Consider the following 109,288-nt stretch of genomic DNA (forward strand, 5'->3'; position numbering starts at 1 on the left):
CACCACGCGATCCACCCGATCACCATCCATTGCCTCGAAGGCCAGGGCGAGCTCCGCGTGGGCGAGGAGGTCGTCCCGATGTCGCCGGGCGTCGTCGTGCCGCTCGACGCCCACGTCGTGCACGAGGTCGAGGGCAAACCCGCGCTCGTGCTGCTCGTGACGATGTTCCGCGACAAGAAGTGACAGGCGCGGTTCGTCGGGCCGATCGCATTGCCCGGACGAACCACGTTTGTCCCTTGCTACGATTGTCTCTGCTACTCGCGCCCCTCGGCGGCAGACACGGCGGCGACGACCTCGGAAAAATCCCACTTGTCGGTCGCCGCGTCCGCGCTGCTCGGCGGCGGCGGGAACACGCTCTTTCGGGTGACGGCGGCGATGAGCTGCCCGAGCGTGACCTCGGCCTCGCGCGGGCTGCCCGCGACCCCGAGCTTCGCGCCCACGTCCTTCGCCACCATGTCGAATGCCTCGGGGTCGAAGTCGTAGAGCTCGGCGTCCACGAGCAGCACGAGCGGCCGATACTTCGCCGAGTCGCTGCGCAGATCGAGCAGGTTCGACTCCCGGAGGGCCACGCCGGAGGGCCCGAGCACCACGCCCGCCCGCGAAAAGGTGTCGGGGGGCAGGCCCACGGCGAGGACCAGCGGGGCATGGAAGCTCACGGGGGTCGGGCGATCGAGGGCCATGGCTCCCCGCAATAGCAGAATCCGATCGGCTTTGGAACGCGGCCGCTCGTTCCCGTCCACCCATGAGCTCTTGACGCTCGGGGCCACCTCGGCGAATTGCGCTGTATGCGCGCCATCGCCGTTTCCACGCCGGGCGGTCGGGAGGCTCTCTCCCTCGCCGAGTTCGACACTCCCACACCGGGCCCCGGTCAGGCCCTCGTTCGCGTCGAAGCCGCGGGCGTGAACTACATCGACGTCTATCAGCGCACCGGTCTCTACAAGATGGCCCTGCCTGGGCGCCTCGGCCTCGAAGGCGCCGGCGTGGTCGAGGCGGTGGGCCCCGAGGTCACGTCGATCGCGCCCGGCCAGCGCGTCGCCTGGGCCTCCGTGCCCGGCTCGTACGCGAGCCACGTGATCGCGTCCGTCGACAAGCTCGTCGTCGTGCCCGAGGGCGTCGATACGAAGACGGCCGCGGCCGTGATGCTGCAAGGCATGACCGCGCATTACCTCGCCACCTCGACGTACCCGCTCGGCCCGGGCGATACGTGCATCGTGCACGCGGCCGCGGGCGGCGTGGGCCTGCTTCTGTGCCAGCTCGCCGATCACGCGGGCGCATTCGTGTTCGGCACGGTCTCGACGGCCGAGAAGGCGGCCCTCGCGCGCGCGGCGGGCGCCGACGAGGTGATCCTTTACCGCGAGGTCGATTTCGCCGCCGAGGCCCGGCGCCACACGGACGGCGCGGGCGTCGATGTCGTGTACGACTCCGTCGGGAAAGACACCTTCGATCGCAGCCTCGGGGCCCTCAAGCGCCGCGGCATGCTCGTGCTGTACGGTCAATCGAGCGGCCCCGTCGCGCCCTTGGATCCGCAGCGCCTCTCGGCGGCGGGCTCGGTCTTCCTGACGCGACCGGGCCTCGCCGACTACACGGCCACGCGCGAGGAACTCGCCGCCCGCGCCGCGCAGCTCTTCGCGCGGATCGCCGAGGGCGCGCTTTCCGTCCGCATCCACGCCGAGCTCCCGCTCGCGGACGCCGCCGAGGCCCACCGCCGCCTCGAAGGCCGGGAGACGACGGGCAAGCTCCTCCTGATCCCGTAGCGCCTCGCCGCACCCATTCTCCGGCTGTCGTGGTAAAGCGGGAGCATGTCGACCCGCCAATCTGGTCCCCGTCCCGTCCGCGCGCCCCGCGGTTCCACCCTTTCTTGCAAGGGCTGGGTGCAGGAGGCCGCGCTGCGCATGCTCCACAACAACCTCGACGCCGAGGTCGCCGAGCGGCCGGACGATCTCGTCGTCTACGGCGGCACGGGCAAGGCCGCGCGTTCGTGGGAGGCGTTCGACGTCATCGTCCGCGAGCTCCAGGATCTCGCGGACGATGAAACCTTGCTCGTGCAGTCGGGCAAGGCCGTGGGCCGGTTCCGCACGCACCCGGACGCGCCGCGCGTGCTCATCGCGAACAGTAACCTCGTCGGTCGCTGGGCGAACTGGGACGAGTTCCGCAAGCTCGAGCAGCTCGGCCTCACGATGTACGGCCAGATGACGGCGGGCTCGTGGATCTACATCGGCACGCAGGGCATTTTGCAGGGCACGTACGAGACGTTCGTCGCGGCACGCAAGGCGCACGAGGCGCGTTCGGGCCGCCCGGGCGGGCGCTGGGTGCTCACGGCGGGGCTCGGCGGCATGGGCGGCGCGCAGCCGCTCGCCGCGACGATGGCCGGCATGTCCTGCCTCGCGGTCGAGATCGATCCGCACCGCATCGAGCGCCGCCTGGAGACGCGTTACGTCGATCAGCGCATCGACGACCTCGGAAAGGCGCTCGCCGCGATCGAGGCGGCCGTCGAGAAGAACCAGCCCACCTCGATCGCGATCTGCGGGAACGCGGCCGACATCTTCCCCGAGCTCGTGCGGCGTGGCGTGGTGCCGGACCTCGTCACCGAGCAGACGGCCGCGCACGATCCGCTCATCGGTTACATCCCCGAGGGCCTCTCGCTCGCGGAGGCGGCCGCGCTCCGGGCCTCGAACCCGAAGGAGTACGTGACGCGGGCGAAGCGCTCCATGCGGCTCGAAGTCGAGGCCATGCTGGAAATGGCGCAATGCGGTTCGGAGGTCTTCGACTACGGCAACAACATCCGGACGTGTGCGCAGGAGGCCGGTTGCGAGCGCGCCTTTGACATCCCGGGCTTCGTGCCGGCGTACATCCGCGAGCTCTTTTGCCAGGGCAAGGGCCCGTTCCGCTGGGTCGCGCTCTCGGGCGATCCGGAGGACATCCTCGCCACGGACCGCGCGGTGCTCGAAGCCGTGCCGAACGACCCGGACCTCGCGCGGTGGATCAAGCTCGCCGGGGAGCGCGTGAAGTTCCAGGGGTTGCCCGCGCGCATCTGCTGGCTCGGGTATGGCGATCGCGCGAAGGTCGGCCTCGTGTTCAACGAGCTGGTTCGTCAGGGCAAAGTGAAAGCGCCGATCGTGATCGGCCGTGACCACCTCGATTGCGGGTCGGTGGCGAGCCCGTTCCGCGAGACGGAGGCCATGAAGGACGGCTCGGACGCGATTGCGGACTGGGCGATTTTGAACGCGCTCGCGAACACGGCGGGCGGCGCGTCCTGGGTGAGCTTCCATCACGGCGGCGGCGTGGGCATCGGCAATTCGTTGCACGCGGGGATGGTCATCGTCGCGGATGGAACGGACGCGGCGGCGCGGCGGCTCGAACGGGTCTTGACGATCGATCCGGGCATGGGCGTGATTCGCCACGCGGATGCGGGATACGAGACGGCTGTGCACGTCGCCGAGGAAAAGGGCGTCCGGGTGCCGCACCGGATGAAAGGCTAGGTCGTCGTGAGGGTGGGGGGGCATGACATCGACGTAGAAACGCCGGATCTCCTGATCCTTCGCATCCGCCGTGAGATCTTCCCCGCGGATGCGGAGGCCTTCGGCGCGGCCATGAAGGCGCAGACCCGGGGCGGGACCGCCTTCATTCTCAGCCTCATCGAGGGCGAGATCGCGATGAGCGCGACGAGCCGGAAGGCGTTCATCGAGGCGATGCGCGGCATCCCTCGCCTCGTCAACGCCGTGGTTGGCGCGAGTTTCGGCTCCCGCGTGCTCGCGCAGCTCGTCGCGACCGCTGCGCGCGTGCTCGCGCGGACCGGGTTCGACCTTGCATTTTTCGACGACGAGCCGAGCGCCCGGGCGTGGCTGCGCGCCCAGGGGTGCGTCGCGTGCGGGGCGCCATCCGGACCTGACAGATCCTCCGGTTTGTCGTAATCTCCGCCCGGAACGGAGCCCCGAGGTACCGCACGACGAAGGGATCGCGGGTGAGCTCGTCGTGTGGATGCATCGATGGCGCGACCGCACCCTGACGCTCCTCTGGTCACGACGGTTTCTGACGAGCTGATCGAAGGGCTGCGGCTCCTCGGGGCGCAATTCGCGTTCGGCGTGGCCGGCGGCGCGCTGGTTCCTTTTTACGGCGCGCTGATGCGGTCATCGCTCGAGGTCGTCCATTGCCGTCACGAGAGCGGCGCGGTGTATGCGGCGATCGAGGCCTCCCTTTTGACCGACGCGCCGGCGATTGCGTTCACGACGACCGGCCCGGGGCTCACGAATGCGATCACCGGCGTGGTCACGGCCCGCTGGGAAGGGGCGAAGATCCTGCTCGTGTCGGGCGCGACGGGCGGCGAGCTCCGGGGGCGTTTTGCCTTGCAGGAGAGCAATACGCAGACGTTGCCGGGCGACCTTTACACGCCTTCCACGCTCTTCGATCATGCCGTCGCGCTCGAGCACGAGGCCGAGTTGCCGCGCGTGATGCGGACCCTCGCGCGTGGATTTGCGCGCCGGCGTGGGTTCGTCGCCCATGTCGCCATGCCCCTTGCTTTGCAGGCCAAACAAGCTCCGCGCGTGCCGCTCACCGTCCCCGCCGCGGATGTCGCGGCGAACGAGGCGATCGTGACGCGGGTGCTGGAATGCTTGCGCGAGCCCTTTGCCTTGTGGGTCGGTCATGGAGCGCGTCATGCCGCCGCCGAGGTGCGGGAGCTCGTCGCGCGCACCGGCGCGCCGGTGATCTCCACGCCGCGCGGCAAGGGGATCGTCTCCGAGGAGGACGCGCATTACCTCGGGGTCAGCGGCGCGGTTGGCAGCGATCCCGATCTCGTGGAGCGCCTGAAGGCGAGCCACGTCCATCGCACGCTGGTGCTCGGATCCCGGCTCAGCGAGTTCAGCACGGCTTTTCTGGAAGGATTGATTCCCCCGCGCGGATTGATTCACATCGACCTCGATCCCGACGTGCCGGGCAGCGCATTTCCCCAGGCCGATACACTCGCCGTGCAGGCGGAGATTGGGGGATTTTTGCGCGCGCTACTCGCTCGCATCGACGCCCGCCCGCGCAGGGTTTTTCCTGTGCCTCGATCCAGACCGCCACGCCTCGATCCACGCGAGACGCCCGCGCGGGTTCGCCCGCAATATCTCATGCAATGCTTGCAAGATCGGGTGATCGAAGGCTCGCCCGGCGTGCTCCTGGCCGAGGCGGGCAATGCGTTTGCCTGGACCACCCGATATCTGCGTTTCGCATCGCCGCATCGATATCGCCAGTCCGGCCTGTTCTGCCCGATGGGACACATCAGCGCCGGGGCTATCGGCGCGGCGCTCGCGACGCGAAAGCGGGCCGTCGCGGTGGTCGGCGACGGCGCCTTCCTCATGCAGAACGAAATCAACACGGCCGCGAAGCTCGGCGCCGAGGTGACCTGGATCGTGCTCAACGACGCGCGGTACGGCATGGTCGATCAAGGCCTCCGCGCGCTCGGCCATGCAAGGCCGGAGGTCGATTTCCCCGAGGTCGACTTCGCCCTGCTTGCCCGTTCCCTCGGCGCCGAGGGCGTCCGCGTGCGGGACGAGACGCAAGCTTTCGAAGCGCTCGATATGGCGATGCGGGCCCGCGGCCCGTTCGTGCTCGACGTGCCCATCGACCTCGACGAACCGGCGCCCTTCGGCGACCGCCTGCGCAGCATCGACCACCAGACGCAAGGAATCTCCTCCAAATGACGAACCCTTCCGGCACGATCACCGCCCTCGGCGTCGCATTTCCCCGGCAGATCCGGACGAACGACTGGTGGGAGGAGCATTATCCGGCGCTGATCACGAACGCTCGCGAGGCCACCCTGGCCAAGGTCTGGGCCGATTTCGAGGACACGCAGCCGAGCCATTACGATCGCGCGATCGCTCGATACCTCGCCGATCCATTCCGCGGCACGGTCGAGCGCCGGGTCATGCCCGCGGACATGCGCGCGCAGGACCTCGAACGCGCGGCCGCACGTGCGGCCCTGGAAGCCGGCGCGATCGATCCCGCGAGCGTCGATCTCCTTCTGGTTCACGCCCTGCGGCCCGATAGCCACGTGGTCGGCGACGCCGCGTACGTGGTCCGCGACCTCGGGCTGCGGGCCCCCGCCATCAGCTTCGAGACCGCTTGCTCGTCGGCGCTCGTCGGGTTTCACCTGGCCAGCGATCTGATTCGTGCCGGCCGTTATCGCCGGATCCTCGTCATCGTCTGCTGCACGTACACCCGCGACGTCGACCAGGCCGACTCGTTTTCCTGGTTTCTCGGCGACGGCGCCGCGGCCTTCGTGGTCGAGCCGGCCCCGGCCGGCATGGGCGTGCTCGGGGCGCATACCGTGCCCACGACCGAGACCTGCGGCGCATTCGCGTACGAGTTGACGATCCTCGGCGGCGCCCCGGCGCTGCAAATTCAGGCGAACAAGCACATCGCCGGCAAGAGCATTCGCGACGCGTCCGAGAGCTACCTCCGCACCTGTGTCGACGGCGCGCTCCGCGAGGCGAAGCTCGAATTGAAGGACGTGGATTTCCTGATCTGCAACACGCCCACGGCCTGGTATGCGGAGTTCTGCGCCACCGCCCTCGGGCTCGGCATGGATCGCACCGTCGATACCTATCCGCGTTATGCGAATTGCGGCCCGACGCTCTGGCCGAACAATTTGCACACGGCGCTCGCGGAGAAGCGGATCCGGCCCGGGGACGTCGTGCTCGGGTTTTCCGTGGGCAGCGTCAGCACGGCCTCGGCCGTGGTGTTCCGGATCGGGGAGGTCGGGCTCCGGAGCGTCGAGTTATGAGCGCCGCCCTTCTACGTGCATTCGCACGCCGGGGCTCGGGCACAGCGCGATTCCCTCGCGCCGCCACGCGGGCTCGCGCGTCTCGTCGAGCCCGAGGCGATATTCGCGCAGGATCGTCCCGAGGATGATCGCGCTCTCGACTTTGGAGAGGCTCGCGCCGATGCAACGATGACTGCCTCCGCCAAACGGGAGGTACACGAAGGGGCTCGGCCGCGAGCCGTTCGAAAAACGCGCTGGATCGAAGCGCGAAGGCTCCGGCCACAGGTCCTCGCGGTGGTGGATCGTGCTGATCGCAGGGGAAACGAGCACCCCCGCGGGCACGCGAAGCGGCCCGAGATCGAGCGGCTCGACGAGCATCCGGAAGCACTGGCCCGCCGGCGGCCTGATCCGCATCACCTCGTCGATGATCGCGTCGAGCAAGGGCGCGCGCAGGAGCCCCTCCGTCTCGGCGATCGCGTCGATCTCGGCCTGCGCGCGCGCGAGGAGCGCGGGATCCCGATGCAGATAGTAGAGCGCCCACGCGAGCACCGACGACGTCGTCTCGTGGCCTCCGACGAGCAACGTGCGTAGCTCGTCGCGGATCGCCTCGTCGCCCGCTTGGCCTTCCGGATACGCCGCGAGCAAGAGCGCGAGGAGACTTCCATCCTGCTCGCCGCGCGCTCGTCCCTCGGCGATCCGGGCGTACAGCAGCCGGTCGAAGGCCCGCGAGGCCGCCATGAAGCGACCGAAGCGCGTGCGGCCGAAGCCCTCGATTTGCAGCGCCCGCGCCACGAGGAAGCTCGGCCGCACGTGAACCATCATGTCGAGCGTCGCGCGGCGCAGCGCGGGCTCTTTCGGATCGTCGGGCCCGAACAGGATCTGCGAGATGCTCGCGAGCGTCACCTCCCGCATGCGTTCGAGCGCGACGAAGGTTTGTCCCTTTGCGAGCCCTGTGAACGCGCCGCGCGTCGCATCCGCGATCGCCCCGAGCCACGCCGGCAGCGCGGCCCGACAGAGCGGACCGAGCAAGAGCTTGCGCTCGGCCTGGTGCTCCGGCCCCGACAGGAGCAGGAGCGATCGCCGCCCGAGGATCACGTCGAAGCTCTCGGGCGCCACGGCCCCGAACACGCCCACGTCGCGCACCGCGAAGATCGCCTTCACGAGCGCCGGATCACTCGTGACGACCGTGGTCGCCGACCAATCCCGCAGCGTGAAGGTATCGCCGTACCGATCACGCCAGCGCGAAAGCGCCGTGACCGGATCGGTGATGTAGCTCCAAGTATTCCACGTGCGTGAACCGGGGCCGGGGGGCAGCATAGGGCTCTCGTGGGCGTAGACGGGCAAGGGCGAGAAAAGGTCGGCGAGCCTCTCGTCCTTACGGCGCGCGCCCCGTCGCGCAACCCGAGGCTGCGGTATGCGCACATCGACACCTGACAGATCGCCTCGTCCGTCGTAACCTCGCCGCCGACATGACCTTGGTCCGTTCGTTTGCGGCGCTCGCGCCCCTCGCGCTCCTCCTCACCGCCTGCCCCGGCACCTCGCCGGTCACCGGCCCGAAGGACAAGGCCGGCCCTTCCACGTCGGCCTCCGCGTCCGTCGAGGCGCCCGGCCCCACGCTCGACCCGCCCCCGCCCACGCCCAAAAAGGCCGTGTTCAAGGAATATCACGGCGAGAGCGTTGCCGACGATTACCAGTGGCTCGAGGACGGCACGAGCACCGATGTCAAGAGCTGGGTCGGCGACCACAACCGGCGGACGCGGGCCTTCCTGGACATCCTGCCGGGCCGTCAGGCGCTCTACACGAGCGTGCGCAAGTTCGTCGAATACGGCTCGCCCGCGTTTTACGCGCTCCAGCACAAGGGCAACGTCCTCTTCTCGATGCGCTGGCGGCCGCCGAAGCAGCAGCCGTTCCTGGTCACGCTCACGCCCGTCGACAAGCCGAACGCCGAGAAGGTCCTCGTCGACCCGACCACGATCGACCCCTCGGGCAATACCTCGATCGATTATTACGTCGCCTCGCCCGACGGCGGGAAGATCGCGGTCTCGCTGTCGAAGGGCGGCAGCGAAGGCGGCTCGATCCGCGTCTTCGACGTGGGCTCGGGCCGCGAGATCGCCGAGGTCGTCCCGCAGGGCGCCGGCCGATACAAGGGCAAGAGCATTGCCTGGAATGCCGGCGGCACCGGATTTTTCTACACGCGTTATCCCGCCGAGGGCGAGGGCAAACCCGAGGACCGAGGGTTTTACCAGAAGGTCTATTTCCACAAGCTCTACACGCCGGTGAAGGACGACGCGCCGGCCATCGACAAACTGCCGCGCCTCGCGCAGATCGACCTCGAGACGAGCGGCGACGGCAAATTCGTCACGGCGCAAATCGAGAGCGGCTACGGCGGGCCGAAAGAGCACCACGTCTTCCGCCAGGGCGGGGGTTTTACCAAGGTCGCGGACGCGGTCGACGAGGTCGAGCGCATGGTCGCGGGGCCTGACGGCGACCTCTACATCATCTCGAAGAAGGACGCGCCGCGCGGCAAGCTCCTGCGCACCTCGGCGTGGAAGCCCCAGCTCGCGAAGGCCACGGTCGTCGTGCCCGAGGGCGAGTCGGTGCTCCGCGACGTGCTGCCCACGCTGCAGCGGATCTACGTGCGCTCGAGCGCAGGCGGGCCCACCGAGATGCGCTGGTTCGACATCAAAGGAAAGCCGGGCGGCGTCGTGCCGATCCTGCCCGTCTCCGGGGTGCACGAGGTCGTCTTGCTGCAGGACGACGACCTCTACTTCGAGAACGAGAGTTTTACCGAGGCCTCGGCCTGGTATCGCTTCCGCGCGTCGAGCGGCAAGGTCGAGAAGACCGCGATGGCTCAGCCCGCGACGGCCGATTTCAGCGACGCGACCGTGGTGCGCGAGACGTGCACGTCGAAGGACGGCACGAAGATCCCGCTCAGCATCCTGCGCAGGAAGGACGCGAAGTTCGACGGGCAGAACCCCACGATCCTCACGGGCCAGGGCGGCTTCGGCGTGGTCGTCGCGCCGGACTACGACCCCACGCGGCGCGCCTGGCTCGACGTCGGCGGCATCGTCGCGGTGGCGAACCTGCGCGGCGGCGGCGAGGGCGGCGACGGCTGGCACAAGGCCGGCATGCTCACGCAGAAGCAGACCGTGTTCGACGATTTCTTCGCCTGCGCCGAGCGATTGTTCGAGCTCAAAGTGACGAAGAGCGACAAGCTCGCCCTCCTCGGCGCCCCGCAGGCGCCGCTGCTCATGGGCGCGGCGCTCACGCAGCGGCCCGACATGTTCCGCGCCGTCGTCGCGCGCGGCGGCATCTACGACATGCTCCGGCTCGAAGGCACCCCGAACGGCGCCTACGACGTCCCCGAGTACGGCTCGATCGCCGACGAGAAGCAGTTCAAGGCGCTCTACGGCTACTCGCCGTACCACCGCGTCGAGGACGGCAAGCCCTACCCGGCGACGCTCCTGCTCACCGGTGAAAACGACCCGCGCGGCGATCCTTCACACGCCCGCAAGATGGCCGCACGCCTGCTCGCGGCGACGGGCGCCAAGGCGCCGATCCTCCTGCGTTCGAGCGGCGACACGGGTCGCGGCGTCGGTACACCGCTCGACCACGCGGTGCTCGAGGCCGTGGACGTCTACACATTTCTATTTCACGTGCTCGGCATCAAGAAGCCGTGATGGGGGTTTGGGGCACAGGGCGCCGTCAGGCGACCCGAAGCCCCAAGCGTTGATCGTGGTGCGGATCGGCTGCGAATCCATCTTCGCGCCACGTCGAGCTTGACTTGATCGGCCAAGGACCCGAAATCCTCTCCCTCTCACGGGGGGGAACGAGGCGAATTCCATGAGCGAGACGGAGATGAACGGAGCCGCTACATCCACCCCGCTGCTCCCTTCGCGCGTCCTCTCCGGCAAGCGGCTGGTGGTCGTCGGCGGGACGGGCTTCCTCGGCAAGGTCTGGGTCTCGATGCTCCTGCATCGCTTCCCCGAGATCGGCCATCTCTACCTGCTCGTCCGGCCCAAGGCGGGCCAGTCCGCCGAGGAGCGGTTCTGGTCGCAGATCGCCACCTCCGCCTCCTTCGACCCGATCCGCGAGGCGCACCCGGGCGCCGAGTTCGAGACGTGGATCGCCTCGAAGATCACCGCGATCGCCGGCGACATCGTCCATCACGAGTGTGGCCTCGACAAGGACCTGCTCGCGCGCATCGACGGCACGATCGACGCGGTCGTCAACGTCGCGGGTGTCGTCGACTTCAACCCGCCGCTCGACGAGGCGCTCGAGGTCAACGCGTTCGGCGTGACGAACCTCGTCTCGCTCGCTCGACGCCTCGGGGCGCCGGTCCTGCACACGAGCACGTGTTACGTCGCCGGGTATCGCTCCGGCCTCATCGAGGAGGTCGATCCGCGCGAGGTGCCGTTCCCGCGTGCCGAGGGCGAGACCTGGTTCGGCGCGGGCATCGCCGAGCGCACGCTCGATCGCTCGCACTGGGATCCGCAGCGCGAGATCGACGAGTGCCTCGACCTCGTCAAGCAAGCGCGGCACCGCTGTGAGGACGCGTTCCGGCAGAGCGCGTTCCTCGACGAGGCCAAGGAGAACCTGCAGGAGCGCGGCGAGCCTTGCCGCGGCACGGCGCTCGATGCCGAGCTCGCCAAGGTGAAGCGCCGCTTCATCGAGAACCAGCTCATCGAAGCCGGCACCGAGCGCGCGCATTTCTGGGGCTGGACGAACATCTACACGTACACGAAGAGCATCGGCGAGCAGGTCCTCGCGGCGAGCGGCGTGCCCTACACGATCGTTCGTCCGGCCGTCATCGAGTCCTCGTGCGTGTATCCGTTCCCCGGCTGGAACGAGGGCATCAACACGAGCGCGCCGTTCATCTACATGGCCATGCAGGGCCAGGTGCAGATCCCCGGCGACCACCGGGTCCACCTCGACATCATCCCCTGCGACATGGTCACGAGCGGCATGATCGCCTCGCTCTGCGAGCTGCTCGAAGGCAAGGCCGCGGTCGTCTACCAGTACGGCACGACGGACACGAACGGCTGCCGCATGACGCGGTACTACGAGCTCATGGGCCTCTACAAGCGCAAGCTCGCGTACGAGGGCAAGCGGAGCGCGCTCTTCGACTGGGTCAAGGCGTACTTCGAGCCCGTCGGCCTCACGAAGAAGCAATACGAGCAGCACGGCTCGCACCAGATCGCGAAGGCGATGAACACGCTCGGCGGCGTGCTCGGCAAGCTCGCGGGCGGGCCGGTGCGGCCTTTGCTCAAGCCTGCGTCGGACATGCTCCTCAGCGCGGCGAAGGCCGAGGAGAAGATGGCCGGCGTGATGGACATCTTCCTCCCGTTCGTCGCGGAGGCGGACTGGGTGTTCTCCTGCGCGAACACGCGCGCGGCGATGGCGCGCATGCCCGAGGACGAGCGCGCGAAGTTCTACTGGGAGCCCGAGAAGCTCGATTGGCGCTGGTTCATGTGGGAGATCCACATCCCGGGCCTCGAAAAGTGGGTCTTCCCGCTCATCGACGAGAAGCAGAACAAACAGCTCAAGGCCCTGCGCAAGTACGACCACCTCATCGACCTCATCGAGGAGATGGCCGAGCGGCACGACCATGCCGTCGCGCTGCAGCTCCTCACGGACGAGGGCCTCACGCGCACCACGTTCCGCGAGCTCCGGGACGGCATGCTCGCCACGGCCGCGCGCCTCGCGGCGGTCGGGGTTCGCCCGGGCGATCGTGTGCTGCTCACGGGCGAAAACCAGCCTGCGTGGCCCGTCGCGTACTTCGGCATCCTGCGGGCCGGCGCGGTCGCGGTGCCCGTCGATCCTGCGCTGGAGGAGCGCCAGCTCGCGAACATCATCCGTTCGTCGGGAGCGCGCGTCGCGCTCTGGGATCCGGTCGTCGAGGGCAAGGGTGGCAAGGGCGCACGCACCTCGTTCCCCGAGCTCCGCGTCTACGATCTCGCGAGTTTCGCGGACCCCGATGCGCACGAAAAACTCCCGGCGCCCGAGGTCACGGTCAAGGGCGAGGACATCGCGAGCATCATCTACACGAGCGGCACGACGGGCGATCCGAAGGGCGTCATGCTCTCGCATGACAACTTCACGGCGCTGCTCGCCTCGCTCGCGCCGATCTTCCCGCTCGCGCAGCACGACCGCATCCTGAGCGTCTTGCCGCTGCACCACACGTTCGAGTTCACGTGTGGGCTCCTCCTTCCGATCTCGCGTGGCACGCGCATCATCTACATCGGCGAGCTCAGCGGCGAGCGTGTCTCGAAGGGCCTCAAGGAGGGTCGCATCACGGCGATGGTCGGCGTGCCCGCGCTCTGGCAGATGCTCGAGCGCCGCGTGACCTCGCGCGTGAAGGAGCAGGGTCCCGCGGCCGCGGCGGCCTTCGACTGGGCCCTCGAGCTCAACCGTTTGCTCGGCGAGAAGGCCGGCTTGAACCTCGGCCGCCTCTTCTTCGGCACGGTGCACAAGGCGCTCGGTGGCAACGTTCGTTTCCTGATCTCGGGCGGCGCTGCGCTTCCCAAGGACACGGCGAACGTCTTCCGCGGCCTCGGTTTGCCGCTCAGCGAGGGGTACGGTTTGACCGAGGCGGCGCCCGTGCTCACCGTGGCCAAGGCCTCGCCGAGCCTGAAGCCGGGCACGGTCGGCAAGCCCATCCCGAACGTCGAGATCAAGATCGACAAACCCGACGCGGGCGGCGTTGGCGAGGTGCTCGCGCGCGGTCCCAACGTGATGCTCGGCTACGCGGGCAACGAGGAGGCCACGAGCGCTGCGATCGACGAAGGCGGGTGGCTGCACACGGGCGATCTCGGCAAGCTCGACAAGAAGGGCCGCCTCGTCATCGTCGGCCGCAAGAAGGACGTCATCGTCACGGCGAGCGGCGAGAACGTGTACCCGGACGACGTCGAGAACATCCTCGGCGGCACGCCGCACGTCCGCGAGATCGCGATCGTGGGCATCGACGATGGACAGGGCGGCGAGCGCGTCGCGTGCCTCGCCGTTCCGGAGCGCGACGAAGGCGAGCCCGCGGAGGGCGAGAAGCGTCCTTCCCGCGCCGAGCGCCACGAGAAGGCGATGAAGGCGCTGCGCGAGGCGTTCCAGAAGTTGCCGAAGGTCGCGCAGCCGTCGGTCGTGCACCTCTGGGATCACGACCTGCCGCGCACCGCGACCCGCAAGGTCAAGCGGAGCGAGGTGAAGAGCGTGCTCGCGAAGCTCGCGAGCGCGTCGGCGATGCCCGCGGGCGAGGGCGGGCAAGCGACGAGCGCGTCGGCGCGGCATGCGATTGCTACGATCGCGAACAAGAAGTCGGCCGATCTCACGCCGGGGATGAACCTCCGGGGGGATCTCCGGTTCGACTCGCTCATGGCGATGGAGCTCGCGGCCGCGCTCGAAGCGCAGACGGGCCGGGCGATCGACACCGACCGGCTCTCGCGTTGCGACACGGTGGGCGACGTGGAGGCGCTCGTCGTCGAGATCGGCGGCGAGGCGGCGCACGAGGTCGAGCTCGCGAAGGTCGAGGAGGGCGAGGACGAGCCGATCAAGCTCCCGAAGCCGTTCGCCGACATGGCCAAGCAGCTCCTCGGCAAGGCCCAGATGAACTTCTACGACCGGGTGATGCACCCCAAGGTCTACGGAAGGGCCTACATCCCGCACAACCGGAACACGATCGTCGCCTCGAACCACGCGAGCCACCTCGACATGGGGTTCGTCAAGTACGCCCTCGGCGCGTACGGCGACGAGCTCGTCTCGCTCGCGGCGCAGGACTATTTCTTCGAGTCGGGGAAATGGCGCCGCGCGTATTTCGAGAACCTGACGAACCTCGCGCCCTTCGATCGCAAGGGCGGGCTCCGGCAGGCGCTCCGCCAGGCGGGGGATCTGATCGATCAGGGCAACACGATCCTGATCTTCCCGGAGGGCACGCGCAGCACCGACGGCCAGATTCACGAGTTTGGCGCGGCGATCGGCCACCTCGCGCTGCACCACGAGGTGGACATCCTTCCGGTTTGGCTGGGCGGAACCTACGAGGCGTTGCCCAAGGGCGCGAATTTCCTGAAGAAGCGCGATCTCGTGGCGCGAATCGGCCCGCCGCTCGAAGTGCGCGAGCTCAAGCGCCTCACGGCCGGCATGAAGACGACCGTGGCGTGCCGCAAGGTCGCGGAATTGACGCGGCAGGCGGTGGTCCTCCTCAAGGAGGGCAAGGTGCTCGACATCCGGCAGATCGATCGGATCGAGGAGGCGGCGCCGAAGCAGGAACACCCGCTCGTCATCCTGTTCCGCGACCTCGAGACGAAGTTCGTCCCGGGCCGCGTGACGGCGCCGGTCACGTATTACTTCACGCTCGGCAACGAAAACGAGGCGAAGTGGACGCTGCGCGTCGAGCCGAGCAAGTGCGAGGCGAAGATGGGCAAGCCCGAGGGCGCCGCGGCCGATTGCGTGCTCAAGACGTCGCCCGAGATCTTCCTCAAGATCGTGCGTGAGGCCTACACGCCGAGCCCGATGGAGTTCATGTCGGGCGCCGTGAAATCGAACGACATCTCCCTGCTCTTGACCTTCCAGAAGGTATTCGATCTCGTATGAGCCGCTATCTCGTCACGGGTGCTACGGGGTTTCTCGGACGTCACCTCGTCTCGGTGCTGCTCTCGGGCGGTCACCAGGTGGTGGCGCTTTGCCGCAAGGACCCTGCGGACTTCGCCGGAAAAGAGGGTTTTTCGGTGGCGCGCGGCGACGTGCTCGACGCGGAGAGCGTCAAGCGCGCGGCCGAGGGCTGCGAAGGCCTCTTCCATTGCGCGGGCCGGGTCTCGCGGCGGCCGGAGGACGCGGAGGCGCTCTTCCGGGTGCACGTCGAGGGCACGAAGATCACGCTCGACGCGGCGCGGGCCGCGGGCGTGCGGCGTGTCGTCCTGGCGAGCACGAGCGGCACGATCGCCGTGAGCCGTGAGGCCAAGGTCATCGACGAGACGGCCTTGCCGCCGCAGGACGTGATCGCGCGCTGGCCGTATTACCGGTCGAAGCTTTATGCCGAGAAGGCGGCGCTCGATCGGAATGGCGCCGGGTTCGAGGTCGTGTCGGTCAATCCCTCGCTCCTGCTCGGCCCCGGGGACGTGCTCGCCTCGTCGACCGGCGACGTCGTGAAGTTCATGGAGAAGCGCGTGCCGATGATCCCGAGCGGCGGCCTTTCGTTCGTGGACGCGCGGGACGTGGCCGTGACGATGTTGGCGGCCATGGAGAAGGGCCGGGCGGGCGAAAAATATCTGCTTGGCGCGAAAAACCTGACGTTCGAGGTGTTTTTCGGGATGCTCGAGCGCGTGACGGGCGTGAAGGGGCCGACCATGAAGGCGCCGAAGAGCCTGCTCTTGGCGCAAGCGGGCGCCGAGATCATGGAGCGGATCGCCAAGCGGATGAACACGGAGAGCCCGCTCGACCGGGTGAGCGCGGAGATGAGCCAGCATTACTGGTACCTCGACGCGAAGAAGGCGGCGCGGGAGCTCGGTTTCTCGCCGCGGGATGCGATCGAGACGCTCTCCGATACGGTGGCGGATCTGCGCGCGCGCGGGGTCGTCTGGCCGAAGGTGTAGGTCGAGGACGGCCGCTCGGGAGGCATTGCGATGCGCGCTGCCCTCGACTAGGGTCCGCGGGCGAGATGTCCTACGCCAAGCTCGTTTCCCCCACGTTTGTCGCGACCCTCGCCCTCACGGTTGCCGCCTGTGGCGGCTCCTCCGTGGAAAACCCGCCCCCGGCGGACCCGGTGAAGGACACCTCGACCACGCCGAGTGATGCTCCCTCGGCCGCTCCGACGGCGACGCCGACCGCGGCTCCCGAGGCCAAACCCGAGGCCAAGCCCGCCGCCCCGGCCGAGCCCGCGAAGCCCAAGGGGCTCGTCCACGATGCGGACGGCCCCGATGGGATTCGCCGCTGGGCGCTCTGGGATGGGCCGAAGACGGCCGCGGCCATCACGACGCCGAAGGCGTGGGTCGTCGCGCCCAACATGGGCAGCCTGGGGAGCACGCAGGATTCGTTCGCCGCGGTCCGGCTCAAGCTCGTCACCGTCCTTCGGGCCGACGCGAACGAGGTCGTCTACGAGGAGCGAGGGAACAAGTACGCGGTGCCGGCGGCGCTCGCGCGGCCCGCGGTGGCGCCGAAGGGGCTCAAGAAGGGCGCGTTCGCGATTTGCAATTTCGGGCAAAGCCACTTGGTCGGGCGTATCGAGGCCGTGGACGCGAAATCGGCGACGTGCGCGCTCTGGTTCATGAAGAAGCTGCGGAAGGAAAAGCTCCCGCTGGAGGAGGTGCTCGCGTTCGAGGCGCCGCTCGGCATGGGGAGTTATGCGATGGTGCACTTCGAGGGCGGTCCGGACACCGAGACGTGGTATCCCGCGCAGGTCTTCGTGGTGAGCGGCGAAGACGCCTGGGTCGAGATCGATACGCAGTTCGGCAATGGATACGGGGAGCGCGAGGGACGGAGGGTGCACAAGGTCAAGACGTCGAACATGAGGCCCATCGACGTCTCGAAGCCCCTCGCGGTGGGCGCGCCTTGCCTCACCGAGGACAACCCGCGTTCGGGGGACTGCAAGGTCAAAAAGGTGATCGAAGGTGGCCTCGCGTATGAGCTGACCTTCAAGGACGGCCAGCCGTTCAAAGAGGAATGGGACCTCGGCACCGTGGCGCCGCTCCCGAAGGAGGCGAAGCCGGCCAAGTAAAGGCCGTTCGCGACGAACCGCATGCCCTACGACGATCTCCTCGGCCGATTCGTGAACCTGCCCGTGCGGCGCCTGGGGCCGCCGGGCGCGTTTCTCGCCGTCGATTCGAGGGACCTGCGCCCGAATGCCGAGGTCGTGCTGCTGCCGCGGGGCGAGGTCCCCGAGGGCACGAAAGAGGGGGACGAGCTCGACGTTTTCGTCTACCTCGATTCGGAAGGGCGGCCCGTCGCGACGTTACGCACGCCGAAGGTCACGCTCGACGAGGTCGCCTTCCTGAAGGTGACGGACGTCAATCGGTACGGCGCGTTCTTCGATTGGGGCCTGCCAAAGGAGCTGCTCGTTCCGTACGCCGAGCAGACGCGCGACGTGCACGTGGGCGAGCGGCACCCGATTGGTTTGTTTCTCGACGATCGGGGGCGGCTCGCCGGGACGATGCGCGTGAGCGAGCTTTTGCGGGACCAGGGGGATTACGATCTCGACGAATGGATCGACGGGGAGGCGTGGCGGAACGACCCCGACATCGGATTGTTCGTCATTCTGGAACGGCGAGTCGTCGGGTTGGTCCCGGCATACGAGCCGCATCGACTCTCGCGCGGGGAAGCGGCGCGTTTCCGCGTGGCGAACATCCTGCCCGACGGCAAGGTCGAGCTTTCGCTCCGCGGGCACGCGCACGAGGAAATCGAAAACGACGCGGCGCGCGTGCTCGCGGTGATCGAGCGTCCGGGCGCGCCGCGTGTCGGCGATCGGTCGAGCCCGGACCAGATCCGATCGCTGTTTCAGCTCAGCAAGAAGGCCTTCAAGCGGGCCATCGGGCACCTCTTGAAGCAACGTGTGGTCTCGCTCGACCCGCAAGGGTTCATCGTGCCAAACCGGCGTTAGCGGCAGCGTCAGAGCGACGGGGTCACGGCGCAGACATCGGCGAGCTTGGTCGCGCCGTCCTGCGTTTTGATCTCGTACTGAAGGCCATCATCGACGATCTTCGTGACGGTCGCGGCCACGAAGGTATCCGAATCCACGGGAACCGCAAAAACCTTGTCCCCGGCCTTGTATGCGCGGACGACGTCGAGCGGCTTTACCTGGGCGGCAGGCACCCGCGTCGCGCCCTGGAGCCAGGCCGTCGTGCCGTCCGTGTAGACGAGCGTGCCGAGCGTCCAGGCCTTCGCATCGGGCTGCTGCTTGTAAGCCACGGGCGCGGCGAACGCGAGCTTGCCATCGAGCGGCAAGACCTGGTCGGGTTGCCATGCTTTTTCGGTCCTCTTCGTGTCGAAGAGGTGCGCGACCTTGATTTCGGTCTCGGAGGCGCTGAGGACACGACCACACGCGGTCGACTGCTCCACGGGTACGAGCACCAACGCGCCCTTCGCGAGGCCGCGCGCCGGCGCCGCGGGGAGCGTATACGCGCCGGGGATCGCGAAATCGGGCTCGCCCGTGGGGCTTTTGAAGACGTTTTTCGTGCCGTCGGCGCGCACGAATTCGTAGAGGCTGATGGTCCAGGACTCGCCCGGGCCCACGGTCCATGCGCGTTTTCCCGAAATGGCCACGGTCTTTCCGGGATCGTCGCCCGCGAACGCGCGGACCGTGCCGAACCGCTCGTCCTTGCCCGCGAGGGGGCTATTCGCGGCGACCCGGGCGCCCGCGGGCGCGTCGGTCGTCGTGTCCTTGCCCGTGCCGGCCTCGGGCGTTTTGACGGGCTCGGACGAGCCGCCCGTGCAGGCGGCGGCGAAGGGGATCACGGCGAGGAGGAGGCGCAGGGACATGGCGTCCATGGTATCGCGCTTCGGGAGCGCGTGGGGCGTCAAATGCCGGTCTTGAAGCGCACGATGGGCATGCCGCGGGAGTTGGTCACTGGATCGGGCGGGTCCCGGAGGACGATCGAGATGAGCCAGATGTGATCGCTGTTGTCGACGGGCCTGCCGTCGACCGTGATCGGATCGGATCGGCTCGCGCTCAAGGCCTGGAGGATCGCCTCGTCCAGGAAAGGCAAGCCCCGCAGGATCCTGCAGTTCGTGTTCCTCCCGTCCGAGCGGATCGTGCACTGCACGCTGACCTCCCCCTGGACGCGCGCCAGCAGGGCCATTCGCGGGTACTTCAAATCGAACCCGTTGAGCTTGGCAGGACGAACGATCTTCGGGACGTAGCTGCTGCGCGCAGGGGTCGGCGTCGGGGCCGGCGCGACGTTTGGTGCGGGCTTCGGGGAAGGCGCCTTTACCTCGGTGCGCGTCTCGGGCTCGGCGCGCGTTTCGGGCGCGGGCGACGGGGCGGGCTCTTCTTGCCTCGACGGCGCCTTCGGCGGCGCGGGCGCGACGGGCTTCGGCGCGCGCGGGGGCTCCGCGTTCTCGTTCCCGTCGCCCGTCGGCACGGCGAGCGCGCGGGATTCGGGCGCGGGGAGCTCGGGCGTGGGCAAAACGGTGTCCGGCGCGTTTTCGAGCACCGTGACCTTCGGCTCGACGACGGGCTCGCCCGTCACGTCCACGGCCACGTCGCGGCGGCCCACGCCGAGGCCGCCCGCGATGACGAGCGCCGCGACGCCGAAGGAAAAGGCGATCTCCGGCGCGATCGGGCGCGACGCGGGCGCCTTCTGCCGGGCCGGGTTCTCCCGCGTGTCGCTCGCGCGGAGCACGCGCGCCTGCCACCCGATCGGCGGCTGCACTTCGGGCTCGGCGTGGGGCAGCGCCGCGAGGATACGCTCGTATTTGCGACGCGCGGTCGTGCAGACGGTGCAATCGTCGAAATGCGGGTCGAGCGGCTGTCCCCGCTCGATCTGGAGGATTCCATCACGCTCGAAGCGGTCGCAGAGAGCCATGGTGTTCATCGCGGATCGACCCCTTTGTTCTCGAGGCAATGACGGAGCAAGGGCATGGCGCGGGCGACGCGCGCCTGGAGCGTGGCGGGCCTTTCGTGGCAGATGCGCGACATCTCCTCGTACGAAAAACCTTCCTGATAACGGAGCACGACGGCGATGCGCACGTGCGGCTTGAGTTTGCCGAGACAAGCTTCGAGCGCCCCGGGCAGGTCACGCGCGGCCACCTGCGTTTCCGCCGACGGCGATGCGTCCATTTCTTCGGGCGGCTCCTCGCCGAAGACGAAGCGGGAAAACCACCTTCGGTTCGCCTTCAAGGCGTCCAGGCATCGGTGGTTCGCGATGGCGTAAAGCCACGGGCGGAATCCGTTCGAGCCGGAGAACGTGTCGAGATCCTCGAAGGCCTGGATGAAGACGAGCTGGTGCACGTCGTCGGCGAGGGGGCGGCTCCGGAGCACCTTGTGGCAATACCGGTGGATGGCGGCGCCGTACTCCTGCATGAGGATGACGAGCGCAGCGCGGCGATCCCCGCACGAGAGCGCCTCCTTGGCGCGTTCGTCCGGGCCGAGTTTTCGAGGCGTTTCTTCGAGCGCCCCCCACCCGTGGACCCGTCCCGCAGCGATCACGTGTGTCATCGGTTGCCCTCCCCTCCATGGGCGACGGCCCCCGGCCGGGGACAACAGAAAAAACGTGGGCCTCCGCTAAATGCGCGGAAGTGCTTCGATCTTCGTTCAGGCGCGCCCGGTCAGCGCCGCCCGACCTTCTGTTCGAGCTCCGACCATCGGATCCGCATGACCACGGGGCGGCCGTGCGGGCAATGGCCGGCGAAATCGACCTCGTCGAGCGCGCGGAAGAGCGCTTCGGCTTCTTCCTTGGAGACGGCGTCGCCGGCCCGGATCGAGCCGTGGCAGGCCATCGTGGCGAGGGCGAGGTCGATCGCGCCGGAGAACGCGCGTTCGCCGACGCGCGAGAGCTCGGCGAGCAAGTCGCGCAGAAGGTCGGCGGGCGTGGCGCGGGCGGCGAGGATCTGCGGGACGGCCGTGATCGCCGCGTCGCGCATGCCCCGCATGGAGACGTCGAGGCCCGTGCGGCTGATCGCGTCCTGCGCTTCCTCGATGATCGCCGCCTCCTCGGCCGTGACCGTGACCATTTCGGGGATCAAAAGCCGCTGCGAGGCGACGGCGCGGGTCTCGTAGGCGCGGCGGAGCCGTTCGAAGGTGACGCGCTCGGCCGCCGCGTGCTGGTCGAGGACGAAGAGCCCGTCTTGCCCCTCGCAAACGAGGAACGTGCGCCGGACCTGCGCGACGAACGAGAGCCCGCTGAAGGCGCCCGGTCGCTCGGCCGTCTGCGTACGCTCTTCCGCCGTCGGATACGGCATCGGGCGTGGTGGGGCGGCGATCGGCGGCGGCGCGGGCGTCGTCGGAATCGGCTGTGGTGGCGCCGGCGGAGGCGTATCCGCGGCGAGCCCCCACGGGTCCGGCTCCGGTTCGGAAGGAATGGTTTGTCCAGAATGAGCATTCCGATGTTCCAGCGGAGGCAGCTCCCCGGAGCCATTCCACGTCGTGAGCGGCGGCGTGGCCTCGTCGATCGGCTTTTGTTTTCGCTGACCGAAGGGAGCCGGGGCCGAGGCATCAGCGGCAGGCGCGGGGCCCTTGCCGAAGAGCCCGGGCAAATAGGCCGTCGCCGGGGGCGGGGGCGTGGAGGGTTCGGGCGGGAGGCTGCGCTCTTCGGCGCGATTCTTGTGGTAATGCGCCCACGGCGAGGCGCCGGGCGCGGGCAAACCGAAAGCGCGGGCCAGGGGCGCCGCGATGATCTTGTAAAGCGCGTCCTGGATCGCACGGCCGTCGGCGAAGCGGACCTCGGCCTTCTGCGGGTGCACGTTCACGTCGACGAGATCGGGCGGCAGGTCGAGGTGGACGACACCGACGGGATACCGGCCCGGCTCGAGCACGCTGCCGTAGGCATTCGCGACCATACGCGCGAGCGTGCGGTCCTTGACGGGACGGCCGTTCACGAAAAACAAAAGCCGCGTCGCGCCCGCGCGCGCTCGCTCGGGTCGCGAGAGGAAAGCCTCGACGGTCATGGGGCCGCGCTCGCCCCGGCATGGCGCGAGGGGCTCGTCGTCGAACACGTCGCGCGCGCGTTCCTCGCGGCTCTGCGTGCGCAGCCACTCGCGCGCGACGCGCCCATCACGCGCGAGCACGAGCGTGACGTCGGGGCGGCAGAGCGCCGCGGACTCGACGACCTCGGTGACGTGCGCGCTCTCCGTGCTCACGGCGCGCAGGAATTTGCGCCGCGCGGGGACGTTGAAGAAGAGGTCGCGCACCTCGATGCTCGTGCCCGCCGCGACGCCGCACGGGCCGACGTCGGCGGGGCTTCCGCCGTCGATGCGGACGAGCGTGCCCTCGTCGTCCTCGTGCTTGCGCGTGCGCATCGCGAAGCGGCTGACGCTGGCGATGGAGGGCAACGCTTCGCCGCGGAAGCCGAAGCTCTGGATGCGGCGCAGGTCGTCGATCGATCCGATCTTGCTCGTGGCGTGGCGGAGCACGGCGAGCGTCGCGTCTTTGCGATCCATGCCGCTGCCGTCGTCGGTGACGCGCACGAGCACGACGCCGCCGCCCTCGATGTCGACGCGGATCCTCCGCGCGCGGGCGTCGAGCGCGTTCTCGACGAGCTCCTTCACCACGCTCGCGGGACGCTCGACGACCTCGCCGGCGGCGATCTGGTTGGCGAGGTCGTCCGGAAGAACGTGGACACGCCCGGGCGGCTCGGTCACGAGTCCTCGGTCTGCTCTTGGGCGGCCGCGACCGCTTCGAAGAAGGCCTTCGTGCGTGGGCTCGTGAGCGTGATCGTCGCGAGCACGAGCGCCCCTACGTCGAACAGGATGAGCCGGACGCGCGGCAGCCAGAGCCAGAGGCGCCGGTCGAGGAGCAGCGGCCAGGCCTCGCGTTGATCCGCGGGCGTGGTCTCGGGCAGCGCCGGCAGGACGTCCCTGACGCGCACGACGGCGTCGACCCACGCGTACCGCGCGTCACGCAAGAGCCAGAACGTCAAGGTCGCGAGCGCGGCGTTCGCGAGCAGGGCCTGGATGGCGAGCGCGCGCGCCCCGGGCCTGCCGCTCATGGCCATGCCGCTCGCGATGACGAGGAGCACGGACAGCAAAAAGCGGCCCGCGAAGAGCGGGAAGGCGAGGTAGCCCATCTCGCCGAGCGTGCGCAAACGCGCGGCTTCCTGGAGGGCCATGAGCGCCTCGATCGGCTCGGCGGCGTCCTTCATGGACGAGGTCAAGGTCGCGACGTCGGGCAAGTTGCCCTCGCGCAGGTACACGAGCGTCGCGAACGCCTCGGAGAGGCCCTGCACGCCGATGAGCCATGCGAGGATCATCGCGGCGACGAGGTACCAGGGCCGAAGCGTGCGCTTGCGCGCGGACGGGGGCGGAGGCGGCGCGGAAGTGCTCACGCAAGGGGGGCTCTAGCACGTTCCTGCGGGGCGGCGAACCACAGGTGGCGCGAGGCAGGCCACGTGTACTAAGAAATTGCCCGCAAGAGGTACCGGGTGGCCACCAAGAAGACCGAGCCGGGTAAAAAGACGACGAAAGCCTCGGCAGGCGGGGCGACCAAGCGAGGCAAGCAGGGCGAGGCGTCCGCTGCGTCGAAAGCCGAGCGGCAGGCGTCTGCGACGAGCGCCGAGCCGGCCGAGGGCGCGGACGGCGCCGCGGAGGACGAGGACCACGCGGCCGAGCCCGAGGGCGCGGATGGCGAGGTGGTCGACGCCGACTTCGAGGTCGTCGACGAGGACGCGGACGCGGGATCCCTGGACAAACTCCCCCTCGTGGAGCGCAAGGGCGCGTCGAAGGGCGGCGGCGACAGCGCGATCTCGCGCACCGATCCGCTGCAGGCCTACCTGCGCGAGGTGCAGCGTCATCCGCTGCTCACGCCCGAGGAGGAGCAGAAGCTCACGCGGCACTACGCCGAGACGCAGGACGTGAAGACGGCCGCGCGCCTGGTGACGGCGAACCTCCGGCTCGTGGTGAAGCTCGCGTACGAGTATCGCCGCGCCTACAAGAACATCATGGACCTCATCCAGGAGGGCAACATCGGCCTGATGCAGGCCGTGAAGCGCTACGATCCGTATCGCGGCGTGAAGCTCTCTTCGTACGCGGCGTGGTGGATCCGCGCGTACATCCTGCGATTCATCCTGAACAACTGGCGGCTCGTGAAGCTCGGCACGACGCAGGCCCAGCGCAAGCTCTTCTTCAACCTGAACAAGGAGAAGGCGCGGCTCTCGGCGATGGGCATCGAGCCCACGGCGGGCGAGATCGCGCGGCGGCTCTCCGTGGACGAGAGCGAGGTCGTCGACATGGATCGGCGGCTGTCGAGCGGCGAGGCGTCGCTCGACGCGCCCGTCGGCGACAGCGAAGGTCGCTCGGTGTCGCGGATCGATCTCATGCCCTCGTACACGACCGGCCCGGACGCCGCGTTCGAGTCGCACGAGATGGACGAGATGGTGCGCGAGCGGCTCGCGAAGTTCCGCGAGACGCTGAAGGGCAAGGACGTCATCATCTTCGACAAACGCATGGCGGCCGAGGATCCGCTCACGCTCCAGGAGCTCGGCGACGAGTTCGGCATCTCGCGCGAGCGCGTGCGGCAGCTCGAAGCGCGGCTGACCACGAGGCTGCGCGAGTACCTGCGCGAGGAGCTCGGCGACGCCGTCGGCGGCGCGAGCTAGGCCGTGAGCGACGCGCCCGAGCGAGGGGTGCTCTACGTGGTGGCGACGCCGATCGGCCACCTCGGCGATCTGTCTCCACGTGCGGCGGAGACGCTTCGAGATGCGGCGCGCGTCGCCGCCGAGGATACGCGGCGGACACGCGGGCTGCTCACGCACCTCGGGATCACGGGAAAGCCGATCGACAGGCTCGATGCGCATGCGTCGGCGCACGACGTCGCGCGGGTGGTCGAGCGGCTCCTCGCGGGCGAAGACGTCGCGCTCGTGACCGACGCGGGCACGCCCGTCGTGAGTGATCCGGGCACGGACCTCGTGCGCGCGGCGGCCGAGGCCGGCGTGCGCGTCGTGCCGATCCCGGGGCCGAGCGCGGTGATGGCGGCGCTCTCGGCGTCGGGGCTTTGTACGGGCGCGTTTCGGTTCCTCGGTTTTCTGCCGCGGAAAGGTCCCGAGCGGCGCGATGCGCTCGAGCTCGTGCGCGCGACGCCCGAGTCGGTGGTGCTTTTCGAGTCGCCGGAGCGCACAGCCGAGACGCTCGCCGATCTCGCGACGAGCATGCCGAACCGATCCGGCGCGGTCGCGCGCGAGCTGACGAAGGTGCACGAGGAGATCCTGCGCGGGACGTTGCCGGAGCTCGCGCGTATCGCGGCGGAGCGCGAGACGCTCGGCGAGGTGACGATCGTGATCGGGCCGGGCGAGGCGCCGAAGGGTCCGCTCGTCGGCGAGGAGGAGCTCGATCGGCTCATCGACGAGCACCTCGCGCGCGGGCGGCGTCCGAAGGACATCGCCGACGAGCTCGCGCTCGTGTCGGGCCGGCCGCGGCGCGAGCTCTACACGCGTGTGCTCGCGCGGAAGAGGGACGAGCGGTGACGGACATCCACGCGGTGGTGTCGCGGCCGGGCCCGGTCGAGTCGGAGATCCTCGCGGCGCTTGGCGATTCGTTTGAGGTCAAGCGAAGAGCGTTGCCGCCGGTGACGCTGCGGACGCTGGAAGGCGGGCAGGGGGCGCCGGTGCTGTTCCTGCATGGGCGGGGGTATGCGGGGACGATCTGGGCGCCGGTGCTCGCGGAGGTCGCGCGATCACGTCGCGTGATCGCGGTGGATCTGCCGGGGTTCGGTCACTCGTCGTCGCCGCCGTTTCAGGGCGACGATCGCGACGCGGCGGCGCGTTTTTTCGTCGAGCCGATCGCCGCGCTCGTGCGTGAGCTCGACCTCGCGGAGGCTTCGATCGTGGGGCATTCGCTGGGCGGGCTCGTCGCGCTGGAGCTCGTGCTCGGGGGGCATGTGCGGCCGCCGAAGCTCGCGCTCGTCGCTTCGATGGGGCTCGGTCCCTGGGCGAGCTTGCGGTCGCGCGCGTTGTTTCGGCTCGGGCCGGAGCGGATCGCCCGGACGCTCGTCGCGCTGGGTTTGCCGCGGGATGCGCGTGGGGATGCGTGGGAAGAGCGCCTCGCGCGCCTCGAAGCCGAGCTCTTCGCCGTGCTCGGAGGAAAGGCGCCGCCGGTGCGGGCGTTCGACGCGCTCTTGCCGCTCGTCGGTCCTGCGTACGAGCGCTCGTTGGATCTGAAACGGATCGATGCGGAGACGCTGCTAATCTGGGGCGAGCGTGATCCCGTGCTGCCCGCGCCGATCGCGATCGGGGCCGCGGCGGTGATGCCACGCGCGCGGCTCGTGATGTTGCCGGGGCTCGGGCACACGCCGCACATCGAGGGCGCGGCGCGTGTCACCGAGCTCTTGTCGTCGTTCCTCGCGTAGGAGCGCTTCAGGCGAGGTTGACGTCGACCTCGTGGAAACCCGCGACGTGATCGTGGGCCTCGATCTGACGGCGGACCCACTGCGCGTCACGGCGGGCGACCACGATGATGTTCACCTCCTGGCCGGGCTTCGTCGTGATCCCGGATGTGGAGAAGCCCATCTTGCCGGCGTCCTCGAGCGACATCACGACGGCCTGCGTATCGCGCTTGGTCTCTTCCGAGAGGAGCGTGTCGGCGTCGGAGCCCTTCACCATGTGCACCACGAAGGCAACGTGCATGGGCGGTATGGTCGCCTCGATCGTGGGGCGAGCGCAAGGGGCAGCGAATGAGGCTCAGCCGCGCTTCTTCTGGAGATGCGATCGCAATGCGCGCGCCTGCACGCGGTTTTTGCGCATTTCCTCGGAGCGCGCGCGCGGGTTGCTGGCCATTTCGATCCGATCGCCCTCTTTTTGAAGATTTTTATAACTCGCGAGCCGCTCCGCCGAGAGCGCGCCCTCGGTGATGGCCTTCTGCACGGCGCATCCAGGCTCTTTTTCGTGCCGGCAATCGGAGAACCGGCAGCTCGCCGCGAGCACCGCGACGTCGTCGAAGGCCTCGTCGAGGCCCGCGCTCGCTTCCCAGAGGCCGATCTCTCGCATGCCCGGCGTGTCGATCACGATGCCGCCCGTCGGCAGCACCACGAGCTCGCGCCGCACCGTGGTGTGGCGGCCCGTGTCGTCGTCGTCGCGGATGGGCGAGGTGGCGAACCGCGTTTCGCCGAGCAAATGGTTGATCAGCGTGGATTTGCCGACCCCGGAGGAGCCGAGCAGGATGCCCGTCCTGTTGTCGCGCAGGTAGTCACGCACGATCTCGATGCCCTCGCCCGTCTGGGAGCTCGACGCATGAATGGGCACGCCACGCGCAATGGCCGAGGCCGCCTCGATCGCGGGGCCGGGATCGGCGAGGTCGGCTTTGCTGAGCAGGATGACGGGCTCGGCGCCGCTCTCGCGGGCGAGCGCGAGGTAACGCTCGAGCCGGCGCGGGCTGAAATCACGGTTGAGCGAGCTCACGAGGAAGACCCGATCGACGTTCGCCGCGACGACCTGCGGCTTCTTGTCGAGGCCCGCCGCGCGGCGAACGAAGGCCGTGCGGCGTTGCAAGATCGCCTGGATGACGGCGCGCCCTTCGGTATCGGGCGTCTCGTCGAGGACGACCCAGTCGCCGACCGCGGGCATGTCGAGCGGGCTCTCGGCCTCGTGGCGGAGCCGGCCCGCGATCACGGCCCAGCGCTCGTTCGTCCCGTCGTGTACGCGATAGGCGCCCCGGTGTTCGGTGACGACGCGGGCAGGCAGCCGCGAGGCCGAATGCTCGGCGGCGTGCGCGGCGAAATGGCCGGCGAAATGGGGGGTGAATCCGAGTCGGACGAGGTCGGGGTTCATGCGGGAGCGGTCGCCTCCCGCGAACCATAGCAGAGGAAAGGACGGCCTTCCGTCAGGCTTCTTTCCGTTCGCCGAGCAGCTCCAGCCGCGCGAGCGTCGCGCACGTCTCGCTGATCGCCCGCATGAGGCGCAGGCGATTCTCGCGGACGGGGATGTCGTCCGTCATGACGTACACGTCGAGGAAGTAGCGGTGAAGCAGCGGCGCGAAGCTCGCGACCTCGCGCAGCGCGCCGGCGTAGTCGCCCGCGCGGCGCAGATCGACGAGCTTCGCCGCAAGCGCGAGGTAGCCGTCGTGCACGGCCTTCTCGCTCGCATGATCCTCGGCCCGCGGCGGGGTCGGCTCGCCCGCAGGCGCGCCGCTCGCGATGTTCGTGGCGCGCTTGAAGACCTCGCCGACCCGCGCACGCGTATCCGCATCGAGGCCCGCGAGCGCCGTCGCCCGCGCCCGCGCGTCGAGCGGGCGATCGGCCGCGACGGGCAGCGCAGCCGCGACCGCGTCGCTCGGGAGCTTCGCCTCGAGCAGGCCGCGCAGGCGCTCGGTGAAGAAGTCGCCGAGTTTGTCCGTGAGCTCGCCCGGCCCGAGGTCGAGCGAGACGCCGCCGTAGCCGTCGTACGCCGCGCGGAACGCGTCCGAGAGGCGCAGGTCGAAGCCTCGATCGAGCACGGTGCGCAGGATGCCGAGGCACGCGCGACGCAGGCCGTACGGATCGGCCGCGCCCGTCGGCGTGAGGCCGATGGCGAAGCAGCCGACGATGGTGTCGAGCCGATCCGCGATCGACACGAGCGCGCCCGCGTCCGAGGGCGGCGTCGCGTCCTGCGCGCCTTTCGGCTGGTAGTGCTCGCGGATCACGTCGGCGACCTCGGGGCCCGTGCCTTGCGCGAGCGCGTACGCGCGCCCCATCTCGCCTTCGAGCTCGGGGAACTCGCCGACCATGAGCGAGACGAGATCACTCTTGGCGACATGCGCGCCGCTCGCCGCGGCCATGATCGCCGGCTCGGGAAGCTGGAGCAAAAGCCCGAGCTCCCGCGCGAGCCGCTCGACGCGCTCGGCCTTGCCGAGCATGGTGCCGAGCCGCTTCTGGAAGACGATGCCGGCGAGCTTCGTGCGCCGATCGGCGAGGGGGATCTTGACGTCCTCGCGGTAGAAGAAGCGCGCGTCCGAGAGGCGCGCCCGCATGACGTTGTCGTTGCCGCGCCGGATGTTCGCGGGGTTCTCGGCGGTGTTCACGACCGAGAGGTATTTCGGCAGGAGCTTGCCGTCGGCAGCGCGCATGCCGAAGTAGCGCTGGTGGCCCTTGGCGACCGCGAGGATCACGCGCTCGGGCAGCTCCAAAAACTCGTTGCCGAAGCCGCCCACGATCACGTGCGGCTCCTCGACGAGCGAGAGGTTCTCCTCGATGAGGAAGTCGTCCTCGATGAGCGTGCCGCCCGCGGACGCGGCGGCCTCGAGGAGCCGCTCGCGCATCACCCGCGCGCGCTCTTCGGGATCGACGAGCACGTGCGCGGCGCGGAGCGCGTCGACGTACATCGCGGCCGAGGTGATGGTGATCGCGCCCGGCGCGAGGAAGCGATGGCCGTAGGTGGTGCGGCCGCTCTTGGCGCCGGCGATCTCGACATCGAGCACGTCCTCGCCGAAGAGCGCGATGATCCAGTGGATCGGCCGGCCGAATGCGTAATCGCCCGCGCCCCAGCGCATCGATTTGCGGAAGGGGATCGCGGTCGCGATCTGGGCGAGCGCCTCGGGCAGGAGCGCGGAGGCGAGCTTGCCGGCTTCGCGGCGCGTGCCGACGAGGTACTCGCCTTTCGGCGTCTCGACGCGGCGCAGGTCGGCCACGGAGCCGCCGATCTTCGAGGCGAACGCCTCGGCCGCCTTCGTGGGCACGCCGTCCTTGAACGCGGCTTTGACGGGCGGACCCGTGACCTCTTCTTCGAGATCGGGCTGGCGCTCGGCGACGCCGGAGACGAGCACGGCAAGCCTGCGCGGCGTACCGAGCGCGCGGATCGCGCCGTGCGCGATGCGCAGATCCGAGAGGCGTTTCTTCAGGAGATCGGGGAGCGCGCGGAGCGCGGCGTCGACGAACGAAGCGGGCAGCTCCTCGCAGCCGATTTCGAGCAGGAGGTCGCGGGTCTGGGACATGGGGCGCGCAAGGTAGCGCAAACGGACGGCTTGGGGCAGTCCTCGCGCGACTTCCGTCGCGTCCCCCCTCCCGCCCCGTGCCGGCCCTCGGGTACGCTCGCACCATGCCTTCCTTCCGACGCTCTGTGCCTCTCCTCGGCGCCCTCGTGGCGTCGTTGCTCCTCTCCATGCATTGCGGCGGGGGTGACCCGGACGCGACGGGTGCGTCCTCGTCGTCCTCCTCTGGCAGCGGCGGCAGCGGCGGTGTTGGCGGCAGCGGCGGTGTCGGCGGAAGCGGCGGTGTCGGCGGAAGCGGTGGTGTCGGCGGAAGTGGTGCCGGCGGAAGTGGTGCCGGCGGGGCGGGCGGCGGCGCGGGCTCGGGCGGCTTCGGCGGGGCGCCGCCGGCGATCCTCGACGAGACGTTTGGAAAGGACGGCGTCGCGACGGTCGGGTTCGTCGGCGGAAACGGCGACAGGGTCTACGCCGCGGCTCGGCAGGCCGACGGAAAGATCTTGCTCGCGGGGACGACGTGCGAGTTCTCCGACCCGAACTCGACGACCGCCGGCGAGGCGCTCCTCGTGCGCTTCGGCGCCGACGGCGCGCTCGATACGAGCTTCGGCGTAGGCGGCAAGGTGCTCGCGAGCGTGGGCATCCGCGGCGAGGCGCACGCGGTCGCGGAGCAACCGGACGGGCGCATTGTGATCGTGGGGAAGGCGTTCTCGGACCTCGGCATCGCGACCTTCTTCGCCGCTCGGTGCACGCAAGACGGCGCGCTCGATCCGACCTTCGGCGCGGGCGGCATCGCGAGCTTCCACGCCCCGGCGCGGACGATGAACAGCGTGGCCTTCGCGCCGGACGGCAAGATCGTCGTTCACGGCGTCGAATCCCCGCAGGGCACGCCGTACCTCCTGCGACTTCGGGCCGACGGCAGCCCGGATCCGGCGTTCGGAATGGGAGGCATCCAGAAGACGCTCGGCCCCACGGCGACCGATTACCGGCAGATCGCCGTGCAAAAGGACGGCAAGATCCTCGCGGCCGGGTTCACGGGCAGCGACGCGACGCGCGACACCGTGATCGTCCGGTTCCTGGAGAGCGGCGCGATCGATCCGAGCTTCGGCGCGGGCGGCGAGAAGGTCGTGCCGCTCGGTCCCGTGTTCGAATCGGCGCTCGCGCTCGCGGCGACCGACGATGGCGGGATCCTCGTCGCCGGATCCGCCGAGGTGCCGGGATTGTTCGAAACCGAGGCCGTCATGGCGCGCCTCGCCGCGAGTGGCACGATCGATGCGGGCTTCGGCAACGCGGGCTTCGTTCGGCTCAAAGGTAAATCCAATGGCCGCTTCGCGCGGATCGACGTCGATGGGACGAGCCGGATCGTCGCGAGCGGCTGGCACGACGAAGCGACGGGGGCCGTGATGCGCTTCTCCGCGAACGGCGTCCTCGACGCGACCTTCGGGGACGGCGGGGTTTCCAAGAATTTTTTCGATATCGTCGCGCAAGCGCTCCTGCCCGATGGCTCGATCGCGCTCGCGACGAACGTGCCGAACTATGCCGAGGATTTCGTCGACGTGGCGGCGCGCCGCATGTCGTCGTCCGGGGCGCAGGACATGTCTTTCGGGACGAACGGGATCGCGAAAGCGAACTCGGGCGCGACGAAGGAGGCCGCGGGGCAGATGGTGCTCGAGCCCGACGGGAAGATCGTCGCGGCGGGCACCATGATCCGAGCGAACACGCGCCGCGCGGTGCTTTCGCGCCAGATGCCGGACGGCGAGCTCGATACGAGCTTCGGCAATGGTGGGAGGCTCCTGCTCGACGACATGTCGATCGTGCGAGGCCTCGCCCGTGCGTCGAATGGGCACCATTTCGTGATGGGCCTGGACCTTTCGACGACGAGTCAGGTGATTGGACTCGATCCGACGGGACAGGTCGATCCGAGCTTCGGGACGAACGGGGTGGCGAACGAGACGGCCGAGCAGGGCAGCGGCTGGACGGCCTGGACGGTCGCGGTCGACGCCGCGGACCGCGTCCTCGTCGGCGGGAGCGTGGGCGGTTTTCAGACGTGCAAGCTGGGGCTTGTCCGGTACACACCCGCGGGGCAGCTCGATACGACGTTCGACGGCGATGGGCGGGTCGTGGCCGATTTCGGAGAAGGTTACAATTGCGGGATTCGCGCGATCGTCGAGCTTCCGGACGGCAAGATCCTGGTCGGCGGATTTGCCGGAGGCGCGGCTGACGGCGGTCCGAGGTTCTTGCGGTACGACGCGATGGGCGCGCTCGATACGACATTCGGCCAGGGTGGCATTGCGGCGCCGCCAGGGATGAACGTGTGGGTCGACCGGATGGCCGTCGCGCCCGATGGGAAGGTCGTCGTGACCGGATACCGCCAGTACTCTCAGGAGATCGGCGTCGCGCGGCTTCTTCCAAGTGGCGCGCTCGATTCGGCCTTCGGCGGCACCGGGTACGTCACGGTGAAGACGGGCCCGAATGCCCCCGTCATCAGCTCGGCGCTCGAGGGGCCGGCGGTCGTCGTGCTCGCGGACGGGTCGATCCTCGTTGGCGGCGGGACGGTCGTCGGGACGAACGCGCAGATGTTCGCCGCGCGGCTCCTCCCGAGCGGCGCGCTCGACACGGGCTTTGGCGATGCGGGCATGGCGATCGTGCCGCGGCGCCCCGGCAATTTCGCGGCGTATGGGATTGGCCTCCAGCCGGACGGGAAGATCGTGCTCGGCGGACGAGGTTTTTCCGCTGAAACGGGTACCGATTTCGGATTCGTGCGGCTCGTGCCCTGAGATTCGGCCCGGAGCCCATTCCCAGCGAGCTTCGGCGCCTACGTTCTCCGGGCAAATATTCGCGTCCGGGTCTATTTTTCGGGGGCCGATCGGGTCGGCGGCAAGCTACGCGGCGAGGTCAAGGAGCGCGTCATGGCCGACCTCGGGCGCCGGGTTTTGTACATGAATGAACGGTGCTTTCATCGAGTGCTCGCAAGGACATCCACGCGTACACCCTACGCCGCCGCCGGCGCCTTGGCACGCTCCAGGGATTCCTTGAAGCTTCTAGCCCGGGACCTCAACCAGCTTGAAGATGAGGTCGATCCCCGCGGCCTTGAACATGGATTTGGCATAGTCAAGAAAATCCTCGCCTTCGCGTGTGACCGCAAATTTGGCAAGAATGTACACCTTGATGGGTGTGGAATGCTCCACTTCGCGCCCGACGTCCTCGGCGAGGCGCTGGAACACCTCCCCACTCTCGATGAACGCGAGAGACGTGTTCAGTTTTTCTTGCAGCAACAGAAGGTGTCGCCGTTCGTCTACCCAATCGAGATCGTCGATGACGGTGAGTCTTACATGACCTGTGCCCTTCTCGATCCCAAGCCAATCCACGACTCTGCTTTGTTCGATGGTCATGGCCGCCTTACTTCCACTTTGGTTGTCCCCGGTTTGCCCTTCCCGACCACAGTTGCGCCCGACTGCGCGATTTCCGGTTGTGCTGCCCTCTGATTCGGTGTCAACGGGCGCTTGGAGAAGGGTGCAAAAGAGCCGCGACGAGCGACAGAACGAAGCGCTCCCCGCGGCTCCTCGTCACGGGCATCAACCCTCGCCCGGCCCGCCCTTCTTCTTCCGCGGCTTCGCGAACCGGCGGAAATACGACTCCACTCGCGCCGCATCATTCGGGAATTTCTTCGTCAGGTCCGCGTGCAGCTTGATTCGCTCCTCCACCCAGCGGCGCTTCACCTCGGGGATCGTCTTTTCCTTCAGGAACGCGAGCTCCTCCTCGACCTTCGTGCACGCGGCGTCCGCCAATTCGACCGCCTCCACGGCGCCGAGCAGCTTGGCGAAGTATTCCTCGTGGAGCGGCTTCATGCCGGGCTTGCCCTTGTCCTCGTCGAGGGCCTTGAGGATATCGCGGACCATCTTGGGCTCGACCTCGCGCGCGTCGGCCTCCGTCACCGAGCGTAGACCTTCGGCGAAATAACGACGATATCGCAGGTCGTCCCGGTTCTTGTCGCACAGATCGAGAAGGCGCAGCTCGAAGGAGCGGACGATCCGATCGACGATACGGTCGCAGCCGGAGATCACGGCCTCGTGCTCCTCGACCGCCTCTTCCAGATCCTCTTGCTCGCGGTGCCTGGCCTTCAGCTCGACCTGCACCACCGCGAAGGCGGCCTCCATTCCCTGGGTCTCGGCGTCCGCCCGGATGGCCGAGAGCGTGAATGCGCCGCGTGTGCGGTATTGATCAGTGGGTGTGTCCTCACGGGGGTTGTCCATCGGCGCAGCGTACGTCCGTTCCACCTGTGATGGCAAGGCTACTAACGAACCGCACGACGCGGAGGACGCAGAGGGTGTTCGGGCGCCGTCCCTGCGTGCAGAGGTCGACGCCGAAGGCGCTCCGTGTCGATCGGAGCGTGCAGGGACGTGCACCGAAGGCCCTTCGCGCCCATCGTGGCGTGCGGGGACGTGCACGAAGGGGGTTCGGTGCACGCCGTGGCGTGCAGGGGCGTGCACCGAGGGGCGTTCGTGTCGTTCCCCGCATGCAGAAGAAGCGTCCGAACACCCGAAGTGCACGGCGTGGCATGCCTTGACACCCCTGGAGCGCGTTCGCAGCGTTCCCCCGGTGCGCTTCGGCCTCGCCCTCCTCCGGGGCCGATCACGTCGGCGACGAATGGGCTCGATATGGCCCATTTTACGGGCGTGGATTCGACGTGCTCTCCGCGAGAGAATGAGGGCCCCTCACGGCAGCGTGATGCCGTGCTGCCGGGCAAGCTGGCGCGGCGTGACATTGCCGAAGCGCTGATCGAGGTTCGCTCCCGCGGCCGCGAGGCGTCGGAAGACCTCGACGTGCTCGGGCCGCGGGAAGAGTCCAGCGAATGCCGTGTGAATCGCGAGGAGGGCGGCCGTTCGCCCCTCACGATCCGGGCGATCGACCGTCGCGCCATGCGCGAGCAAGCGCTCGACTCCGTCGAGACATCCCGCCTTCGAGGCGATGTGCAGCAGAAAATCGTAGCCGGCGGGCGGCTCGATGTCGGCGCCGAATGCAGCGAGGAGGAGGTCGAGGACGGCGAGGGCTTTTTTGCCTTTTCGCGTGACGAATCCGGCCGTCAGGAAGAAGCAGGTGGCGTGCGCGGGGGGTCGGGCGAGCAACGCCTTCACCGCCATGGTGCGGCCGAGCTCGCAGGCGACCTCGAGCGGGGTGACGATCGTGGGGTGGCGTTCGTGGGTGGCGTTGGGATCGGCCCCGGCGTCGAGCAGCGCCTTGATGACGGGCGGGCTTGCGTTCGCCGCGGCGAGGTGGAGCGGCGTGCCGCTCGGCGACGCGAGGTTCACGTCGCCGCCCGCGGCCACGAGCGTCCGGACCATTTTCGCGTCGTTCACGAGGTGGAGCCCAGCCAAACGATCGACGCGGGTCTCGTTGGCCGAAAAGCCCCGTGAAAGGAGCAAATCGAGCGACCGGTGGGCCTTCGCCAACACGGCCATCGGCACGAGCGGCGGGCTGTCTGCGGGGAGGTCGTCGAGGAGCGCGCCGAGGGCGCTCGGATCATCATGACGAAGGGCAGCGGCGAGGGCCTGGGCGGAGCCAGCGGGCGTGATCGTCATACGTCACCGAACCACCCGTGGCTCCGGGCGTCAACGATGCATTCGCGCGAACGGCGATCGCGGAAATGCGACGTTCCTCAGAGCAGATTCGCCGCCGCGAGCGAGAACATCGGGCCGTCCGCGCCGGTCGCTCCGCTCTGGCTCTCCAGCCCTTTGACGAAGAGCGTCCCGGTGCCGACCGCCACGGGGTACTTGTAGACGACGCTGTTGTCGCGCGCGTCGAGCAAGAGCGGCGTCACTGTCTCGCTTTCGAGGTCGTAGGCGAAGATCCCGAAGTTGCCCTCGTAGACGATCTTGTTCTTGAATTTGCACCACGTCATGTCGTGGCCCGGATGATGCGCCTCGGTGAACGTCTTGTTCATCGAGTAGCTGGCCTTGATCTTCTCCGTGATGTTCTCGCGCGTATCCGTGGCCTTGTCGTAGCGGAAGAATTCGCGGTCCTGCGAGTAGACGGCCCCGCCAGGATAAAAATCCGCGCCGCCGGCGCGCTTGTCGTTCTGCACCCATTTCGCCTTGGTATCGGTGAGCTCCGCGAGCCAGAGGCGGCCACCCTCTGCGAACATGAGCGTCGTGCCGTTGACGGCGAAATTGGTGAATTCGCCCATCACGTTGGGCGCGATGAGATCGTCGAGCACGAGCACGTCCGTGGGGTTCGCCTGACCGGGCGTCCACTTTTGAAGGACGAACTTGCCGGTGTCGCCGTTGATCACGGTGACGTAGAGATCGTCGCCCGTGACCGAGTAGGCCCACCATTTCTGGCCGAAGGGCGGGGCGGGCAGCACGAGCTTTCCGCGCGACATTTCGGGCGTCCCGGCCGCGTAGGTGTTCGCGCCGTCGAGCACGTTCATCGAGGCGACCATGGTGCTCGACGCAGCGAAATTGATGTTGTCCACCGGGTTCGGATTCGAGGCGCCCGTGAGGTAGACCTTGAACGTGTAATCGGTGCGCTGCTTCTTGCCATCGTCGAAGCTGCGGAGGAGCGGGTTTCCGCTCCCCACCTCGACCCAGTAGAGGGTATTGCCGGTGGCGAGGAAGTCCTGCGCCGGCGTCTCGATGAAGACCGCACGTTTCGACTCGAGCTCTTCGCGCATCGACTCGAACTCGGCGAGGTCCTCCTCCTGCGTTTGCTCCTTTGCGCCATCGGCGCCGCAGCCGGCGAGGAGGAAGGCCGTGAGGCAGGCAGCGACCATTCGAACATCGTTCATGCGAGACTCCTTCGTCGCGTCGTTTTGGGGGAGGATATGGAATCCCCCCTTGGCGTCAAGGCAGTCTCGTTCCCGGGATGACGCACAATGTCCCATGCTGGCGTGCCAAACCCGTCGTCGGCTGTCTACGCCTCGCTTCGAGGCGGGTAAGGTCGATATGCGGGGGGCTTGCCTTCGAGCGCGCGCTCGACGTTGCGCCGGACCTTGGCTCGGCGGATGCGGATGAGGAGCGCCTCGCCCCCGGGCAGCAGTCGGACGAGCTCGGTCGCAAAGTTCCAGGCCGCGCTCACGAAGACCAAGAATTTCCACAGATTGTTCGGCAATCCGAGCTCGTCTCCCTCGTCGTTGCCGAGCACCAGGCGCGAGAATCCCGCGCGCCATTGCGCGTCGAGGTAGACGAGGGGACGCGGCAGGTCCGGGGTCACCGGCACGGCGAGCAGCGCGGCGGCGAGCTTTCGGCTGTCCTCGTCCCCCGGGGGTTGCGTGCTGCCCGACAGGTAAACGAGCTTGCACGCCTCCTCGAAATCGCGCGGGAGCATGTCGAGGCGTATGCCCATGAGATACCCGACGTAACGCCAGAAGTGCACGAGCGCGTCGGCCTCGCGCCGCGTGATGATGTGCCCCAATGCGCGGAGGCCAATGACGAACACCGCCGAAAAGAGGAGGTTCGTGGCGAGCAGGTCGGCCTGGTTGATCGGCAGGCCCCACGCCTCCATGCGCCAGCGCGGATCGTCCGCGAGCCGCACGCGGACCATGGCGTGCATGAGACGGACCAGAACCACGCCACGAAACCCGGCCGAGTCGCGCGCGAGTGTTCGTGAATCGTACAGGTCGAAGACGAACTTCGAGGTTTCGGCGAGCCGCCGGTACGCCATCGATTCCAGGGCACCCGTGAGCGCGATTGGCTTGTTCGCGGCCGACGAGCGATAGCCGCCGGTCAGGCAGACGCAGCTCAGCACCCGCTCGCCGCTCGTGCCCACGCGATCCGCCGTGCGCGCCGCGAGCGCGAGCTTGTCGTCGTCGACCCATTCCGGCCTGACGTCGAGCTCGGCGAAGAGGGCGACGAGCGGCGCGGGCGCTTCCGGGATGCTGTCGATGCCGTGATCGACGGCGCGCGAAAGCAGCCGATGACCCTCGCCACGCGGGAGCGTGGCGAAGAACCGAACCACGTCGTCCGCGAGGGGATCGCCGTCGAGCAGGGTGTCCCGGAAGCGCGCGATGTGCTCCTCGCTCGGCGGCGGGAGCCGGAACGCTTTGCGGAAGAGCGCGAAGCGCAGGCTCTCCTTCACGCGAGGGTCCTGGAATCGGGTCGGTACGTCGCGGGCGCTCGCGAGGGCGGTCGTCATGCGGATCGTCTCCAGCTCGTGGTTGCCGAAGATCATGATCCGAGCAATCATTCGGATCCGCTCGGATTCTACGATCACGCATCCGCGGCGCGCGCGAATGACCTCGAAAGCCTTTGATCCACAGCCTCGGAAGTGGCCCCGGCAGGGGCGGTCACGGGCCACGTTCGACGCGCTCCTCGATGCGACCGCTCGGATTCTCGAAGACCACGGCTACGAGGAGCTGACGACGAACGCGGTCGCGCAGCGCGCCGGCGCGAGCATCGGGACGCTCTACGAGTATTTCCCCGACCGCGAGACGCTGGTCGCCGTCCTCGTCGAACGCGAAGCGCGTCGGGTGCTCGCGGCGCTGGAGGCGAGCATGGCCTCGCTCCACGACATGCCGCTCGAAGCGGCGATGCGGATCTGGCTCGAGGCCATGTTCGCGGAGCTCGAATCACGCCGGGCCCTCGTGGCCGTGCTGCTGAAGAGCGTGCCGTTCGTGGGTCGGCTTCCGATCGCTTCGGAGTTTCCGGCGCGCCTCGTCGCCATCGCGGCCCGAGGGGGGAGCCATCGGCGCGAGGAGATCGCGCTCGACGATCTCCCTTCGGCCTTTTTCCTGCTGACGAACATGCTCCGCGGGGCGTACCTCGCGATGCTGCTCGAACCACCGGAGGGTTTTTCCCGCAGGGCCCTGCTCGACGACCTGACCGTGTTCGTGATGCGGATGCTCCGCGCGAGGGAATGATCAGCCGAGCACGTCCGCCATCGAATACCGCCCCGCCGGCTTTCCGAACAGATACCGCGCCGCGCGTAGCGCTCCTCGGGCAAACAGGTCCCGGTTCGTCGCCCGATGCGTCAATTCGAGCCGCTCCCCAGGGCCGAGGATGTGCACCGTGTGATCCCCGATCACGTCGCCGCCCCGCACCGCGAAGATGCCGATCTCGTCCGCCGCGCGTGGCCCCACGTTGCCCTCGCGCCCGGTCACGGTTCGCAATCCTTTTCGGGCGTCACGCACCGCGTCCGCGAGCCGCGTCGCCGTCCCGCTCGGCGAATCCACTTTCGCCTTGTGGTGCGTTTCGACAATCTCCACATCGAACCCCGGCCCGAGCCGGCGTACCGCCTCCGCCACGATCTCGGCGAGTACCTGCACGCCGAGGCTCGTATTCGGGGCCCAGAGCACGGGGATCGTCGTGGACACCTCGTCGAGCTTCTTTTCGGTGTCCGCGTCGAGCCGCGTCGTGCCGCTCACGACCGCAATCTTTTGTCGTCGCGCGGCCGTGAGCACGCGGTTCAGGGCCTCGGGGCGGGAAAAATCAATCACCACATCCGCGCCGAGGAGCCCCGCCGCGACGTCGGCGCTGAGCGCCACGCCGAGGGTTCCCGCGCCGGCCACCTCGCCGATGTCGCGCCCGAGGTGGGGCGATTGCGGCGAGGCAATGGCACCGACGATGGAAAAACCCTCCTGCGCGGCGAGGCGTACGATGCTTTGCCCCATGCGCCCCGTGGCGCCCGCAATCGCGAGCTTCACGACGCGGCCTTCGGGAAGTGCGCGTCGAGGTGCGCGAGCGCCTCGGCCACTTTGCGCTGCGTCGCCTCGCTCGCCGGCAGGAGCGGCTGCCTTACCGCGGGCGTCATGCGCCCCATCGCCGCGAGCGCCGCCTTCGCCGGCGCCGGGTTCGGCTCGATGAACATCGCATTGTGGAGCTCGACGAGCGCGAAATGGCAGACCTGCGCGCGCACGAAATCGTTCGCCAGAAGCGCGCGGGTCACTTCGCTGACCTCACGCGGCCTCACGTTCGAGCTCACGCTGATGACCCCGCTCGCGCCGACGGCGCCGAAGGCCAGCGTGAGCGCGTCGTCGCCCGAGAGCACCGTGAGCCTGTCGCCGAGCTTGCGCTTGAGCTCCTGGCAGCGGAGCACGTTGCCCGTCGCGTCCTTCAGCGCGACCACGTTCGGCGCGCGTTCGCAGATCTGCGCCGTCGTCTCCGCCGAGAGGTCGACCACGCACCGGCCCGGGATGTTGTAGAGCACGACGGGGGAGGAGACCGCGCGCGCGACCGCGAGCACGTGCTCGCGCATGCCGTCCTGCGAGGGCTTGTTGTAGTACGGCATCACGATCATCACGGCATCGGCGCCCGCGGCGAGGGCCGCCTTCGACGCGCTGATCGTCTTCTTCGTGGAGAACGATCCCGTCCCGGCCACGACGGGCACGCGTCCCTTCGCGACCTCGACGACACGCTTGATCACGAGGACCTGCTCCTCGTCCGAGAGCGTGGGCGATTCCCCCGTGGTGCCACAAGGCACGAGACCCGAGACGCCTCCCTCGATCTGCGCCTCCACGAGCGCGTCGAGCGCGGCGAGATCGACGGCGTCGCCATCGGCGGTGAACGGCGTGACGAGCGCGGTAAACGTGCCTGAGAACGTGAGGGCTTGCATCAGCGCGCGACCTTGGATGGCTTCGCGAGGCACGTCAAGTTTCCGCGGCCCGGGCCGCACGTCGCGACGAGGACGGACGGAGGAACGAGGAGAAAACGCGGGCAAGGAAGCGGCTTCGGCGAAGGATCACGCGCCGGATCGAGCACGCGAGGGGCGAGGGTTTCGAGGCCTCGCGCGCCGACGCGCTGGACCGGACTCTCGCTCGGGGCGCGGACGCGACCTTGCCAAGCGCGGGGCATGGACGCACGTTCCGGCCATGCAGTCGCTCATGGACAAAGCTCTGATGGGATACGTCGAGCTCCAGGTGGGCTCGCTCAAGGTCGAGGTCCCGATCCGCGCGGCTGGGGAGGCGTCCTCGGCTGAGCCAGCCGCAAGGTTCGAGATGGAGGGCGATTCCTGCGCGATCGTCGTGCGAGGGGACGCGACGTCGAAGCAGGTCGAGCGCGCGATGCACAGGGCAGCGCGGGAGGCCGTGCGCCAGCTGTCGCGAAAGCTGCTCAACTAACGAGAGCATCGAGCGATGCTCGGAAGATCGCGAAGCGATCTTCCCTCGGGGGGTGAATCGGCCGGGCTCTGCCTGGCCGAGAGGGGGACGCGAGGCGTACCCCTCGGTGACGAGCGCACGAGTATTTCGAATACCATGCTAGGCTCGCGCACCGGATGAGCTAGCTGCCCGGCCTCCGGCGGACGGGCGCGGGAGAGCATGGCTTTGGGTCGAACGGCACGAATGGGTGTGGGGCCTCTGTCCCACGGTCGGACCAGAATCGGTGCGTGGGCCTGCGCGGCGGCGCTGGGCGTCGCGACGCTCACGGGGCAGCCGAGCGAAGCCCGAGCCGAGCCGGTCGTCGGGACCGGGAAGGGGATCGTGGGCGGCGCCTTGCTCGGCGGCGAGATCGTCGCGATCACCATGGGTGCCGTCGGCGTGAGCAAGGGCTGGCCGTACCTCGTGTTTCCCCCGCTCGCCGCGGTGGGCGGCGGGATCGGCGGATACTTCATCGAGCAGGCAGCCCCACCAGCCGAGGTGCCGCTTTACATGCTTGCCGGCGGAATGGCGCTCGTGATCCCGACGATCATCGTGACGCTGAACGCCACGCTCTACAAAGCGCCGGAGAACTACCCGAACGAGCCGGTGCAGAACCAGCCCGCGGGAGAGCCAGCGCTGCCGAGGACGAGCAAGCGGCCGATGCATGTGCCGATGTCGTTCGTGGACATGCACGAAGGGCGACTCGCGCTCGGCGTGCCCGCGGTGGAGATCCGCCCGGTGTACACGCCCGAGGAGATCGCGAAGTTCGGGATCGCGCAGGCGCGCGAGGTGAAAATCCCGGTCTTTCAGGCGAGCTTCTGAAAACGGCGGAGCGCCTCGGACGTGTCTCGACGGCACGTTGCGCGGGAGCGTCGAGGCGGGGACACTGAGGCAGGCGGGCGCGCGCGGCGCGGGCCCGAAATCGCCATGTCCCGCATCTATCCGGTCGAAGCCTACTCGTACGCGTCGCGCTTCAACCTGCGTGAGGTCGAGGCCTGGTTGCCGCCCGATTGCGGCATCCGCTCGACGAAGACGCAGCTCGTCGTGTCGCTCGACGGCGACCGGCTCGCCTACCTCTTCGACTTCGGCGCGATCGTGTTCGTGAACGTTCCCGACGCCGAGCGCGAGCGTATCGTCGAGACCTTCAACAAGAAGCTGCCGCAGGAGCCACATCCGCCGCTGCGCGAGAGCTTCCTCATCGAGGTGCGCCCCAGCGCGGCCGTCGAGGTCCGCTTCGATCGGGTCGTCGTGCCCGACGTCGACCCGATCACGCTCGACGTCATCGCTACCGTGATCGCGCAGTCCGTGGCCATCGACTACTACGACGAGGACGTGCAGGCGATCCTGGATCGCGTGGGCGCGGTGGCCGGCGAGGTCGCGCGGGAAGGCCGAACGCTCGGCAGGACGCGGGACTTCGTGCGGTTCGTGGGCACGGCGATGGCGTCGCAGGTCGAGATCATCACGGCGATCTCGCTCCTCGACAAACCCGACCTCACCTGGGAGAACGAGGCCGCCGATCGGCTGCACGACAAGCTGCGGAACAACCTCGAGATCCAGGAGCGGCACAAGGCGCTGGAGATCAAGCTGTCGACGATCCGCGAGACGCTCGGGACGCTGATCGAGTTCAGCCAGACGCGGCGGATGCTGTTCCTCGAAGGCTCGATCGTGGCGCTCATCGTGTTCGAGATCCTGCTCAGTTTGTTGAAGCTCAACTGATCAGAACCGGGCGCGCGTGGCCACGAGGGTGCCGATGACGCACGCTGCGAGCGCGAAAAAAGCCGAGGCCACGTAGCCCGTGCGCGAGGCGCGGCGCAGGGCGCGCGAGGGTGCGTCGTGGCCGTCTGCGCCGGCAGCGAAGAGGGCCGCGAGCGCGAGGCCGGCGAAGACGAGCGCGCCGAAGGAGAGGTGCAGCTTGCGCTCGAAGAGCCAGCCGAGCGAGCGAGAGGCGAGGAAAAGGCGCTGGCGGAGATGGGTGCGGTAGGGGAGGTCGAGCCAGACGCCCGTCGCGAACGTGGCCACGGCGAGGGAGGTCGTCGCCGCGGACGCGAGGTGGATCCAGCGGGAGATGCGCGCATCGTTGCGGAGGCGTACGAGGATGACGGCGAGCGCGACGAGGGCGACGGCCGAGATCCAGGCGAGGACGCCATGGACGAGCGCGACGCGGCGGAGGAGCTCGTGCGTCACGGGACGAGTGCTCCTTGAAGGGCAAGCGCGAGCGCGGCGGCGACGGAGACGCGGCCGAGCCAGACGGCGGCAGCCTCGATCGATCGTGTCGCGAGCGCGTGGCCGCCGAAGATCGCAGCGCCGCCGGCATACGCCGCGAGGAGCGCGCGCCACACGAAGCGGCTGCGATCCGACCAGATGACGATCGCCGGGTCGGGCTCGGGGAACCACACGGACTCGATCAGGCGAAGCGCGACATAGGCGAGCGCCGCCCCCGCGAAGCCAAACGCGAGCGCGACCAGGAGTCGCCTAGGCGCCGTCGGCACGCGGCTCCTTCACGTTTGGGTTTTGCTCTCGCGCGTGGTGCGCGCGGACGCGCGGGCACTCGGGATCGGGGCCGAGCGCGCCGCCGAGGTGCGTCGCGACGACGCGGCATCCGCCCCGGCACACCGAGCGGATCTCGCAGGAACGGCAAGGCTCGGCGTCGTGTGGCGCGCGCCAGGCTTCGAGCGTCGCGTCCGTCGCCCAGGCCGCGCCCGCGCCGCCTTGCCACGCGTCCTCGGCCTGGGCGTCCGCGGCCGGCGCGAAGCTGCACGGCGCGAGGGCGCCGTCGATCCGCACGGCCGCGAGGTAACGCCCCGCCTCGCAGCCGAGCACGCCGAACCGCTCGAGCGCCGCCGCGTCGCGGACGTGGCCCGAGAGGAGCGGTACGAGCGAGCAGTCGACGCGGATCGGGAGGTTCGTCGCGGCGAAGAGCGCTTCGAGCGTGGGTCCGAGGGCATCCACCTGCGCGGGCGAGAGCCGCGTCGCGAGGTACGAGACGTCCGCCGCGCGTCCGGCGGGTTTGTACCGGAGGAGCTGAAGCTCGCGCGCGCCGAGCGACGCGGCCCGTCTCGCCGTCTCGGGGAGCGCGTCGAACGTCTTTCGCGTCAGCACCACGTTGATCCCGAACGGCACGCCCGCCTCCGCGAGCAGCCGCATCGCCCGCTCCGCGACCCGCGCGCCTTCCCAGCCGCGCACCTCGCCGTACGCCGCGCCCTCGCCGTCGTAGCTCACGTTCACCTGCGCGAAGCTTTCGAGCTCCTGCGCGCGCTCGCTCGTCATGCCGATGCCACTCGTGGTCAGCACCGGCACGAGCCCGAAACGCCGCGCCGCGCGGCCGAGCTCGCCGAGATCGGGACGCGCGAGCGGTTCGCCGCCCCCGAACGCCACCGTGAACACGCCCGCCGCCGCGAGCGCCGAGAGCCGCGCCGTGATCACCTCGAACGGCGGGCTCTCGCCGTCGGGCCGCGCGTCGAGGTAACACCCTTTGCACCCGGCCCCGCACCGCGACGTCACCGCGACGTGCGCTTCGAGGGGCCTCGCCCGGCGTGTCGTCTCCGCGTCCTGCCAGACCACGCCGCCCGCGAGCCCGAGCCGCTCCGCCGCGCCGCGACCGATCGCCACGAGCGTGCCGTCGTCGAGCCGCACCCACGCGCCGAAGGGTTCAACGCGCGCCCGCATCGCCCCCCTCGTCGCGCTTTCCATCGCGTTCGCCGCGTCCCTTCTCCTTGCGCTCCTCCGCGCCGCTCCCGAACGCCGCCGCGATCCCCGCCATCACCACGCCCGCGGCCGCGGCCGAGAGAAACAAGAGATCGAGCGCGCTCCCCACCGACGAGCAGTTCGCCCCTGGGCCTCTCCGCACGGCGAGGATCTCGTCCGCCGTGATCGGCCCCGGCCCGATCTCCACCGCGCCTTCCGGATCGCGGCGCGCCTCGTTCCCGTCGTCCCGCTCGTCCCTCACAACCCAAAACTCTCCAGGTAGCCCGCGTTCGCGCCCTCGAGCGACAGGAACGCCGCGGCGAGCACGCCGATCATGCACACGATCGCGCGACCCACCCGCGCGACGGCGCGCCCGTCGCGTGATCCGAGCCGCCACGCTCGTGCCACGACGTCCACGCCGAGCACGCCGAACCCGAGCCACAAAAACGGCCGCACGTCGCCCTCGCCGTGATGCCGGACCAGGATCGCCGCCGCGCCCCCGAGGTAGAGCGCGAACGCCACGGACGAGGGGCGGATCACGGCACGCACGATCGCCTCGGGATCACGGCCCGGCTTCCGGAAGAGCCGCACGATCGACACGGCGAAGACGAGCCCGAGCGCGCCGAGCACGCCCGCCGCGACCCGCGCGATCCTTTCGCGACGCACGAGCCGGCCGATCTCGGCGTACAGGCTCGGAACCAGCTCCGGATACTGCGAGACCGCGCGGTAGGCCGCCGCGAGATCCCCCCGCTCCCGTTCGAGCGCCGCGACCTCGTTCAGCGCGAGCGCGCGCGTGAGCTTGTCCGCCGAGGGATCCTCGATCGCCTGGCCGAGCGCGGCTCGGGCGCGGCTCGGATCGTCGAACCGATGCCAGAACGCCTCGGCCACGATGAGCCGCGCCTCGGCGCGCACGCGGCCGGGCGGGAAGGTCGCGGCGTCACGCTCGAGCGCCTCGATCGTGGCGCGGTCCGGGGCCGGGGTCCGGCGTACGGCTTCGAGGCGCGCGAGGGGCGCGAAGTCCCCCTCGGCGTGGGCGCGGAGGTCGGCGGCGCGCGCGCGGGCCATCCGGGCGAACGGCGCGGAGGGATCGAGCGAAAGGACCGCGTCGTACCCCGCGAGCGCCTCGCCGAACCTGAGCTCGGCCGCCGCTCGTTCGGCTTGCTCGTACGTGGCCTTCGCCTTCGCGCGCGGGTCGGGCGCGGCCGGCTCGGCGGAGGCCACGGAGGCGAGCCCGAGCACGAAGGCGAGCACGCCCGCGCGCAATGTCATCACGAGGGCAGCCTAGCGCGGTTCGTGCTGCTGGAAAAACGCATCGGCCTCCGAACGCACGAGGCGCCCGGAGGCCGATGAACCGATCAGCTCGGGTTTTTCCGGCGAATCAGGGCATGCCGCCCGTGCCGCCCGTGCCGCCCGTGGCCGCGCCGCCGGTACCACCGGCGCCGCCGGTGCCCATCATGCCGCCCGCGCCGCCGGTGCCCATCATGCCGCCCGCGCCGCCGGTGCCCATCATGCCACCCGCGCCGCCGGTACCCATCATGCCGCCCGTGCCACCGGCGCCACCGGCGCCACCGGCACCGCCCATGCCGCCCATGCCGCCCTGGCCGCTGCTGCCGACCTGGCCGAGGCAGAGGCCGACGCCGCCGGGGTACTCAACCGACGTGTCGCACTTCGCGCCGTCGCCGCCGCAGTCCGCGTCGGTGCAGCAGTAGCGCGCGCACTTGTCGCCGTTGCAGGTCTTGCCGCCCTCGCAGAACGGACCATTCGAGGCGTCGCACTCATCGCAGAGCTTGGCGGTGTTCGGCGCCGGCCAGCACTGGTAGCCGCCGCCGCTGTTGATGTCGCACGCCTCGCCCGCGGCCGTGTTGCAGGGCGCGTTCGTGACCGGGTTGCACTTGATCGTCGCGTCGAGCGTGACGCAGGACCCGCCCGAGGCCGCCTCGGCGGGCGCGTTGCACGTCCAGTCCGGCGGCGGCGGGAAGCACTCCGTCTCGCACGAGCCCTGGAGGCACTGGATCAGGTTGTTGTAGTACTGCGGGTCCATCTCCTCGCAGGCGGCTTGGTCCGCGCCCGTGAGGCAGTCGAAGCAGCCGAACGCGCACTCGCTGTTGGCGCACTCGGCGAGCTGCTCACAGCAGTTCGCCTCGGCGCACGTGCCGCACTCGTTCGGGTTGAGCAGGCCCGTGCAGGTCGGGTCGAACGTCGGATCGCACATCCCGCCCGACGACGAGCTCTGCGCGACGGAGCTCGACGAGCTCGACGACGCCGTGGGACCCGCGCCGCCCTCGCCCCCGTTCCCGCCGGTGTTCCCCCCGGGGTTCGTCTCGACGGTACAGGCCCACATCGACAGGGCGCCGAAGCCCGCCATCACGAGGAATCCAATCGTTCGCATCCGAAAAGCTCCTACTTCACCGACAACCGACGTCGCCGGGTCACGAGAGACCTGGGGTTGGCCCCGAGTGCGGGCCTGGCAAACGCGTGGTCGGCAGACGACCGGAGCGTACGCCACTCGTTCGCCCTATATCCGAAATCGCCGTGGGAGCGAAGCGGATGTCGTTGGCTCCGGCCTTTCCTTGCGGGACGAACCGTTGCAGCGTCGCGTTCGTGCGGTGAAACCCGGAAAACGCGGGCCTAAGGTTTGGTCTTTCCCGTGTCCGAAGAGCCTTCGGGCGTGCACACGAGGCAGTCGAGGCCCTGGATTTCGATGGAGACCTTCTGCGCCACGCCGAGCCCGTACGGGCAGTGCCGGCACTTCGAGTGGCAACAGTAACCGCGCTTCAGGTGGTAGACCGACGTGAAGACGACCTTGTGGTCTTCCTTGTAGAAGTCCACGCCTTCGAGAAGCTGGCTGAACTTGGGAAGCGCTTTCGACAAAGCTACCGCCTCACGGGTCCACGTCGCTCGTTCGATCAAAGCACGAACGAGGACGTCACGGTAGCTCTGTCGAAAATCGTGACTCTCGCGCGGGGAGGGACGACTTCAGCGGTTCACGCGCTCGAGGTACTTGCCCTCGGTCGTGTCGACCTTGACCCACTCGCCTTCCTTCACGAAGAGCGGGACGTTGATCACCGCGCCGGTCGAGAGCGTGGCGGGCTTGGTGGCGCCGCTCGCGGTGTCGCCCTTCACGCCCGGCTCGCAGGTCGTGATCTGCAGGACGACGCTCGGCGGAATGTCGACGCCGATCGGCTGCTCGTTGAAGAGCGTCACGTCGACGTTCATGCCGTCGGACAGCCACTGGGCGTCGTCGCCGACCTTGTCGCCGGGGACGGTGATCTGCTCGCCCGTGTTCTGGTCCATGAACACGTAGTCGGAGCCTTCCGGGTAGATGTACTGGAACGTGCGCGTCTCGACGTTCGCCGGCTCGAGCTTCTCGCCCGACTTGAACGTCCGCTCCAGCACGTTGCCGTTTGCCATGTTCTTCAGCTTCACCCGGGTGAAGGCCTGGCCTTTGCCGGGCTTAACGAACTGGAACTCGATGACGGAGAAGGGGTCCTTGCTCCCATCGAGCATCATCTTGAGGCCTTTACGGATGTCGCTCGTGTCCATGCGGGGCGCTTCCTGGTAGCTTGACTTGGGCGCCCCCCTTAGCACAGGCAAGGGGGTGGCGCACAAGGGGCGAGGCGACTACCCCACCCTTCCGACGAAGATCATGGATCAATTCGACGACGAGTTGCGGGAGATCAAGCGTGAGATCGTCGAGTCTCGCGGGCTCATCATCAAGACGAACAACCTGACGAACGCGTTAGCGGCCGACCTCAAGACGATCTCCAAGCGCCAGCTCGGCTTCGAACGGCGGGCTTTCTGGAACAGCGCCAGCGCGAACCTGCTGTTCGTTCTGGTGGTGATCGGCGTCGTCAAGCTCGCCTGGGATGCGCGCATCGACTCCGTTCAAGCCGAAACCAAGCAAGCGAAGGACAAGATCGGAAAGCTCGAGTCCGACGTGAAGGAGATGCAGCGGCGCGCGGACGACCGGACGCGGGCGGAGTCTGCGGCGGCGGCATTCTACGAGCTCGTACGAGCGGGCCGGCGGCAGGAGATCATCGACGGGTTCGAGGCGCTCCGGAAGGAGCCGCTCTCGCGGGCCGAGCTCGCCTTCTTCACGGACGCGGTGGACACGGCGCGGGCCGAGCTCGGCATCAAGAGCTACCAGCTCGGGCTCGATCACCTGCGCACGGGCCGCTGGCACGAGGCGGCCGTCGCGTTCGAGGACGCGATCCGCATGAAGGAGAACGCGGCGCACACGCCGTCGGCGCGGCTCAACCTGGCGCGCGCCTACCGCAAGCTGAACCGGCAGCGCGACGCGATCCCGATGCTGATGCAGCTCTCGGAGGCCTCGCCGGACAAGGAGATCACCGACGACGCGATGTTCCTGCTCTGCGAGTGCCTCGTCGACATCCAGGCCTGGAACGACGCGAAGACCACGCTGCGCGCCTTCATCCGCCGCTTCCCCGACAGCCCGTTCCTGAACGACGCGCGGATGGAGCTCGCGGACATTTCACTCAAACACTGAGGACGGGATCGTTGGAGCAGAAACGATCACCGGGTCGGTGCCCGGCGCATGTTCACTTGCCGCCGCAGGGCGCCAGGATGGCTTCGAACGTGCCGGAGAGGCAGTCCGAGATCATCGAGCACGGCTGGGACAGGCAGGCCGTTAATTTGTCGACCACGCTGTCCTGCGCGAGCTCGAAGCCGTAGCAGTAATCATCCAAAAACGGGTTCCCCTCCATGTTGCACTCCGCGAGCCGCGGGAGGCAGGCCGCGTCGAAGGCCTTCGTCGACGCCGTTTCGGGCATCGTCGGGGCGACGGTCGAGACACAAGAATCGGTCGACGTCATGCAATCGCGCTCGACCAAGCAGGTCTGGGTGGGGGCGACCGCCTCGGCGCGGTAGAGATTCCTGTAGCAAACCCATTGCGCGATGCATTCCTCGACCTGGTTCGGCTCGGGCATCTTGCCGCACGCCGTGTCCCGATCGAAAAGCGCCTGGCAGTGTTTCGAATCATCCGCCGGCTTCTGATCATTGTTCTCCGTCTCCTGCGGATCGTCGCTGCACCCGGGGAGACTCATCGCGGCGACGAACGCGACGCCGATCACTCCAACCATCGTTCGCATCTTCATTTCACAACCCCTTGAACAGATCCATCGGTCGAAATACCCGCGCCCGCCACGCCGCCTCGTTGTGCGGCGCCCCAGCTTCCCACCAGTGGTACACGTCCGTCTGCAGCGTGTAACCCACCGAAACCAGCACATCCCGCATCTGCGCGTTCTCGCAGGCGTTGTCGCCGATCCCCACGTCGTCCTCGATCCCGTCGCCGTCCGTGTCCTTGCATTTGGCCTCATTTTCGGCCTGGCCGAGCGCCGGATCCCCGCCACCCGAATCGAGGTAAAGCACCGTCGCGCGATGACCGTGCATCGCATACCGCTCGATCAGCGTCTCGTTCTTCGACGTCTCGCCCATCTTGCCCCAGCCCATCGTGCCCGAGAGGCTCGCCGCGTACTCGTATTCGTCCGGGAAACGGTCCGCGATGTGGAATGAAATGAGCCCGCCGAGCGACGAGCCCATCGTGCCCACCTTCGGCGGCTCGCCGTAGCGATCCGCGACGAGCTTGCGGACCGTGCCGTTCACGAAATCCGCATACGCATCGCCCTTGCCGCCCCAGGGCTCGACCATGCCGTCCTCGTCGAGATCGATGATGTCGGGCACGTGCGTATATTCATCCATTCGACCGATGCCCGTGTTGTCGATTCCCACGAGCATCATCCCCACAGGCACGCTGCTTTGCAGCATCCAGCCGCCCCACACCGCCTCCGGATCGAACAGGTTTTGCCCGTCGTGCACGTAAAGCACGTGCGTCGCCGTGCCCTCCGGCACCCACACGTTCACCGTGCGCTCCGGCATTTGCGCGTCGCCGATCCCGAAGAATCGATCGAGGTGCGCCACGTTCGGCGCGACCAGGCTCATTTCCCCGTTGTCGTCGTACGTGTACGAGCGCGCCCACGGGTCGGCCTCCCAGATCGTCTTGTTCGTGAACTTGTAGCGGCTGCCCGCCGCGACGTCCTTCAGGTGCAGAAAACGAAAGCCCGCGTTGTCGATCTTCATCGGGCTGCCCACCCAGCCGTCGTGATCACCCGCGACGAGATCCAGGCTCGGGTTCGTCGAGACGAACAGATGCCCGCCCTCCACCCACACGGGCCATCCGTCGCTCGCGGCGTACTTGTCCATCGTGCCTTCGAGGTCCGCGCGGAGCTCGGCGAGCAGGCCGTCGAGGCTCGTCGCGGTCGAACCGCCTTGCCCCACGCCGCCCGTTCCACCTGTTCCGCCCGCGCCGCCGAGGCCGCCGCCGCCTTGCCCGGTTCCTCCCGCGCCTCCGCCGCTCCCGCCGTCCCCGCAGCCGACGATCATCGCCGCGAGCGCGACGAGCGCAGGGAAGAGCCTCCACGACCCGCAGACACGAGCACCCGAGGAACGAGGGTTCGTCATGACGTACCGCCTCCCGAAGTAGCGAACGAGGAGCGGAGTGTGTGCGTGTGGCTCCGCGAAGGCAACGGCCGCGACGGTGTCAGCGGCGCCGTGTTTTGCGTCCCTCGCGCTCCGCTTCCGCGGCTTCTTCCTCAGCGAGGCGCTCGTCCTCGGATACGTCGGCCTGGTCCTTCACATCGACGCGAACCCGTTTTTCCCCGCTCGGATCGTTCACCTCTTGCACCTCGATCCGGGGGCCTTCGTTCTTCAGATCCTGCGCGCGACGGCGGATGATGCCCTTCGCGCGTTCGAGCGATCCGTGCGCCATCTTGCCCGCCTCGTTCACCGCGACGGCCGCCTCGCGGAGCGCCTTGCCGAAGAGGAGCGACAGCATGTTCAGCACGAACGGCGCGATCACGCGCACGCCGAGCAGGACCGCGAGCTGTGCGACCGTGAGCCCGAACAGCAGAAAGCCCGCGATCGGACCGGGGATCAGCTCCGAGCCTGCGTTCTTCTCATACTCTCGCGCCCAGCGTTCTTGCCGCTGCTCCCAGCGCTCGCGCCGCTGTTCCCAGCGCTCGGCTCTTCGCTCGGCTTTTCGCTCTCGCTTCTCCGCTTTGCGCTCGGCCTTCTCCTCGCCCTTCGCCGCGTGTTTGTCCGCCTTCTTCGACGGCGCCTCGCCGAGCTTTTCGAGGAGCGGCGCGAGCCGGTGCGCGCGTTTGTCCGGGTCGGGCTCGAGCATGGCCACGAGCGCGGCCACGAGCGCGGGACGCGCCGAACGACCGAGCGCGGCTTCGACGTCGATGGCGAGGCCTTTGTGCGGCAAATCCTCGGGTTGCATACCCGTGAGCATCGAGACGGCCGTCGCGCCGATCGCGTAGACGTCGGAGGCGGGCATCGCGCGGCCCTGGAACTGCTCGGGCGCCATGAACCCGAACGTGCCGACCACGGTGCTGCCGCCTTCGGGCTTCATCTTGTCGCGCACGGCGCCGAAATCGATCAGGGCAAACGATCCGTCGGGCCTCCGGAGCACGTTGCTCGGCTTGATGTCGCGGTGCACCACGGGCGGCGCGCGGCCGTGCAGGTAGTCGAGGATCGCCGAGGCGTCGCGGAGCAAGCGGATCACGTCGGCCTCGCCGAGCGTCGCGCCGCGCTTCTGCATCGCGGCGAGGCTCTCGCCCTCGATTTTCTGGGTGACGAGGAAGAGCTCGCCGCCCTCTTCGAAGTGCTCGACGTAGCGGGGCAGGCCTGGGTGCGACAGGTTCGCGAGCACACGCGCCTCGCGCTCGGCGAGCTCCACCTCTTTCCAGCTCTTCGCGCCGCGCACGCGGAATCGCTTGATCGCGACGGGCTGGCCTTCCTTCTTGTCGACGGCCTCGAACGTCGCGCCTTGCCCGCCCTCGCCGAGGAGGCGCACGACCGCGTATCGACCCTCGCGCAAGTTCTCCGGTGCGTCGCTCATGAAGTCCGCGGGCAGGGACGATAGCGCAAAAATCGACCTCGGGTGAAGTTTGATTCCGTGGCCTGCTATACGAATTTCCGGACTCGTGATAGGAAGGGAGCCATGCGAGTACGGAAAACGAATTGGCTTGGGATGATCGTGGGCGGTTTGTCGCTCGGGCTTGCGCTCGTAGGGGCGTGTTCGGCGTCGGGCGGGAGCGGGAGCGGCGCGACGGATGGCGCGGGCGCTTCCGGCGCTTCGGGGCAAGGCGGCGCGGGCGCGTCGGGCGGCAATGGGCCCGGCACGGGCGGCAGCGGCGGCGACATTTTCGTCGGGTCGGGCAGCGGCACGGGCGGCGGGCTCCCGGACGCCGATACGTGTGCGAGCGTCTCGTCCGAGGCGACGGCGGGCAAGCAGCCGGCGGATATCATCATCGCGGTCGACACGTCGGGCAGCATGGACGAGGAGATCGCCGAGGTGCAGGCGAACCTGAACAAGTTCGCGCAGCTCATCACGGCGAGCGGGATCGATGTGCACGTCGTGATGATCGCGGACGCGACGATGTGCATCCCCGCGCCGCTCGGAAGCGGGAGCTGCAATGGAATGGACGAGAAACTCCCGGGCTACCGGCACGTCGTGCAGACCGTCGCCAGCACGGACGCGTTCCAGCAGATCCTGAACACGTATCCGCAATGGAAGGACGTGTTGCGGCCGAACGCGGTGAAGACGATCGCCGTCGTGTCGGACGACGACTCGGACATGAGCGCCACGAATTTCAAGAATCAGATGATCGCGCTCGATCCGACGTTTTCGGGCTTCAAGTTCGACGCGATCGTCTCGTTCACGTCGGGCGACCTCTGTCCGCTCGAGTGCGGCTTCTTCGCCTGTCCGAATTGCGCGAACCCCTGCTGCAACAAGGTCTCGCCCGTCTGCGAGCCGCTCTCGGCGGCCGAGGGCAAGGTTTACAAGGAGCTCGTGCAGCAGACGGGCGGCGTGATCGGCGACCTCTGCACCCAGAACTTCGATCCGGTCTTCAACAGCATGGCGACCGCGGTCGTCTCGGAGGTGAAGATCTCCTGCGATTACCCGATCCCGGTTCCGCCCGACGGCACGACGATCGACCCGACGAAGGTCAACGTGGTCTACACGAACAGCAATGGCACGAAGACCACCATTTACAACGTGCCCACGGGCCAGGCCGATTGCGGGAACACGGGCGGCTGGTATTACGATGTGCCCGGGGCGCCCACGAAGATCACGATGTGCCAGAACACCTGTGCCGCGCTCCAGGGCGACGCGGGCGGGAAGGTCGAGGTGCTCTTCGGCTGCGAGACGCAGGTGAAGCCGCCGGAATGAGCGGATTCAATCCTCCGGCGGCGCCCACGCGTGGCGCCGGACCCACGTGCCCACGAGCGTCGATTGCACGACCGCCGCGGTCGTGATCACGACTCCCACGAGATACGGCCCGAAAAACGGGATGAGCCCCACCGTGTAGGCCGCGAGCAGGATGGCCGCCATGCCTGCCGCGGTCGACGCGACGAAGAGCCCCAACAGCTTTCCATAGGCCCCGGGCGAATGCGAGACGATCGCAACCCAGGCGACCGGCCAGAGGCCATTGATGGTGTGCCCGGTCATCGCGATCGCGAGGATCACCGCGGGCGTCACCGCGATCCCCACGAGGGCGAGGGCGAGCGTGAGATATACATTTCCAGGCAGGAGGATCTCCGAGAGGATCGCCGGCCAGAAGCCGCCGAGCACACATACGAGGCCGCGCAGGAACGAAAGGAAAAGATCCCAGCGCGAGGTAAAACTCGCCGAAAAAGGGAGGCCCGGCGCGTCGCGGCCCACGTGCTCCACAATCTGGAAATAGACGGCGGAGAGCGTGCCGAGGTAAATCACGTTGAAAAACGTGGAGACGGAGGCCACCGGGATGGCGGTGAGCCAGTAAGGCACGGAGAGCGCGGCGACGAGGAACAGGCCCTCTTCGTCGAACGGGCGGCGCAAGGCGAGGGCGAAGTCATCGCGTTCGGGGCGCTCGGGCTCGGGCAGGGACCGCGCGAGGGCGCCGCAGCGCGGGCACATCGTCAAAGGCCTCGCGTTTTGCTCCGTGACGAGGCGCTTGAGGCACGGCGTGCAATGAAGCGCGCCGCATTGCGTGCATTCGTGCGTCGCGTTCGTCCCGGGGTGTGTCTGGCAGGGGCCCGCCATCGAAGGAGGAGCGTTTACCCGAATCGGGAAGGAAAGGCAATGTAGAGCGCGTCATGCGCCGCGCACGAAACGCAAGTGCTCCCCAGGGCGCCGCCGCGCGAGCGCGCCGAGCGACGCGCGCCGCACGACGGCGAGGACCGGATACCCGCCCGTCGTCGGATGATCCGGCCCGAGCACGATAGGCGTGCCGTCCGTCGTGACCTGCACGGCGCCGCGGAGCATTGGCACGGGCAGGGCGAGATCGGGCCGATCGCGCGGGATGTTCGCGCCTTCGAGCCTTTGCCCCACCCGGTCGCCGAGACGCGAGACGGTGAACGTGGACGTGAGGAGCACGTCGAGCGCGTCCGCGGGAAAACGGCTCCGGTGCGGGCCTTCGTCGATCACGATCGTGGCGATTTCGTTTTCGACGGCCGGCGTGGAATGGCGCGAAGGCCGCGTGGCGGCGGTTTCCGGATCACCCACGGCCACAACGTCTCGCCGCCGGAGCGCGCGTCCCGCCGCGCCGCCGAGCCGCGCGACGAGCAAGGTCGCTCGCGCGCCGAGCGCCATGGGTACGTCGATCCCGCCGCGCGCCGCGAGATAACGCACGGCGCGGGGGCCTTCCTCCACGCGGAACGATTCTCCATCCGCGAGACGAATGGGCGCCGCGCCGTCCACCGAAAGGATGAGCTCTCCCCGGGCCCGCACGGTCAACGCGCCGAGCGGCACCTCGATCGCGGCCGCATCGGGCGTATTGCCCACGGCCTCGTTCGCGGCCGCGTGCGTCTCCGGATCGAGCGGCCCCGACGGCGGAAGCCCCCGTGCGAGTTGCCCCGCGCGTCCTCCATCCTGCACCGTCGCGCACGCGGGCGCGGCCTCCACGACGAGGGCGCGGGTGGATTGTTCATTGGGGACAACCTCCTTCCGCGCCGGCATCGCCTCCGCCTCGCTCACCGGCTCGAACCGCACCCGATCTCCCGGCGAGAACAGAATCGGCGGATTGCGGCCTGGATCAAAAAGCGCGGCCCCGGGCGCGCGGCCGAGCAGGTTCCAGCCCCCGGGCGAATCGAAAGGATAGATGCCGGTAAACGTCCCCGCGATGCCCACGCTGCCCGCCGCCACGCGTGGCCGCGGCGAGCTCCGGCGCGGCAAAACCAGCCTGGGGTCGATCGGCCCGCAATACCCGAAACCCGGCAGAAACCCGACGAGCTCGACCGTGACCTCACGCTCGGCGTGCAGGCGCACGACCGCCTCCGTCGAGACGCCGAGCGTGCCTGCGACCGCTTCGAGATCCGGCCCATCGTATACCACGGGGATCACGTGCGTTCGTCCGGACACATGTGCCCGTGCCGCGCCGGAGACCGCGGCCTTGATCGTCCGGACAACCTCGTCCGAACACGCGACGTTTGCCAAGACGACCACCCCGCCGCCGACCACCACGTCGCTCCCCGGAAACACCTCGCGCAACGCGGAGGCCGCTGCATGCGTTCGCGCGGCCCGATCCGGCGCGCTCTCCACGCCGAGATCGACGTACACGGCCGATTCCCCGTACGAAAGGACGCTCGTTCCGCCGTCGCTCACGCTCGCCCCCGCGTTTCCAGGAGCCCCGCCGATTCGAGCCCTTCCCGCACGGCCCGCGCAATCGTGAGCGCGCCGGGCGTGTCCCCGTGCACGCAAAGCGTCTCGAACGTGCCCGCGCCCGCGAGCCGCAACGCCTGCGCCCGGGCCGCCGCCGGATCCGTGATCAATGCGCCCGCCTGCGTGCGTGGCACGAGTTTCCCGTCAGGCCCATACGCCCGATCGGCAAATCCCTCCCGCAAATACGCGCGCCTCTCTATCGTCGCGAGCCGGGCGAGCGCGCCCTCGGGCGGACCCATGAGCGCCACCGGAAAACCGAGCCCCGCTTCGATTCCCTCGACCACGGCCGTGGCGATCGCCGGATCCCGCGCCGCATCGTGATAAAGCGCGCCGTGCGGCTTCACGGCCTCGATCGAAATGCCCACCCGAAGCGCCACCCGGGCGAGCGCCTCGACCTGCGACCGCACGGACGACGCGAGCTCTGCGCTCGTCATCACGACGCTCGTCCGGCCAAACCCGGCCCGATCCGGGTACGAAGGATGCGCGGCAAGCCGGGCGCCCGCGCGGCGCGCGAGCTCGCACGCACGTTCCATCGTGGCCTCGTCGCCCGCGTGCCCGCCGCACGCGACGTTGACCATCGTCGCGATCGAATAAAGCTCCTCGGGTTCGCCCGGTAGCTCGCCGAGGTCCACGTTCAGCGATACGGCCATGATTCCCTCACCCTGCCCATTCTAGGGATCCGAACGCACCACGGTCCACGTGAGCGCATGCCAGAACGCGCCCGGCGCAATGCCCGGCTGAGCGCCCACCGCGACGAGCGTGAACGCCCGCCCGTCCTCGAAATCCGCCTGCGTGAGCCCGCCCCGCAAAAGGGCCGCATCGAGCGGCGACGCCGAGGTTTTCACGAGTTGCCCCGGCACGAACGTGAGGATCTCCGCCTGCGCGATCGACCCCCATTCGAACCGCGCGAGCTGCCGGAACGGCGGAAACGGCCCGACTGCGCCTGCCGTGAGCGAGGGCGCGACCTGCTGCGGCATTCCGCCCTCGGTCCCGGGCACGAGCCGCACGTCGACCGAGGGCATCGGCTGCGCCGCGTGTGCGGCCTGGAGCGAGAGTTTTCCCTCGGCCGTCACGCGCGACATGGCCGCCGCGAGCAGCCCCGGATTGGGCGTGTCCGCCGAATATGTCGGGCCACACGCTTCCTTTTCGAGCGGATCGGTATGACCGGGCCCGCCGACGCAGCCCGTCGGCACGAGCAAAAGGCTTCGCTTGGCGACGAACGCCGAGGCCGGAATCACCGCGACCGGCGCCACCACGACGTCCGCCGGCGCATTGCCCTCGGTGAGCGTGGCGCAGCCGAGGTCCTTGGTTTTCGTGAGGTCGCCGGCGATGACGTGCAAATACACGTCCTTGTCCGCGGGCAAGAGGCTCGCCGGATCGACCCGCGACGCCGCGGCGAATGCGAGCCCCGACGGATCGGCGGGATACGGCGCGGGATCGCCGCCGTCGGGGTAGGGGACGAAGCAGAGCCGGATCGCCTCGTGATCGTTCACGCCATTGACGATCGTGAGCACGGGCGGCCCGTCGGGCTCGGGCACGACCTCGCCGCCTCCGCCCGCGCCCCCGCCACCGCCCGTGCCGCTCGACGACGACGAGCTCGAAGAAGCGCTCGTCGAGGGGTTTTGCGGGGCGTCCGTGCCCTCGGCGCAGCCACTTTCGAGGGCGATGAAGAATGCGGAAATGGTGAGGAAGAGCGGGTGGGCAGAGCGAACCATGCCCGAGTTTACCGCGAGGGCGCGGCAGAAGCTTCGACGATGCTGAGCGCGGAGGGCGTCGGGACGACACGCTCGAGCGTGAGGCCCGCGGCCGCGAGAATCCGGCGAAACTCCTCCTCGGTGCGCTCGCGTCCGGGGAGCGAGGCCATCATCAGCACGTCGAGCTCCTTGCCCGGGTGCGGGGTATTTCCGCGAGGAATGACGGCGTCGATGATGAGCACACGTCCGCCCTCGGCGAGCGCGCCCCGGCAGATGCGGAGGATGTTGATCGACGTTTCGTCCGTCCAGTCGTGGAGAATGCGCTTGAGGATCAGGCAGTCGCCGCCCGGAGCGGACGTGAAGAAGTCGCCGGACACGAGCTCGCAGCGGTCCGCGAGGCCTGCGGCGGCAATACGCGCCTCGCGGAGTACGTGCTCGGCGTCGAAGAGCACGCCCCGCGCCTCCGGGTTTTTCCTGAGCACCTCGACCAGGAAGCCGCCGTGCCCGCCGCCGACGTCGACGATATTGCGGAATCGTCCGAAATCGAACGAGGCGGCGATGGGACCGTTTTCGGTGTCGGAGAAGCCCGCCATGCCGCGGTGGAAGATCCCGGTGACCTCCGGGTTTTTCTCGAAGAACTCGAAGAAGGGCGCCCCGAAGATCTCGGTGAACGGTGTCTTTCCGGTGCGGATCGTGGTCGAGAGTTGGCCCGCGGGCGCCCAGAACGTCTCGTGGACCAGCATCAGGACCGCGTCGCGCATCGAGCCTTTCGCGTTGGCTCGGAGGATGTCGGCGCTCGGCGTGAGGTGGAAGAGGCCGCTTTCGTCCTCGGAGAACACCGAAACCGTGGCGAGGAGCCGGAGCACGCGATAGAGCGGCTGCGCCGCGACCCCGAGCTCCTCGGCGAGCGACGCGGCGGACCTCGGCCCGCGCTCCAGGCGATCGGCAACGCCCAGCTCGACGACCGCGTTGAGCGCGGCCGGATAAAGGTACCCCAAGCTCAACTGAATGATGTGAAGATGAGGAGGAATGGCAGAAGCGGCGGTATCGGTCATTGGTGACCAATACTACGGCCGCTCGGCGGCCGCAAGCTCAGCGTCGGATCGAGTAGACGAAGCTCGCCTTGGGCTGCCGGAGCCATCGATCGGTGATCGTCTTCTTCAGATCCGCGTACGCGCCGGGTGCATCGACGTATTTCGCGACGAGCGCCTCGGCACCGGGTTTGTCGCCGCTGCCCTTGATCTTCGCCACGATCCCCATGAGCTTCTTGCTCGCCGCCGGGAACGCGTCGAGCTTCACCGAGAAGCAGCCCGCATCCGTGCCATTCTGCGCTTTTTCGTTCGCGTTCCAGGCGAGCACGCCCTCGTCGAGCAGGAAGCCCACCTGGATCGCCGCGAGCTGGCTGTAGTTGAGCGGGTGCTTGGCGTCGTCGTACATGCCGCGCGAGATGTGGCCGAAGGCCCAGGCGATGTCTCGCACGTGCGCGAAGTTCGCCTTCGTCTTGTCGATGACGCCACGCTCGACGAGCCAATCCGTGAAATAAAGCGCGGCCGACTGGGCCTTGAGCTCCTCCAGCGTGCTCGCGAGCGGTCCGCCGAAGATCTCGCTGTCGATCTTGCCATTCACCGCATATTGATGCGAAGGCCCGAGGTTGTGCGCCGCCTCGTGCAGGACCGTGCTCATGAGCTGCGGCCCCGGATCGTCCGTGTACGACGCCATGGCCTCTGCGCAGAACAAGGACGCAGCGAGCCCGTGGTGCGAGGCAATGCTGTCCGGGTCGGTATAAAAATTCGTCATCGCGACCGTGCGGCCGCGCCCCTCGTTGCCCACGGGACCGAAGTTCGGCAGGCTCTGCCCGATCGTCGCGCCAAACGCGTCCCGCGAGTCGCCCGCGTTCAAGATGACCGTGATGAAATCGGGCAGCTTGAAGGATACTTTCTGCGCCGTGTACGGCGGACCGGCGAGGGCCGCGAGCGCCTGCTCCATGTCCTGCTTGAGCGGGTCGAGCTTCTCCTTCCATTCGAGCGAGCCTTGGTCGATCCGCGCGAAGCTCACGTGAAAGCCCGCCTTCTCGCTGCACGGCTCGAAATACGTCTCGTCCGGGCCGATGCGCAGATACCATTTCGAGTTGAACGTGCTCATCCGCGCCCAGGCCTCGTCCGCCTCGAACCAGCTGCCGTCCCGGAACGCCTTCGCGGCCGCCCGCAGATACGACTGGAACGAGGCCTCGTCCGGATTCGTGATCGCCTCGGCCGCCGCGTCGAGCTCGCGCGCCACGGCCTGCATGTCGTTCTCGTAGGCGCGATGATACGGCACGGCCTTGAGCGCGTCGCCCTCGCCCGTCACCACGACGAACGGATTCATGAGCGCGCGAGCATCCGGGCGCGCGGCGAGCACCTTGCAGAAATCGGGGTTCGATTGCAGCTCCGCGGGATAGAGCCCCGACGGGACGCGCTTCTGCTCGCCCGGCGTCCGCGGGATCGCGTAACAATTGACGTCGCCCTTCGTCGCTGGCGCCTCGCATTGCGGGCCCTGGTTCCGGTAGAAGAGCCGCCGGCTCGCCGGATCGTCCGCGGGGACCCTCGACGCGAGCGAGAGCGTGCCCGTCTGCTTCTGGTAGATCTTCTCGACGAGCCGCGCCGCCGCGAGCACGTGATGCACGATCGCCCGATCCTCCTCGGTCGCGGCGCCCGCTTGAAAGTTCGAGGCGACGAGCGTCGGGCGGCCCGCTTCGAGCTCGCGCAGGACGGCCTTGCGGCGCTCGACCTCGCCCGGCGAGATGCCCTGGAAGCTCGGGCCGTTCTTCACGAAGGACACGATCGAGGCGTACGCCTGGCCGAACGTCGGGTTGAAGCCGCCGGCCGAGACCCAGTGGGTCTCCTCCGTCTGCGTCGGGCCCCAGAGCACCGCGAGCTCGTTCGGATCGAGGGTCTTGTCCTGATCCACGTCCGCGGCCCAGAAGAGCGGCAGATCGAGGGCGACCGCGGCGCGATTGAAGTCCGCGCGAGGGACCGCATCGAACGTGGCAAGCCAGACCCCATCCGCCGAGACGGCCGGCGGTGCACCGCCACACGAGGCAGAGAGCGCGAGGACGAGCGGAAATGCGAGGCGAGGCCAGGAAAAACGCATGCGCCCTTCTATCACGAGGAGCCCGGAAGTAGGCTTCCCAAAGCCCCGTGACCGCACGCGATTCGAAGACGCTCCGCCTCACCCGATCCGCCGCCGCCTCCGTTCGTCGTGGTCATCCCTGGGTGTACCGCGAAGGCCTCGCACGGCCGCCGAAGCTCGACTCGGGCACGGCCGTCTCCCTCACGAGCGAGGAGGGCGAGCCGCTCGGCGTGGGCCTCTGGGACGCAGAATCCCCCATCGCCGTGCGTGTCTTCGGCCAGAGCGGGCGCCTCGACGAGCGCGCGCTCGTCGAGCGGATCGAGCGCGCCTTCGCGCGTCGTGAGGCGTTCGTCGGGCCCGACACCGACGCCTACCGGCTCTGCAACGGCGAAGGCGACCACGTGCCCGGGCTCGTGATCGACAGGTACGCGCACGTTGCGATCGTTCGCCTCGACGGCGATCACCTCGATCCGTGGATCGAGAAGCTCGCGCCGAAGCTCGAGCGCTCGCTCGCGCGGCGCGGCGTGCGCAGCGTCGCGCTCCGCCGCGCCCGCGACGAGGCCGGCGATCGTCGCATTCGCCCGCTCGCCGGCGACGAGCCCGAGGACCGTGTGATCGTCCGCGAGAACGGCATGGCGATGGAGGTCGACCTCGCGCACGGGCAGAAGACGGGCGCGTTCCTCGATCAGCGCGACAACCGCGCCCGCGTGCGCTCGTTCGGCGCCCGTCGCGCCCGCGCGCTCAACCTCTACAGCTACGCAGGCGGCTTCTCCGTCGCGGCCGCGCTCGGCGGCGCCGCGCACGTGACCTCGGTCGACGTCGCCGCCGCCGCGCACGCGACCGCGCAACGCTCGTTCCGCGCGAACGGGCTCGACCCGGCGAAACACGCGTTCGTCACGGCCGATGCCTTCGCCTTCCTCGAAGCCGCGGCGCGTCGTGGGGAGAAGTTCGACCTCATCGTCTCGGATCCGCCGAGCTTCGCGCCAAACGAGCGAACGAAGCCACGCGCGCTCGCCGCGTACCGCAAGCTCCACGGCGCGCTCGCCAAGGTCTTGGCGCCCGGCGGGCTGCTCTGCGCGGCCTCTTGTTCGAGCCACGTCTCGGCCGAGGATTTTCTCGGCACGCTCGACGACGCCGCGCTCGGCCGGGACGACCTCTCGCTCGTGGCCATGCACGGCCAGCCGCCCGATCACCCCACGCTGCCCGCGTGGTTCGAAGGCCGGTACCTGAAGTTCGCGGTCCTCGCCTGACGGTTCGTCCTGGCGAACTCGTTGGACGTGAAACGATCAGGCGCGCTGCTCAGAACCCCGGATCACGCACCTTGGGCAGGTTGTCCTGGCTGCCCGACTTCGTGGTGCCGGTGCTCTTCGTGCTCGGCGTCTTCGTGGCGCCGGTGGGCGTCGTCGTGGTCTTCGTCGTCCCCGCGCCGTGGTTGTGCGTCGTGGGCTGCGTCGTCGCGCTCGTCGCAGGCGCGGCGCTCGCGACGGGCGGGGGGAGGGGGGTCGGCGTGGGCGTGGGCGCCGCGGGCACCTGCGTGGCTGCGGGCTGCGTCGCGGCTTCCTGCTGCGTCGATCCTTGGGAGAACGCGATGACCGCGCCGCCGATCGCGAGCGCGCCGATCGCGGCGAACACCACGGCGAGCTTCTTCTTGCCGCCTCCTGTGAAGGCTGCGGCGTCGACATCGGCGACGATCGCGGCGGCCGTCGGCGACGAGGGTGCGCCTTGCGTCGCGGTGAGCGCGCCCGGCATCAGGCTCGCGCGGCCGTGCGCGATCGTGGCGACGTCGGTCATCGTTCCGGGCGGCGGCGGGATCGACTGCAGCCCCGGCGGGATCGTGGGCATGCGATTGCCGAGCAGGCCTGGCGGGATCGTCCCTCCGTTCGCCCGCGCCTGCGCGAGCAGCGCGGCGCGCTGCGCCTTGAGCTGCTCACGTTGCTCGGCGCGTTCGTCGGCGACCTTGAGGCCTTCTTTGATCGCCGTGCGGCGCTTCTCGGCGCGCTCGCCGAGCATGGCCTTCACGAACGCGACCACGTCCTCGTCGGGCTGCCCCGCGAGCTTGAGCTCCGCGATCCCGCGATCGATCGCGCGCGCGAACTCCGCCATCGACGGGTAGCGCTTGTCGGCGTCCTTCTCGAGCGCCTTCATGACGATGCCGTTCAAAAGCTCGGGGCAGTCCTGCATCGCCGAGGCGAGTGAGGGCGCCGGATCTTTGTCGCAGATCCGGCGCAGCGTGATCATGTCGTTGTCTCCACGGAACGGGTGCTTCGAGGCGAGGAGCTGGTAGAGCACGATGCCGAGCGCGAAGACATCCGTGCGGCGATCCACGGCCTTTCCGAGCGCCTGCTCGGGCGACATGAACGGCACCTTGCCCTTGAGCTGCCCGTCCTTCGTCGCGCCCGTGTCCGAGACGGCCGTGGCCTTGGCGACGCCGAAGTCCACGATCTTCACGACGCCGTCGTACGTGACGAGGATGTTCTGCGGCGAGACGTCGCGGTGCACGAGCCCCACGAGCGTGCCGAGCTCGTCCTGCAGCTCGTGCGCGGCGTGCAGCCCGAGCGCGGCGTTGAGGCAGAGGCGCATCGCGATGAGCATCGGGACCCCGCCCTTTTGCCGCGCCGCGCGCGCGAGCTGACTGAGCGGCTCGCCGTCGATCCACTCCATCACGATGTAGATCAGTCCATCCTGCTCGCCGAGATCGAGGATCTCGCAGACGTGCGGATGCCGGATGCGCGACGCGAGGCCCGCTTCCGCGAGGAACATGTCCTCGAACTGCGGATCCTGCGACAGCTCGGGCAACATCGTCTTGACCGCGACGATTTTCTGGAAGCCGCGCGTGCCCTTCATGCGCGCGGCCCACACGACGGCCATGCCGCCCTGTGCGATCGGCACGAGCAATTCGTACCGCCCTAGCGTGTGTCCCGCCCCTACGTCCCCGAGCGAGCTCATGCGTCCCCCCTCAAAGCCCCGCACGTGCACAAAACGAGTCCGCCCGAGCACCTCGCCCGGTCTCGCAGCTCATACCTCGCCGGACCCTGCACGGTTGTCGTCCGTCAGGATCGCAGAAGGACGGTCGCGCCTCAAGAAGATCGCAACAAGCCGTCCGTGTCGAACTTCTGCATGCAGCCCAGCAAAAACCGCACGATCGCTTCCGCCTTCGGCACGAGCGTAGCCACCTCGATGCGCTCGTCGAGCGTGTGAAATCCCGTGCCGCGCGGCCCGAGTCCGTCGATCGAAGGGATGCCGAACGCCGCCGTCGTCGCCGCATCCGAGCCTCCACCCACGAGCGGTGCTTCGCCGTCTCCGAGCCCCGCGGCCCGCGCGCACGCAGCGTATGCCTCGTAGAGCGCAACAGAAGCCGCGGTGCGCTCGAGCGACGATCGAGCGATGCCGCCCGTCACCGTGATCGTCGTCCCAGGAACAGCCACTTCCTTCGCGGCCTCGGCGAGCGCGACGAGGAGCGCGTCTCCATCGGCGCGCCGCTCGTAGCGGAAATCGAGCTCGGCCTCGGCACGATCGGGCACCGTGTTCTTCGAGTGTCCGCCGCGGATCGTCCCCACGTTCACGGTCACGCCGCGCGTGTAGTTGGTGAGCTTTTGCGCGTGATCGATGAACCGCGCGAGCGCCCAGATCGCATTCGCGCCGTCCGCATGCGCGTTGCCCGCGTGCGCCGCTTTGCCCGTCGCGACGATGTGCGCGCTGCCCGTTCCCTTGCGCGACGTGATCACGAGATCCTTCGCGCGCCCCGCTTCGAACACGAGCGCCGCGCGCGCGCCCGCGACCTCCTCGGCGATCACACGTTGCCCCTCGGGCGAACCGACCTCTTCGTCCGACACGATCACCACGCGGATCGGCACGCGCGCGAGTAGGCCCACGTGCGCGAGCGCGCGCAGCGCTTCGAGCACCACCACGAGCCCGCCCTTCATGTCGAGCACTCCAGGGCCCCGCGCGATCGGTCCCTCGCGCCGGAATCCCTCGAAGGTCCCGGGCGGAAACACCGTATCGAGGTGCCCCACGATCGCCACGCACCCCGCGGCCGATTCCTCCGCTGCCTCCGTCCTCGCGACCCAGTGCGGCGCGTACCTTGCGCTCGCGTGGGACCGCACCGAGCTCACGCCTTCGAGCCCGCGGAGCTCCGCCGCGAGCATCTCGCCCACACGCGTCCCGCCCGGCACGTTGTCCGTGAACGAGTTCACCTCGACCAGCGCTTCGAGCAACGCGAGCGCTGCTTCTTCTCGCGCGCGGAGGCGCGCTTTCGCTGCCTCGATCATACGTGGAGCTTCGTCCAAAACGCCCGGATTGACGAGCCCTCCCGCACCTTGCCCGCGTGACGGCGTGCGCTACATGACAGGGAATCTAGGCGAGGCGCGGTTGTTGGTCGGGTGGGGTGCGCGGGCCGGATGAATTTGCTCCATACGCTAGAAATCCACGCATCGCAGATCTTCGTGGGCGTGGGGGTCTTCGGCGTGAGCCTCGCGCTCAGCCTGGCCGTGGTGGCGCTCGTGATCGTCCGGCTGGAGCCCGATCATTTCGAGGAGACGCGCGGCCCGGGTCGGTTCCTCGCCGATCGTCCGGCCTGGCAGCGCGCCCTCGGGATCGCCGGAAAGAACTTGCTCGGGTTTTTCCTGGTCATTCTGGGGATCGTGCTCTCCCTGCCCGGCGTGCCAGGACAAGGGCTGCTCACGCTCTTCATCGGGCTCGTGCTCATGGATGTTCCGGGCAAACGCGCGATCGAGCGGCGGATCATCGCGGTGCCAGCGGTCTTTCGTGCGTGCAACCGGCTGCGCGCTCGTTTCGACAAACCGCCGTTCACCCTAACGACGGGGCGGCGCGCGAAGGAACGCGACGAGCTCGCGGACGAACGGATCCGGATCGGATTCGATCCGCGCGAGGGCCTCGGCGCGCGGAAGATCCCCCACGAAGAGCGCACGAAAGGCCCGCTTCAGCGCGACACGTGATTCGAGCGGCACGCCCGTTCGTTCGAGCCCGACGCGGTTCAAAGCGCGCACACGCGCCCGGTTTCCCTCGGCGATGACGAACGGCGGCACGTCGCGCTCGACCATCGATCCACCCGCGAGGAACGAGCGCGCGCCCACGCGGACGAACGGCGCGACGGCGACGTGACCACCGGTCACCACGTAGTCCTCGAGCACGACGTGCCCCGCGAGCAATGTCCCGTTGGCGAGCGTCACGCGATCCCCCACGATCGCGTCGTGCGCGACGTGCACGCCCACCATGAAGAGACCCGCGCTTCCGATGCGTGTCACGCCGCCGCCATGCCCGGTGCCGCGGTGCGCTGTCACGTGCTCGCGAAAGACGTTGTCGTCGCCCACGACGAGCGTGGTCGGCTCGCCCGCGTACCTTCGATCCTGCGGCGCGCCGCCGAGCACCGCGAACGAATGGACCACGTTGCGACGCCCGATCCTGCTGCCCGCCGCGATCACCGCGTGCGCGTCGATGCGGCAGCCGTCGCCGATCTCCGCGTCGCCCTCGATCACGGCGAACGGGCCCACGACGACGTCCGCGCCGAGCTTCGCCCCGGGATCGACGTGCGCGAGCGGATGGATCGAGACGGCCACGGGCGGCGCATTCTCGTGACCCGCGCCGCGCTTGGCAAGGCGAACGCCATCAAAGAAGCGCCGCGCGAGGGCCGACCGGCCGAAGCCTGCACGGCGCCTCGCGCGGCTGCACGATCGGTTACTGGTTCGCGAAGTGGTACCGCGCCGCCACGGTCGCCGTGATCGTGAGCTCACCCGGCTCGATCGTCGTCCTCAGCTCGCGCGACGCCTTCGCGATGCCCGCGTCGCGCCAGATCGGCGTCAGCCGGCCCTGCGAGCCATCCAGGCTGTGCAGCCCGAGCAACCGAACGCCCGACGAAGCCGCGAGGATCTTCGCGTTCCGCTCCGCGTCCACGACCGCGAGGTGCAACGCCTTGGCCTGCGCCTCCTCCGGGCGCGCGAGGAAGAACGAGATCCCCTCCACCACGTTCGCGCCCGCGCCGACGGCCGCGTCGATGACCTTCGCGGCCTGCGTCCCGAGCGCCTGCGCCTCCGCGAGCCGCAGCGTGACCGACAGCGTGTTCTGCGCGCGATAGCCGACGATCTTCGGCGCGCGGCCGGCCTCGGGCTTGCTCTGGACCGGATGGATCTCCAGCGTCTCGGTCTGCAACGTGAGGCCCTCGAGGCCGAGCTTCTCGATCGCGCTCGTCACGAGCGCCATCTTGCGCGCGAGCTCGCTCTGCGCCTGATCCAGCGTCTTCGCCTGGACCTCGACCCCGAGCTCGGCGCGCATCGCGTCCGGCTTCGCCACGATCTTGCCCTCGCCGCTCGTCGTGATGAACTCCGTGAGCTGCTCTTGCAGGACGATGTTCGCCTGCGCCTTGTCGCCCTCCTGCGCCCCGGCGCCGCTGCTCTTCTCCGCGGTCTTGGCCTGCGAGGAAGCGGCCGGGAAAACGAACGACAGGAGTCCGAGCGCCAGGCCCGCGAGCCGCCGCGAGCCGATCCGAAGTCGTTTCGCCATTGCCATGATGTCCCCCTTTCACGGCGCGGAGAGGCCTCTCCGCGCGCAATTCCCCCCGATGGCGGACGAGCCGCCGCGTGCATCCAGGGCGAGCGTGGGGCCCGAGCCGGGCTTTGACCAGATGGGACGGACGGACGTCGCTCCGAAATGGAAACGGCCCGCTACGAAGGGAAAACGTAGCGGGCCGCCTCGGGGGAAATGCAGCGTCGAACGATTACTTGCACTTCTTGAAGAGACCGACCCCCGTGCATTTCGTGCCGGTCTTCGCCGTGCTCGTCGGCTTCGTCGTCGGCGTGGGGTTCGTCTTCGTCGTGCTGCCGCCGCCGCTGCCGCTCGACTTCGCGGTGTTCGCGGCCTGCGCCGTCTCTTTCGGGGCCTCGGCGAGCTTGTATTCCTTCTCGAACTTCTTGCCGGCCTCGATCGTGATGTCGTCGTTCTGCGTGACGTACCCGGCCTTCGAGAGCTCGACCTTGTGCGCGCCCGGCGCGAGCTTGAGCGTCGACGGATCCTCGATCGCCTTGTCGTCGACCTTGATCGTGTCGCAGCCCGGGCTGCACTTGATCGCGACCTCGACCTCCTCGGCCGCGGGCGGCGGCGTGGGCGGCGGCGTCTCGCCTGTGCTCGGGGGCGCCGCCGTGCTGTCACCGGTCGTGGTCGGCGCGCCCGTCGGCGTGATGGCGATCGGCGCGTTCGGGTCCTCGCCCTCTTTCTTGTCCTTGCCACCCGCGATGATGAACGCGCCCACCGCGCCGCCGATCAAGAGGACCGCCGCGACGCCGATGATGATTGGCAGCTTCTTCGAGCCGCCGCCGGCATCCATCGGCAGGCGCGGCGCCGCCGTCGTCGGCGCCGCCGGGCCGGGGCCCGGGCCCATGCCCATGCCCATGCCCATGCCCATATCCGCGTTCGCCGGCCCGCCCGGACCCATGCCGGGACCACCCATGCCGGGGCCGCCCATGCCCCCTCCGGGCGGAGGCGGCGGCGGGTAGCCCGAGCCATCATTCGAGCCGACGGGCTGGTACACCGGCACCGCGGCCGTCGGGCCCATCGGATCGGCGCCGCCGATCGCGGGGAACGCGATGGTCGCGCTCGTGGCCATCTCGGGCATGTTCGCCGCGGCGGAGAAGGCCACGGCGAGCTCGCTGGCCTGGCGGAAGCGCTCGTTCGGATCGAGCGCGAGCGCGCGGTTGAAGACCGCATCGAGCACGGGCGAGACCATCGCGCCGAGCTCCTGCGCGCGCTGCGACGCGGGCTGGCGAGGGCCGACGAGCTCGTGTTGCCACGAGGCGAGGTCGGGCTGCGCGCCCTGGCAGGAGCGCCAGTACGGCCGGCCCGTGAGCGCGTAGAAGAGCACGAGGCCCATCGCGAACACGTCGGCTGCGGGGCCCGCGGGCGCGCCGCCTTGCATCTGCTCGGGCGCGACCCAGGGCGCGGCGATCGCGTAGCCCTCGTTCGTCTGGACGTAGCTCCGCGCGAGGCCCGCGCCGAAGTCCATGACGCGCACGGCGAAGCCTTGCGGCGCGACGAACACGTTCGTCGGCTTGAGCGCGTGGTGCATGAGCTGCCGCACGTGGGCGTTGTCCAGCGTGCGCGCCATGTTCTGCGCGATCTGCGCGACCTCCTGCGGCGAGAGCGGGCGCTGCGAGACGAGCTGCGCGATCGACGGCGTTGGTGACAACTCCGTCACCGTGAAGGGCGCGGCGGTCTGCGGATCGTAGCCCGCGTCGAGGACCGGCAGCACGGCGTCGGGCGGCAGCCCGTTCGTCGCCGTGTAGATCTGCTCGATCATCGTCATCACTTCGGGGCGTTGCGCGATGTTCGGCGAGTAGATACGCACCGCCATCGCGCGCCCTGTCGCGTCGATGACGCGGTAGGTGGCCGAGGAGCCGCCGTGGCCCAGGAGGGCCTGGACCGAGTATTTTCCCGCGATGACGTAGCCGGGGGAGAGCTGGGGCGCGGTCACGACGTTCCTTATTCGGCCTTGATGGACTCGATCGCCTTGCTCACCGCGCCCATGCCGGCCTCGTCATCGTCGGCCGCGAAGCCCAGGCCGAGCAGCGCGGGTTCGCCGTCCTTGAGCGGCGCCTGCAAGACGAGCAGTGTGCCCTTCTTCTTCGCGCGCTCCGAGCCCGCCGCGGTCCAGACGTTGAGCTTGACGCCGTTGACCTCTTGCGTGTTGTCCGGCTTCTTCCAGTTGACCTTGTAGCCCTTCGGCAGGGTGACGGCGGTCGTCTTGATGAGCTCCGCGAGCGCCGCTTCACGCGCCGCTGCGTCCTTCTTCGCGTCCTTGTCCGGCGTGTACGAGCCGAACACGACGATCGCACCCTCCTCCGAGGCCTGCGCGATCGTCTGCGCCTCGCCCTGCGCGTACGTCCACTTCTCTGCGGGTTGGAAGGCGATTTTGGCGCTCTTGACCTTGGCGCTCGTTTCCTTCGTCGCGGCGCACTTCTCGTCGAGCGACTCGCACTTCGGCGGCGGGGGCGGCGTCTCGACGGTTTTCGAGGCGCCCTCGTCGACCGGCGTCTCGGGTTCGGGTGTCTTCCCGCCGCAGGCCGCGGCCACGAGAAGCAGAGCGAGGGGAGCGATTGCTTTGAAGGTGCGGTAGACCATGCGCAAATCCGAGCGTGTCAGATGCCGACCGGCGTCCGCAAGTATTTCGGGTCTCGCCCCCCCCACCTTCGCCGCCGGATCCTGGGGCGCGGGGAGCGCACGGGAGACGAAGCTCAGGGCTTCTTCTTCATGCCGGGCAGGTAGGCCTTCTCCGGCGCCTGCTCGAGGAACTCGATCTTCTCGGCCGTCATGATCCCGTACTTCGGGTTCGCGGCGGCGCCGGAGCTCGCCTTCGTGAACGTCACCGCGTAGGTGCCCGTCACCTTGACCTTCGCCCCGACATTGGGGATCGGGTTCGGCAGGTCCGCGCCCCAGAACTCGTCGGCGAGCTTCGCCTCGCCTTCCTTGCCCTTCGGCTGTTTGTCGATCGCTTCGATCAGCGTGAAGACCTGGGCGAAGTTCGAGGCCCAGCCCATGACGTCGATCATGTCCTTCGTCTCGCCCTTCTCGTCGGCGATCGCGAAGGTCGGGATCGGCGCCTTGCAGTCCGGCGGATCGCCTTTGCCCGTCTTGTGGATCGAGCACGCCGGCGCGTCGGCGTAGTTCGTCTTGACGATGTAGCCGACGATCGAGACCTGCTTCGCGTTGACGTCCTCGAAGTGCACGCGGCTGCGGAGATCGTGCGTGATGCCCCAGATCGTGTACGCGCCGTCCGGCGTCTTCTTCTGCTTCTGCGGGAGCGTCGGCACGGCGGGGAGCGCGGCCTTTTTGCCGCTCACGGCGGGCTTGGCCTTGTACGGCTCCTCCGACGGTCCGCAGCCGAGCACGGCCGAGCCTGTCACGGAGGCGAGGGCGAAAACGAGTGCATGTCGGACGTTCATGAGTCTCTCCGGGCCGCTCGAGGGTACGCCCTCGGGGACAGGCTGCCGCCCTGGGGCAGGGGGATTGGGCTGGAAAGGGCTAACACGATGGCGCACGGCGCGTAAAGAGATTCGCCGAAGGAGGGGAACCGACGCGCCTCGGTCCCTCATAATGAGGCGCTCGAGCAGGCCGACAGGCCCGTCCAAACTCGTCCCCGTCGTCGAGCGTCGCCTGGGCCACGAAGGTAGGGTAGTCTCCACGAACCATGCGCGAGACGAAGCTGCGCGCCCCGTTCGAGACTTCACGTGTCCTCGTCATGATCCTGGCGGGTGGAGAGGGCCGGAGGCTCGGTCCTCTCACCTCGGATCGTGCCAAGCCGGCGGTTCCGTTCGGCGGGCGCTACCGGATCATCGACATCGTCCTCTCGAACTTCGTCAACTCGGGGCTGCACAAGATCAAGATCCTGACGCAGTACAAGAGCGCGTCGCTCGACGAACACATCGCGCGTGCGTGGCGCTTGTCGCCGATGCTCGACAACTTCATCGAGACGATCCCGGCGCAGCAGCGCACCGGCAAGAGCTGGTTCAAGGGCTCGGCCGACGCCGTCTACCAGACCCAGCACGTCATCACGGACGAGTCGCCCACGCACGTCTGCATCTTCGGCGGCGACCACGTCTACAAGATGGACATGCGCCAGATGCTCGACGAGCACCTCGAGCGCTCTGCCGAGGTCACGGTCGCGGCCATCCCCGTCCCGCGCAAGGAGGCCACGCAGTTCGGCGTGATCGAGGCCGACGCGAGCGGCCGCATCATCGCCTTCCACGAGAAGGTCCCCGATCCGCCGCCGATGCCCGGCCACCCCGATCTCGCCCTCGCCTCGATGGGCAACTACATCTTCAACACGGGCCACCTGCTCGACGCGCTCGAACAGGACGCGAAGAACGAGCAGAGCGCGCACGACTTCGGCCGCGACATCATCCCGTACATGGTCAAGAACGGCAGGCGCGCGTTCGTCTACGATTTCCAGACGAACCGCGTTCCCGGCGAGGACGAGGGCTCGAACGCCTACTGGCGCGACATCGGCACGATCGACGCCTACTGGGCCGCGCAGATGGATCTCATCAGCGTGCAGCCCGCCTTCAACCTCTACAACCAGCGCTGGCCGATCCGCACCGCGATGAGCCACGATCCGCCGGCCAAGTTCGTCTTCCGCGACGAGTGGAACGCGCGCGTCGGCATCGCGACCGAGAGCCTCGTCTCGCTCGGCTGCATCATCTCCGGCGGCCGCATCCATCGGAGCGTCCTTTCGAACCGCTGCCGCGTGAACTCCTTCAGCCATGTCGAGGAGAGCGTGCTTTTCGAGAATGTCGTGATCGGGAGGCATGCCAAGATCCGCCGCGCGATCATCGACAAGGACGTCGAGGTCCCCTCGGGGGCCGAGATCGGCTACAACCTCGAGGAAGACAGGAAGCGCTGGTACGTGAGCGAGGGCGGCATCGTCGTCATCCCCAAGCGCGCCAAGATCGGCTGAGCGGGAGTGATGGGTCGAACGGTCGTGGTCGGCGACCTGCACGGATGCAGGTACGAGCTCGAGGATCTGCTAGGCCACATTGGGTTCGGCGCGGGCGATCAGCTGGTCTCCGTGGGGGACCTCGTCGTGCGTGGTCCCGATCCCGCGGGCACGATCGATCTGCTGCGCAAGCTCCAGGCGCGCGTCGTGCGTGGCAACCACGAGGATCGGCTCCTGCGCTACCGGCAGATGCCTCCGAGCATCGTGCCGCAACTCGGAAGCCTGCAGCGCGAGGTCGTGCGCGCCCTGCGCCGCAAGCACTGGGAGTTCCTCGCCTCGCTGCCGCTCTGGCTCGACCTGCCGGAGCACGGCCTGCGCGTCGTGCACGCGGGCGTCGATCCCGCGCTGCCGATCGAGCGCCAGAGCCCGCGTACGCTCATGTACGTGCGTTCGCTCAACGTGAGCGGCGTGCCCGAGGAGCGGCGCGGCTCGACCCTGTGGGGCGAGCGGTACGTGGGACCGCCGCATCTCGTCTTCGGGCACAACGCTCTCGAGCTCCCGCAGATCCACCGTGACGCGACGGGCATCGACACGGGCTGCGTGTACGGCGGCCGCCTCACGGCGATGGTGCTGCGCGCGGGTGAACACCCGCCTCCGCCCGAGGATCGGATGAGCGTCCTCGTGAGCGTGAAGGCGCGAAGGACCTACTACCCGCGCTGAACGAGCGATCGCACGGCTCTCGCCAACGGCGCGCGTTTCCGGCTACCCTCAGGCCCATGCGCTCCGTCTGGCCTCGCCTCGCAGCGACGCTCGCCCTCACGGCTGCTTGCCATTCTGCGTTCGTCGTCGCGACGCCCTCCCTTGCGTTCGCGCAAGCTGCTCCCAAGGGCGACAAGGCCAGCGTCACTTCGCTCATCCAGCGCGGCAGTGCGCTCTTCGACGACGCCGAGTACGAAGAGTCGATCCAGACGCTCTCCGCCGCGCTCCTCCGCCCCGGCACGAGCAAGCAGGAGAAGATCGAGATCTACCGCCTGCTCGCCTACAACTACATCGTGCTCAAGCGCGTGGACGAGGCGGACGCCGCCGTGCGCGGGCTGCTCGTGCTCGACGAGACGTACACCTTGCCGCCGACCGAATCGCCGCGCTTCAAGGACTTCTTCAAGACGACGCGCGAGAAGTGGGAGGCCGAGGGCAAGCCGGGCCGCGAGACGATCGACTCGCCCGCGGCCGAAAAGCCGATCCGCATCATGCACACCTCGCCCGCGCAGGTGCCGCCGGGGACCTTGATCAAGCTCACGGGTCGCGTCGAGGATCCGGACGGCCGCGTGCGTGCGATGCAGCTCGCGTATCGCACGGGCGCCGATGGCAAGTTCGTCCTCGTGCCCGCGAGCTACACGCTCGGCGAGTTCCGCGCGCAGATCCCGAGCGACGCGGTCAAACCCCCGCTCGTCGAGTACTACCTGCAAGCGATCGACAAGGGCGGGTTGCCGCTCACCTCGCGTGGTGATGCCGCGACGCCGCTGCGCATCGCCGTGCCTGCGGCGCAAAAGGGCGGCGTCTTGTCGAGCCCGTGGTTCTGGGTGCCTGTCGGCCTCGCGGTCGTGGGCGGCGGCGTGGCCGCGACGTACTTCCTCCTCAACCAGCGGACCTCGACCGTGACGATTCGCGTGACGGAGTAGCCGATCTCGGGTGGCCCGAAGGCCCGATCCGCGCCAAAACCTCGTCTTCAAAATGACCGAGCCCGTTTATCCGTTCGTCGCCGTCGACGTCCCTCGTGATCGAGCCGAAGAGCTCGGCGCACACCTCTTCGATCTCGGCGCCATGGGCGTCGAGGAGCGCGACGAGCAGACGCTCGCGAAAGGCGCGGGCTCCGGCAAGGTGACCCTCGTCGCGAGTTTCTCCACGCGCGAAGAAGCCGACCAGGCGATCGCGGCGCTCGTCGAGGAGGACCCCTCGCTCGCGCCGCGCATCGAGGAGATCGTGGGCGACGCCTGGCGCGACGCCTGGAAGCAGCACTTCGAGCCGTTCCAGTTCACGTCCGACATCGTCGTCGTGCCGCCTTGGGTCGCCTACGAGAAGAAGCGCGCGGACGAGCACGTGCTCGAGCTCGAACCGGGCCGCGCCTTCGGCACGGGCCTGCATGCGACGACCGCGCTCGTCGCCGAGATGCTTCACGATCGTAAGAGCTCGCTGCCCGGCGTGCGTGTGCTCGACGTCGGCACGGGCAGCGGGATCCTCGCGCTCGTCGCGCTGATCTACGGCGCCGCGAGCGCGCTCGCGATCGACAACGACCCCGAGGTCATCGACGTCGTGCGCGAGAACGCCGAGCGCAACGGCCTCGCCGATCGCGTCGTCGTTCGCGAGCAGACGATCGAGCACGTGACGGAAACGTTCCCCGTGGTGCTCGCGAACATCGAGACGCGCGTGCTGCGTCCGATCGCGGAGGATTTGACGCGCGCGGTTGCTCCTTCGGGGCTTCTGATCCTCTCGGGCATCCTCGCGGCCGAGCACGACGAGATCGTCGCGCGGTACACCTCGCTCGCGCGCCCGCTGCGCTACCTCGAGACGCGACGCCGCGGTGACGGCACGGGCGACGACTGGGTCGCGATCGCGTTCGCTGCGTCATGAGGGGCCCGCTGCGTGTCCCCGTCGCCCGCGTCGAGGCGGGGTCTTCGATCCTCGACGAGGACGCCTCCCGCTACGTCGCGCGCGTCCATCGCAAGCGCCTCGGCGATCGCGTGGTGCTCTTCGATCCCGATCGCGCGATCGAGGCCGACGCCGAGATCACCGCGATCGATCGTGCGAGCGTCTCCGTCGTCGTCGAGGAGCCCCGCGCGGCCACGTTCCTGCCCGCGCGCCGCGTGACGCTCCTCCAGGCCACGTGCAAGAGCGACAAGTTCGACGCGATCGTCCGTGACGCGACCGAGCTCGGCGCGAGCCGCGTGGTCCCGATCGTCGCCGAGCGATCCGTGGGCCGCCCCGCAGACGGCCGCGCTGCGCGGTGGCGCCGCATCGCGGTCGAGGCCGCGCGGCAATGTGGGCGCGGCGACGCGCCGGCGATCTCGTCGCCGATGGAGCTCATCGAGGCCGTGCAGCTCTTCGCCTCGGGTGAGGGCGTCCATGGTTTCTGCCTGGATCCCGTGGCCGACGCGCCGCTCGGTCCGGCGATTCGGCGCCTCGGCCAGGAGGTCGAGCTCGCGTTCGTCGTGGGCCCCGAGGGGGGTTTGTCGCCGGCCGAGATCGAGGCGTGCACCTCGGCCGGCCTCTCGCGCGTCTCGTTCGGCCCGCTCACGCTCCGCGCCGAGACGGTATGCGCGGCGGTGCTCGGCGGCGTGGTGCTCCTCTCGCGATAACGCCTCGCGCCGGGCACAAACGCCGGGGACAAACGCGGGCCGCGGACAAACCCCGCATCGGACTTGACAAACCCGGGCGCCCGGCATCACCTTCCGGCGTGTCTTTCCTCGACGACGTGCGCCGCTGTCTCGACCGCCCGGAGGGCTCCTCGTGGGCGCTCTCGGGCCTCGGCGCGCATCGAAAGACGCTGCTCGACGCGCTCGAAGCCCTGGAAGCGCGCGGCGAGCCCGAGGAGAAAATCGAGCGTTTGCACGACGTCTGGTCCGACAAGCTCGGGGCGTTCGTCCAGGAAATGCAGCGATTGCTGGAAGGCGGCCTCGCGTTCGGCGCGAATGCTACGGAGCTGCATGCGCTCGTCGATGTCGCCCTCCGCCGCCGGCTCGGTTTGTCCGACTCGGCCGGCTCGCGCATCCGCGATCGCGAGCTCGATCGCCTCTCCAGCGAGGTCCTTTTTTCCATCCAGCGCCCCGAGCGCACCCCGAACCTCTGGCCCGAGCGGTATGCGCTCGAAGTGCGCGCATTGCGGCGCGCCGAGAGCGAGACGCTCCTCACGCCCATTGGCCGGCTCGTCCTCGGCTTGCCCGAGCGTGATGCCGTCCGCTGGCTGCTCGCCGTCGAGGTCGCGCAATCGCGCGGGCCTTCGGATCCTTGGCGATTGTCGCGCGGGGCCGCGGCGCGCCTCGTCGCGGCCCGCAGGCTCCGCGTCTTCTGGTATGGCAGCGAAGTGGCCGCGCATCCGCAATCGCTCGATCGCCTCGCCGCGCTCGGCCTCCTTTCGTTCGAGGACGAGGCCGAGGAGGCGCTCACCACCTACGAGCTCACCGAAAATGGCGCCGAGCTGCTTGCAGAGGTCGCCTCGGGCGATACGCCGATGGTCCTCCTCGCGGGCGCGCTCATTCAAGATGAGACGGCCGCCGTCCTCGGCCGCATTCGCGCCGCCACCGCATTGATCCAGCGCGAGAGCGCTGCATTCGCCATGACCCGACACGCGCGCATGGTCGCGCACGAGATTCGCAATGCCCTGGTCCCCGTGCGCGAGGCCATCGATGACCTCTTCGCCTCGCTCCAGCGCGACGGCCGCGGCACGCTCGTCGATCGGCACGGCGCCACCATCACGGGCGGCGTCGATCGCATCTTCCGGTTCATGACCGAAATGGCGCAGGTCGTCGAGCGCGCCGGCCCTCCGCCCGAACCTTTCGACATCGCGGCGGCCATCGAGGACGCGCTCGCCGCCCTCGCCGAGGAGCTCGGCCGCGTGGCTTTTTTCGACCGGCCCCGCTTCCTCCCGCATGTTCGTGGCCGCCGCGATCGGTTCGTCCTGGCCATCGTCGATTTGCTCCGCAATGCGGCGCGCGCCCGCGACGACCGTCCGGCCGAGATTCGTGTGGCCGCCGCGCTCGACGGAGGCGGCGCCATCGTCGTCACCGTCGACGACGACGGCCCGGGCGTCCCGCCCGAGTATCGCAAGGCGATTTTTGCGCCCGGGTTTTCCTTGCGTCCCGGGGGGACGGGGCAGGGGCTTGCGCTCGTGCGCGAGGTCGCGCGCGCGGAGCTCGGCGGCGAGGCGCATTGCGAGGAGAGCCCGCTCGGCGGCGCTCGATTCGTCCTCCGCCTGCCCGTGGATGCCGGAAGGAGCGCCGCGTGAGACCGATGGGCCGCATCTTGATCATCGACGACGATCCGAGCTTTTTGCAGCTCTATCGCGCGCGGCTCGGCGCCGAGGGATATCTCGTCGAGACTGCGGACGAGATCGAAAAAGCGCTCGTGCGGCTCGATCAGGGCGGCTGGGACGTCGTGCTCGTCGATCAGAAGCTCGACGGCAAGACGGGCCCGGACACCGGCCTCGACCTCGTCTCCGAGGTTTCCCGACGCGCGCCGCTCGCGAAGACCATCCTCGTCACGGGGTATGCCACGGAGGCCGCGGTCACGCGGGCCTTTCAGGACGGCGCCTACGATTACCTCGAAAAAGGCCCGATCTTTCGCGTCCTCTTGCTCGCAAAACTTCGCAATGCGCTCGAGGCCGTGCGGGCGCACCATTTCGGCGAGCTTTCCTCGGACGAGGCCGAGGCGGCGATTCGCGACACCTGGGCCGCGGCCGAGAGCGAGACGGATCCGAACCGCAAGGGCAAGCTGCTCGAAGACCTGATGGTCCTCGTCTTCAAGACGATCCCTGGCTTTCGCCACGCCTCGGCTCGGCGCCGCAACGAGGAGGAGGAGATCGACCTCGTCATTCGCAACGAATCCACCGATCCCTTCTGGGTGAACGAACGCACCTCGTACATCCTCGCCGAATGCAAGAACTGGACGCGGCCCGCCGGCGCCACGGAGATCCGGAGCTTCTTGTGGAAGCTCTCGCGCAAGTTCAATCGCTCGCGCCTCGGCCTTTTCATTGCGCCGGGCGGTTTTTCCGCGCCCCTGCGCAGCGATCTGCACGGCGAGCGCCGGGACGATTACCTCGTTCTGCTCGTCGGAAAGGCCGACCTCCGGGAGCTCGTCCTCGCGCCGGACCGAAATGCATTCATGAAGAAATTACATGAGAGAGCCGTGCTGGAGATGCATGGCGAGGGCCGCTGAGAAACCGTCAGCGCTTGCGCGCGCCGATCAACTTTCGCAGGGCCTCAGCCAGCGTCGGGTAGGTGCGGCGTGATTGCATGTCGACGCCGAGGTCCACCATCGTCTTCGCCACGCTCGGCCGGATCCCCGAGAGCAGCCCGGTCGCGCCGACGAGCTCCACGCTGCGCATCACGTTCGAGAGGTGCTGCGCCGCCTCCGCGTCGACCGTGTCCACGCCCGTCAGGTCCAGAATCACCGCGCTCGATTGCCGGCTGACGACCTCCGTGAGCAGCCGTTCGAGCAGGATGCTCGCGCGGGCCTGATCGATCGAGCCGATGAGCGGCACCACGAGCACGCCCTGCCAGACCTCGATGATCGGGCTCGACAAACCGACGATGGCCTGCTTTTGCGATTGGATCAGCGCGAGATGCTCTTCGAGCCGCCGCTGGTACTCCACGCGGTCGGTCACGTTCTCGGCCACCGAGTAGATACGCACCACGCGGTCGCCGAACGTGTCACGCACCGGGATGATCGTGTTGCGCCAGTGCGACGTGACATGCGATATCTCGGAGACGAACTGCTCCCCGGAGAACGCCCGCTTCATGTCCGCCTGGAAATCCTCGCGGCCGCTGTAGAGCTCATAGAGGTTTTTCCCGACGAGCTCGCCGGGCTTGAGGCCGAGATCCTTGAGGCCATTTCCCAGGGACATCTTGCACGTCCCGTCCGCGTCCATGGCCCAGATCGCGAGGGGCAGCTCCGAGAGCGCGCGGATCAAGGCCTTGGCCTGGAAGGTCTCTTCCGTGTTCTCGTTGGCGCGAAGCGAGAATCCAACGATCGAGGTGATGTCGCCGGCTGCGTCTCGCACGGGCGTGAGACGACGTATCCAGTAGGACATGCCCTCGATGCTGTCCGAGTAGAGCTCCTCCCCTGCGAGGGCGCGCTCGGTCTCCTCCCGGGCAGTCGATCCGGGTGGATAGATCTGGAGCGCATTCATACCGACGAGCGCGCCCGGCGCGATTCCGAAGTGGGCCAGCCCCTTGCCTTCCGAGACCAGGATCGTCCCATCCTTGGCGATCGCCCAGAGGATCCCCTCGAATCGATCGAAGATCTTGCCGAGGAGCACGCTCCGAAGCGGGACAGGCTCGTCTTTCGTGAGGAGGGGAGCGAGCGGCGCTGGAATGTCCGTGCGGGGCTCCGCGGGGCCGTCCATCCGGACGCATACCCCACCGTTCCCGACCGACCATGCGGTCCAGCGTTTCGCCGTGCCCGCCGCGGAGCGCGCCGAAAACGTCGATTTTGTCGATTGCCCGCCCGCCACGGCCGCGCAGGCCGACGACACGACGCTCCGATCCGCCGCGTCGAAGAGCGCGAGCAGCGACGATGCCTCGCCAAGCTCTGCGCGGGCCGCTTCATTTTGCGCCACCACCACGTCGCCCTCGACGAGCAACAGTGGATCCGGGCACCCCTCGAACACCCCACCGAGATGACGGTGTATGTCCCCGATCATGGGATCGGCTTTAACAGAGACAGGAGAAAGGCACAACCCGAGGCGTCATCATGGCGTCCTCACACGAACATTGGTAATTTTTGCACGTGTCCGGCCTTTCGTCCCGACGATCGGGCCGTCGAGTCCTCGCGCTCGAACCGATATCGCCCCGTGCTTGCGGCGAATTTTCGTCCCGTGAGCACGATTTTGTCCCTGTTGCCATTCTGTGCCAGGGATGCGCGCCATGGAGCGGCAAGGGTGCCAGGGAGTTTTCGGCCGCCCTCGCGAAAAGCCGCGTTTCTCCGGCTGGAACGGCCCTTGCCGTGCCGGGGGTCGAGGTGCTCATGGCCAGGTCCAATCGAGTCGGCAGAATTCTGCGTCACGTCCTTTCTCTTTCGATCGCGCCCGCCGCCGTCGCTTGCGGGATCGACACCGACGGCTTCACCGCGATCACGTGCGGCAACGATCGTCACCTCTCCGATTTGCGGACCGCCGAGGAGCTCGATTACATGGAGCTCATCAACATCGGCGAGGGAGGGTCGGATGAGCCGCGCGTGGTCACGACCTTCGGGGACAAGTGCGGCTCCGCGAGCAACGTCGCCATGTGCGAGGCCGCGATCGCCGCCGCCACGTCGGCCCAAGGTTTTCGCATCGGCCAGTGCGTCGATTTTTGCCCGCGCCACATCCTGGTCACGAACAAGGGCGACGAGGTGAAGGTCCTCGATACGAAGGAGGCCGTCCTCGCCTTGATCCGACCCATCGATACGGCCGGCGAGGCCGTGCTCGCCGCTGAGCTCGCGGAGTATCAAATCATCTGCAACAACACGGACGAGGGCGGCGTCCGGGCCTCGGGCTCCGGCTTCGACGTGCTCGGCACGCGATACACCGAGATCTGCGATCCGATCGAGCGCGAGCTGTACCTCCTCGACATCAATGCCGACGGGAACGTCCAGGAAATCGACTCCGAGGTCATCGAATCGGAGTCCGGCGCCTGCATTGGCCGGCGTCCCGCGGGGCTCGCGCGCCGCAAGGCCCGCGGCTCGACGCGCGTGGGCGCGTATCTCGCGAGCGTGGCGCATCTCGAAGCCGCGAGCGTCGACGCGTTCGAGGCCCTCGCCGCGGAGCTCGTCCATCACGGCGCGCCGCGCGCGCTCATCGAGCGCGCCGATATCGCGCGACGCGACGAGGTCCGGCACGCGCGGGTGATGCGCAGGCTCGCGTCGCGTCACGGCGGGCAATTCCGTGCCCCGAGTGTCGCAAAGCAAGCCCCGCGCTCGCTCGAGGCCATCGCGCTCGACAATGCCGTCGAGGGCTGCGTGCGCGAGACCTTCGGCGTGCTCGTCGGCATGTGGCAAGCGCGCGCCGCCAAGGATCCTGCCGTCCGTCGCGCCATGCACCGCATCGCGCTCGACGAGGCCCGGCACGCCTCGCTCGCGTGGGCCATCGACGAATGGATTCGCCCGCGGCTCGACGCCGCCGCGCGGGAGAGGGTGGAAGCCGCGCGGCGGAATACGCTCGAAATCGTGGCGGCCGAGGCGCGGGCTGGAAATGACCCCGAGCTCGTCTCGACCCTGGGCCTCCCCGATGCTCCTGCCGGCGAGCGGCTCGCTCGGCATTTCAAGGAAGCCGTGCTCGCGCTCGCAGCGTAAAGCGCGGACGGTGGGCTCGCGGGGCCGCCGTGCGGGCTTAGATTTCCTGGGCGGGCGCGCTATCGTGGCGCGTTTGCCCAGGAGGTCCACGATGCCCCGGATTGCCAGGATGTTGTGCATCACCGCCGTCGCGGGCGGTTGCGTCGGAACCCCGGCGATCGCGCAACACGATATCGGTGGACGGATGGATTTCCTGCCGCCCGCGCGGGAAGTGAATCGCTTCACCGAGGCCCCTCGTGGCCGAACCCTGGCCATCACGGGCGCGACGCTCTTCGATGGACGCGGCGCGCCGCCCGTGCCCGACGCGGTGGTCGTCGTCCGCGAAGGACGAATCCTCGCCGTCGGTCCGCACGGCGCCGTGGAAATCCCTGCGGGCGCGGAGATCGTCGATGCGACGGGACAATCCGTTTTGCCCGGCCTCATCGACGCCCATTTCCACCTCGACGGCGACATCCCCCTGCCGTCCCTCTTCCTCCAGCGCGGCGTGACGTCCCTGCGCGACCCAGGCGCATGGATCGAGGCGTATGATCCGGTGCGCTCTTCCTCCGCCCCGATTCCGCGTCTCTTTTTGACCGGACCCCACCTCGACGCGCCGCCGCCCGCGCACCCGAAGGACGCGCTCCTCGTCCTCGATCCGGCCGAGGCGCGCGCGGCCGTCCATCGCCTCGCGGATCAGGGCGCGTCGGCCATCAAAATCTATTATCGATTGCCCCTCGGCAGCATCCGTGCCGTCAACGAGGCTGCCCACGAGCGGGGCCTCATCACGACGGCGCACCTCGAAATCGTGGACGCGGGGGACGCCGTGCGCGCCGGGCTCGACGGCGTCGAGCACGTCACTTCGTTCGGCACCGCGATCGTGCCGCTCCGCGAGGCCGAGGCTTTCCGGCAGGCTGTCCTCGCGGACAACGCCGCCCGCGGCCCGGCTCGTTATGCGCTCTGGAGCAACGTCGACCTGGATTCCCCGAGCGTCCGGGCGATCCTCGACCTGCTCGTCTCCGAGGGCACGTTCTTCACGCCTACGCTCGCCATTTTCGAGCGCCGACCGGGCGATCGGGGCAGCAATGACGCCGAGGTCCGCGCCTTCACCAACATGCTCGGCTTCGTCCGCCGCGCGCACGGCGCCGGCGTCCGGATCGTGGTCGGCTCCCATTCCGACGTGCCTCACGCCGAGCGCGGAGACGCGTACGTCCGCGAATTGGAGCTCCTGCACGAGGCCGGCCTCTCGCGGGGCGAGGTCCTCTCGGCCGCCACCCTGGAGAACGCGAGATTCTTTCGTGTCCAGGACCGGCTGGGGAGCCTCGAACCCGGCAAAATCGCCGATTTGATCCTCGTCGGCGGCAATCCCGGCGAGGACCTCGCCGCCATGCGCGACGTCCGCCGCGTCATGCTGAACGGCGTATGGGTCGGGCCTTGAGCGCCCCGGCGCGTAGGTCGATACGATGATTACGTCAGCGCGGGCCGAGGGACAACGAGAGCAACGCGAGGAATGCTCCCTCGCCGTATTTCGTCCTCGGATCGAACCGCACCACGTACCTCGCCGGGTCCGCGGCCACGACGGTGCCAGTGCTCACGAGCGAGAGATCGGGGTTTTGCCAGCGCGGCAGGAGCGCGGAGAGCGTCTCCGTCGCGACGCACGCATATTGTGATTCGGGAAGCCAACCCATGCGAGCGCCCACGCCCATTCCATAGGCGATGAGCGAGGAGGCCGACGTCTCTTCGACATTCCCTTCGAGCCCCTCCGCCCCGAGGACCGTCATCCAGAGGCCGGAGGGTCTTCGTTCGGCGAGCAGCGCCGCGGCCGTTCGCCGGTAGCTCTCCAGAATGAAGGAATAGGAAGGGTGGCTCTCTGGCAGGTGAAGGAGCACCTCGGAGAGCCCGGCCATGACCCAGCCATGGCCGCGTCCCCAGAAGACAGGGCTCCGCCCGGTGCTCGGATCGGCCCACGCGGGCAGTGTTCCCTCGGCGCTCCGCTCCGCCCAGCCGTGTGCGTGCAGGCCGGTCCGAGGATCCATGAGGTGCTGGATATGCAGGACCGTTTGTCGCGCGGCCTCGTTGATGATGGCTTCGTCACCCGTGGCCTCCCCGAGCCGCGCGAGGAACGTGAGGAGCAGGAAATCCGAGTCGACCCAGAGCTCCACCGAGCCCTGGTACCCTTCCAGTAAGGAAGAAATATGTGAAATGCTCCCGTCCTCGGCCCGCCGAAAGGTCCGCTGCATGTAGTCGTGGATGCTCTTCGCCGCCGCGAGATACCGGGCTTCGCCGGTCTCCTCGTACAGGAAGAGCAAGTTGAGCCCGCAGGCGATGAAATCGACGTCTGGCAAGAGCGGCTCGAACGACCCATCCTCGCCGATGGCCGTATCCAGGCTCGACTGCAGATATTCGAGCCACGCCCCCCGGGCCGCCGGATTCGTCGCATACACCTTCTCCACGCCCCACAGGAGCGTCGCGTCGCGCCAGTAGCAGAGGGCGCTCGAAGCCGGGTATTTCGAGCGGACCGCGGACAGCACCTCGCCCGCGACAGCCTCGGCGCGCGCGGGTGGTGGAGCTGGGCAGGCGGCCGTTTGGAATGGGGGAGGAACGAGCAGGACGACGAGCAACAACGTGAGCAGAGTTCGCATGGTCATTCCCTTCTTTCCGGCACCCAGACGGCCTGCAAGGAGCGTGACCCGGCCGCGCTCGAACACGCGGGCGACCGGGCCGGGCGCCGCCCATCCATCCCGCTCCGCGCGCGGTCGCGACCTCCTTCGCCTTGCCGCCGCCTTCGTGTACACTCCGCCCCGCATGCGCGGCGCCATCCTCTTCAACGGCAATGCCGAGTCCGACGAATGGCTCGTCCGGGCCGCGGCTCCATTCCTCGCGACGTCGCGGCACAAGGATCCGGCGGTCGCCGCCGCGCGCCGCACCCTGCTCGTCACGGCCGGCTGGGCCGAGCACGAGTACGACGAGGCGCACGTCAAGCGGGCCCTCAACGCCGCGGGCTTTCCCTCCGTCTTCGAGGACGGCTTCGATCGCGCCCACGAGAACCTCTCCTTGCTGACCGAGCTCGACGGAGTCCTCGCCGAGGCGCCCGAGCTCGCCGAGGCGTTCCGCGAGCTGCGCCGCGCCGAGGCCACCGCGCGCAGGTTTTACCTCGAGCACAACGCGCACACGATCGACCTCTTCCGCCGCACCCTGCGCGAGGCGAAATCCGAGGCGCCCGATACCGATCTCCAGAGCCTGCTCGCCGACATGACGCATCCCACGGGCCCGCGCGCGCTCGCCCGCCACGCCCTCGCGCGCGAGCTCCGGCGCGCCTTCCACACGCTCGAATCGAACGACGACCACCTCTTCGAGCTCTTCGGTGATATCGAGCGCCGCGCCTTCGACGCCGCCGGCGCCCTCTACCACCCGGCGTTCCGCGCCGCGAAAGAGCGGCTCGAAGCGCGCATCCTCTCCTCGAGCAACATCTTCCTCTTCGGCGGCCGCCTCGATCTTTTGCTCGGCGCGCTCCGCTTCTTCCGCCTGCGCGACGTCTTCGTCGAGGCTCTGCGCCGCGGCGCGCAGATCGTCGCCGTCTCCGCGGGCGCCATGGTCCTCTGCGAGCGCGTCATCGTGTACGACGATTTCGCCGAGACCCCACGCGATTTCCAGCTCTACGACCGCGGCCTCGGCATCGTGCAGGACATCCAGATCTTCCCCCATTGCATGGAGCGCATTCAAACGGACGACCGCGACAACCTCGCCTACCTCGCGCGAAGGTTCCGCCACCACGCGTGCGTCGGCCTGAACCAGCGCTCGCTCCTCCTGCTCGACCTCTCGCCACGCCGGGCCGTGAGCGTCGGCGCGGGGGACGGCGTCTACGTCTTCGGCCCCGACGGGAGGAAGCGCTGCCATCGCGCCGGCGAGGAGGTCGCGATCTCGTGAATGGTATGGTTGACGGGAAAAACCGGGTATTTTCGTTCCTCGGCCACTGGTTCACCGTCGCGCCGGTCGCGCGGCACACGGTCGCGCCGCGCCGCATTTCGGCTTCCGTTCCCTTTCGGCTGACGGTCCCGGACACGAAATACGGCGAGGTCCGCCTCTCGGGCCGATTGCACCACGCGGCGTCGGATACGCTGCTCGTCGTCGTCCACGGCCTCGGGGGGGACGTCCGCAGCCATTACGTACTCTCGGCCGCCGCCGCCGCCGAGGCCGCCGGAATCGCGAGCCTGCGCGTCAACCTGCGTGGCTCCGACCGCACGGGCGAGGACATCTATCACGCGGCCATCACCCAGGACCTCCACGCGACCCTCGCGAGCCCGGAGCTCGGCCGCTATTCGCGCATTCTCCTCCTCGGATACTCGCTCGGCGGGCACATCGTCCTCCGCGCCGCCACCGAATCACTCGACCCCCGCGTCCGCGCCGTCGCCGCGGTATGCCCTCCGCTCGACCTCTTCGTCGGCGCGCGCGCCATCGACGAGCCCGCGCGGCTCGTGTATCGACGCCACGTCCTCTCGGCCATCAAGGAGATTTACGCCGAGGTCGCCGGCCGCCGCCCCGTGCCTTTGCCGCTCGCGGAGGCGCGCCGCATTGCCACGATCCGTGACTGGGACGAGCACATCGTGGCCCCGCGCTTCGGCTTCCGCGGCGCGGACCATTATTACGGGGAGTCGAGCGTCGCGCCGCGCCTCGCGACGCTCGCCGTCCCCTCGCTCGTCGTGGCCGCCGCGCACGACCCCATGGTCCCGGCCCACACGCTCCTGCCCATTCTCTCCGGCGCCCGCCCGCCGCTCGAGGTGCGGTGGATCGATCGCGGCGGGCACGTCGGTTTTCCGGCCCGCGTCGACCTCGGTTTTCCCGGGTCGGGCGGGCTCGAAGATCAGGTCGTCGCGTGGCTCCGTGATCGCGCGGGGGCTTGACGCGGGGCCCTTCGGTTCATTTGGGGACGCACGTTCCCGGCGTGTCCGGGTTGAAGCACATCTGGTTGCACGGGCAGACACTCGCGCCGTCGCATGTGCCCCCCAGGCAATCCGCGTCGGACCAGCACTTCGGCAGCACCAGCTTCTCCTTGCAGCGGTTCATGACGCACGTGGTCGTGAGCGGGCAATCCGAAAACGACTCGCAGCATTCGTCCAAGCCCGGGCATGTCGCAGCATCAACCGAGCCCTCGGGGCACTCCCACGTCCCGCTCATGCAGACGGCGGGCACGGTCTCCGCGGATTGGCAGGTTGGTCTGCACGTCGGCCCAATGGCGCCACACGGGACGGACACGCCGCCCGTGCCGCCGTCTCCGCCGCTCCCGCCCCCGAAACCGCCCATGCCGCCGCTGGCGTGGCCGCCGCCGACGCCACCCACGCCGCCGTGACCGCCACCCCCGCCGCTCCCGCCGCTCCCCGCACTGCCGCCTTCCCCGTCACCCCCTTCACCCCCGTTCCCCGAGGGCGGCCGATAACCCCCGAGCCCGCAAGCCGTGAACATCAAGGAAACGAACGCGATCGAAACGAAGCCAAGTCGATGGTTCATGCCCCCGATGATACCATGAAATTGCGTTGCGGGACCGACCCGCGATATGCGCCGGCCGAGCGGGCTCGAAGATCTGATCGCCGCGTGGCTCCGGGACCGCGCGGTCACGTGAGCGTCGGGGCCATGGTTGTCAAGCCGGCACACACTTGCCCGGCGTATCCGGCGTGAAGCACGTGTCCCCGCAGGCGCAGACGATGGCGCCTTCGCAAACCTCTGCTTCCGTGCATTCCCCGTTGGTCCAGCATTGCCCGGGGAGCACCGGCTCCTTGCACACCTTGTTGACGCAGGTGAACATCGCCGGGCATTCCGACGGCGTCGTGCAGCAACCGGACTGCATCGGGCATGTGCTCGCCTCGGCCGAGCCCGGGGGGCACACCCACGCGCCGCCGATGCATTCGGCGTTCGTCAGCATGTTAGGCATGCAGTCTTTCAAGCAGACGGGCGGCGTCTGATCGTTGCAATTCCCCCCCGACCCCCCATTGCCGCCCGTGCCGCCGCCGCCGTGGCCGCCGCTCCCCGCACCACCGCCGACGCTGCTCGAGGTGACCGCCCCGCCTCCCTCGCCGCCGGTGCCGCCGGCGCCCCCCACGCTCGTGCCCTCTCCCCCTTCGCCCCCGTTCCCCGTGGGCGGCTGATAACTCCCGAGACCACACGCGGTGAACACCAGGGAAACGGTCGCGATCGAAACAAAAGCAAGTCGATGATTCATGCCATCGATCGTATCACGGAATGGCGAACGACCATATGACCGTGAGCGGCTTTCCCTCGAATGGCTGTACGATTACCTGCCGGAACGCGCGATCCACGCACGCCCCGACCTTCGTCCCCACGAAACGCTCGTCGAGCGAGACGGCCGAGACCGTCCCCTTCGGATCGAGGACGAGCGCGACCTTGCCGTTGCCCTTCGGCTGCTCCTCGTCCTCGCGCTTGCAGGAGGCCGCGACCACCTTCGCCTGCGAGAGCTTGGAGTACGCCTCGCCGAGCACCACGGACCGCGCCACGGGCCCGCCGCGCGGCTGCGGCAATGCCGTCACCGGCCCCGTGAGCCCGGGTTCGACGACGGGCGGCGGGATGTGCTCGGTCTCGCGCAGGAGGTCTTCGAGCGGCTCGGGCAGCTTCGCGTTGTCGCGCTCCTGCTTGACGAGGTACTCGTCGAGCTGGCGGACGACGCTCGAATCGAGCGCCGTGGGCTCCTTCGGCTCGGAGGGCGACGCCTTCGTCTGGGGCGTGAGCGAGCCCTGCACGAGCTTCAGCGCCGTCAGCGCCGCCTTCGCCTCGGCCTCGCGCTTCTCGGCCTCCTTTTGCCCCGAGACGGCGCGCTCCCGGTCGGCCTGCGCCTTCGCCTCGCGCGCGAGCGCGAGCGCCGCCTCGGCCTTCGCCATGGCCGTGTCCGCCTCGGCCTGCGCGCGCTGGGCCTCGAGGTCGACGTACACCGTCCCCGCCCCGAGCGCGATGGCGCCGGCCAGGATCCCCACCACGCCCCCGATGATCCGGCTCCGCTGCGCCGCCGCGACGCTGGCCGCGTAAAACCGTTTTGCCGCGCCTTCGAGGCGCATCTGCCGCGCCCGCAGGATCTCTTCGAGCAGAAGCAGGCGGCGCCTTCGCCAGAGGAGCTCGGGGTCGGGTTTTTCCTCCCAAACCTTCGCGGCCTCCTCGAAATCCTCGATGACGAGGCGCTCCTCTCGCTCGCTCGCGACCCAGTCCCGGAGCTTCCCCCAGTGCACGAGCAGCGCCTCGTGGGCGAGCGTCACGAGCTCGACCTCGCCGTCCTTGCGCCGCTCGGTCTCGCGCAGGACGAGCCGCGCCTCCGCGAAGACCTGCACGACCGCGCGCGCTGCGGGGCCGAGCTCGCGCACGAGCTCTCCGATCCGCCGCGTCATGCGCGCTCCTGCGGGCGTCGTCAGCGAGAGCAGGATGCGCTGCACCATGCGCTCGGTGCCCGCCTCCTTCACCGCGCGATCCATGGTCTCGTTCGCGTGCCGCGAGAGCGCCCCGGAGAACTCGATCGCGCGGAGCGACGATCGCGTGATGAGCTTCCTCGCGCGATCGCGGCTGTGCCAGAGCTCGCGCAGCGCGAACTCGACGAGCGGCATCGATCCGGCCGTCGTCTCCAGCGCTTCGAGCAGCTCCTTGCGCAGCCGCGGATCCTCGAACGTGTAGCCGTAGCTCTCGAACGCCGCGTCGATGACCTCGCCCCACGCGGCCGATCCGAGCGGCGAGACGAGCACCGCGCCGCGCGTGATCACGCGGCCCACCTGCTCGTGCGCGAGGATCGGATCGAGCAAATCGCGCCGCGCAGTCACCACGACGCGAAGCCCCGGCCAGGGACGCTCGCCGAGCCGCGCGAGCAGATCGAGCGTCCACGTCTGGCTCTTTCCGCCGGGGCCCTGCGCGAGCGTGGCGATCTCTTCGAGCTGATCGACGAGCAGCACGAGCCCGCGCTTGCTCTGCGAGAGCCACGCCTCGACGCGCGCGGCCGCCTCTTCGGGCGAGCGCTTCGGATCGAGGCCCATGTGAAAGAGCGCCGTCGTGAGGACCTGCCGCGGATCGGTGCCGGGCGAGATCAAAACGGTCTCCCATTGCCGCGGACCGCCGAGCGCGCCGTCGGCGATCGCGGGCAGGATGCCGGCGCGCGCGAGGCTCGATTTGCCGCTCCCGCTCGGGCCGAGCAGCGCCGCGAGGCCACGCGTGCGCAAGACTTCGAGCGCCGCCGCGACCTCGACCCTGCGGCCGAAGAACACGTCGCGGTGCTCCTTCTCGAACCGCTCGAGGCCACGGAATGGGCCGTCCTCTTCCGGCGGCAGCGCGCGCCTTCGCCCGACGAGCGCGCTGCGAATGCGTTCGAGCTCGATGGCCACGATCTCGGCGGATCGAGGCCGCCCCTCCGGCTCGGGGGCGAGCAGCGCGTCGACGAGATCGCCGAGCGAGGCCGGGAGTTCCGACACGAGCTCGGCGAGGCGCGGCGGCTCTTTTCGCCCGTGGAGGACGTCCTCGTCGAGCGAGCCCCGGCCCGCCGCGGGCGTCCGACCGACGAGGCAAACGAAGAGCACCGCGCCGAGCGCATAGAGATCACTCGCGCTCGTCGCGGGCGAGAGAGCACGCCAGCAGACTGGATCGACGAACCCGCGTTTTCCCCCGATCGCTTCGAGCGGCGAGCGAAAGCCTCGATCACTCGGGCGATCTCGCGGCGTACTCGGCGCGCTCGGGATCTTCGATCGCATCGAGGGAATGGTTTGTCCTGGCGTGGCGGTCGACGCGGCCGAGATGCCGAAATCGATCAGCTTGTACGCCGCGGGCGTGCCGAGCAGGGCGGCGTCGACGACCACGTTCGCGGGCGAGATGTCGCGGTGCACGAGCCCGGCGCCGTGGACCGCGACGAGCGCCGAGGCGATCGCGATGCCGGCGTCGATCGTCTCGCGCACGGACAGCGTCTGCTTGTCGCGCAGCCGCTCGCCGAGCGACTCGCCCGCGACGTACTCCATCGCGAGGCCGATCACGCCGCGCGTCTCGTCGACGGGGAGCTGGTAGAAGCGCACGACGTTCGGGTGCTCGACGCGGCAGAGCCGGGCGGCCTCGTCGATGATCGCTTGCCGGCCCGCCTCGCCGCCCGCGTCGAGCGAAAAGAGCTTGACCGCCGAGAGCCTTAGCTTCGTCGTGCCCGCGGTCTCTTCGGCCAGCCAAACCGGCGCGAAGCCGCCGCGACCGAGTTGCCGTACGAGCCAGAACGCCCCGATGCGCCGCTCGGCATCGGGGAGATCGGTCAGCCGACGGACGGCTTCGGGCAGGGCGCTCGACATGCCAGGGCGGACATTGTCACGAGGCCAGGGCGGCGTGTCAAATGGAGCTGACGCGGGATCGAGCTAGGTGCGCGTGCGCCGGAAGAGGTCCTGCACCACGTCCACCCGATCGGCGGCGATGCGGAGCATCCAGTGGCTCACGCGATGGTCGGGAATCGCATACGCAATGAGGCGCAGCCTGCCCGAGAGACCACGCGGCGGCAGCGCCGTGCTGAAGACGGGCGTCGTGCGGGTCGTCTCCATCTCCGGCCGCGTCCGCGCCGCCTCGTCGAGAGGCTGCTGTTCGGGCTGGATCCAGTGCGCGTTGCCCATCGGGCGCGGTGACGTCTCGCGCGGTACGCCCGGCCTGTCCATCAGGTCGCGGTCGGCGCCCCAAAAGGGCAGGTCATTCGGTCGATGTTCCTTCCTTTGCATCTTCGCCTCCCTTCTGGAAAGTCACTTGGTCCCTGGCGGAATGAGCGCCACCTTGAGGACCCCGTCCTTGCGGGCATTGAAGAGGCGATACATCTCGGCGGCCTCCTCGAGCGGCACGCGATGGCTGATGAGCGCCTTCGGGTCGATGCGGCCCTGCCGGATGTGCTCGACGAGGCGGGGCATGTAGCGCTTGACGTCGCATTGACCTGCTTTGATCGTCAGGCCTTTGTTCATCGCGCTGCCCACGTCCACGAGGTTCCACGGCGGCCCGTAGACGCCGATGATGGAGACCCTGCCGCCGCGCCGCACCGCCTGGATCGCCCAGTTCAGGGCCACGGGCGATCCGGCCTGGACGCGGAGCGCTTTGCCCAGGACGCCGTGCAAAAGGGACCCTTTGGCTTCGAGGCCGACGGCTTCGATGCACACGTCCGGGCCACGACCCTCCGTCATTTCGAGCAGCCGCGAAACGACGTCGGGGTGCTCCTTGAAATTGATGGTCTCCACCGCATTGTACGTCCGGGCGAACGCGAGGCGGTCATCGATGGAGTCGATGGCGATGACCCTGCGCGCGCCAAGGATCCACGCGCTCCTTTGCGTGAAGAGCCCAACGGGCCCGCAGCCGAAGACGGCCACGGTGTCCTCGGGCGTGATGTCGCCCATTTCCGCAGCCTGGTATCCGGTGGGGAGGATATCCGAAAGAAACAGCACATCCTCGTCGGAGAGGTCGTTCGGGATCTTCATCGGCCCGACGTCGGCGAACGGGACCCGCACGAGTTCGGCCTGTCCGCCCTGGTAGCCGCCGGTCGTGTGGGAATACCCGAACACGCCGCCCACGACCTTCGTCAGCGGATTCGTGTTGTCGCAAAGCGAGGTCCGCTCGCGCTGGCAGAAGAAACACGTGCCGCAGGCGATGTTGAAGGGCACGACCACACGATCGCCGCGCGAGAGGCTCGCGACCGAGGGGCCGACCTCCTCGACGACGCCGGTGAACTCATGGCCGAAGATCGTGCCGACGCGCGTGTCGGGGATGTAGCCGTTGTACAGGTGCAAATCGGAGCCGCAGATCGTCGCGCGTGTCACCCGAAGAACGATGTCGTTCGGATGCTCGATCCGCGGCTCGGGATTTTCCTCGACGCGAACCCGCTTTGGACCATGGTACGTGAGTGCCAGCATACGTGATACCTCTCCCGAGGTACACGAATGCAAGAGGCAGACCGGCGGTTAGCGGGCCGAACGATTCCGAGAGAATCGCGTCAAAGCTGGAATTGCGGGCGTCACTTCGCCGGCGGCGGCACGTCGAAGAAAAGCGACATGAAAAAGACCCGGTCGTGGGTCCACCCCGAAGCATCCTCCCGGCTCCGGAGCATGAAGCCTGCGTCGAGGCGCGTTTGGGGCGAGAGCATTCGCGCGAGGCCGATCAGCGCGCGGTTTTGGTTCAGACCGAGCCCCGAGAGATCCACGAGCACCTCGTCCCAGACGAACGGCAGCCATTTCGCGCCCTTCGGCGCGTAGTTGATCCGGAGCTGATTGCGATACCGGTACCTCGTCTCCGTATCGCGGAACCTCGCCTCGAACCGGTTCCGGTCGTTCCACGTGAAATCGCCGATACGACCAAAAAAGTTCGGCTCGAACTCGAAACGCGCCTCCTGCGCGAATGCGCCCGTGGCCAGGCGATCGGCGTAGATCGTCCCCTGGACGCCGATGAACAGGAAGTCGGTCAGGAAAAACAGGGGGCCCGTCCGCAGGAACGACTGGTGCAGGCCGCCGCTTCGACCGTTCAGGCGCGACTCGGCGTACACGCGGAGGTCGATGCGGGGGAACGTCGGCTTGTCCGCGCGGACGATCGGCACGCGGTTCTCGGACCAGAGCCAGACTTCGTAATCAGCGTGCGCCTCGGACGCGAGGCAGAGCGCGAGGAGGGCGGCAGGGACGGCGAGGGCGCGCTTCATGCCCTGCAGTCGAGCCACAGGTTTCGTTGGTGGTCAAGCGATCGGGCGCGCCTAGCTCTGATCGAGCACCGCGGACGTGCTTTGCCAGCTGCCGATGTCCCGCGGCACGAGGTTCGCCCCGCCACCACGCGCGTCCATGACACGCGCCCCTTCGTGCGTGAACGTGATGCCGACGAGGGGCGGCGCCCCCGGGTCCTTTTCGTAGTACGTCCGCCACACCGGCGACGTCGAGCCTGCTTGCCGACGCATCACCGAGGACATCGTCACGATCCACGGCAGGCCCACCGGATCGAGCGCCATCGCCACGGGCCGATCCTTGGCCTCGACCTCCTCGGGGATCACCGCGCCTCGATCCAGGCCGAGCACGAAGCCCTCGCCCGCGGCCCACGAGAGCCGCTCGCCGCTGCAGAGCGCCGTGTACAGCGCGGGTTTGTCCTGCACGCCCGTCGCGTACACCGTCGTCTGTCCGTCGTAACTCGCGAACAGCGCGCGCCCGCGCGTGCCCCTCGCGTTCGCGCCCACGACGAGCATGCCGTAAGGACCCGAGGACAGAGCGAGCACGTGACCCGACAGCGGGAGCGCGACGGGCGCGGACCAGCCCTCGTCGTTCCAGAGCCAGAGCTCGGGCAAGCTGTCCTCGTCGCCCTCCACGGCTGCCGTGACGACGGCGAACGTCTGCCCATCCCCGAGTGCCGCTTCGATCGGCGTCTCGCGCGGAGGGAGCACGAGCGGGACGATCTGACCCGGCCGCACGAGCCGCACATGCGACGGGCCGACGAGCGCAAAGCCCGCGTGCGGGCCGCGCACCACGAACGTCGTCGCCGCGACGACCGACGCGTCCTTGGGCCCGATGGGGATGGGCAACGCGCGTGGGCCCCAGAGGTACATCAGCCGCCCACCGAAGCGCACGAGCGCGCGGCCGTCGGGCTGGAACGCGACGTTGCCGGGCCTGAGCGGCGGCAGCATCACGCCTTTGATCTCGACGGGCAGAAGCTCGACGATCTCCGCGGTCGGCTCGAGCGTCACGGCGGGGCTCGCGAGCGCCTGCGTCGTGCGGAACGCGGTCGTCGCGCGGTCCTCGCGCGCGGCGCGGGCCTTCCAGCGCGCGGCGGCCGCTTCGAGCAGGGGCAAGAGCGCATCGGCGAAGGCGCGTGCGGAGTCGAACCGCGAAGGCGCCTCACGCGGGGCGAGCGCGCGCGCGGCCTCCTCGTTTCGCAAGGGATCGGGCAAGGCCGGCGAGGCGGCTTTGCCGAGCACACGATCGAGCTCGGCGAGCGTCGCGCGATCGGCGGCGAAGCCCGGATGCAAGCGCGGCGCGGTCACGAGCGATCGGCGCTCGCCGGTCACGAGAAAGCCGTTGTCCCAGGGCCCGCGGCACCAGTGCTCGCCTCCGAGGACGAACCACACGACGGCGGCGAGCGCGTGCACATCGGTCCACGGGCCGATGAGCGGATTCTTCTCGCCGGGGCGCGAGAGCCACTGCTCGGAGCCTGCGTACTCGCGCGTGAGCGCGGCGATCGTGTACGTCGCGTCGGCGACACGGGCGATGCCGCAGTCGGCGATCTTCGGCGTCTCGTCGCCGACGGGCCCGACGATGAGCACGTTGTCGGGCTTGAGATCGCGGTGGATGATGCCCTCGTCGTGGAGCGCGAGCACGCCCTCGACGATGCCGCGGCAGAGGCGCAGCGCGCGGATCGGATCACATCCGTCGGGCGCGCGCGTGATGCGATCGGCGAGCGACGATCCATCGGGCCCGCCGTCGACGTACTCGAGCGCGAGCCAAGGCAGTTTTACGGTCCGCCCGCGCACGTCGACGGGCGCCTCGCCCATCCCGTAGAAGCCCACGACGAACTCGGTGGGCGGCGTGCGGTCCATGATGCGGCTGAGGGCCGTGGCTTCGCGCTGCGCGAGCTGCCCTGCGAAGATCCCCTCTTGCATGAGGTCCGACACCATGGCCGGCTTCATGACCTTCACGGCGATGCGGGGCGGACAGAGCGGCGAGAGCGCGCTCGAACGTCTTGTCGGATCGACCTCGGCGAGGAACACGCTCGACATGCCGCCCACGCCGAGCAGCCTGGCGAGGCGTGCGCCGGTGGGGCTGCCCCACGCGTCTGCAAGCGGGGGCGCGCCGCGCGCGAGGTCGCGGAGATCGACGTCTTGGGAGCGCAGGAGCGGCATGCTCGGGGAGCGATGGTAGGCGCGGATGGTGCCTGCCGTCAAAGTGCGCGACAGACGGGCGCGGGCGGAGGTGGGGGGCGCGCACGTCGCAGGGCTTGAAAGGGGAAGCCGCGCCCGGGTTCCAGAGTGCCTGCGCGCGTTCGCCGCGCTCGGGTTCGTCGGAAAGCTCAACGCAATCGACGCCGAGACCAAGGAGCTGCCCCCGGCTCGCCGGACCGGAGGAAGCTCGCCACGCCCGTCCTTGAGCGGTGCGCGAACGGGCGCGAAGCATCGGCAGGGCCCAGAAGGGCATGATGTGTGGTGTCGAAGGGTTCTGGATTTGTCTTGCAGATTGGGACCGTGTCGTGAGACCCATACTTCCGTGGGCCTGGGTGCTGCCGGGAGCTTCTGGTCAACGAGCCACGTTTGCGCCGCGGGGGGGCGGGCTGTAGCGTCGATCCGCAGCGCAGCGCCCCTTCGCCTCTCATCAATCAAGTGGGCTCACGATGCCCAGGGGGTCGCGATCGATGATGTGGGTGTAGATCATCAGCGCGGAGAGGTGGTTATGCGGCTGCGGGCTAATTCCACAGTTAGCCGGAGGAAAATCGTACGATGAAGCCTGCAGCCTTTCTAGATTATCCTGTCATCGATCACCTGCTTCGCATCGACGATGGCCGCTACTTGGGGAAGCACCAGGCAGCTCTGCTTGAGTTGCGAAGTCGTGCTCGGGCCGCAGAAATATCGCTCTGGATGTCCGAGATCGTACAGGTGGAAATGGCCCACGGGCAGCAGAACCCGCGGCTGACGCCGGAGAAGCGCACGCGCGCGGAAGCGAACGACGCACGCAAAATTACGATCGCTACCGACATGGGCGTGCGCTGGCTCGCGTATCCGTGTGCAAAGACGAACGACGAGTACACCCTGCTCGACATCTCTTTTCGATGCGCTGGGTTCGAGTGGAACGAGGCAAACACGCTCGAAGGCGAGCTCGAACAGATCAAAGGCATCTCCAAAGGAGACGCGCGGCACCTGGTTTCGTGGATTTTTGGATGCGATACCGCGGCGCTCGACTTCCATCCAACGCTCAACTGCTTCGTCTCCGAGGATGAGCCATTGCGCGAGGCGTTGCTCCAGTTCCAGCCGCGGGCTGCCAATCAGGTTCTCCGCGAGGCGAAAATTTTGTCGGTTGCGGAATTTGTTGCGCTCGTTCGTACATAACCCGGCTAACAAGGCGCTGGATCTGACGAGCGCTTCGCGCCCGCGGCTCAGCGCCAGGCCGTTAGCCGCGCAAAGGACGACGCACGATGACGGGTTCCGGACAACTTCTGATCGAGGGGTTCCATCCCGGTGAGCTTCCTGAAGCGCTTGGTCCAGAGCTCGAAGCAGAGGCCGTGAGCGGTCGCCCGCTCGTGGTACGAGTCGGGACAGCCGACGTGCTCCTCTCGCTCGCCACCGAGGGCAGTGTCCTTCGGACGGAGCTCGCCCATGTTGACGGCGGGGGTGAGGGTGTGCTGCCGGCTTTGATTCCGGCTTTCGTGCGGCTGGCCCAGCGCCGAGGCGCTGCTGAGATCGAGTGGCTCGTCTTCGCGACGAGTTGCGCGCGCCCGAATCCAAGAGTGCGCCCCATTCTCGAAAGGCGTGGCTTCGTGGTTCGGGAGATCCCCGGGCGCGGCTTCTGCTACCATCGGCGAGATGCGGTGGAGTGCAGTCACGATGCCCGAACCACTTCCGGAGGGACCGAAAGGGCCGGCTAACAAGCGGCTGGTGCTGACGGTGCGCCGAGCTTCGCTTTGCTCGGCACGGCGCACCGCAGCACACCCGCGCGTTAGCCGTCATTGGAGGGCTCGTGGGCAAGATTGATCTCAAGAGCGAGTTGAAAGACCTGTACAAGCCTTCCGCAAAGGAGGTGGTCGAAATTGACGTTCCTGCGTTCAACTTTCTGATGGTCGATGGCGAAGGGAATCCCAACACATCCAAGAGTTACAAAGAGGCGGTAGAGGCTCTCTATTCCGTTTCATACACCATAAAGTTTGCACTAAAGAGGGAGAAGGGACTCGACTACGTGGTAATGCCACTTGAAGGTCTGTGGTGGGCGGACGACTTGACTAGCTTCAACCACGGTGAAAAGGAAAGTTGGAAATGGACAATGATGATCATGCAGCCGCCGGAAGCTGCAAAGCAGATAGTCGAGTCGGCGATTGCAAGCGTTCAAGACAAGAAGGGACTGCCCGGGCTTCAAGGCATTCGTTTTGAAAAATTTAGAGAAGGTCGGTGTGCGCAAACATTGCATGTAGGCCCGTTCTCGGCGGAAGGTCCGACAATCCAGCGGGTGCATGACTACATATCAAGCCGTTCTGCCCTTAGGGGCAAGCACCATGAGATCTATCTGAGCGACATTCGAAAAGCGGCACCTGAAAAATGGAAGACAATCATCCGTCAGCCAATGGAATGACGGCTAATGATTCAATTGAGTCGACGCCACTTTGTGGCGTGGCTTAATTCAGACGGTAGGCCTCGCGCAGGCCCACACACTTCAGGAGAACTCATGTTTGACCACGTCAAATTCGGAGTCAGCGACTATGCAGCGAGCAAAGCGTTCTTCCTCAAGGCACTCGAACCGCTCGGCGTAGCTGTTGTCTCGGAGGGGCCGCCGACGTACGGTGTCGAACTTAGCCCAAAGGGTGGTAAGGCTTCATTGTGCCTGTACCAAACCGAGGAGAAGCCGGCGCATCTTCACTTGGCGTTCACGGCCGAGAATCGCCAGCAAGTCGAAGCTTTCTATCGCGCGGCTCTGGAGGCGGGTGGCAAAGACAACGGTGCGCCTGGTCTGCGCCCGCAATACCACGCGAACTACTATGCAGCTTTCGTCATTGGTCCGGACGGGCACAACATCGAAGTGGTTTGCCACGAACCCGAGGCCTGACCCTTCGTTGCACCCGACGTGCTAAAGCAGGCTTCGCCTGCTTCTGCCCGCGGGTGAACTCAAACGTTTGGCGGAAACCGACCAACCGGAGCATAAGGCCATGCCAGGCAGGCTTCGTCGGTGGAACGTAATCAACAGAGGCGTTGACCTCGCAAGAAAAACGGAGTGATCAGGCACATGTTGGAGTGGTTGCGAAATGCTTGGCGAAAAGCCTTCTCTTCACGGGCAGAGTTGCCTCAGGTCGAGCCTGCCGTGCAGGTCGCGGTGGCCCGTTGCTATCGCGAATCATTCCCCGAACGCATGAATCCACCCGTGTCGTTTTCCATTGTTGCCGACGAAAATGACTACTTCGTTGTGGCGGCAAGCAACCTTGAACCCGGATGTCTGGACTTCTTTCGTGTCGCCAAGGATACTCATCTCGCAACACTGGTCGAAGAAGACCAACTCAAATACCGTCCTCGAAATCTCAAGTGACCACGCGATGAACACCGACCGGCTGCCCCGACGGGTTCTCGCGAAGCGTTGGGCGGGCAGCCACCCTCTAGACGGCAGCTTCGTTCCGGCTCGGGCTGAGCCGAGGGGCCGCGAGAGGGCCATCGGCAGAAGCGTCGCGCTCGCGTCTCGCCAGTCGCAAAAGGGTGCAGAGACCTGCTAGGTTTGCCCGCCGTGGTTCACCGGATCCTGCTTCAACTGCGCCTCACCCTTTACACGCGTGCGCCCGAGGCCTTCGCCTTCGAGCTATCGGAGCGCTTCCGGCAGCTCCGGATCGCCGGGATGGTGGACGGGCGCGTCCTGCCGGACGGCGAGGTGAGCGCGCTCCTCCACGGGCTGACGTCGCTTGCAGGCGAAGCCATCCCCTCGCTCACCCGGCGCAACCCGAGCGTGGCGCTCAACGTCGTCGAGGTTGCAAGGCTCGCTTCGCTACGGGCCGGCGTGGAGCAGGCGCTCGTGGCCCGGGCCCCCCACCTCGGCCCCTTGCTCGAGGTCTTCGGGGCGCGCCCGGCGGCGCGGCAGTACCGGCTTTCCACCTGGCTCACCGACTTCGCGGCGGTGACGGGACGGCTCCGCAAAGTCTCCCCTGACGATTTCGTGGACGCGGTCGGCGAGGGCCTGGATCCCTGGGCCGAGTACGACAAGATAGAGGGCCGATGGCAGTTCCACGAGAGCGGCTCCGCGGAGGTGCGGTGGCTGCTCTCCGCCATCGGCTGCGAAGACGACCTCGCCACTCACAAGGGGAAGCGCTGGGTTCACACCTTCGACCACCGGGACGGGGACGCCTGGGAAGAGCTGCCGAAGATGATCGGCGTGCCAGAGGACGAGGACTTCGACGCCGAGCTCCAAGCCTGGAGGGAGAGCGAAGAGACCATGGATGTGTTCGATTTCGTCGACCTCTGCAACGCCCGCGCCCATGCGCTGGGGTGCGAGCTGCGCCTGTTCTCCGTCGAAACCCACGGAGACGACCACCTATTCGTGGCGCTGCCGCCTCTGGCCTGCAAGTCCGCGGTGGAGCGCGGACTCCTCGAGGTCACGCCCTATGTGCCGCATCTGTCGACGAGGCCACGCTGGTCGCTGTGGCACGCCGGCGTGGTGCTGCTCGCCGGCGTGCTCGCCCTCGCCCTCGCCTACGCTCTCTACCCAGCCGCACGCACGTCGATCGAAGCCGTTTGCCTCCTGGGTCCTCTGATGCTCGCGATCATCTGGGGGAATCGATGGATCGAGCGCACCCTCGCCGCGCGCTTCCCAGCGGTGGTGCGCGCGCTCAAATCGCTGCGAGAGCGGTGAGCTCCACCCGCATCGGAAGGCAGAACCGCCCAACGACGTGTTGCAGACCGACGGAGCACGCCGCCTCGCTCCGCTCGGCAGTGTATCCCGCGGCTGAACAGTGCGTTATGCCGAGAGGATGAGTGATGCGAATAACCTCGCAGGCAGACGCTGAGCGGTTCCTTCGCGCGACACAAGCCGGAGCCGAGTTCGGGTTCAAGCTCTCGCACACATCATCATGGCTTGAATATCTGCAACTCCTGCTCAAGGAAGCTGCAACTTGGTGCGCCATGCGCATCGACCACTTGTCGCCGAAGGACTGCTTCCGCCAGGAAACTGTCCGCCCGCGAGTTTTACCCCGTGACCGCTGGGACTGCGTTAGAGATATCGCCTACAATCGGCGCCGCGCGCTCGAAGGGCGCCGAATTGCGCTTCCTTCAGCGCACGAAGGAAGACTGCTCGTGTACTTCCCGGATCTGGACCTCGCAGACGGTGCAGCGGAGGTCGCTTCAAACGGCTTCTTCGATGTAAACAACGCGCCTCCGTATGGAAGCTGGGTCGCCTATTTCGAGGACAACGACGCTGAGGCGTCTTCTCGCTCGATTCTGCTGTCGTGGGTGCCCGATGCGTTCATCCCGCTTGCAGACGCGGGCGTACAGGTAAATCCAGAAGGATGCATCGTGTGGCTTGATGAGCTTGCGTCACCTCTACGTCAGGCAGTCGTATATGTCGGGTTCAACTACCGATGTCCGGCATAACGAGCAGCTGGATCCAACGACGCCCGCCGCGTGGAGGACTGAAGTCTTGCGAATAACAGGAATGTCATGGGCACGCTGCAACCTCGACCTCGGCGGGTTTCGCGGCTCACCCGCAGGCCGTTCGCCGTCATTGGAGGGCTCGTGGGCAAGATTGATCTCAAGAGCGAGTTGAAAGACCTGTACAAGCCTTCCGCAAAGGAGGTGGTCGAAATTGACGTTCCTGCGTTCAACTTTCTGATGGTCGATGGCGAAGGGAATCCCAACACATCCAAGAGTTACAAAGAGGCAGTAGAGGCTCTCTATTCCGTTTCATACACCATAAAGTTTGCACTGAAGAAGGAGAAGGGACTCGACTACGTGGTCATGCCACTTGAAGGCCTGTGGTGGGCGGACGACTTGACTAGCTTCAACCGCGATGAAAAGGAAAGCTGGAAATGGACAATGATGATCATGCTGCCGCCGGAAGCTGCAAAGCAGATCGTCCAGTCGGCGATTGCCAGCGTTCAAGACAAGAAGGGACTGCCCGGCCTTGAAGGCATTCGCTTTGAAACATTTAGAGAAGGTCGGTGTGCGCAAACATTGCATGTAGGCCCCTTCTCGGCGGAAGGTCCGACAATCCAGCGGGTGCATGACTACATATCAAGCCGTTCTGCCCTTAGGGGCAAGCACCATGAGATCTATCTGAGCGACATTCGAAAGGCGGCACCTGAAAAATGGAAGACAATCATCCGTCAGCCAATGGAATGACGGCTAACGATTCATTCAGGCCGACGCCGCTTCGCGGCGCGGCTTCATTCAGACGTTAGGCAGACTTTGGCATGTACAGCGTGCCAGCCCCGCAGCCAATGATTTTCGCCAAGAGGAGCTTCGAAATGACCATCACCATTACCGCCTTTGAACGATCGCCCGATGGCGGCAAGGGACTGGCGCGTGATACGCGCGTTCGCTGGGCGCTTGAAGAAGTGGGCCAGCCTTACGAGGTTCGGCTTGTTTCGTTCCGTGCGATGAAGGAACCCGCGCATCTGGCGCTTCATCCTTTTGGCCAGATTCCGACCTATGAGGAAGGCGATCTCGGCCTGTTCGAGACAGGAGCGATCGTGTTCCATATCGCCGAGCGCCATGCGGGCCTGCTGCCAGAGGATGCCAATGCCCGGGCGCGTGCGATCACGTGGATGTTTGCCGCGCTCAACACGGTGGAGCCGCCGATCCTTGAACTCGGAAACGCCAGGATCCTGGAGAGCGATAAGCCCTGGAGTAACGAGCGCCTGCCTCTCGTCGAGGATCGCGTCCGCAACCGGCTGAAACAACTTTCCGCTCGCCTGGGCGATGCCGAATGGCTCGACGGTGCATTCAGCGCGGGCGACCTGATGATGGTGTCGGTGCTACTCAGGCTGAAATCATCGGGCATTCTGAACGAATTTCCGAACCTGGCCGCCTATGTCGCCCGCGGCGAAGCGCGGCCCGCCTACAAGCGGGCTTTCGATGCTCAAGCGGCGATCAACACCGGCAAGCCACCGACCGGCTGATTGAGATCCGGCCTGGGCTCGAAGTCGTCATCCGTCATCTACGATGGCCAGTTTGTTCACTCAACGCGCCGAGCGGACTGCGGGGAGCATTGATGCCGGTATTTTTCGCGTACTTAGACCTGAACCACTTCATCACACTTGCGAAGCTGCGGCAGGCAGGGACAGTTCCATGACGACCTGGATCCGTGAAGTCTGCGAAACGAACGGCATCAACATCCACTACCTCCGAACTGGAGGCGCCAAGGATCCCGTCGTTCTGCTCCATGGATTGATGGGGAGCGGCGCCTGCTGGACTCCCCTGGCGCGGGCGCTCGAAGGTGAATTCGACGTCGTCATGCCCGACGCCAGAGGGCACGGCGGTTCGAGCGCGCCGCACCACGGATACCGGTACGACGATCACGCGAGCGACGTCGTAGGCCTCATCCGCGGCCTTTCGCTCTCTCGTCCGGTTCTGCTTGGCCACTCGATGGGCGGCATGACCGCCGCGGTGGTGGCGAGTCGAGGGGCGGGGATCATCCGCGGCCTCATCCTGGTCGACCCGACGTTCTTGAGCCCCGAGCGCCAACGCGAGGTGCGCGACAGCGACGTCGCCGATCAACACCGCCAGGCCCTCGGCTTACAGAAGTCGGACCTCGTTGCGCAGGCCCGAGCCCGACACCCGCGTCGCTCGCCCGAGATCGTCGAGCTTCAAGCCGAGGCGAGATTGAAGACTTGCATGGGCGCGTTCGACGTACTCACGCCGCCCAACCCCGCGTATCGCGACGTGGTGAGCGCGATTGACGTCCCGAGCCTGCTCGTCATGGGTGACTGTAGCCCCGTCGTCACGCTCGAGATGGCAACGGAACTGCGGAGTCTCAACCCACGTGTACGAATCGAACAGGTACAGGACGCCGGCCACGGCCTTCCGTTTGAACAACCCGAGCGCCTGGGAGAGGTAGTCCTGTCGTTCTTGCGTGAGCTGGTGCAAGAAAACTCGACGTTCAGCGCGACATCCACGGGGGATGATGTCTTGCTGTAGCTGGGGAGCATTTATTGGCGATCATCCGAGACCTCCCGGGCACTGTGCTCAGAATTCGTGATCTCGAGGAATGAGCGTACGAGCGGATCCTCTTCGTCAGCGGCGCGCCATACGGAGCGACCAAGGATGACGACGTCCAGGCCACGAACCCGCTTGAGGACCGCTCCAACTCGGATGAAGGGTGCGGCGCTCTCCGTAAAGAAGCTGAGGCCCTCGCCGCTCGCGACGAGCGTGACGAGGGCTTCGTTGTCCGCCTCCTCGTGGGCGATCTCGAGCGTTTGGCCATGCGCTCGGAACGCGGCGATGACGTCATCATAGAGCCGCGGACTCCGCTTGCGCGGGATCCATAGGAAGCGCTCGTTCTTCAGGTCGGCGATCCGCAGTGTGCGTCGTGTGGCGAGTCGATGGCTCTTCGACATTCCCACGCTGAGACGATCGCGAAACAGCACGCGGAAGTGGACGAGCGGGTTTTCTACCGGCGGATGATAGCCGTACCCTAGCGAGATTTTGCCATCGCGCAGAGCGGCGACCTGCTCCTCACTCGGTAGCGGCACGAGGCGCACCTCGACGCGCGGATGACGTGCGCGGAACATCTGCACGACCCTGGGCAGCAGGCCGCTGTAGGCCATGCCGCCCTCGAATCCGACCACGACCGTTCCGATGCGGCCCTGCGCCGCCTCGAGGGCGTCCTCGACCGCCCGCGTGGCGCGTGCCAGCGTGGCGCGCGCGCCTTCCAGGAAGCTACGGCCGGCGGGGGACAGCTTTACCCCGCGTCCTTTGGCTATGAAAAGCTTGGCGCCGATCTCCTCCTCGAGCTGGGCGATCTGCCGGCTCAACGGCGACTGCGAAATGTGAAGCCGCTCGGCGGCCCTTCCGAAGTGCTCCGCTTCAGCGACAGCAACAAAGTACCGCAGGTGACGTAGCTCCATGATTCAGACCTATAGGGTCTGGAACCGTTGCGATCAATGTCATGGTCGTATCGAACGCGAGCTCGTACGTTCTTCGACACATCGAAGCGGCCCTGCTCGAGGTGGACCATGTGCCCAACGAACGGCGCGCCAGCCGTCGTGGAACGACCCTTCAATGCGGGGAATGCTCGGCCCGTGCGCTTGCTGGACACGTGGGACCCCTCCAATGGTAAACACGAATCGCACTGTGACCTTCCACGACGGCGACGGTGGCTTCGCCACCACGCGCCTCGAAGCGATGCTTGGGGGGGCGCGCAAGTACTCGCTCTTCTGCTATCCGTTCGTGACTGCGTGCTGCGGCATGGAGTTCATGGCGCTTTCCAGCCCGCGCTTCGATCATGCACGCTTCGGCGCGGAAATACCGCGCTTCTCGCCGCGTCAGGCGGACCTCCTTTGGGTTGTCGGAACCATCAGCCAGCGTCAGGCGCCGGCGCTCCGTCGGATCTACGAGCAAATGCCGGAGCCGAAGTACGTCCTCGCGTTTGGCACTTGCGCCAGCTCGGGCGGCTTCTACCCCGCCCCGGCGTGGTCAAGCCGCGCACGGATCCGCTGAAGGACTTGGTTCAGCTTCGCAAGAAGAGCGAAGAGTCCACATGAGACGTGATTCGCGCCGAAATCAGGACAGGCGGAGCGACAGCCCCCCGGCTTTGCCGGGGGATTCTTACAGGGTGGCCATGCTGACCCGCGTCAAGGGATGGCTTACAGACAGGCGTGTCCCGCTGCTCGTCGCGCTTCTCGCGATTCTCCTGCTTCTGCCTACGCTCGGGGCGGGGGCGTTCATGGACGATCACGTGCACCGGATGGCGTATCATCCGACGTTCACGCAGCCCGGGGGGCCCCGCGGCGACTGGGATCTTTTCCGCTTCCTTGGAGACGATCCTGGCGCGTTGAAGTCCCTCCGCGATCAGGGGCTATGGCCGTGGTGGACCGTCGACGGATTCAAGCTCGCGCTCTTCCGCCCCCTCGATTCGCTGTGGCACGCGCTTGATTACTGCGTCTGGCCGAACGCGCACTGGTTCATGCACGCCGAGAGCATTCTTGTCTTCGCAGCGACGGCCTTCTTCGCGGCCCTCCTTTATCGAAGGCTGCTCGGCGCCACGGTCGCCGCAGGGATCGCCGCGCTGATCTTCGCGGTCGACGACGCCCATTCGACGGACATCGGCTGGGTTGCGAACAGGCACGCGGTCCTCTCGACGCTGTTCGGCGTGCTCGCGCTCGTCGCGCACGATCGTGCCCGCCGGGACGGCTGGAAGCCGGGCGTCTTCCTCGCGCCGCTCGCGCTCCTCGGGGCTGTGTTCTCTGGAGAGAGCGGGCTCAGCGCCCTCGCGTATCTCTTCGCCTACGCCCTCTTCCTCGATCGCGCACCCCTGCGCTCCCGCGCGGTCGCGCTCCTCCCGCACGTCGGGGTTGCTCTGGTCTGGTTCGCGGCATACAAGCTTGGCCGCTATGGCGCCGCCGGCGGCGCGTTCTACATCGATCCGCTGCGACAAACGGGGGCGTTCATCCGCGCGGTGGGTGTGCGTCTGCCGGTGCTCCTCGCCGGGCAGATGGCGGCGCCGCCCGCCGACGTGTGGATACTCTGGCCGCCGAATGAGACACGCAGCCTCGTGTCGATTTGCCTGCTCGTCTTGCTCGTCGTGGGGGGCGGGATCTTCGCCGTGCTGCGTCGTGATCGCAATGCCGCGTTCTTCGCGCTGGGGATGGTGCTCTCTCTGCTGCCAGCTTGCGCGGTTTGGCCGAGCGATCGGCTCTTGCTCTTCGCGGGGATCGATGGCGCCGAAGGACGGACGCTCGTGGTGGTGAGCGCGCCCGATAGCATGATCGTGAATACGGTGATGGCGGCGCGGGTCAACGAGAATGCGCCGTTGCCTTCGGCGCTCCGCGTGCTCTCGACGGCGGTCGGCGGGACGCTGAAGGTCGGCCGCGCGGACGATCGCACACTGTCGGTGACCCTCTCGGACGGCTTTTTCCGTGATCCGATGGCGACCGTGTTCCGAGACATGCAGAAGGCCCCGCTGCGCGTGGGAGACCGCGTCCCGGTCGGGGCGATGGTGGCGGAGATCGTGTCCGTGACCGAGGATGGCAAGTTGCCTTCGCGAGTCGATTTCCATTTCGATCGGTCGCTGGACGATCCGTCGATCGTGTGGGTTGTCTGGGAGAAAACCCGATTCGTGCCGTTCGTGGCGCCGAAGGTTGGGGAAACGAGGGATCTTGTGGTCGTGTCGTATCAGACGGCGGTTGGCGGGTAGCGCGGTAGGGAAGCTCCTCGACGCGATGACGGTGGCCACGCGCCGAGGTAGCACCCGTCGGTGCAGGCGACCCAAGGAAGCGCAATCCAAGCTCCCGCCGGTCCTTCGGTTAAGGTCCTCCTGCTGCTCCACCGCATCCGCCGGCCCCCGAGGTGCCGCCATGGTCGAGGTGATCCCCGAGTTGGCGGGCTACGCCGAAGAAAAGGCACCAGGGGAGCGCGACCCGAGGCGCCCTTCCGTCTACAAAGGCCGTGGTTCCGAGGATTTGACGGACGCAGAGCTACCGGAGCGGAATTCGACTCCGCCTCCACTCCCGCGCCCGCCTGTCGAGATTCAGGTCGCTCGCGAGATCGCGGGTGGGTGCCAATCTGCATTGACCGCCGGCAGCTTCGGCCAGTACAGCCGCATGGTGAGGTTGAACGCGCCTTGCTGTGGTGCCGGCAGCCAGTTCGACCGCCTCGGATCGGCCTCGTCCATGGAGCGCTGGACGTACAGCGTCACGGAGCCATCGGGGCCCTTGGCCAGGTTGTTTCGCGTGCCCAGCGAGAAGCGGTCGATGGCGTTCGGGACCTGGTATCCCTGCTCGTCGTACATCGTCACGGACCAGAAGGCGTTCACCGGTGGCAGTTTGTCGGCCTCGAAGCGCAGCGTGTAATGCATGGCGCTGTCCAGCGCGGTGCTCGTGGAATCCTCGTAGCCGACCGGATAGATCGCGTCCTCCGGGAGATTGGCGCCCAGACCGATCAGGGCAATGATTGCGCGGCGGAGGTAGCTCGTCCCGTAGGTCCCCATCAACTCGTTCGCGTAGGTCCAGCCATCCGTCATCGGCGTGATGGAGACCTGCTTCGCCTTCATCTGGGCGAGGGCGTCGGGGGCCGCTTTCTTGAAGGCGTCTTGCACCGCCGCCGGGGCTGCGTTGAGGTCGAACGGCTGGCCCGCCACGAAGCCTGCCCGCGCCAAGCGCGCGAGGATGGGGTAGTCGTTGAAGTGCGCCGGAATCCGGCGCATCAGGTCCGCGCCATAGGCGAAGAACGCCGCGGGCGTCATCTCCTCCACGATGTCCATCGGCTCGTCGAGGCTGATGTCATCGCCGTCTGACCCCTCGGGCGGCGGCGGCGGCTGCCCGGCTTCGTAGGCGGAGAGAGGGATGATCTGGAGGCCATTCTGGAACTCGTGCACGCTGGCATAGTCGGATTCACCATTGCACTGCGTTCGTCCGATGATCCAGACATACGGCGTCGACGCGTCGATCCGTTGCAGGTTCAGGGCCGGGTTGATCGTCCCCTTCCACCCCGGGCCGACGATGACGAGCTGCTGGGCCGCTGTCCCCGTCGTGCGGGGGCCGGGGCAGGCGAAGACATCCGTCCACATGTCGAGCATGGGCAAGAGGTAGTAGCGTCCACCGGACGCAGGGACCTTGATGACCATGGGCTCGCGCACGAGATCGAGCCATGCGCTCGAATAGAGCGTGTCGAAGTTGGGTCGCACCACGGTGCGGTCTGCCGCCCCCGGGAAGCGCGGGTTATTCATGAACACGTTGGCCGGGGCTCGCCAGGCGGCGAGGTCGATCTCCTTGACGTTCGTCATCTGCCGGCGCGTCACGTCCATCAACACGAGGGGATAGAGATATGAATATCCCTCGCAGCCGATCTCGTATGCCGTCTCGAAGTTCAAATCAGCGTTCGTCACCATAGGCTCCTTTTCGTCGAGCGCGCAGCGCTCGACGTTCCATTTGCGGGTAGGAAACCGCTCTCCTGGGACCAGGTTCCGTCGCGCTCCGCGCTTCGCTGCTGCTGAATGCCTCAATCGCGAAGGGCGCGACTCACCCCCGTGAGCGATCGCGGCGATTCTGCCGAGATCGCTCACGGAGCGTCAATCCGCCGTCATCCTCCATCGCTTCAGGCGAGGATGCAACCGCGAAGAATGCATCCGCCTGCTTATCTTGCGTTTCATGGACAGTCCGCTGCCGTTTCTGTACAGGCGAATGGTCACGGCTCCGTGTCGACGGAGCCCCCGGCCGTTGCCGACAAGCGCAGCGAGCATGTCGACGAAGCCCCCGGCCGTTGCCGACAAGCCCGGCGAGCATGTCGACGAAGCCCCCGGCCGTTGCCGACGAGCCCGGCGAGCATGTCGACGAAGCCCCCGACCGTTGCCGACGAGCGCAGCGAGCATGTCGACGAAGCCCCCGACCGTTGCCGACGAGCGCAGCGAGCATGTCGACGAAGCCCCCGGCCGTTGCCGACAACCGCAAGCGAGCAGGTCGACGAAGCCCCTCC

Annotated in this window: 97 protein-coding genes (1 of these 97 cut by a window edge); 44 read left to right on the plus strand and 53 right to left on the minus strand. The window is 68.1% G+C overall.

All coding sequences use genetic code 11. The features are described from left to right. Positions 1–183: the 3' portion of a cupin domain-containing protein gene (locus KEG57_RS10795; RefSeq protein WP_272419626.1), read on the plus strand. It extends 132 nt beyond the left edge of the window; 183 of the gene's 315 nt are visible here — the last part of the coding sequence; the start codon falls outside the window, past its left edge; it ends in the stop codon at positions 181–183. Positions 184–254: 71 nt separating this feature from the next. On the opposite strand, the gene KEG57_RS10800 is transcribed toward KEG57_RS10795, so the two are convergent. After that, positions 255–680 carry a hypothetical protein gene (locus tag KEG57_RS10800; protein ID WP_272419627.1) on the minus strand — a complete coding sequence of 142 codons (426 nt, stop codon included), beginning with the start codon at positions 678–680 and terminating at the stop codon, positions 255–257. Between the two features lie 105 nt (positions 681–785). Here KEG57_RS10800 and KEG57_RS10805 point away from each other — a divergent pair, with 105 nt between their 5' ends. The 5 genes from KEG57_RS10805 (at position 786) to KEG57_RS10825 (ending at position 6,763) form a co-directional block, all read left to right on the plus strand. Next, the gene (locus KEG57_RS10805; protein WP_272419628.1) at positions 786–1,754 is read left to right on the plus strand and encodes a quinone oxidoreductase family protein; all 969 of its coding nucleotides are present in this window, start codon (positions 786–788) and stop codon (positions 1,752–1,754) included. A gap of 45 nt (positions 1,755–1,799) precedes the next feature. Beyond that, positions 1,800–3,479, plus strand: a complete 1,680-nt coding sequence (gene hutU / locus KEG57_RS10810) for a urocanate hydratase (RefSeq protein WP_272419629.1) — start codon at positions 1,800–1,802, stop codon at positions 3,477–3,479. A gap of 12 nt (positions 3,480–3,491) precedes the next feature. Next, positions 3,492–3,911 (plus strand): hypothetical protein, encoded by a 420-nt coding sequence (locus KEG57_RS10815; protein WP_272419630.1) that lies wholly within the window; start codon positions 3,492–3,494, stop codon positions 3,909–3,911. Positions 3,912–3,986: 75 nt separating this feature from the next. After that, positions 3,987–5,681: a thiamine pyrophosphate-dependent enzyme gene (locus tag KEG57_RS10820; RefSeq protein ID WP_272419631.1), complete on the plus strand. Its 1,695-nt coding sequence runs from the start codon at positions 3,987–3,989 to the stop codon at positions 5,679–5,681. Then, positions 5,678–6,763 carry a 3-oxoacyl-ACP synthase III family protein gene (locus tag KEG57_RS10825; RefSeq protein WP_272419633.1) on the plus strand — a complete coding sequence of 362 codons (1,086 nt, stop codon included), beginning with the start codon at positions 5,678–5,680 and terminating at the stop codon, positions 6,761–6,763. The genes KEG57_RS10820 and KEG57_RS10825 overlap by 4 nt, the downstream gene beginning before the upstream one ends. Here the strand turns inward: KEG57_RS10825 and KEG57_RS10830 are convergent. Beyond that, a complete protein-coding gene (locus KEG57_RS10830) occupies positions 6,758–8,059 on the minus strand; it encodes a cytochrome P450 (RefSeq protein WP_272419634.1) in 1,302 nt (433 codons plus the stop codon). The two genes, KEG57_RS10825 and KEG57_RS10830, sit on opposite strands and share 6 nt — an antisense overlap. Before the next feature lie 152 nt (positions 8,060–8,211). On the opposite strand from KEG57_RS10830, the gene KEG57_RS10835 reads away from it, so the two are divergent. The 5 genes from KEG57_RS10835 to KEG57_RS10855 all read left to right on the plus strand — a co-directional run bounded on the left by KEG57_RS10835 (position 8,212) and on the right by KEG57_RS10855 (position 18,320). Beyond that, positions 8,212–10,422: a prolyl oligopeptidase family serine peptidase gene (locus KEG57_RS10835; protein ID WP_272419636.1), complete on the plus strand. Its 2,211-nt coding sequence runs from the start codon at positions 8,212–8,214 to the stop codon at positions 10,420–10,422. Positions 10,423–10,585: 163 nt separating this feature from the next. After that, positions 10,586–15,322, plus strand: a complete 4,737-nt coding sequence (locus KEG57_RS10840) for an AMP-binding protein (RefSeq protein ID WP_272419637.1) — start codon at positions 10,586–10,588, stop codon at positions 15,320–15,322. Beyond that, positions 15,319–16,320 carry an NAD-dependent epimerase/dehydratase family protein gene (locus tag KEG57_RS10845; protein ID WP_272419638.1) on the plus strand — a complete coding sequence of 334 codons (1,002 nt, stop codon included), beginning with the start codon at positions 15,319–15,321 and terminating at the stop codon, positions 16,318–16,320. Before KEG57_RS10840 ends, KEG57_RS10845 begins: the two co-directional genes overlap by 4 nt. 65 nt (positions 16,321–16,385) lie before the next feature. Next, positions 16,386–17,441 (plus strand): hypothetical protein, encoded by a 1,056-nt coding sequence (locus tag KEG57_RS10850; protein ID WP_272419640.1) that lies wholly within the window; start codon positions 16,386–16,388, stop codon positions 17,439–17,441. Between the two features lie 21 nt (positions 17,442–17,462). Further along, entirely contained in the window at positions 17,463–18,320 is an 858-nt protein-coding gene (locus KEG57_RS10855) for a CvfB family protein (protein ID WP_272419641.1), read from the plus strand. A gap of 8 nt (positions 18,321–18,328) precedes the next feature. On the opposite strand, the gene KEG57_RS10860 is transcribed toward KEG57_RS10855, so the two are convergent. The 5 genes from KEG57_RS10860 to KEG57_RS55550 all read right to left on the minus strand — a co-directional run bounded on the left by KEG57_RS10860 (position 18,329) and on the right by KEG57_RS55550 (position 23,700). Then, entirely contained in the window at positions 18,329–19,198 is an 870-nt protein-coding gene (locus KEG57_RS10860) for a hypothetical protein (RefSeq protein WP_272419642.1), read from the minus strand. A 38-nt stretch (positions 19,199–19,236) separates the two neighbouring features. Continuing rightward, positions 19,237–20,253, minus strand: coding sequence for an energy transducer TonB (locus KEG57_RS10865; RefSeq protein ID WP_272458429.1), 1,017 nt, complete (start codon positions 20,251–20,253; stop codon positions 19,237–19,239). Further along, complete coding sequence (locus KEG57_RS10870) at positions 20,250–20,876, minus strand: RNA polymerase sigma factor (protein WP_272419644.1); 627 nt, start codon at positions 20,874–20,876, stop codon at positions 20,250–20,252. The genes KEG57_RS10865 and KEG57_RS10870 overlap by 4 nt, the downstream gene beginning before the upstream one ends. A gap of 110 nt (positions 20,877–20,986) precedes the next feature. After that, positions 20,987–23,017, minus strand: coding sequence for a DNA mismatch repair endonuclease MutL (gene mutL, locus KEG57_RS10875; protein WP_272419645.1), 2,031 nt, complete (start codon positions 23,015–23,017; stop codon positions 20,987–20,989). Then, the gene (locus KEG57_RS55550) at positions 23,014–23,700 is read right to left on the minus strand and encodes a hypothetical protein (protein ID WP_272419646.1); all 687 of its coding nucleotides are present in this window, start codon (positions 23,698–23,700) and stop codon (positions 23,014–23,016) included. The genes mutL and KEG57_RS55550 overlap by 4 nt, the downstream gene beginning before the upstream one ends. 96 nt (positions 23,701–23,796) lie before the next feature. Between KEG57_RS55550 and KEG57_RS10885 the strand changes: the two genes are divergently transcribed. From KEG57_RS10885 to KEG57_RS10895, 3 genes are read left to right on the plus strand one after another with little or no spacing between them, the layout of a single operon-like run. Beyond that, the gene (locus KEG57_RS10885) at positions 23,797–24,969 is read left to right on the plus strand and encodes an RNA polymerase factor sigma-32 (RefSeq protein WP_272419647.1); all 1,173 of its coding nucleotides are present in this window, start codon (positions 23,797–23,799) and stop codon (positions 24,967–24,969) included. A gap of 3 nt (positions 24,970–24,972) precedes the next feature. Beyond that, a complete protein-coding gene (gene rsmI, locus KEG57_RS10890; protein WP_272458430.1) occupies positions 24,973–25,833 on the plus strand; it encodes a 16S rRNA (cytidine(1402)-2'-O)-methyltransferase in 861 nt (286 codons plus the stop codon). Continuing rightward, positions 25,830–26,714: an alpha/beta fold hydrolase gene (locus KEG57_RS10895; protein ID WP_272458431.1), complete on the plus strand. Its 885-nt coding sequence runs from the start codon at positions 25,830–25,832 to the stop codon at positions 26,712–26,714. The genes rsmI and KEG57_RS10895 overlap by 4 nt, the downstream gene beginning before the upstream one ends. A 7-nt stretch (positions 26,715–26,721) precedes the next feature. Here KEG57_RS10895 and KEG57_RS10900 read toward each other — a convergent pair whose 3' ends face one another. From KEG57_RS10900 to glyS, 3 genes are read right to left on the minus strand one after another with little or no spacing between them, the layout of a single operon-like run. Continuing rightward, entirely contained in the window at positions 26,722–26,991 is a 270-nt protein-coding gene (locus KEG57_RS10900) for a hypothetical protein (protein WP_272419650.1), read from the minus strand. A gap of 54 nt (positions 26,992–27,045) precedes the next feature. After that, a complete protein-coding gene (rsgA, locus tag KEG57_RS10905; RefSeq protein ID WP_272458432.1) occupies positions 27,046–28,131 on the minus strand; it encodes a ribosome small subunit-dependent GTPase A in 1,086 nt (361 codons plus the stop codon). Between the two features lie 52 nt (positions 28,132–28,183). Then, positions 28,184–30,268, minus strand: a complete 2,085-nt coding sequence (gene glyS / locus KEG57_RS10910) for a glycine--tRNA ligase subunit beta (RefSeq protein WP_272458433.1) — start codon at positions 30,266–30,268, stop codon at positions 28,184–28,186. Between the two features lie 104 nt (positions 30,269–30,372). Between glyS and KEG57_RS10915 the strand changes: the two genes are divergently transcribed. Then, a complete protein-coding gene (locus tag KEG57_RS10915) occupies positions 30,373–33,033 on the plus strand; it encodes a hypothetical protein (RefSeq protein WP_272458434.1) in 2,661 nt (886 codons plus the stop codon). 264 nt (positions 33,034–33,297) lie between these two features. On the opposite strand, the gene KEG57_RS10920 is transcribed toward KEG57_RS10915, so the two are convergent. The 5 genes from KEG57_RS10920 to KEG57_RS10940 form a co-directional block, all read right to left on the minus strand. Beyond that, positions 33,298–33,648, minus strand: a complete 351-nt coding sequence (locus tag KEG57_RS10920) for a DUF6572 domain-containing protein (protein ID WP_272419654.1) — start codon at positions 33,646–33,648, stop codon at positions 33,298–33,300. Positions 33,649–33,831: 183 nt separating this feature from the next. Continuing rightward, positions 33,832–34,509 carry a hypothetical protein gene (locus tag KEG57_RS10925; RefSeq protein WP_272419655.1) on the minus strand — a complete coding sequence of 226 codons (678 nt, stop codon included), beginning with the start codon at positions 34,507–34,509 and terminating at the stop codon, positions 33,832–33,834. A 462-nt stretch (positions 34,510–34,971) separates the two neighbouring features. Next, entirely contained in the window at positions 34,972–35,835 is an 864-nt protein-coding gene (locus tag KEG57_RS10930) for an ankyrin repeat domain-containing protein (protein WP_272419657.1), read from the minus strand. Positions 35,836–35,912: 77 nt separating this feature from the next. Then, positions 35,913–37,040: a hypothetical protein gene (locus tag KEG57_RS10935; protein ID WP_272419659.1), complete on the minus strand. Its 1,128-nt coding sequence runs from the start codon at positions 37,038–37,040 to the stop codon at positions 35,913–35,915. Between the two features lie 125 nt (positions 37,041–37,165). Beyond that, on the minus strand, positions 37,166–38,437 hold the full coding sequence (locus KEG57_RS10940; protein WP_272419660.1) for an oxygenase MpaB family protein: 1,272 nt from the start codon (positions 38,435–38,437) through the stop codon (positions 37,166–37,168). A gap of 46 nt (positions 38,438–38,483) precedes the next feature. On the opposite strand from KEG57_RS10940, the gene KEG57_RS10945 reads away from it, so the two are divergent. Further along, on the plus strand, positions 38,484–39,110 hold the full coding sequence (locus KEG57_RS10945; protein WP_272419662.1) for a TetR/AcrR family transcriptional regulator: 627 nt from the start codon (positions 38,484–38,486) through the stop codon (positions 39,108–39,110). Here KEG57_RS10945 and dapB read toward each other — a convergent pair whose 3' ends face one another. The 3 genes from dapB to KEG57_RS10960 are packed head-to-tail and all read right to left on the minus strand — an operon-like array spanning position 39,111 to position 41,040. Next, a complete protein-coding gene (dapB, locus tag KEG57_RS10950) occupies positions 39,111–39,893 on the minus strand; it encodes a 4-hydroxy-tetrahydrodipicolinate reductase (RefSeq protein ID WP_272419663.1) in 783 nt (260 codons plus the stop codon). Further along, a complete protein-coding gene (gene dapA / locus KEG57_RS10955; RefSeq protein WP_272458435.1) occupies positions 39,890–40,801 on the minus strand; it encodes a 4-hydroxy-tetrahydrodipicolinate synthase in 912 nt (303 codons plus the stop codon). The genes dapB and dapA overlap by 4 nt, the downstream gene beginning before the upstream one ends. After that, positions 40,801–41,040, minus strand: a complete 240-nt coding sequence (locus KEG57_RS10960) for a hypothetical protein (RefSeq protein ID WP_272419666.1) — start codon at positions 41,038–41,040, stop codon at positions 40,801–40,803. The genes dapA and KEG57_RS10960 overlap by 1 nt, the downstream gene beginning before the upstream one ends. 29 nt (positions 41,041–41,069) lie before the next feature. Here KEG57_RS10960 and KEG57_RS10965 point away from each other — a divergent pair, with 29 nt between their 5' ends. The 3 genes from KEG57_RS10965 (at position 41,070) to KEG57_RS10975 (ending at position 43,040) form a co-directional block, all read left to right on the plus strand. Next, on the plus strand, positions 41,070–41,306 hold the full coding sequence (locus KEG57_RS10965; RefSeq protein WP_272419667.1) for a hypothetical protein: 237 nt from the start codon (positions 41,070–41,072) through the stop codon (positions 41,304–41,306). A 222-nt stretch (positions 41,307–41,528) separates the two neighbouring features. Then, positions 41,529–42,146 (plus strand): hypothetical protein, encoded by a 618-nt coding sequence (locus tag KEG57_RS10970; protein WP_272419669.1) that lies wholly within the window; start codon positions 41,529–41,531, stop codon positions 42,144–42,146. A 105-nt stretch (positions 42,147–42,251) separates the two neighbouring features. Beyond that, on the plus strand, positions 42,252–43,040 hold the full coding sequence (locus KEG57_RS10975; protein WP_272419671.1) for an RMD1 family protein: 789 nt from the start codon (positions 42,252–42,254) through the stop codon (positions 43,038–43,040). Here the strand turns inward: KEG57_RS10975 and KEG57_RS10980 are convergent, their stop codons facing one another. The 8 genes from KEG57_RS10980 to efp form a co-directional block, all read right to left on the minus strand. Beyond that, positions 43,041–43,508, minus strand: coding sequence for a hypothetical protein (locus KEG57_RS10980; protein WP_272419672.1), 468 nt, complete (start codon positions 43,506–43,508; stop codon positions 43,041–43,043). It lies immediately after the preceding gene. Beyond that, the gene (locus tag KEG57_RS10985; RefSeq protein ID WP_272419673.1) at positions 43,505–43,813 is read right to left on the minus strand and encodes a hypothetical protein; all 309 of its coding nucleotides are present in this window, start codon (positions 43,811–43,813) and stop codon (positions 43,505–43,507) included. Before KEG57_RS10985 ends, KEG57_RS10980 begins: the two co-directional genes overlap by 4 nt. Then, a complete protein-coding gene (locus tag KEG57_RS10990) occupies positions 43,797–44,990 on the minus strand; it encodes a radical SAM/SPASM domain-containing protein (protein ID WP_272419674.1) in 1,194 nt (397 codons plus the stop codon). Before KEG57_RS10990 ends, KEG57_RS10985 begins: the two co-directional genes overlap by 17 nt. Then, positions 44,974–45,270, minus strand: a complete 297-nt coding sequence (locus KEG57_RS10995) for a hypothetical protein (protein WP_272419676.1) — start codon at positions 45,268–45,270, stop codon at positions 44,974–44,976. Before KEG57_RS10995 ends, KEG57_RS10990 begins: the two co-directional genes overlap by 17 nt. After that, positions 45,267–46,280 (minus strand): hypothetical protein, encoded by a 1,014-nt coding sequence (locus tag KEG57_RS11000; RefSeq protein ID WP_272419677.1) that lies wholly within the window; start codon positions 46,278–46,280, stop codon positions 45,267–45,269. Before KEG57_RS11000 ends, KEG57_RS10995 begins: the two co-directional genes overlap by 4 nt. 106 nt (positions 46,281–46,386) lie before the next feature. Next, entirely contained in the window at positions 46,387–47,397 is a 1,011-nt protein-coding gene (locus tag KEG57_RS11005; RefSeq protein WP_272419678.1) for a hypothetical protein, read from the minus strand. A 239-nt stretch (positions 47,398–47,636) separates the two neighbouring features. Further along, positions 47,637–47,879 carry a DUF5522 domain-containing protein gene (locus tag KEG57_RS11010; protein ID WP_272419679.1) on the minus strand — a complete coding sequence of 81 codons (243 nt, stop codon included), beginning with the start codon at positions 47,877–47,879 and terminating at the stop codon, positions 47,637–47,639. 105 nt (positions 47,880–47,984) lie between these two features. Further along, positions 47,985–48,551: an elongation factor P gene (gene efp / locus KEG57_RS11015; protein ID WP_272419680.1), complete on the minus strand. Its 567-nt coding sequence runs from the start codon at positions 48,549–48,551 to the stop codon at positions 47,985–47,987. A 103-nt stretch (positions 48,552–48,654) separates the two neighbouring features. Here efp and KEG57_RS11020 point away from each other — a divergent pair, with 103 nt between their 5' ends. Beyond that, positions 48,655–49,515 carry a tetratricopeptide repeat protein gene (locus KEG57_RS11020; RefSeq protein WP_272419681.1) on the plus strand — a complete coding sequence of 287 codons (861 nt, stop codon included), beginning with the start codon at positions 48,655–48,657 and terminating at the stop codon, positions 49,513–49,515. Positions 49,516–49,567: 52 nt separating this feature from the next. Here KEG57_RS11020 and KEG57_RS11025 read toward each other — a convergent pair whose 3' ends face one another. From KEG57_RS11025 to KEG57_RS11035, 3 genes are all read right to left on the minus strand, one after another. Next, positions 49,568–50,122: a hypothetical protein gene (locus KEG57_RS11025; protein WP_272419682.1), complete on the minus strand. Its 555-nt coding sequence runs from the start codon at positions 50,120–50,122 to the stop codon at positions 49,568–49,570. 1 nt (position 50,123) lies between these two features. Then, positions 50,124–51,485 (minus strand): alpha/beta hydrolase, encoded by a 1,362-nt coding sequence (locus KEG57_RS11030; protein WP_272458436.1) that lies wholly within the window; start codon positions 51,483–51,485, stop codon positions 50,124–50,126. A 79-nt stretch (positions 51,486–51,564) separates the two neighbouring features. Beyond that, a complete protein-coding gene (locus KEG57_RS11035) occupies positions 51,565–52,926 on the minus strand; it encodes a serine/threonine protein kinase (RefSeq protein ID WP_272419684.1) in 1,362 nt (453 codons plus the stop codon). 102 nt (positions 52,927–53,028) lie between these two features. Between KEG57_RS11035 and KEG57_RS11040 the strand changes: the two genes are divergently transcribed. Continuing rightward, entirely contained in the window at positions 53,029–54,261 is a 1,233-nt protein-coding gene (locus KEG57_RS11040) for a vWA domain-containing protein (RefSeq protein ID WP_272419685.1), read from the plus strand. A gap of 6 nt (positions 54,262–54,267) precedes the next feature. Here the strand turns inward: KEG57_RS11040 and KEG57_RS11045 are convergent, their stop codons facing one another. Genes KEG57_RS11045 through KEG57_RS11070 form a run of 6 tightly spaced genes read right to left on the minus strand, consistent with a single transcriptional unit; the run spans position 54,268 to position 61,553 of the window. Beyond that, positions 54,268–55,113: an FYVE zinc finger domain-containing protein gene (locus KEG57_RS11045; protein WP_272458437.1), complete on the minus strand. Its 846-nt coding sequence runs from the start codon at positions 55,111–55,113 to the stop codon at positions 54,268–54,270. 51 nt (positions 55,114–55,164) lie between these two features. Beyond that, entirely contained in the window at positions 55,165–56,673 is a 1,509-nt protein-coding gene (gene pxpB, locus KEG57_RS11050) for a 5-oxoprolinase subunit PxpB (protein ID WP_272458438.1), read from the minus strand. Next, the gene (locus tag KEG57_RS11055; protein WP_272458439.1) at positions 56,670–57,380 is read right to left on the minus strand and encodes a LamB/YcsF family protein; all 711 of its coding nucleotides are present in this window, start codon (positions 57,378–57,380) and stop codon (positions 56,670–56,672) included. Before KEG57_RS11055 ends, pxpB begins: the two co-directional genes overlap by 4 nt. Positions 57,381–57,401: 21 nt before the next feature. Then, positions 57,402–58,445, minus strand: coding sequence for a hypothetical protein (locus KEG57_RS11060; RefSeq protein WP_272458440.1), 1,044 nt, complete (start codon positions 58,443–58,445; stop codon positions 57,402–57,404). An 8-nt stretch (positions 58,446–58,453) separates the two neighbouring features. After that, entirely contained in the window at positions 58,454–59,479 is a 1,026-nt protein-coding gene (locus tag KEG57_RS11065) for a methyltransferase (RefSeq protein WP_272419692.1), read from the minus strand. A 37-nt stretch (positions 59,480–59,516) separates the two neighbouring features. After that, entirely contained in the window at positions 59,517–61,553 is a 2,037-nt protein-coding gene (locus tag KEG57_RS11070) for a hypothetical protein (RefSeq protein ID WP_272419693.1), read from the minus strand. Positions 61,554–61,600: 47 nt separating this feature from the next. Here KEG57_RS11070 and KEG57_RS11075 point away from each other — a divergent pair, with 47 nt between their 5' ends. Continuing rightward, positions 61,601–62,782: a class I SAM-dependent rRNA methyltransferase gene (locus KEG57_RS11075; protein ID WP_272419694.1), complete on the plus strand. Its 1,182-nt coding sequence runs from the start codon at positions 61,601–61,603 to the stop codon at positions 62,780–62,782. A gap of 49 nt (positions 62,783–62,831) precedes the next feature. Here KEG57_RS11075 and KEG57_RS11080 read toward each other — a convergent pair whose 3' ends face one another. The 7 genes from KEG57_RS11080 to KEG57_RS11110 form a co-directional block, all read right to left on the minus strand. Further along, a complete protein-coding gene (locus KEG57_RS11080) occupies positions 62,832–64,421 on the minus strand; it encodes a serine/threonine-protein kinase (RefSeq protein ID WP_272458441.1) in 1,590 nt (529 codons plus the stop codon). Positions 64,422–64,609: 188 nt separating this feature from the next. Continuing rightward, positions 64,610–65,800, minus strand: a complete 1,191-nt coding sequence (locus tag KEG57_RS11085) for a M20/M25/M40 family metallo-hydrolase (protein ID WP_272419698.1) — start codon at positions 65,798–65,800, stop codon at positions 64,610–64,612. A gap of 543 nt (positions 65,801–66,343) precedes the next feature. Further along, entirely contained in the window at positions 66,344–67,108 is a 765-nt protein-coding gene (gene lpxA / locus KEG57_RS11090) for an acyl-ACP--UDP-N-acetylglucosamine O-acyltransferase (RefSeq protein ID WP_272458442.1), read from the minus strand. A 118-nt stretch (positions 67,109–67,226) separates the two neighbouring features. Then, positions 67,227–68,054 carry an SIMPL domain-containing protein gene (locus KEG57_RS11095; protein WP_272419700.1) on the minus strand — a complete coding sequence of 276 codons (828 nt, stop codon included), beginning with the start codon at positions 68,052–68,054 and terminating at the stop codon, positions 67,227–67,229. A 208-nt stretch (positions 68,055–68,262) separates the two neighbouring features. Then, on the minus strand, positions 68,263–70,011 hold the full coding sequence (locus KEG57_RS55555; protein ID WP_272419701.1) for a serine/threonine protein kinase: 1,749 nt from the start codon (positions 70,009–70,011) through the stop codon (positions 68,263–68,265). A gap of 8 nt (positions 70,012–70,019) precedes the next feature. After that, positions 70,020–70,658 carry a hypothetical protein gene (locus KEG57_RS11105; RefSeq protein ID WP_272419702.1) on the minus strand — a complete coding sequence of 213 codons (639 nt, stop codon included), beginning with the start codon at positions 70,656–70,658 and terminating at the stop codon, positions 70,020–70,022. Positions 70,659–70,771: 113 nt separating this feature from the next. Beyond that, positions 70,772–71,479, minus strand: coding sequence for a hypothetical protein (locus KEG57_RS11110; protein WP_272419703.1), 708 nt, complete (start codon positions 71,477–71,479; stop codon positions 70,772–70,774). 245 nt (positions 71,480–71,724) lie between these two features. On the opposite strand from KEG57_RS11110, the gene glgC reads away from it, so the two are divergent. From glgC to KEG57_RS11145, 7 genes are all read left to right on the plus strand, one after another. Then, positions 71,725–72,990, plus strand: coding sequence for a glucose-1-phosphate adenylyltransferase (gene glgC, locus KEG57_RS11115; protein ID WP_272419704.1), 1,266 nt, complete (start codon positions 71,725–71,727; stop codon positions 72,988–72,990). A gap of 9 nt (positions 72,991–72,999) precedes the next feature. After that, positions 73,000–73,689 carry a metallophosphoesterase gene (locus tag KEG57_RS11120; protein WP_272419705.1) on the plus strand — a complete coding sequence of 230 codons (690 nt, stop codon included), beginning with the start codon at positions 73,000–73,002 and terminating at the stop codon, positions 73,687–73,689. Between the two features lie 56 nt (positions 73,690–73,745). Further along, positions 73,746–74,648: a hypothetical protein gene (locus tag KEG57_RS11125; protein ID WP_272419706.1), complete on the plus strand. Its 903-nt coding sequence runs from the start codon at positions 73,746–73,748 to the stop codon at positions 74,646–74,648. Positions 74,649–74,700: 52 nt separating this feature from the next. After that, positions 74,701–75,597 (plus strand): 50S ribosomal protein L11 methyltransferase, encoded by an 897-nt coding sequence (locus tag KEG57_RS11130; RefSeq protein ID WP_272419707.1) that lies wholly within the window; start codon positions 74,701–74,703, stop codon positions 75,595–75,597. Further along, positions 75,594–76,322, plus strand: coding sequence for an RsmE family RNA methyltransferase (locus KEG57_RS11135; protein ID WP_272419708.1), 729 nt, complete (start codon positions 75,594–75,596; stop codon positions 76,320–76,322). The genes KEG57_RS11130 and KEG57_RS11135 overlap by 4 nt, the downstream gene beginning before the upstream one ends. 98 nt (positions 76,323–76,420) lie before the next feature. After that, entirely contained in the window at positions 76,421–77,968 is a 1,548-nt protein-coding gene (locus KEG57_RS55560; RefSeq protein ID WP_272419709.1) for a sensor histidine kinase, read from the plus strand. Between the two features lie 5 nt (positions 77,969–77,973). Continuing rightward, positions 77,974–78,897, plus strand: a complete 924-nt coding sequence (locus KEG57_RS11145) for a response regulator (RefSeq protein ID WP_272419737.1) — start codon at positions 77,974–77,976, stop codon at positions 78,895–78,897. Between the two features lie 7 nt (positions 78,898–78,904). Here KEG57_RS11145 and KEG57_RS11150 read toward each other — a convergent pair whose 3' ends face one another. Beyond that, on the minus strand, positions 78,905–80,383 hold the full coding sequence (locus tag KEG57_RS11150; RefSeq protein WP_272419710.1) for an STAS domain-containing protein: 1,479 nt from the start codon (positions 80,381–80,383) through the stop codon (positions 78,905–78,907). A gap of 323 nt (positions 80,384–80,706) precedes the next feature. Here KEG57_RS11150 and KEG57_RS11155 point away from each other — a divergent pair, with 323 nt between their 5' ends. After that, the gene (locus KEG57_RS11155) at positions 80,707–82,011 is read left to right on the plus strand and encodes a ferritin-like domain-containing protein (protein WP_272458443.1); all 1,305 of its coding nucleotides are present in this window, start codon (positions 80,707–80,709) and stop codon (positions 82,009–82,011) included. A 91-nt stretch (positions 82,012–82,102) separates the two neighbouring features. Then, a complete protein-coding gene (locus KEG57_RS11160) occupies positions 82,103–83,425 on the plus strand; it encodes an amidohydrolase family protein (RefSeq protein ID WP_272458444.1) in 1,323 nt (440 codons plus the stop codon). Positions 83,426–83,459: 34 nt separating this feature from the next. Here the strand turns inward: KEG57_RS11160 and KEG57_RS11165 are convergent, their stop codons facing one another. Then, positions 83,460–84,629 carry a glycoside hydrolase family 88 protein gene (locus KEG57_RS11165; protein WP_272419713.1) on the minus strand — a complete coding sequence of 390 codons (1,170 nt, stop codon included), beginning with the start codon at positions 84,627–84,629 and terminating at the stop codon, positions 83,460–83,462. A gap of 163 nt (positions 84,630–84,792) precedes the next feature. Here KEG57_RS11165 and KEG57_RS11170 point away from each other — a divergent pair, with 163 nt between their 5' ends. Both KEG57_RS11170 and KEG57_RS11175 read left to right on the plus strand, forming a co-directional pair. Next, the gene (locus KEG57_RS11170) at positions 84,793–85,914 is read left to right on the plus strand and encodes a Type 1 glutamine amidotransferase-like domain-containing protein (protein WP_272419714.1); all 1,122 of its coding nucleotides are present in this window, start codon (positions 84,793–84,795) and stop codon (positions 85,912–85,914) included. Positions 85,915–85,919: 5 nt separating this feature from the next. After that, positions 85,920–86,888, plus strand: a complete 969-nt coding sequence (locus KEG57_RS11175) for an alpha/beta fold hydrolase (protein WP_272419738.1) — start codon at positions 85,920–85,922, stop codon at positions 86,886–86,888. 16 nt (positions 86,889–86,904) lie between these two features. On the opposite strand, the gene KEG57_RS11180 is transcribed toward KEG57_RS11175, so the two are convergent. The 7 genes from KEG57_RS11180 to KEG57_RS11210 all read right to left on the minus strand — a co-directional run bounded on the left by KEG57_RS11180 (position 86,905) and on the right by KEG57_RS11210 (position 95,830). After that, entirely contained in the window at positions 86,905–87,492 is a 588-nt protein-coding gene (locus KEG57_RS11180; protein ID WP_272419715.1) for a hypothetical protein, read from the minus strand. A 130-nt stretch (positions 87,493–87,622) separates the two neighbouring features. Next, complete coding sequence (locus KEG57_RS11185; protein WP_272419716.1) at positions 87,623–88,201, minus strand: hypothetical protein; 579 nt, start codon at positions 88,199–88,201, stop codon at positions 87,623–87,625. A gap of 13 nt (positions 88,202–88,214) precedes the next feature. Next, positions 88,215–91,289, minus strand: coding sequence for a serine/threonine-protein kinase (locus KEG57_RS11190; protein WP_272419717.1), 3,075 nt, complete (start codon positions 91,287–91,289; stop codon positions 88,215–88,217). 63 nt (positions 91,290–91,352) lie between these two features. Further along, the gene (locus tag KEG57_RS11195; protein WP_272419718.1) at positions 91,353–91,703 is read right to left on the minus strand and encodes a hypothetical protein; all 351 of its coding nucleotides are present in this window, start codon (positions 91,701–91,703) and stop codon (positions 91,353–91,355) included. 21 nt (positions 91,704–91,724) lie between these two features. Continuing rightward, positions 91,725–92,876 (minus strand): zinc-dependent alcohol dehydrogenase, encoded by a 1,152-nt coding sequence (locus KEG57_RS11200; protein WP_272419719.1) that lies wholly within the window; start codon positions 92,874–92,876, stop codon positions 91,725–91,727. Positions 92,877–92,977: 101 nt separating this feature from the next. Further along, complete coding sequence (locus tag KEG57_RS11205) at positions 92,978–93,652, minus strand: DUF2490 domain-containing protein (protein WP_272419720.1); 675 nt, start codon at positions 93,650–93,652, stop codon at positions 92,978–92,980. Positions 93,653–93,703: 51 nt separating this feature from the next. Next, a complete protein-coding gene (locus KEG57_RS11210) occupies positions 93,704–95,830 on the minus strand; it encodes a protein kinase domain-containing protein (RefSeq protein WP_272419721.1) in 2,127 nt (708 codons plus the stop codon). A gap of 591 nt (positions 95,831–96,421) precedes the next feature. On the opposite strand from KEG57_RS11210, the gene KEG57_RS11215 reads away from it, so the two are divergent. The 9 genes from KEG57_RS11215 to KEG57_RS11255 all read left to right on the plus strand — a co-directional run bounded on the left by KEG57_RS11215 (position 96,422) and on the right by KEG57_RS11255 (position 103,795). Beyond that, positions 96,422–97,027 carry a hypothetical protein gene (locus KEG57_RS11215; RefSeq protein ID WP_272419722.1) on the plus strand — a complete coding sequence of 202 codons (606 nt, stop codon included), beginning with the start codon at positions 96,422–96,424 and terminating at the stop codon, positions 97,025–97,027. 628 nt (positions 97,028–97,655) lie between these two features. After that, complete coding sequence (locus KEG57_RS11220; RefSeq protein WP_272419723.1) at positions 97,656–98,261, plus strand: GyrI-like domain-containing protein; 606 nt, start codon at positions 97,656–97,658, stop codon at positions 98,259–98,261. Between the two features lie 93 nt (positions 98,262–98,354). Beyond that, positions 98,355–98,732: a VOC family protein gene (locus KEG57_RS11225; RefSeq protein ID WP_272419724.1), complete on the plus strand. Its 378-nt coding sequence runs from the start codon at positions 98,355–98,357 to the stop codon at positions 98,730–98,732. 177 nt (positions 98,733–98,909) lie between these two features. Beyond that, positions 98,910–99,206 carry a hypothetical protein gene (locus KEG57_RS11230; RefSeq protein ID WP_272419725.1) on the plus strand — a complete coding sequence of 99 codons (297 nt, stop codon included), beginning with the start codon at positions 98,910–98,912 and terminating at the stop codon, positions 99,204–99,206. Between the two features lie 192 nt (positions 99,207–99,398). Next, positions 99,399–100,514: a hypothetical protein gene (locus KEG57_RS11235; RefSeq protein WP_272419726.1), complete on the plus strand. Its 1,116-nt coding sequence runs from the start codon at positions 99,399–99,401 to the stop codon at positions 100,512–100,514. A 125-nt stretch (positions 100,515–100,639) separates the two neighbouring features. Further along, positions 100,640–101,251 carry a hypothetical protein gene (locus KEG57_RS11240; protein WP_272419727.1) on the plus strand — a complete coding sequence of 204 codons (612 nt, stop codon included), beginning with the start codon at positions 100,640–100,642 and terminating at the stop codon, positions 101,249–101,251. Positions 101,252–101,317: 66 nt separating this feature from the next. After that, positions 101,318–101,998 (plus strand): GyrI-like domain-containing protein, encoded by a 681-nt coding sequence (locus KEG57_RS11245; RefSeq protein WP_272427905.1) that lies wholly within the window; start codon positions 101,318–101,320, stop codon positions 101,996–101,998. 125 nt (positions 101,999–102,123) lie between these two features. Continuing rightward, positions 102,124–102,777, plus strand: coding sequence for a glutathione S-transferase family protein (locus KEG57_RS11250; RefSeq protein ID WP_272419729.1), 654 nt, complete (start codon positions 102,124–102,126; stop codon positions 102,775–102,777). Between the two features lie 43 nt (positions 102,778–102,820). Then, positions 102,821–103,795 (plus strand): alpha/beta fold hydrolase, encoded by a 975-nt coding sequence (locus KEG57_RS11255; protein ID WP_272419730.1) that lies wholly within the window; start codon positions 102,821–102,823, stop codon positions 103,793–103,795. Between the two features lie 11 nt (positions 103,796–103,806). Here the strand turns inward: KEG57_RS11255 and KEG57_RS11260 are convergent, their stop codons facing one another. Continuing rightward, on the minus strand, positions 103,807–104,724 hold the full coding sequence (locus KEG57_RS11260; protein WP_272458445.1) for a LysR family transcriptional regulator: 918 nt from the start codon (positions 104,722–104,724) through the stop codon (positions 103,807–103,809). Positions 104,725–104,950: 226 nt separating this feature from the next. Between KEG57_RS11260 and KEG57_RS11265 the strand changes: the two genes are divergently transcribed. Together KEG57_RS11265 and KEG57_RS11270 are read left to right on the plus strand one after the other, a co-directional pair. Then, positions 104,951–105,316: an NADH-quinone oxidoreductase subunit B gene (locus KEG57_RS11265; protein WP_504968469.1), complete on the plus strand. Its 366-nt coding sequence runs from the start codon at positions 104,951–104,953 to the stop codon at positions 105,314–105,316. Positions 105,317–105,437: 121 nt separating this feature from the next. Beyond that, a complete protein-coding gene (locus KEG57_RS11270) occupies positions 105,438–107,012 on the plus strand; it encodes a hypothetical protein (protein WP_272458446.1) in 1,575 nt (524 codons plus the stop codon). A 333-nt stretch (positions 107,013–107,345) separates the two neighbouring features. On the opposite strand, the gene KEG57_RS11275 is transcribed toward KEG57_RS11270, so the two are convergent. Beyond that, a complete protein-coding gene (locus KEG57_RS11275) occupies positions 107,346–108,704 on the minus strand; it encodes a DUF1254 domain-containing protein (protein WP_272458447.1) in 1,359 nt (452 codons plus the stop codon). Between the last annotated feature and the right edge of the window lie 584 nt (positions 108,705–109,288).

The sequence above is a fragment of the Polyangium jinanense genome (assembly GCF_028435365.1).

Coding starts and splice junctions, on each gene's coding strand:
- KEG57_RS10800 (WP_272419627.1), bottom strand. CDS start 680: ATGGCCCTCGATCGCCCGACCCCCGTGAGCTTCCATGCCCCGCTGGTC.
- KEG57_RS10805 (WP_272419628.1), top strand. CDS start 786: ATGCGCGCCATCGCCGTTTCCACGCCGGGCGGTCGGGAGGCTCTCTCC.
- hutU (WP_272419629.1), top strand. CDS start 1,800: ATGTCGACCCGCCAATCTGGTCCCCGTCCCGTCCGCGCGCCCCGCGGT.
- KEG57_RS10820 (WP_272419631.1), top strand. CDS start 3,987: ATGGCGCGACCGCACCCTGACGCTCCTCTGGTCACGACGGTTTCTGAC.
- KEG57_RS10825 (WP_272419633.1), top strand. CDS start 5,678: ATGACGAACCCTTCCGGCACGATCACCGCCCTCGGCGTCGCATTTCCC.
- KEG57_RS10830 (WP_272419634.1), bottom strand. CDS start 8,059: ATGCTGCCCCCCGGCCCCGGTTCACGCACGTGGAATACTTGGAGCTAC.
- KEG57_RS10835 (WP_272419636.1), top strand. CDS start 8,212: ATGACCTTGGTCCGTTCGTTTGCGGCGCTCGCGCCCCTCGCGCTCCTC.
- KEG57_RS10840 (WP_272419637.1), top strand. CDS start 10,586: ATGAGCGAGACGGAGATGAACGGAGCCGCTACATCCACCCCGCTGCTC.
- KEG57_RS10845 (WP_272419638.1), top strand. CDS start 15,319: ATGAGCCGCTATCTCGTCACGGGTGCTACGGGGTTTCTCGGACGTCAC.
- KEG57_RS10850 (WP_272419640.1), top strand. CDS start 16,386: ATGTCCTACGCCAAGCTCGTTTCCCCCACGTTTGTCGCGACCCTCGCC.
- KEG57_RS10855 (WP_272419641.1), top strand. CDS start 17,463: ATGCCCTACGACGATCTCCTCGGCCGATTCGTGAACCTGCCCGTGCGG.
- KEG57_RS10860 (WP_272419642.1), bottom strand. CDS start 19,198: ATGTCCCTGCGCCTCCTCCTCGCCGTGATCCCCTTCGCCGCCGCCTGC.
- KEG57_RS10865 (WP_272458429.1), bottom strand. CDS start 20,253: ATGAACACCATGGCTCTCTGCGACCGCTTCGAGCGTGATGGAATCCTC.
- KEG57_RS10870 (WP_272419644.1), bottom strand. CDS start 20,876: ATGACACACGTGATCGCTGCGGGACGGGTCCACGGGTGGGGGGCGCTC.
- KEG57_RS10900 (WP_272419650.1), bottom strand. CDS start 26,991: ATGCACGTTGCCTTCGTGGTGCACATGGTGAAGGGCTCCGACGCCGAC.
- rsgA (WP_272458432.1), bottom strand. CDS start 28,131: ATGAACCCCGACCTCGTCCGACTCGGATTCACCCCCCATTTCGCCGGC.
- glyS (WP_272458433.1), bottom strand. CDS start 30,268: ATGTCCCAGACCCGCGACCTCCTGCTCGAAATCGGCTGCGAGGAGCTG.
- KEG57_RS10915 (WP_272458434.1), top strand. CDS start 30,373: ATGCCTTCCTTCCGACGCTCTGTGCCTCTCCTCGGCGCCCTCGTGGCG.
- KEG57_RS10920 (WP_272419654.1), bottom strand. CDS start 33,648: ATGACCATCGAACAAAGCAGAGTCGTGGATTGGCTTGGGATCGAGAAG.
- KEG57_RS10925 (WP_272419655.1), bottom strand. CDS start 34,509: ATGGACAACCCCCGTGAGGACACACCCACTGATCAATACCGCACACGC.
- KEG57_RS10930 (WP_272419657.1), bottom strand. CDS start 35,835: ATGACGATCACGCCCGCTGGCTCCGCCCAGGCCCTCGCCGCTGCCCTT.
- KEG57_RS10935 (WP_272419659.1), bottom strand. CDS start 37,040: ATGAACGATGTTCGAATGGTCGCTGCCTGCCTCACGGCCTTCCTCCTC.
- KEG57_RS10940 (WP_272419660.1), bottom strand. CDS start 38,437: ATGATTGCTCGGATCATGATCTTCGGCAACCACGAGCTGGAGACGATC.
- KEG57_RS10945 (WP_272419662.1), top strand. CDS start 38,484: ATGACCTCGAAAGCCTTTGATCCACAGCCTCGGAAGTGGCCCCGGCAG.
- dapA (WP_272458435.1), bottom strand. CDS start 40,801: ATGCAAGCCCTCACGTTCTCAGGCACGTTTACCGCGCTCGTCACGCCG.
- KEG57_RS10960 (WP_272419666.1), bottom strand. CDS start 41,040: ATGCCCCGCGCTTGGCAAGGTCGCGTCCGCGCCCCGAGCGAGAGTCCG.
- KEG57_RS10965 (WP_272419667.1), top strand. CDS start 41,070: ATGGACAAAGCTCTGATGGGATACGTCGAGCTCCAGGTGGGCTCGCTC.
- KEG57_RS10970 (WP_272419669.1), top strand. CDS start 41,529: ATGGGTGTGGGGCCTCTGTCCCACGGTCGGACCAGAATCGGTGCGTGG.
- KEG57_RS10975 (WP_272419671.1), top strand. CDS start 42,252: ATGTCCCGCATCTATCCGGTCGAAGCCTACTCGTACGCGTCGCGCTTC.
- KEG57_RS10990 (WP_272419674.1), bottom strand. CDS start 44,990: ATGCGGGCGCGCGTTGAACCCTTCGGCGCGTGGGTGCGGCTCGACGAC.
- KEG57_RS11005 (WP_272419678.1), bottom strand. CDS start 47,397: ATGCGAACGATTGGATTCCTCGTGATGGCGGGCTTCGGCGCCCTGTCG.
- efp (WP_272419680.1), bottom strand. CDS start 48,551: ATGGACACGAGCGACATCCGTAAAGGCCTCAAGATGATGCTCGATGGG.
- KEG57_RS11020 (WP_272419681.1), top strand. CDS start 48,655: ATGGATCAATTCGACGACGAGTTGCGGGAGATCAAGCGTGAGATCGTC.
- KEG57_RS11025 (WP_272419682.1), bottom strand. CDS start 50,122: ATGAAGATGCGAACGATGGTTGGAGTGATCGGCGTCGCGTTCGTCGCC.
- KEG57_RS11030 (WP_272458436.1), bottom strand. CDS start 51,485: ATGACGAACCCTCGTTCCTCGGGTGCTCGTGTCTGCGGGTCGTGGAGG.
- KEG57_RS11035 (WP_272419684.1), bottom strand. CDS start 52,926: ATGAGCGACGCACCGGAGAACTTGCGCGAGGGTCGATACGCGGTCGTG.
- KEG57_RS11040 (WP_272419685.1), top strand. CDS start 53,029: ATGCGAGTACGGAAAACGAATTGGCTTGGGATGATCGTGGGCGGTTTG.
- KEG57_RS11045 (WP_272458437.1), bottom strand. CDS start 55,113: ATGGCGGGCCCCTGCCAGACACACCCCGGGACGAACGCGACGCACGAA.
- KEG57_RS11055 (WP_272458439.1), bottom strand. CDS start 57,380: ATGGCCGTATCGCTGAACGTGGACCTCGGCGAGCTACCGGGCGAACCC.
- KEG57_RS11060 (WP_272458440.1), bottom strand. CDS start 58,445: ATGGTTCGCTCTGCCCACCCGCTCTTCCTCACCATTTCCGCATTCTTC.
- KEG57_RS11065 (WP_272419692.1), bottom strand. CDS start 59,479: ATGACCGATACCGCCGCTTCTGCCATTCCTCCTCATCTTCACATCATT.
- KEG57_RS11070 (WP_272419693.1), bottom strand. CDS start 61,553: ATGCGTTTTTCCTGGCCTCGCCTCGCATTTCCGCTCGTCCTCGCGCTC.
- KEG57_RS11085 (WP_272419698.1), bottom strand. CDS start 65,800: ATGATCGAGGCAGCGAAAGCGCGCCTCCGCGCGCGAGAAGAAGCAGCG.
- KEG57_RS11095 (WP_272419700.1), bottom strand. CDS start 68,054: ATGGCAATGGCGAAACGACTTCGGATCGGCTCGCGGCGGCTCGCGGGC.
- KEG57_RS11105 (WP_272419702.1), bottom strand. CDS start 70,658: ATGGTCTACCGCACCTTCAAAGCAATCGCTCCCCTCGCTCTGCTTCTC.
- KEG57_RS11110 (WP_272419703.1), bottom strand. CDS start 71,479: ATGAACGTCCGACATGCACTCGTTTTCGCCCTCGCCTCCGTGACAGGC.
- glgC (WP_272419704.1), top strand. CDS start 71,725: ATGCGCGAGACGAAGCTGCGCGCCCCGTTCGAGACTTCACGTGTCCTC.
- KEG57_RS11120 (WP_272419705.1), top strand. CDS start 73,000: ATGGGTCGAACGGTCGTGGTCGGCGACCTGCACGGATGCAGGTACGAG.
- KEG57_RS11125 (WP_272419706.1), top strand. CDS start 73,746: ATGCGCTCCGTCTGGCCTCGCCTCGCAGCGACGCTCGCCCTCACGGCT.
- KEG57_RS11130 (WP_272419707.1), top strand. CDS start 74,701: ATGACCGAGCCCGTTTATCCGTTCGTCGCCGTCGACGTCCCTCGTGAT.
- KEG57_RS11135 (WP_272419708.1), top strand. CDS start 75,594: ATGAGGGGCCCGCTGCGTGTCCCCGTCGCCCGCGTCGAGGCGGGGTCT.
- KEG57_RS11145 (WP_272419737.1), top strand. CDS start 77,974: ATGGGCCGCATCTTGATCATCGACGACGATCCGAGCTTTTTGCAGCTC.
- KEG57_RS11150 (WP_272419710.1), bottom strand. CDS start 80,383: ATGATCGGGGACATACACCGTCATCTCGGTGGGGTGTTCGAGGGGTGC.
- KEG57_RS11155 (WP_272458443.1), top strand. CDS start 80,707: ATGGCCAGGTCCAATCGAGTCGGCAGAATTCTGCGTCACGTCCTTTCT.
- KEG57_RS11160 (WP_272458444.1), top strand. CDS start 82,103: ATGCCCCGGATTGCCAGGATGTTGTGCATCACCGCCGTCGCGGGCGGT.
- KEG57_RS11165 (WP_272419713.1), bottom strand. CDS start 84,629: ATGCGAACTCTGCTCACGTTGTTGCTCGTCGTCCTGCTCGTTCCTCCC.
- KEG57_RS11170 (WP_272419714.1), top strand. CDS start 84,793: ATGCGCGGCGCCATCCTCTTCAACGGCAATGCCGAGTCCGACGAATGG.
- KEG57_RS11175 (WP_272419738.1), top strand. CDS start 85,920: ATGGTTGACGGGAAAAACCGGGTATTTTCGTTCCTCGGCCACTGGTTC.
- KEG57_RS11180 (WP_272419715.1), bottom strand. CDS start 87,492: ATGAACCATCGACTTGGCTTCGTTTCGATCGCGTTCGTTTCCTTGATG.
- KEG57_RS11185 (WP_272419716.1), bottom strand. CDS start 88,201: ATGAATCATCGACTTGCTTTTGTTTCGATCGCGACCGTTTCCCTGGTG.
- KEG57_RS11190 (WP_272419717.1), bottom strand. CDS start 91,289: ATGTCGAGCGCCCTGCCCGAAGCCGTCCGTCGGCTGACCGATCTCCCC.
- KEG57_RS11195 (WP_272419718.1), bottom strand. CDS start 91,703: ATGCAAAGGAAGGAACATCGACCGAATGACCTGCCCTTTTGGGGCGCC.
- KEG57_RS11200 (WP_272419719.1), bottom strand. CDS start 92,876: ATGCTGGCACTCACGTACCATGGTCCAAAGCGGGTTCGCGTCGAGGAA.
- KEG57_RS11205 (WP_272419720.1), bottom strand. CDS start 93,652: ATGAAGCGCGCCCTCGCCGTCCCTGCCGCCCTCCTCGCGCTCTGCCTC.
- KEG57_RS11210 (WP_272419721.1), bottom strand. CDS start 95,830: ATGCCGCTCCTGCGCTCCCAAGACGTCGATCTCCGCGACCTCGCGCGC.
- KEG57_RS11215 (WP_272419722.1), top strand. CDS start 96,422: ATGAAGCCTGCAGCCTTTCTAGATTATCCTGTCATCGATCACCTGCTT.
- KEG57_RS11225 (WP_272419724.1), top strand. CDS start 98,355: ATGTTTGACCACGTCAAATTCGGAGTCAGCGACTATGCAGCGAGCAAA.
- KEG57_RS11230 (WP_272419725.1), top strand. CDS start 98,910: ATGTTGGAGTGGTTGCGAAATGCTTGGCGAAAAGCCTTCTCTTCACGG.
- KEG57_RS11240 (WP_272419727.1), top strand. CDS start 100,640: ATGCGAATAACCTCGCAGGCAGACGCTGAGCGGTTCCTTCGCGCGACA.
- KEG57_RS11245 (WP_272427905.1), top strand. CDS start 101,318: ATGGGCACGCTGCAACCTCGACCTCGGCGGGTTTCGCGGCTCACCCGC.
- KEG57_RS11250 (WP_272419729.1), top strand. CDS start 102,124: ATGACCATCACCATTACCGCCTTTGAACGATCGCCCGATGGCGGCAAG.
- KEG57_RS11255 (WP_272419730.1), top strand. CDS start 102,821: ATGGCCAGTTTGTTCACTCAACGCGCCGAGCGGACTGCGGGGAGCATT.
- KEG57_RS11260 (WP_272458445.1), bottom strand. CDS start 104,724: ATGGAGCTACGTCACCTGCGGTACTTTGTTGCTGTCGCTGAAGCGGAG.
- KEG57_RS11270 (WP_272458446.1), top strand. CDS start 105,438: ATGCTGACCCGCGTCAAGGGATGGCTTACAGACAGGCGTGTCCCGCTG.
- KEG57_RS11275 (WP_272458447.1), bottom strand. CDS start 108,704: ATGGTGACGAACGCTGATTTGAACTTCGAGACGGCATACGAGATCGGC.